This is a genomic window from Sphingobium subterraneum, from assembly GCF_014199435.1.
Taxonomy (GTDB): Bacteria; Pseudomonadota; Alphaproteobacteria; order Sphingomonadales; family Sphingomonadaceae; genus Sphingobium; species Sphingobium subterraneum.
Genome location: NZ_JACIJP010000001.1, coordinates 1,149,868 through 1,264,281, shown reverse-complemented (window position 1 = coordinate 1,264,281; position 114,414 = coordinate 1,149,868). Strand labels below are relative to the sequence as shown.

Below are 114,414 nucleotides of genomic sequence, written 5' to 3'. Positions count from 1 at the left end.
CGCCGCGTGCATGTTCACCACGTCCGCTCCGAGACGCTTGCCTGCGATCTCGAACGACAGGAGCGTGCGGGTGCTGTTTTCGAAAAAGGCGTTGATCTGCGTCAGGCCCGCGAGGCGGCCGTCATGCTTCTGCGCTGACGAACGGTTGACCGCCACCCAATGCTCCGCCTCGTCAAGCAGGAAGCGGATTTCCCAGGGCTTTAGCTGTGAAATCGCGAGCAAATGGCGGTGCGGAAACAGGGTACGCCCGGCAAGATCTGCGGTGGGCGTGAGGCCATAAGGCGCTGCGGATTCCTGCGGCATGAAGTCGGGCTTTAGGGGAGGGGCGGCGACGTGGCAAGAGCAGGAAGGAAGGGCGGGGCAACGGCTCGATCGGAACGGGTGTCGTTTTGTGCCTTACAATTCCCGGCTGCGGTCCTAAATTAGGTAGCGGAGAAAAACCTATGCCCCTAATTTCTGTTCTCGATCTCGTCCGTGTCCGTCAAGGCGGTGATATTTCCGCCGCTCTCCAGGCATCTGCCGATCTGGCACACCATGTCGAAGACTTGGGCTATCACCGCTTTTGGGTGGCCGAGCACCACAATCTGCGTGGCGTCGCTTCGGCGGCCACCGCTGTCGTCGTCGGGCATCTTGCTGCCGCGACGAAGACGATCCGAGTGGGGGCGGGTGGCATCATGCTGCCCAATCATGCGCCGATGATCATTGCCGAACAGTTCGGTACGCTGGAGGCGCTTTTCCCCGGCCGGATCGACCTCGGCCTTGGTCGTGCGCCCGGTACCGATCAGATGACGCTGCGCGCGCTGCGCCGCGACCCCATGGCGTCGGAGCATTTCCCGCAGGATGTGCAGGAGCTTCAGGCGTTTCTTGGCCCCGTAGCCGAGGGGCAGCGGATTGTTGCTGTGCCTGGTGCTGGAACGAACGTGCCCTTGTGGATCCTCGGATCGAGTCTGTTCGGCGCGCAACTGGCGGCACAATTTGGCCTGCCTTACGCGTTTGCATCGCATTTCGCGCCGTCCGCCTTGTTGCAGGCGCTCCAAATTTATCGCGCGCGATTCCAGCCGTCGGCCCAGCTTGCCACGTCGCATGCGGCCATTGGGGTCAATATCATCGCGGCGGAAACGGATGCCGAGGCCCAGCGGCTGTTCACGACCCAGCAGATGTCGTTCGCGGACGTGTTCCGCGGGGATCGCGGGCTGAGCAAGCCGCCGATCGACAACATCGACGACTATTGGTCGCCCATGGAAAAAGCACAGGTGCACAGCTTTCTCGAACGCACGATCGTCGGGTCGTTCGATACCGTAAAGCGCGGCATGGCGGCGTTGCTGGCAGAGACGGGCGCAGACGAGCTGATCATCGTCTCCGATGTGTTCGATCACGATTTGCGCAAGCGGTCCTACACGATGATCGCCGAGGCGGCTCACGCGTTGGAAGCGGACGAATCGGTGCTAGTCCAGGCCTAACCCCGCAGTCCGTCGATCGCGCCCTGAAGAATATAACTCGCGGCGAGCTTGTCGACCAGTTCGCTGCGGCGGGCGCGGCTGGTGTCGGCGTCGATCATCATGCGGGTGACGGCCTGTGTCGACCAGCGCTCGTCCCACAGCAGCACCGGGAAACCCAATTCGCCGATGTTGCGCGCGAAGGAGCGAGACGCCTGTGACCGGGGACTCTCGCTGCCGTCGAGATTGAGCGGCAGGCCGATGACGATACCAAGCACCTGCTGCTGGCCGATAAAATCGGCAATCAAGCCCTTGTCTTTGGTAAACTTTCCGCGCGCGATCGTATGGGCGGGGCTCGCGATGGTCCAGCCTGCGTCACACAGCGCAAGGCCGATGGTCTTGGTGCCGACGTCCATGCCGATCAGTCGCCCGCCCAGCGGCAGGGCGTCCCGGAACAGCGCGCGGTCGGTCGTAATCAGCGTCTGAGAAATGCGGCGAGCCTTCGTTCTGCATCCAGGCGGACATTCGCCCAGAACAGCGCGTAGTCATAGACGTGATAGTTGTTGCCCGGCAACGTATATGGACCCATCTGCGGAGGTTCGCCGATGAGGAGGAAGCCCGCCTGCTTGCCCGTGCCGCATCGGGCGGGCACCGCCTTGGCGACAAGCTGGCTCTCGTCCTCGCTCGATCCGGGGGCGAGAGTGCCGAGATTGGCTGTCTTGTCCGCCGCGCTGTCGGGTGTTCCGGTGAGCGGATTGACGCACAGCATCGGGGTGCCGCGCCGGGTTGCTCCGGTCATGCCGGGATAGCGGGCATAGCCGTCCAGGATGGCGGACGGTTCGGCGGGTTCGGCAAAACTTTGCCAGCTCAGGATGCACCCGGATTGGTCCGGTCCCGTGCAGGCGGGTAGGCCTAGCGCCGGGAGATCGGCAGTGAGCGATACCGGCCAGCCGACGATATAGGCCGCGACGATCCGGCGCGCGACGGGCTTTCCCGCCACCTGTTCTTTCAGGATGCGCATGAGGTGCATCGAACCCTGGCTGTGCCCGGCCAAGATGATCGGGCCGTCCGGGTTGGCGGCGAGAAAGGCGGCGAACGCGGCGGCGACATCGCGATAGGCGGCGTTGATTGCCTTGTCCGCATTGCCCCCGCTGCGCAGGAAGGCGCCGAAATGGGCCTGCTGATAGCGTGGCGCCCAGATGGCGCCTGCAGCGGAGAAGGCGCTTGCCTGGCTCGCAATGAACCGGCTGGCCATCGCCTGACTGTCGCGGTCGTCGATCGGCGCGTTCCATTTGGCGGTGTTGAAAGGAGCGAGGTAGCTGGTCGGATGAACGAAGAAGATCGCCGCGTTGCCCGTGTTGGCGGGCGGAGACACCTTTGGGGGGAGCCAGAGGGCAGGGTTTTCCGCGCCTTTGTCCGGCCGCGCAATCCACAGATCCGCCCGCGCATAATCCTGCGCCGTCAGCGCGGGGGGAGCCCGGTACGCGGTGTTGGGCACCATTACGGCAGCCAGCATATGCTGACCCCACATGCGATACGCAAAGGCCGACCCGAGCGTCAGCACGATGAGCCCCGCGACGATATAAAGGAACCTGCGCGCTGGCATCGATACTCCATTTGTGCACTGCAACATGAAACAGCGCCGGGCGCAAGTGCAAGGAGCGCATTCGTCCGGTGCCCTTGCCTATTCCACAATCGCAGTCTGATGCTTCCCTTTGCCCGTAACAGACGCTATCGGCCAATGCATGTCTATTGATCGTGATACCGTCAAGAAGGTCGCCGGTCTTGCCCGCATCGCCGTAACGGATGATGAGGCGCAGGCGCTGGTGCCCGAACTCAACAACATCCTGGGTTGGGTGGAGCAACTGGGCGAGGTGGACGTCAGCGGCGTGGAGCCGATGACCGCCGTCATCCCCAATCATTTGCGCCTGCGCGACGACGTCGTGACCGACGGCAATGTGCGTGACAGGGTGTTGGCCAACGCGCCGCAGGCGGAACATGGCTTTTTCGCCGTGCCCAAGGTGATCGAATGACGTTTCCACCTTGTTCTCCGTTCGTCCTGAGCTCGTCGAAGGACCGTTTTTTCTCAGAAGGGCAGGGCTTCGACAGGCTCAGCCCGAACGGGTTTGTTCATGACTGACTTAACCAATCTCACTGTTGCCGAAATCCGCGACGGGTTCCGCGATGGCGAATTCTCTGCGCGCGAAGTAACCGAAGCGTTCAGCGCGAACATCGCTGCGGCGAAGACATTGAACGCGTTCATTGTCGAGACGCCGGACGCCGCGCTGGCAGCCGCCGACGCCGCCGACGCCGCGCGCGCCAGCGGCGCGTTGAAACCCCTCTCCGGCGTACCGATCGGCATGAAGGATCTGTTCTGCACGCAAGGGACGCAGACGACCGCAGCAAGCCACATCCTCGAAGGCTTTGTGCCGCAGTACGAGTCGACCGTGTCCGCGAAACTGTGGTCGGCAGGCGCAGGGATGCTCGGCAAGCTCAACATGGACCAGTTCGCCATGGGATCGTCCAACGAAACCAGCGCGTTCGGCAATGTGGTGTCGCCATGGAAGGCGGCGGACGGCAAGGCGCTGACACCGGGCGGTTCCTCGGGCGGATCGTCGTCTGCCATCGCGGCGCGGCTGTGCCCGGCGGCGACCGGCACCGATACCGGCGGATCGATCCGCCAGCCCGCAAGCTTCACGGGTATCAGCGGTATCAAGCCGACTTACGGACGCTGCTCGCGCTGGGGCATCGTGGCGTTCGCATCCTCCCTCGATCAGGCGGGCGCGATGGCGCGCACCGTGCGTGACAACGCCATCCTGCTGGAGAATATGGCGGGGTTTGATCCGAAGGATTCGACCTCGCTCGATCTGCCCGTTCCGCAGTGGGAGGCGGGCCTGTCGTCCGACCTGCGGGGCAAGAAGGTCGGCATCCCCAAAGAATATCGCCCTGATGGCCTCAATCCGGAAATCGCGGCGCTGTGGGACAAGGGTGTGGCCTGGCTTAAAGACGCCGGGGCGGAAATCGTCGACGTGTCGCTGCCGCACACCCAATATGCGCTGCCGACCTATTATATCATTGCCCCCGCCGAGGCGTCGTCCAACCTCGCGCGCTATGACGGCGTGCGGTACGGCCAGCGTGTGCTGCCCGACGGGGCAGGGCTGCAGGACATGTACGCGGCAACGCGCGCGGCAGGGTTCGGCGACGAGGTGAAACGGCGCATCATGATAGGCACCTATGTGCTGTCGGCCGGGTTCTACGACGCCTATTACACGCAGGCCTGCAAGGTCCGCACGCTGATTGCGCGCGATTTCGAGCAGGCGTTCACCCAGTGCGACCTGCTATTGACACCAACTGCGCCGTCCGCTGCCTTCGCGCTGGGGGAGAAGCAGGCCGATCCGCTCGCCATGTATTTGAACGACGTGTTCACCGTGCCTGCCTCGCTGGCGGGCCTTCCGGCCATGTCGTTGCCGGGTGGGCTGGATAGCGCAGGTCTGCCGCTCGGCCTCCAGATCATCGGGCGACCGCTGGACGAACAGGGCGTGCTAAACGCTTCGCTGGCGCTCGAGGAACGCGCCGGGTTTACCGCGCGGGCGGAAAAATGGTGGTAAGGGGGCGCTGATCCCCGACGATCGACAGGAGAGGTCTGCGGACTTGGAGTTTCGACAAGCATGACCCAGCCACAAGTTTCTATCGTCATGGGCAGCTACAACGGCGCCCGCTATATCGAGCGTCAGTTGAACAGTTTGGTGAACCAGACCGTGCCCCCGCATGAAATCCTGGTGGCCGATGACGGGTCGACCGATGAAACCATGGAGATCGTGGCTGCCATCGCGGCGAAAAGCGCAGTGCCGATCCGGTTGTGGCGCAACCCGGAAAATCTGGGTTATGGCGAGAATTTCCTGCAAACGGCCCTGAAGGCGACCGGCGACCTCATCGCCTATTGCGATCAGGACGATATCTGGCGGCCGACAAAGCTGGAAAAATGCATTCCGGAATTTGCCGACCCGAATGTCGTCATGGTCGTGCATCAGGCTGGGCTGATCGACGGGGAGGACAACAATATTGGCGGGTTCGACCAGGGGATTAGCGAAAGCCGGACGGTGCCGCCGCTCAGTTACGATCAGCTCAAGTGCTTTTACGGCTTTTCGATCATGATCCGCCGGGATCTGCTAGCGGTTATTCCACCCAACCTTAGGGGAACTGATCCCATGTCCGGCGCAGCAACAATGGCGCATGATCGCTGGACCACATTTCTCGCCAACCTTGCCGGCTCGACCCGAGAGATCGCAGAGGAGCTGGTAGACTACCGGCAACATAACGATAATCTGTGCGGCGCGCCAGTAGGGCGTTTCTATCTGGGAAATGCGAGCACGATCAGGACGTGGTCGGACATTTATGTGCGTGCCGCGCGGGAGCAGCGGGCGTTGCTTGACCGGATCGAACCGGAGGTCATGGTCCAGTTTCCGCAGCTCGACATTGCCGCCGCTAAGGCATTACGGGACGCCGTCGTCAAAAAAGGCGAGGGACGGGATCGGGTCTATCAAGCGCGTGGGCGGATCGGCGCACTGGCGCGGATTGTCGGCAATCTCTTCAACGGCACCTATGTACAGGTCGGCAGCGGACGCTTCATGGCGCAACGGCTGGCGAAGGACGTGCTTTTCATCGGAATGCGGCGCGACTAAAGAGCGCCAAAGCCGCCCGCCTTATCGGGCGCATTGTTCAGGGAATTGGAATGACGACGACATCTTCCTACCGCATACAGGGTGCCACCGGTGAGTGGGAGGTCGTGATCGGCCTGGAGGTGCACGCGCAGATCACCACGCAGTCGAAGCTGTTTTCCGGCGCGGCAACGGCGTTCGGGGCGGAACCCAATACGCAGGTCAGCCTCGTCGATGCGGCGATGCCGGGCATGCTCCCCGTGCCGAACCGCGAATGCATTGCGCAGGCAGTACGGACCGGCATGGCCCTGAACGCGCAGATCAACCGGTATTCGCGGTTTGACCGCAAGAATTATTTCTACGCCGATCTGCCGCAGGGCTACCAGATCAGCCAGCTTTATCACCCGATCGTCGGCGAAGGCGAGATTGAGGTGACGCTGGACGAAAAGAACCCGGAAAGCGCGAGGAAGACGATCGGCATCGAGCGGCTGCATGTCGAGCAGGACGCAGGTAAGCTGATGCATGATCAGCACCCCACGCGCAGCTATGTCGATCTTAACCGCTCCGGCGTAGCGCTGATGGAGATTGTCAGCCGCCCGGACATGCGTTCGCCGGCCGAGGCCGGGGCGTATCTGCGCAAGTTGCGTACGATCCTGCGTTACGTGGGCAGCTGCGATGGCAATATGGAGGAAGGCTCCATGCGCGCCGACGTCAATGTGTCAGTGCGTCGACCGGGCGAGGAACTGGGCACGCGCACGGAAACGAAGAACGTCAACTCCGTGCGCTTCGTCATGGCGGCAATCGAGCAGGAAGCCAGCCGACAGGTGGATGTGCTCGAAAGCGGCGGGCGCATCATTCAGGAAACGCGGCTGTTCGACCCGGACAAGATGGAAACACGGTCCATGCGGTCGAAGGAAGACGCGCACGACTATCGCTATTTCCCGGATCCGGACCTGTTGCCGCTGGAGCTGGAGGACGCGTTCCTGGAAGAATGCCGGGCGAGCCTTCCCGAACTGCCCGATGCAAAGCGCCATCGCTATGAAAACGCGCTCGGCCTGTCCGCCTACAACGCGGCGGTGCTGACGGCGGAAGCGGAAACGGCGCGCTGGTTCGAGGCGCTTGTCGCGGAGAGCGCCAAGGCTGCAGGCAAGAGCGAGGCGGACGTCGCGAAGGCGGCGGCGAACTGGCTGTTGTCGGAACTGTTCGGCGCATTGAACCGGCTGGGCAAGACGCTCGATACCAGTCCGGTCAATCCGGCGCAGGGTGCTGAATTGCTTGGTTTAATCGCCGATGGCACCATTTCGGGTACAATCGCCAAGCAGGTGTTCGAAATTATGCTGGACACCGGCGATCCGGCTGGCAAGATAGTCGAAGAGCGGGGGCTCAAACAGACTTCGGATACCGGCGCGATCGATGCGGCAGTGGCGAAAATTCTCGCCGACAATGCCGACAAGGTCGAGCAGTACAAAGCGGGCAAGGAAGCCCTGTTCGGATTCTTCGTCGGTCAGACGATGAAGGCGATGCAGGGCAAAGCGAATCCGCAGGTGGTGAACGAGGTGCTGCGGAAGGCGCTGGGGTGATGAGGTTGTTGTCTGAGGCGAGAATATGATGAGACGGCTATGCTGGGTGGCGGCACTGACGTTCGGGTTGGGGACAAGCCCTGCGTACGCAAAGCTTCATATGTACGCCCACAAGGCCGGAGTGTCCAAAGAGGTATGGGATACTGAAGAAAAGCTCTGTATCCAGGCTGGGAAGGACGCGGGCAAGAATCCCGGCGTGTCCAATCCTTATAATCCCGTCACCCAGTCGACCGCCGCCGGGGCCGCTGGGGCGAGCTTCGCTGCGGGCTTTATGAACGGTATTTTGCGCCGGAAGGCCATGTATGCGACTTATTATGGTTGCCTCAAGGCCCATGGCTATGTGCAGCGCAACCTCCCGGAAGAACAGTATCAACAATACAAGAAATTGAAGGGTGCTGAACGTGACACCCGATTATATGAGCTGACGAGCGCGGACAACACGACCGATCCGGTGGTGCCCGAAGACGAGTATGATTAATAGTCAGCGGCTTGGCGCAGCGCGATTTTGCTGAAAGCCCTCTCATATTCGTTGTTCATGCCTAGGGTGCCAATCGCTATTCCGGTGCTCGGTGGTCGATACCGCCGTTTCACGCCAATGTGCCGTATTCTCGGTGTAGACCGAATTCTAGTTGGCATGTTTGGCATCTGCCTAGCTATTTTTCCTTGGGCTGCCTTCGCTCATCTCGATGTTCCCACTCCGGTCAGCGTCATCGCGCTGCCCGCCGGTACACCGACCCGCTCGATCCAGTTGAGCCGGGTGGTCAGTGATCTTCGCCGGGGCGATCCGTTTGGAAAACTGAAAATGGGCCTAATGTGCGTCGGCGCCCATAGTCTCAAGTGGAATACACGTCGTGGCGATGTCAGCGTTGAAGATTTTGACCATGTATTTCGGGATGAACTGAAGTCGCTCGGATACGATGTGGTGAGCGCAAGCCGGGACTTGTTCGACAGCGGCGACGAGGTTCAGGCCGATTTCCTCGTCGGTGGTACGATCAAATCCTTGGTAGTCGATGCTTGCTGGCCGCATTCGGGCTTCGGCGACCGCATGTCGACCAAAGGCTCCGCATTGATGGAAGTCGAGTGGCAGATCTACGACCCTATCCAGCGCAAGGTCATGGACCGGTTCACGACACGTACTGGAAGCGTCGTGCGGAAACCCCAGTCCGATGGCGTTGAGGGACTGGTGTACGCCGCGTTCGCAGAAAATGTTCGGGCGCTGGTATCGAAAGGCCCGTTGCGTTCTTATGCTGTAGGTGCCGCGCGCGATCTGCTCGCTGCACGTTTGCCGAACCCCAATGTCTCTCCCTTGTCGTTACATCTGCCTGAAAAAGGCGTTGGGACAGTGGCAGGGGCAGCGGCCGCGACGGTGCTGGTCGAGTCGGCGACGGGGCACGGTAGCGGTTTCCTGATTTCCAGCGACGGATATTTCTTCACCAACCATCACGTGGTGGGCGGCGCAAAATTCGTCAAGCTGCGCTGGTCCGATGGACAGGAACAGGTGGCGCAGGTGATGCGCGTCGACAAGGGGCGTGACGTGGCCTTGCTGAAAAGCCCGGCGCGCGGGCGGGCACCGCTGCACCGGTCACCAGGAACGGTCGGTGTCGGGACGGAAGTGTTCGCGGTGGGCGCGCCCCTTTTCACGGATTTGCAGGGCACCGTGACAAAAGGAATTATATCGGCCAACCGCGATCGGGATGGTTATGCCTTCATCCAGAGCGACGTTTCGGTAGCGCCCGGCAACAGTGGCGGCCCGCTGGTCACTGGCCGTGGGGAGTTGCTTGGTATGGCGGTCACGTCGGTGCGCATAAGCGATGCGCAACAGGGCATGAACTTTTTTATCCCGGCTGCGGATATTTTTCGATTCCTTGCCATCGTAGCTGGGAAATGATCCTTTATCGGTGCGGGACCCTCACCCCTTGCCCTCTCTCCCTATCTGCTCTATGCCGCGCCGTCCGGCGACCGATGCGGGCGTGGCGAAATTGGTAGACGCACCAGATTTAGGTTCTGGCATCGCAAGATGTGGGGGTTCGAGTCCCTTCGCCCGCACCAGTCTGCCACTTCCGTACGGGCGCCCTGAAGGAAGTTTTCCATCGGGGTGAAGCCATCGAAATTCAGCTCAGAAGGCGTTGAGAGAAGAGATGCAGACTGTTGAGACGTTGAACGAAGGCCTGAAGCGCGCCTACACCCTGACCATCACCGCCAAGGATATCGAGGCGCGGGTCGACACGGAAGTGCAGAAGATCGCGCCGCAGGTTCGCATGCCCGGCTTCCGCCCCGGAAAGGTGCCCGCCAATCTGGTGCGCAAGATGCACGGAGAATCGATCCAGCGCGACGCGCTTAACAGTTCGATTCAGGAAGGCGTACAGAAGATCATCGCCGACAATCAGCTGCGCCCCGCGATGCAGCCCAGTGTGGAACTGGGCGACGATTTCGAGTTCGGCAAAGATGCCGAGATCAAGGTTGCGCTGGAAGTGCTGCCTCAGGTGCCAACCCCCTCCATCGAAGGCCTGAAACTGGAACGGCTGACCGTCGAAGTCTCCGAAGACGCGGTTGACGAAGCCGCTGGCCGGATCGCCAGCCAGCAGAATGCTTTTGCCGAATATCCTGCCGATCATGCGGCGGTCGATGGCGATGTTGTCGTGATCGGTTTCGTCGGGAAGGTCGACGGTGTCGCGTTCGATGGCGGTACGGGCGAGGGCATGAAGGTCGCGCTCGGTTCGGGCAGCCTGATCCCCGGCTTCGAAGAACAGATGGTCGGCGTCAAGACAGGCGACGAGAAGGTTATCAACGTGACCTTCCCCGAGGACTACAACGCCGAGAACCTGAAGGGCAAGGCCGCGACGTTCGACATCAAGGTGACGGCGGTGCTCGATCCGTCCAAGCCGAAGCTGGACGAGGATTTCGCGAAGAGCCTGGGTCTGGAAGGGCTGGAGCCGCTGCGTGGCCTGCTGAAGGGGCAGATCGAGCAGGAGCATAATGGCCTGACGCGCACCTATATGAAGCGCAAGCTGCTAGATCAGCTCGCCGAAGCGCATGACTTCGAAGTGCCGCCGAGCATGGTGGAAGCCGAGTTCGAGCAGATCTGGGCGCAGCTTGAGCACGAAGCTGGCCATGAGGAAGATCCAGAAGCCGCACGCGCCGAGATCGAAAAGGACAAGGACGATTATCGCAATATCGCGGTTCGCCGGGTCCGTCTGGGCCTGTTGCTGTCAGAAATCGGCCAAGCGAACGGCGTCGAGGTCAGCCAGCAGGAGATGAACCGTCTCATTATGCAGGCGGCGCAGCAATATGGCCCGCAGGATCGCGAGCGGTTCGTTGAATATGTTCGCAACGAGCCGATGGCCGCTGCCCAGCTGCGCGCCCCACTTTACGAGGACAAGGTTGTCGACCTGCTGTTCGAAAAGGCTAAAGTCTCCGACCGCGTCGTGACGCGCGCGGAACTGGAAGCGGCGATCGAGGCCGATGGCGACCGCGAGCCGGGCCATGTGCATGGACCCGATTGCGGTCACGACCACAGCCACGACGCGAAGCCCAAAGCGAAGAAGGCCGCTGCCAAGAAGGCAGAGAAGGCCGACGATGCGGCTCCTGCCGAAGCGGCGACGGAAGAGGCCAAGCCCGCCAAAAAGGCGGCCCCCAAGAAGGCGGCTGCTGCTGCCGAGGGCGAAGCGGCCGAGAAGCCTGCCAAGAAAGCTCCGGCCAAGAAAGCGGCCAAGGCCGACTGACCGGATAACGGGACCAGGAGGGCAGCCGCATGACCAGTGCCGATACGGGTGTTCTGCCGGTCGGCCTGCGCATTGCGGTGCTGCTCCCCTGCTATAACGAAGCCGGGGCCATCGCGCAGACGGTGGCGGAGTTTCGCGCGGCGCTGCCCGGCGCCACTGTCTATGTCTATGATAACAACAGCATTGACGGTTCGCGGGAGATCGCCACAGCCGCTGGTGCCGTCGTGCGGAGCGTGCGCCAGCAGGGCAAGGGTCATGTGGTGCGCCGCATGTTCGCCGATATCGATGCGGACGTCTATGTCATGGCCGATGGCGACGCGACGTATGAGGCCGCCGCCGCGCCGGACATGGTGGGTGCCATGCTTGCCGAAAATTTCGACATGGTGGTCGGCGCGCGCAAATCCGAAGTAGAGGCCGCCTATCGCCGCGGACATCGCCTGGGTAATGCGATGCTGACGGGCCTGCTCAAGCGCCTGTTTGGGCGCAGTTTTACCGATATTCTCTCGGGCTACCGGATTTTTTCCCGCCGTTTCGTCAAGAGCTTTCCGGTTCTGTCGGAAGGGTTCGAGATCGAGACGGAGATCAGTGTACACGCGCTGGAACTCGCGATGCCGGTGACAGAAGTGGTGACGGCCTACGCCGCGCGGCCTGAAGGTTCGGTCAGCAAGCTGTCCACCTATCGCGACGGATGGCGCATTCTGCGGACCATCTTCACGCTGTACCGTATCGAGCGGCCGGTGTGGTTTTTTGGGTTTATTGGCGGGCTATTCGCGGTGGCAGCGCTGCTGCTGGCGTTTCCGTTGTTCCTGACTTACCTTGAAACCGGGCTCGTCCCGCGTTTCCCTACGGCTATCATGGTCACCGGCCTGATGATCGTGGCGGTACTAAACGGGATGTGCGGGCTGATTCTCGATACTGTGGTGCGCGGTCGGCGCGAAGTGCGTCGGCTCGCCTATCTGGGCCATCGTGCACCCGGAGATTTCGCTGCCGACCGGCGGGGTTGAGCATCGGGCGGTGGGGGAGCCCGCCGGGTCGTCGGATAAAACGTTGTTAATCACCCGGCGCTAGCATCTCCCCTTGAACCTGCCTCGATTTGCCCCGATGTAGGACATGGCAAAGCAAAACACCTGAAAGATCCTTCATGCACAACAGCACCTTCGATCCCATGGCCGCCCTGGTCCCCGTCGTTATCGAGCAGTCGAATCGCGGCGAACGCAGCTTCGACATCTATTCCCGCCTGCTGCGTGAGCGGATTATCTTCGTCACCGGCCAGGTGGAAGACCATATGGCTTCGGTCATTGTCGCCCAGCTGCTGTTCCTCGAATCGGAAAATCCGAAGAAGGACATCTATATGTACATCAACTCGCCGGGCGGTGTGGTGACGGCGGGCATGGCGATCTACGACACGATGCAATATATTCGCCCCAAGGTCGGTACCGTGTGTATCGGTCAGGCGGCCAGCATGGGCAGCTTCCTGCTCGCTGCTGGTGAACCGGGCATGCGAATCGCGCTCGCCAATGCGCGGATCATGGTCCATCAGCCCTCGGGCGGTGCGCAAGGCATGGCGTCGGATATCGAGATTCAGGCCAAGGAAATCCTGCGTATTCGTGCGCGGATGAACCGCCTCTATGCGCAGTTCACCGGTCAGCCGATCGAAAAGATCGAGGCGGCGATGGATCGCGATACCTTTCTCGAGGCGGATGAGGCCAAGACGTTCGGTATCGTCGACGAAGTGTACGACAAGCGTCCGTCGCCTACCGAAGCGGCAGAGAGCTAAGCATATATTCACAAAGGGGAGTGCATTCTCCCCCTTGTGGAACGCAAGTGCCGCGGTCTAGGATGGCCGCACGGCAAAAAAGTCCGGCCCGCCTGCGGGGATAGTCCGCAGCCGCGCCGGGCAAGGAAAGGCCAGGAATGACTAAGCTGACCGGCTCTGACTCGAAAAGCACATTGTACTGCTCCTTCTGCGGCAAGTCGCAGCATGAGGTGCGCAAGCTGATTGCAGGGCCGACCGTTTTCATCTGCGATGAATGCGTCGAGTTGTGCAACGACATCATTCGCGAGGAGACCAAGAGCGGTCTAGTCGGCAAAAAGGATGGCGGGGTGCCAACGCCGCAGGAAATTTGCGACGTGTTGGACGACTACGTCATCGGGCAGGCGCGGGCTAAGCGCGTACTCTCGGTCGCGGTCCACAACCATTATAAGCGTCTGAATCATGGGACGAAGACGGGCGACGTCGAACTGGCGAAGTCCAATATTCTCTTGGTCGGTCCGACCGGGTGCGGCAAGACTTTGCTGGCGCAGACGCTGGCGAAGACGTTCGATGTGCCCTTCACCATGGCCGACGCGACGACCCTCACCGAGGCGGGCTATGTTGGTGAGGATGTCGAGAACATCATCCTCAAGCTGTTGCAGGCGTCGGATTATAACGTCGAAAAGGCGCAGCGCGGCATCGTCTATATCGACGAAATCGACAAGATCAGCCGGAAGGCCGAGAATCCCTCGATCACGCGCGATGTGTCAGGTGAAGGTGTGCAGCAGGCGTTGCTGAAGCTGATGGAAGGCACGACCGCGAGCGTGCCGCCGCAGGGTGGTCGCAAGCATCCGCAGCAGGAGTTTTTGCAGGTCGACACGACCAACATCCTGTTCATTTGTGGCGGAGCGTTTGCGGGTCTGGAAAAGATCATCGGCGATCGCCTCGAGTCGAAGTCGATCGGTTTTGGCGCGCATGTTGCGGCACCCGACGAACGGCGCACGGGTGAGCTGCTGCGGCAGAGCGAGCCGGAAGATCTGCTGAAGTTTGGGTTGATCCCCGAATTTGTGGGTCGTTTGCCGGTGATCGCGACGCTCGAAGACCTCGATATCGATGCGCTGGTCAAGATCCTGATCGAGCCGAAGAACGCTTTGGTGAAGCAGTATCGCAAGCTGTTCGAGATGGAAGAGGTCGAACTCAGCTTCACGGACGATGCGCTCACCGCCATCGCCAAGCGTGCGATCGAACGCAAGACGGGCGCACGCGGACTTCGCTCGATCATCGAAGCGATCCTGCTCGACACCATGTTCGATCTGCCGTCCATGGAGGGCGTGACCGAAGTGGTGGTCGATAAAGACGTGGTCGATGGCCGCAAGGAGCCGGTCCGGGTGTTTACTGAGACCGGCAAGCGCAAGGCGGGCGACGCGGCTTAATTCACTGATACTTCAGAGCAACCCGTCCGGTGTCCGATGGCACCGGGCGGGTTTGCTATGTGGGCGCGATGCGGAAGGGGTTAGGCTTCGTTAAGCCGTGCCGTCCGCAACTTGGGTGTTTTGCTGAGGTTGGCTGCTTCGCGGATTTCTTCGCGCAATTCTTCCCGGCGTTGGTGGATCGATGCGGTCACCGGCCCCATGGCCACGCCCAAGTCAACAAGCGCCGTTTCCGCCAGTTGCAACGAGCTTTCGAGCGTTTCGGGCACGGCGTCGCTCGCCCCTGCGCGGTAAAGTTCGCTCGCGTGCTGGGGGTCTCGCGCGCGCACGATAATCGGCAGGTCGGGCACCCAGCTGCGCGTGCGTCTGGTCACGTTGACCGATAGCACCGGGTCATCCATCGTCACGATCAGCGCGCGCGCATGGCCCAGGCGCAGCCGGTCGAGCATTTCTGCCCGCGCAACGTCACCAAAAATGACCGGGTAACCATCCCGCCTTGCCTGAGCGACGACATCGGCATCGGATTCGACGGCAATATAGGGCTGGTTATGGGTTTTGAGCATGTCGCACACCATTCGCCCCACGCGTCCGAATCCCACGACGACGGAAATTGCCTCTGCACCCACTTCCGGCACGGCCGGCTCTTCGGACGACCGACGTTCAATCCGCAGAGACGCTTCGTGGCCCAATTTCGCCAGAAGCGGTGTGATTGTCAGGCCGATCGCCGTCGCGATCTGCCAGAAGGTCGCCGTCTGCGCATCGATGAGGCCTCCCGCTGCGGCGGCCGAAAGCACGATAAGGGTGGTTTCCGACGGGCTGGCCATCAGCAGGCCAACTTCGGCCGCGACCGCGCGCCGGACCCCGGAAATATTGAGGAGAACGGCGGTAACAATCGTCTTGGCGACGACGACGGCAAATACTGCCCCGACAAGGGCGGGCCATTGCCGAAGAACCAGCGTGACGTCTATGCTCATTCCGACGGTGAGCAGAAAAACGCCGAGTGCCAACCCCTTGAACGGCGCCGTCATGACCTCGACTTCGCCATGATAATCGGTCTCGGCAATCAATATGCCGGCCAGGAGCGCACCGACAATGGGCGAGAGACCCACCACTCCGGTCAGCAGGCTCGACACGATCACGACCAGCAGGCTCGCGGCGAGAAAAACTTCCGGGCTTTTGGTGCGGGCCGCCTGCGCGAAGATGCGCGGAAGGAACAGTCGTCCGGCGACCAACATCGCGATAACGGTCAGGCCGCCTTTCCACAAGGTATCCAGAAGTGTGCTCCAATCGCCCCCATTGGCCGACGGAGCGAGCGCCCCGAGGAGGAAGACAATCGGCACCAGCGCCAGATCCTCGAACAGCAGCATGGAAAAGGCCGTGCGTCCGACCGCTCCTTCCGTCCCAACCATCGGTAGCACCAGCGCAGTCGAGGAGAGGGCGAGGGCCAGGCCAAGGCCGATGGATCCGCCGGTCGTTTCGCCAAGAGCGGCAAGCCCGAGGGCGATGATAATCGCGCCACCCGCCAGTTCCGCCGCGCCGACGCCGAACACAAGGCGCCGCATCGACCATAATCGCTTGAAGCTCAATTCCAAGCCGATGGAAAAGAGCAACAGGATAATGCCCAGTTCGGCAAAGGGCGCGATGGCCGCCGGGTCGGAAATGGAAAGGTAGAACAGCCAAGGATATTCGCGGATCATCGCGCCGAGGCCGGATGGCCCTACCGCAAGCCCGACCAGGATGAAACCAATGACGGGGCTGATCCGGAAACGTGCGAAGGCCGGAATGACGAGGCCGGCCGCCCCCAAGATGACAAGCGTGTCGCTCAGTCCGCTATGTTGGAGGTCCATTGGCATAACCGCATTAAAGCAGGCATTATGCGCGCTGTCATGAGCGGAGACGAAAAATGGCACATAAAGGGAAAGGCACAAGCCCGAGCAGACTCATCATTATTGGAGGCGGACCGGCAGGGATGGTCGCCGGGCTACTCTTTGCCCGGGCAGGCGTGCCTACGGTGGTGCTCGAAAAGCATAGCGACTTCCTCCGTGATTTCCGTGGCGACACGGTGCACCCGTCGACGCTGGAGCTGTTCCATGAACTCGGCCTGGTACACGGGTTGCTGTCGCGACCGCACGACAAGGTTTCGGCGCTGACTGCCGAGGTCGATGGGCGCGCGGTTAACGTTGCCGACTTTTCCCGCCTGCCGGTATCCTGTCCCTACATTGCCATGATGCCGCAATGGGATTTTCTCGACTTCGTGGCACAGTCCGCGCGGATATGGCCGTGTTTCTCCCTACGCATGAACGCGGTGGTGGAGGATATGTCTTTTGATGGCGCGGGGCGGGTCGATGGTGTCGTCATGGCCGGGGGTGAACGGATCGGCGCGGATCTTGTCATCGCGGCCGACGGGCGCAGTTCTCTTGTGCGGACACGCGCGCTGCTTCCTTTGGAAACGATCGGAGCGCCGATGGATATCTTCTGGTTCCGGCTGCCCAAGGAGCCGACGGATGACAATAATTCGGGAATGGTCGTTCGCGACGGGCAGATTATCGTGTGTATCGACCGGGGCGATTATTGGCAGGCCGCCTATGTGCTACCCAAGGGTGCCGCCGATACCGAGCGTGCCGGGGGACTGGATCGCTTTCGCGCACGGGTCGCGGTGACGGCACCGGTGCTCGCCGACCTGATGACGACCATCACGAGTTGGGACCAGGTCAAGCTGCTCGACGTGGCGCTGGATCGGCTGACATCTTGGCACCGGCCGGGGCTGCTCGCGATCGGGGATGCTGCGCATGCCATGTCGCCGATTGGCGGAGTGGGGATCAACCTCGCGGTGCAGGACGCAGTGGCGGCGGCGAACCGGTTGGCAGGACCGATGGCACAGGGGCGGCCGGTCGATGCGATGCTGGCGGGGGTCGAGAAACGCCGTATGCTTCCCACGCGCATCATACAGCGCGGGCAGAAGCTGGCTCAAGATAATATCATCGGGTCGGTGTTGCGGGGGGCATCCGTCAGGGGCGGCTGACGCTTCCGCTGCGCGCGCTGAACCGCTGGCCGATGCTGCGGATCATCCCCGCGTGGCTGGTGGGTCTGGGGATCCGGCGGGAGCATATCCGCTCCCCGGCGCAGGACATCCGGCCTGCGCCATAACGCAGGCCGGAGTGAGGCTTATTTCCAGCTGGCCATCGCCGTTTCCAGATTGGCGCGGATCGCTTCGAAGAATTGTTCGGTGGTCATCCACGCCTGTTCAGGGCCGATGAGCAGCGCGAGGTCCTTGGTCATCGCGCCCTTTTCGACGGTTTCGATGCACACGCGCTCCAGCGTTTCGGCGAAGCGGGTGACGTCTGGTGTGTCGTCGAACTTGCCGCGGAAAGCGAGGCCCTGCGTCCAGGCGAAGATCGACGCGATCGGGTTGGTCGATGTCGCCTTGCCCTGCTGGTGCATGCGGTAGTGACGGGTGACGGTGCCGTGCGCGGCTTCGGCTTCGACGGTCTTGCCATCGGGCGACATCAACACGGAGGTCATGAGGCCGAGCGAACCGAAACCCTGTGCCACAGTGTCGGACTGGACGTCGCCGTCATAGTTCTTGCAGGCCCAGACGAACTTGCCGCTCCATTTGAGGGCGGAGGCAACCATGTCGTCAATCAGGCGGTGCTCGTAGACGATGCCTGCATCCTTGAACTTGCTGGCAAATTCGGCATCGAACACTTCCTGGAACAGATCCTTGAAGCGGCCGTCATAGGCCTTGAGGATGGTGTTCTTGGTCGAAAGGTAAAGCGGCCATTTGCGGTCCAGCGCGTAGTTCATGCTGGCGCGGGCAAAATCGCGGATCGAGTCGTCGAGATTGTACATGCCCATTGCCACACCGGCGGACGGGAACTGGAACACTTCCTCGTCAATCTTCTCGCCATTATCGCCTTCCCAGACGAGGCGCAGCTTGCCGGGGCCGGGCACGCGGAAATCGGTGGCGCGGTACTGGTCGCCAAAGGCGTGGCGACCCACGACGATGGGATCGGTCCAGCCCGGTACGAGGCGCGGGACATTGCGGATGACGATCGGTTCGCGGAATACGACGCCGCCCAGGATGTTGCGGATTGTGCCATTCGGCGATTTCCACATTTTCTTGAGGCTGAATTCCTCGACGCGGGCTTCGTCCGGCGTGATCGTCGCGCATTTGACGCCAACCCCGTATTGCTGGATCGCCTTGGCGCTGTCGATGGTGATCTGGTCGTTGGTCTCGTCGCGCTTCTGGACGGACAGGTCATAATATTTGAGGTCGACGTCGAGGTAGGGCTTGATCAAACGTTCGCGGATCCATTCCCAGATAATCCGGGTCATCTCGTCGCCATCGAGTTCGACGATCGGATTTTTGACTTTGATCTTTGCCATGCGCCTGGGTCCGCTTTCTTTCTGGGGATGAAGTTGCTTGCGGCTCTAGGGAAAGCGTACCAAAACTTCAACCGGCCGTGCACGGATTTCGCGTTTTTGCAACTTTGTGGGCCGTAGCGCGCTTGATAGGGAAATCGGGCCTCTCCCGGCGGCAGCGCGGGGACACGCGCCGTTGTCAGATCGAACCGGAGCCCGTAAAGACACGACATGGAACCCAAATCTCCGCTTGGCGGCACCACCCAGAACATCACCGGCGTCAAGTGGCGCTTCCCCCCTGTGCATCCGGAAGGCCGCAAATTCGGAGGGATCGCGGCTGCGATCACTTTGCTGTTTTTCATCATGGGCTGGTCGGTCGCGGGCTGGCTGATGGTGATCGTGACGGGATGGGTGTTCACCTTCTTCCGTGATCCGGTGCGGGTGACGCCGCTCGATCCGGACCTGATCGTGGCACCAGCCGACGGTCTTATTACCCTGATCCAGGAGGTTAATCCGCCGCGGGAGATCGCCGGGGCGGCCGGGATCGGCGATGCGCCGATGATGCGCGTGTCGATCTTCATGAGCGTGTTTGACGTACATATCAACCGCACGCCGGTCGCCGGAACGATCCGGCAGGTCGTCTATATCTCCGGCAAGTTCGTGAATGCGGACCTGGACAAGGCGAGCGAGGACAATGAACGTCAGCATCTTGTGGTCGAGCGCGCCGACGGACTGCGGATCGGCTTCACGCAGATCGCGGGGCTGGTCGCACGACGCATCGTGCCGTTCGTGAAGCCCGGCGACGTGGTCGCGAGCGGCCAGCGGATCGGCCTCATCCGCTTCGGCAGCCGCGTCGATGTGTATCTGCCTGCCGGAACCGCTCCGCGCGTGACATTGGGGCAGCGCACGATCGCGGGCGAGACCGTGCTGGGACGAATCGGCGACGCCACTCCGCTCGTCGGTGTGTTCCAGTGAGGCGGCGGCGGGCTGTCCCGCGCGGATTGCGTCAGGGCATCTCGCTTCGGCAGGTCGCGCCCAATGCGGTAACGGCGATGGCGCTGTGCTTTGGGCTGACGGGCGTCCGCTACGGGGTTTCCGGCGAATGGGAGCGGGCGGTCGCCTGCGTCATTCTCGCGGGTGTGCTGGACGGGCTGGACGGTCGCATCGCGCGCATGCTGCGCGGCGAGAGCCGTTTCGGGGCAGAACTCGATTCGCTGTCGGATTCAATCGCATTCGGTGTGGCGCCTGCGCTACTTATTTATCTCTGGTCGTTGCAGGCTCTGCCCAAAATCGGCTGGATCATTGCGCTGATGCATGCGCTGATGTGCGCGCTGCGGCTGGCCCGGTTCAACGCCGCAATCGATGCGGACGAGCAACCCCATAAATCGGCCGGTTTCCTGACCGGTGTTCCGGCTCCCGCAGGTGCGGGGCTGGTCTTTGTACCGCTCTATTGCTGGTTCGTGACCGGTGAGCCGATCTTTCGCGAATGGTATGTGGTCGCGCCCTGGACGGCGCTGGTCGCGTTCCTGATGATTTCCAACGTCGCAACCTATAGCTGGTCGGCGCTGCGGCTACGCAAGAACATCCGGCTGGAAGTCATTGCAATGGCCGGGCTTCTGGCCGCACTGCTCATGACCGTGCCATGGATCACCCTGTTGGGCGTCAGCCTGCTTTATATCGCCATGGTTCCGTTCGGGATCATGAGCTATGCCCGTGTGCGCAATGCGCGAATGGTCACAGGGGAAACCGCTTAGGCAGCGTTTACCAGGCTGCGGGCAGGAGCCATTGCAGTGCGAGGAACGAGCACGGTCCGCACGGTGCGGATACGCTGGTAGTCCTGTTCACGATGAAGATTGGCGGCCGGGACATGCTCCATGCGCAACGCGGCTGTCATCTTGGCCCCATAAGTCGTGAACATCATCCACAGGGTCGCCGAAGCGGCCAAAAAAGCAATTCCGAAAATACCGGCAGAAAGCAAAGCAAACATCAGCGGACCTTTCATCTCACCCGAAGCACAGTTCGTCTGAGGACAAAGCGATAAACACGGAAATCCGTCGTTTGTTCCAGATGTTCATGATATGTTCCTATTTGCGAACCAAGTCAAGACCTCTTTGTGCTTGCCTTTGGGGGCACCCCCGGCTAAGCGCAGCCCCCTATTCCACATGGGAATCGCACATACCGGTGCCGGGACCAGTCCCGGTCACAGATTCCCAGAGGCTTAACCGGAAGGAGAACGATTATGGCGGCACCTGTCGTCACCATGCAGCAATTGATTGAAGCCGGCGCGCATTTCGGCCACCAGGCTCACCGCTGGAACCCCCGCATGAAGCCGTATATCTTCGGCCAGCGGAACGGTGTTCACATCCTCGACCTCAGCCAGACGGTGCCGCTGTTCGCGCGCGCTCTCGACTTCGTGTCCTCGACGGTCGCGGCCGGTGGCAAGGTGCTGTTCGTCGGCACCAAGCGCCAGGCGCAAGAGCCGATTGCCGACGCTGCACGCCGGGCGGGACAGCATTTCGTCAACCATCGTTGGCTGGGCGGCATGCTCACCAACTGGAAGACGATTTCCGGCTCGATCAAGCGCCTCAAGACGCTCGAAGAGAAGCTCTCGGGCGATACGCACGGCCTCACCAAGAAGGAAGTGCTCCAGATGACCCGCGAGCGGGACAAGCTGGAGCTGTCGCTGGGCGGCATCCGCGACATGGGCGGCATTCCGGACGTGATGTTCGTGATCGACGCGAACAAGGAAGAGCTGGCGATCAAGGAAGCCAACACGCTGGGTATTCCGGTCGTTGCGATCCTCGATTCGAACGTCGATCCGTCGGGGATCGCTTTCCCGGTTCCGGCGAACGACGACGCCAGCCGCGCGCTGCGCCTTTATTGCGATGCGATCGCGACCGCTGCTACGCGTGGCAATCGCGGTGCGCAGGAAGCCGCCGGCTTCGATGTCGGTGCCATGGCTGAGCCTCCGGTCGAGGAAGCGGTTTCCGCCGAAGCCTGATTTCGCATTACTGCAACATCGATCGGGCAGGGCGCTTTTTGATTTCAAGAAGCGCCCGCCTGCATATTCAACGACATATCGAAGGAAATCATGATGGCCGAGATTACTGCCGCCGCTGTCAAGGAACTGCGTGACCGCTCGGGCGCGGGCATGATGGATTGCAAGAAGGCGCTCACGGAAGCCAATGGCGACCTCGAAGCTGCGACGGATTGGCTGCGCGCCAAGGGTCTGGCCGCCGCCCAGAAGAAGTCGAGCCGCACGGCTGCTGAAGGTCTGGTCGGCACGGCTGTGGCTGGCACCACCGGGGTTGCCGTGGAAGTGAACAGCGAAACCGACTTCGTCGCGAAGAACGACCAGTTCCAGGATTTCGTGCGCACCGCTGCGCAGGCTGCGCTTTTGACTGGCGCTGCCGACGCCGAAGCGCTTGGCGCGACTGCGCATCCGGCCGGTGGCACGATCGCCGAAAAGCTGGTGGGCAACATCGCCACGATCGGCGAGAATCAGACGCTGCGCCGCGTGGGCCGCGTGTCGGTGAGCAAGGGTCTGGTCGTGGATTATGTCCACAACGCGGCCGCGCCGGGTCTGGGCAAGATCGGCGTGCTGGTTGCGCTCGAGGGCGATGCCTCCGCCGATGTGCTCCAGCCGCTCGGCAAGCAGATCGCGATGCACATCGCTGCTGCGTTCCCGCTGGCGCTGTCGTCGTCGGATATCGATCCGGCCTTGCTGGAGCGTGAGCGTGCGATCGCTGCCGAAAAGGCCGCCGAATCGGGCAAGCCCGCCGAGATCGTCGCGAAGATGGTCGACGGTGCGGTGGCCAAGTTCGCCAAGGAAAACGCGCTGCTGAGCCAGTTGTTCGTGATCGACAACAAGACGCCGATTGCTGATGTCGTCGCCAAGGCAGCGAAGGAAGCTGGCGCGTCGATCGTGCTCAAGGATTATGTCCGCTTCCAGCTTGGCGAAGGCATCGAGAAGGAAGAAAGCGATTTCGCGGCGGAAGTCGCGGCTGCTGCTGGCGTTTCCTGATCCTGCACTAATTGAACGCGAGCACCACCGGGTGCTTGCACTGTGGCGCGTACCGCTTAAGGTGCGCGCCACTTGTTTGTCCGTCCCCTGGAATTCCGACCCGCTATGACCCGACCGAGCTTCAAACGTATCCTGCTGAAACTGTCCGGCGAGGTGCTGATGGGCGAGGGGGCTTTCGGCATCGATCCGGCAACGGTGGACCGGATCGCGGGCGAAGTCGCCGCCGCCAAACAGGCCGGGTTCGAACTGTGCATGGTTGTGGGCGGGGGGAATATCTTTCGGGGTCTTGCGGCCGCCGCGAAGGGGTTCGACCGCACCAGCGCCGATTATATGGGCATGCTCGCGACGGTCATGAACGCGCTTGCGGTGCAGAATGCGCTGGAGCGCATGGGCATTGAAACGCGGGTGCAATCCGCCATCCCGATGGAGACGGTGTGTGAACCCTATATCCGCCGCCGCGCGGTACGGCATATGGAGAAGGGCCGTATCGTGATCTTTGCGGCGGGAACGGGCAATCCGTTCTTCACGACCGATACGGCGGCGGCGTTGCGCGCGGCGGAAATGGGCTGTGACGCGCTGTTCAAGGGCACGAGTGTTGATGGCGTTTATGACGCCGATCCCAAGACGAACGCACAGGCAAAGCGTTATGAATCAGTAACTTTTGACCGTGTTCTCAATGATAATCTGAAAGTGATGGACGCAAGCGCCGTGGCCCTGTGCCGCGAGAACGCCATTCCCATCATAGTGTTCAACATTCGCGAAACGGGCAACCTGACCCGCGTGCTCGGCGGCGATGGCATCGCGACCACCGTCGGCCCTGCCGCGTAGCCCGGCCGCATCACAAGGAAAGAGGAAGCGCATATGGCCCAGTTCGACAAGGCGGATCTCGAACGCCGAATGAAGGGTGCGGTGGAAGCATTGAAAGGCGATCTGTCCGGTCTGCGGACCGGTCGCGCGAACACCGCATTGCTCGACCCCATCACGGTCGAGGTTTATGGCGCGCATATGCCGCTCAACCAGGTGGCGACGGTTTCCGCGCCGGAACCGCGCCTGCTTTCCGTGCAGGTGTGGGACCGCAGCAACGTGACGCCGGTCGACAAGGCGATCCGTTCGGCTGGCCTTGGCCTTAACCCGATCGTCGATGGACAGACGCTGCGCCTGCCGATCCCCGATTTGACGGAAGACCGCCGCAAGGAACTCGCCAAGCTGGCGGGCAAATATGCCGAAGCCGCACGTGTTGCCGCCCGTAACGTGCGCCGCGATGGCATGGACAGCCTGAAGGCCGACGAGAAGAAGGGCGAGATCAGCGAGGACGAGCGCAAGCGGTTCGAAACTGAAGTCCAGAAGCTGACCGACAGCACCATCGCCGAGATTGACAGCGCGATGACCGCCAAGGAAAAAGAAATTCTGACCCAATAAGCGGTCTATCAGAAGGATATGCGGTTTCGCGCCATGGCCAGCCCGGCACCCACACCCGCACCCACATTTGCGCAAGAGCATGGTGCGCGTCACGTCGCCATCATCATGGATGGCAACGGGCGCTGGGCGAAGAAGCGGTTCCTGCCGCGCGTGGCAGGGCACCGTGCGGGCGTAGAGGCCGTGCGCAAGGTGGCACGAGCCGCGCGGCAGATGGGGCTGGATTGCCTGACGCTGTACGCTTTTTCCTCGGAAAACTGGAAACGGCCGCAGCAAGAAATCGCTGACCTCACCGGCATCCTCAAGCATTTCATCCAGGCGGATCTCGATGAGTTTCACGCCAACAATGTCCGCCTGCGGGTCATCGGCGACTATCGCGCGTTCGAGGCGGATGCCGTGGCGCTGATCGAAGCGGCGGTCGAGCGGACGCGGGGCAATGACGGCTCAACACTCGCGATTGCGCTGAACTACGGCGCGCAGGACGAAATGGCGCGGGCGGTGCGAACGCTCGCCGCGCGCGTGGCGGCGGGCGAGGTCGCCCCCGACGCGATCGGCATCGATCATATTTCCGCTGCGCTCGACACCGCCGACCTGCCGCCGCTCGATCTTCTCATCCGCACGTCGGGGGAACAGCGCCTGTCCAACTTCCTGCTGTGGCAGGCGGCCTATGCGGAACTGTATTTCACCGACATGCTGTGGCCGGATTTCGACGGCGATGCACTTGCCGCCGCGCTCGCGAGCTTCAAGGAGCGTGAGCGGCGCTTTGGTGGGCTGTGACGGCACCCGCTTCTCCTGAAAAGAAGAAATCCGATCTGGGCATACGGACGCTTTCTGCAGTGGTCATGCTGGTGGTGGCGGGCTTTGCGCTGTGGCAGGGCGGATGGGTGTTCCGGGCGCTGGTGGTGGCAGTTGGCCTTGGCGTCCTGTGGGAGTTCTGGGGACTGGTGCGGCGGATCACGCCGGGTGTTCCGGTGCGCGCTCTGTGGATGGCAGGCGGCATTGCGTACATTGGCGCCGCCTGTATCAGCCTGCTCAATCTTGACGCGGTTTTCCTGATAATTCCCATCGGCGCAGTGATCGGTACCGATGTCGGCGCTTATTTTGCGGGGAGGTTGATCGGCGGTCCGAAGATCGCTCCCGCCATCAGCCCGTCGAAGACGTGGTCAGGCCTGTTCGGCGGAATGCTCGGAGCAACGATCGTTTTAGCACTGATCATGGTGAGCATGACAGTATTCAGTTTCTCGCAGTTTCTTTCCGCGATCCCCTTTGTCGCCAAGGTAGGCGCTCCGCTGGCAGTCGTGGCGCAGGCAGGAGACTTCTTTGAAAGCTGGATGAAGCGGAGAGCGGGCGTCAAGGATAGCGGGACCCTGATCCCGGGTCATGGCGGCCTGTTCGACCGGGTGGATGGATTGCTGCCGGTATTGATTGTTGTTTCCATATTTATCAAGTGGTTGATGATCGGAGCTAAGATCTGATGGCCGCTACGCGCAGCATCTCCATCTTCGGCGCCACGGGATCGGTCGGGACCTCGACGCTCGATTTGATCGAGCGGGAGCCCGATGCTTTCCGCGTGCTCGCGCTGACCGCTAACAGCGATCCGGTGGCGCTCGCTGAGCTGGCGCGCAAGCACGGGGCGCAGGTCGCGGTAGTCGCGGACGAGACGCATTATGCCGCGCTGCGCGACGCGCTCGCGGGGACGGGGATCGAGGCAGCGGCGGGCGAGCAGGCACTGGTCGACGCGGCGCGATTGGGTGCGGACTGGACCATGGCGGCGATCGTCGGCTGTGCGGGGCTGGCCCCCACGCTCGCCGCGATTGAAGGCGGCAAGACGGTCGCGCTCGCCAACAAGGAATCGCTCGTCTCCGCCGGGCAGTTGATGATGGACGCCGTGGCGCGCTCCGGAGCGACCTTGCTGCCCGTCGATAGCGAGCACAATGCCATTTTCCAGTGCCTCGCGGGCAGCGAGCTTGCGGACGTGCGCCGCATCATCCTGACCGCGAGCGGCGGCCCGTTCCGTATGCTGAGCATCAACGAAATGGGCTCCGTGACCCCGGCGCAGGCGGTCAAGCATCCGAACTGGTCGATGGGCGCAAAGATCAGCATCGACAGCGCGACGATGATGAACAAGGGGCTGGAGCTGATCGAGGCGGGGCATCTGTTCCCCATCGGTCTCGAAAAGATCGAGATCCTCGTCCACCCGCAATCCGTCATTCATTCGTTGGTCGAGTATCGCGACTGCTCGACGCTGGCACAGTTGGGCGCGCCGGACATGCGCATTCCGATCGCCCATGCGCTGGCCTGGCCGCGCCGCATGGCCAGCCCCTGCGCGCCACTTGACCTTGCAACCATCGGTCGGCTGGATTTCGAGGCGCCGGACGAGGCGCGTTTTCCTGCATTGCGCCTTGCTCGGCAGGCGGGAGAGGCGGGCGGCGCACTGCCCGCCGTGCTAAACGCAGCGAACGAGGTGGCTGTCGCGGCCTTCCTCGCCGGGGAGATTGGCTTCCTCGACATCGCCGCCATTGTTGAGCGGTGTCTGTCCCGCTATAGAGGCTCCGCCCCGGCGACCATCGCCGAGGTTATGGATGCTGACGCAAGCGCCCGGCACGAGGCGCGTCGCCTGACGGAAAGCGTGCGAACCGGATGACCCTTTCTGATCTGTTGCCCAGCCCCCTGCTGACCGTGCTCGCCTTTGTGGCGGTGATCGGCCCGCTGGTGTTCATTCACGAGCTGGGCCATTATCTGGTCGCCCGCTGGTGCGGTGTGAAGGCGGAGGTGTTTTCCATCGGCTTCGGTCCCGAGCTGGTCGGGTGGAACGACCGGCGCGGGACGCGCTGGCGGATCGCGGCGCTGCCCTTGGGCGGCTATGTCAAGTTCATGGGTGACATGAACGCGGCGAGCCAGACGGACACGTCGTGGCTCACCCTGCCACCGGAGGAGCGCGCGCAGAGCTTTCCCGCCAAGCCGCTGTGGCAGAAGGCGGCGATCGTGGCGGCGGGGCCGGCCATCAACCTGATTTTCGCGGTGCTGTTGCTGGGCGGGCTGGCGACTGTGCGCGGCGAGCCGGTCAGCGAGCCGGTGATCGGGCGGATCGCCGCCGGATCGGCGGCGCAGGCGGCGGGCTTGCAGCCCGGTGACCGCATCGTCAGCATCATGGGACGAAGCATCGACAGCTTCGGGGATATTTCGAACATCGTCAGCCTGCGCCCCGGCGAAGTGCTGCCCTATGTGGTCGAGCGAGACGGGCGGACGTTCGCGCGCGACATTGCCGCAGGCACACGGATCGAGACCGACCGCTTCGGAAATATCTATCGGCTCGGCCAGCTGGGCGTTGCATCGAACATGGTGACATGGCGAAAGGTCAGCGTGATCGAAGCGCCGCTGGTGGGTTATCGCCATGCGGTGCAGATCACCGTGTCGGCGCTGGATGGCATGGGCCAGATCATCACTGGGCGGCGATCGGTCAAGGAACTGGGCGGGCCACTCAAGATTGCCGATATTTCAGGGCAGGCGGCGGCGATGGGGCCGGAAAGCTTCATCTTCCTCATGGCGCTGATCTCGATTAACTTGGGGTTCATCAACCTGTTGCCAATTCCTATGCTGGATGGCGGACACCTGCTTTTTTATGGAATCGAGGCGATACAGCGGCGCCCGGTGAGTGCGCGGGTGCAGGATTTCGCCTATCGGTCCGGTCTGGCGCTGCTGCTGACGATGATGATCATGGTGACTTTCAACGATCTTGGTTCCTTCGGTCTGTGGAAAAGCCTCTCCGGCTTGATTGGCTGACCCTCTTGGGGCAGGGAGCGTACGGCGGACACATGGCACCCGGTTTCGGGCAGCAACAGGGACGCAAAATGCCCGGATGGGTGAACGGTTTGGAAAAGGTGGTTACGGGTGAACGCAACTGAAAAATCCCGCATGACGATGCCGGTCATCTCCGCGCTGCTCGCCGGTACGGTGCTGGGCGGGATAAGCGTCCCGGCTTTAGCCCAGCGCTCTCCGGCTGCCCCGGCGCCGGTCGCCGCTCCTGCAACCCCGCCGCCCGCAATTGCGGCGCCCGCGACCCAGACGATCAAGTCGATCTCATTCGTCGGGCAGCAGCGGCTGGAGTCGGAGACGATCCTCTCCTACACCAAGTTGCGCGTCGGCGGCAGCTATACGCGCGAGAGCCTCGATCAGGCGCTGCGCGACCTGTTCCAGACCGAGCTGTTCGCCGATGTGCAGATTCGCGACGATCAGGGCGCGTTGATTGTCACGGTCAAGGAGAACCCGGTCATCAACCGCATCGTGCTGGAAGGCAACAAGCGGCTGAAGGAAGACAAGATCCGGCCTGAAATCAAGATGGCGCCGCGTCAGATCTACACCCGCTCGAAAGTGCGCGCCGATGTCGCCCGTATCATTGAGCTATACCGGCGGCAGGGCCGCTTCGCCGCGACGGTTGAACCGAAGATGGTGCAGCTCGACCAGAACCGCGTCGATATCGTGTTCGAGATCACCGAGGGGCCGAAATCCAAGGTCCGCCAGATTAACATCATCGGCAATGAGAAATTTTCCGATGGCAAGCTGCGCGGCGAAATGGCGACAAAGGCCGCGCGCTGGTACCGATTGTTTTCGTCCGGCACGAGCTACGATCCGGACCGCCTTGCCTATGACCAGCAGAAGCTGCGCCAGTTCTACCTGACGCAGGGCTATGCCGATTTCCGGGTGACATCGGCGGTCGCGGAACTGACGCCGGACAAACAGGACTTCATCATTACCTATGTGGTGGAGGAAGGTCAGCGCTACAAATTCGGCGATGTGAAGGTGTCGAGCGAAATTCGTGACCTGTCGGGCGACCGACTCACCAACATGCTCACGATGCGCAAGGGCCAATGGTACAACGCCAAGCTGGTCGAGGATACCGTCGATCAGTTGAACGAGACGGCGGGCCTGTTCGGCTACGCCTTCGCCAACGTCCAGCCCGATTTCCAGCGGGACAAGGACACGTTGACGATGGGGATCAACTTCCAGATCGCCAACGCGCCTCGCGTCTATGTCGAGCGGATCGACATCAACGGCAACACGTTGACGCAGGACAAGGTCGTGCGCCGTGAGTTCCGCCTGAACGAAGGCGATGCGTTCAACAGCTTCCAGGTCAAGCGGTCGAAGGATCGCATCAACTCGCTGGGTTTCTTCCAAGACAAGCTGGAAATCGAGCAGAAGCCAGGCTCCGCGCCCGATCGCATCGTGCTCGAAACCAATGTGCAGGAAAAATCGACTGGCGAACTGTCGCTGTCGGCGGGCTATTCGAGCCTTGAGCGGTTCATCATCTCGGCGTCGATCACCCAGCGCAACTTCCGCGGCAAGGGGCAGGAACTGCGCACGAGCGTCGATTATTCCAAATATTCCAAGTCGATCGAGCTGGGCTTTACCGAGCCCTATCTGTTCGACAAGAATATAGCGCTGGGCGGCGACATCTATCGCCGTGACCTGAACAGCTTCAACTATCTGCAGAACGGCAGCCGCAACACCACCTATCAGCAGACGACCACTGGATTCCAGATCCGCGCGGGCGTTCCGCTGACTGAATATATGTCGCTGGCGCTGCGCTACAGCCTCAATCTGGACGATGTGACGCTGGACAGGTCGACCTATTACACGAATGGCCAGTGCGACCCGATTCTGGCGGGGCGGTATTTGTGCGAGGCGATCGGCAAGCGCACCACGTCGTCCATCGGCTATTCGCTGATCTACGATACGCGTGACAACCGCATCCGGCCGACGCGCGGCAACAATCTGGTGCTGAGCCAGGATTTTGCGGGACTGGGTGGCAGCGTCAAATATGTACGTTCGCGCATCAACGGCGGCCACTGGTTCCCGCTGGGCGGCAACTTCGTTTTGGCGGTGACCGGCGAGGCGGGGTATATTCATTCGCTCGAGAAGCAGAAGTTCGACGCTGCGGGCCTGCCCATCGAAAAGGTACGCCTGACAGACCGCTTTTTCTTGGGCGAACCGCAATTGCGCGGCTTTGACATTCGCGGCGTAGGTCCGCGTGTCATTCGCCAGTTTGGTTCTTATGGAACGGGCGGTGTTTTTACCCCCAACGGCCAAAAGTCGGACGACGCTTTGGGCGGCAAGCTATATTATCTTGCCCACGCTGAAATCGAGATCCCCTTGGGAGCCGGCGCGCGTGAGCTCGGCTTGCGGCCTTCCGTATTCATGGACGTAGGTGCGGTCGGCAAGATCCGCCGACCGGCCACAACGCCTTTCCAGGGTTTTTGCTCGGTAAGTTCGGGCACGATCGCGCCGGACGCTCAAGGCAATCCGGTGAAGACCGTTACCTCCAGCACGAGCGAGCGCGCGGCTAATTTCAGCGGCGGATGTGCAACCACTGCGGTTTCTACGCCGACGACCTTTACTGACGTGACCTACACCGGGAATGCTTTCCAGGAAAACTACGTCGGCAACACCCTCAAGCCTCGCCTGTCGGTCGGTTTCGGTGTGAACTGGAACTCGCCCTTCGGTCCGTTCCGTATCGATATTGCCAAAGCCCTGCTCAAGGAGCCGGGCGACGACACCAAGCTCATTACGTTTAACATAGGGACACAATTCTGATGATGAAGACCATATTGAAGGCGGCTGCCCTTCCGGCGATGGCGGCGGCGCTCGCGGTGAGCCCCGCGCAGGCGCAGACAAAGCTCGGCATCGGCGTTGCGGACATGGAGCGTGCCGTAAACGAGAGCAGCGCGGCAACTACTGCGCGCACCCAGATGCAGACCACCTACAAGGCGACCATCGATAGCCTGAATGCACGCCGCACGGCGCTGGAAACCGAACTGAAGCAGAAGAACGACGCGCTTCAGGCCGCACTGAAGGCCGCCGGTGGCAAGTCCACCCCGGCGCTCCAGACGCAGTATGAGGCGCTCCAAAAGCGTGGCCAGGAAGCGCAGGCGGAATTGCAGCGCATCAGCCAGCCGCTCGCGCTCGCCAACGCCTATGTCGAGCAGCAGATCGGTGCGAAGCTTTCCGACGCGCTGAAGACCGCAATGACGAAGAAGAGCGTTGATCTCGTACTCCAGCCGGAAGCGACTGTGTCCTATCAGCCGACCGTCGACATCACGTCGGCCGTGACGGCGGAACTGAACACGCTGGTGCCAACCGTTGGCATCGTGCCTCCCGCTGGCTGGACCCCGCAGCAGGCCGGGCAGGGCGCTCCGGCGGCTGCTCCCCAGAGTGGCGGACGCTAGGCTGAATGAGCAGCGACCCTACTGGAACGACGGCGCGGGGTCCGATGGACATTCGCGCCGTCATGGCGGCGTTGCCGCATCGCTATCCGATGCTGCTGATCGACCGCGTCGTTTCGATGGTGCCCAGCACGTCGATTCACGCGATCAAGGCCGTGTCCGTCAACGAGCCGTTTTTTCAGGGCCATTTTCCCAGCCGACCGATCATGCCCGGCGTACTGATCGTCGAGGCGATCGCGCAGGCGGCGGGCATATTGGCGGTCGAATCGCTCGGCCTCGCGGGAACGGGGAAGCTTGTCTATTTCATGGGGATTGATGGCGCGAAGTTTCGTGCTCCCATCGAGCCGGGCTGTCTGATCGACTTCCATGTCGAATTCACGCAGGTGCGCGGCGCGATCTGCAAGTTCTCCGGCAAGGCGATGGTCGACGGCAAACTTGCGGCGGAAGCGCAGTGCGTGGCGATGATTGCGGATCCGCCGAAGGACTGATCCCCTCCGTGGTGCTTGCCTTTCCCCGCCAAAGCGGCTAACGGCGGCGCTTCGCACAGACATTTGCACTTAAGGCCGGTCGGAACCGGCCACCATTGGAGCGCATCATGAAGCAAGATACCCACCCCGATTACCATTTCATCACCATCCAGATGACCGATGGCACCACGTTCCAGACGCGCTCGACCTATGGGAAAGAGGGCGACACGATGGCGCTGGAAATCGATCCCAAGTCGCATCCGGCGTGGGTGGGTGGTCAGCGTCAGCTCGATCAGGGCGGCCAGGTGGCGCGCTTCAACAAGCGTTTCGGCGGTCTTACGCTCAAGAAGTAATTCGGATCATCCGAACTGGAGAGGGCGTCCTGCGTGGGCGCCCTTTTTTGTTGCGGACGGCGCGCGACGGACGCGTTGGGCAGCGATTGGGGTTCGTACGATGCCTAGCATGGCGATAGAGTCGCCCCACCGGGCGGCAGGCGCTATGACGGCGATGCGTCGGGTTGCCGCTCGGGGGAGGCCGCGGCCACGGCCGGGTGCGCGCGGGCGTTGGTGGCTGCGCGCATCAGTGCGGGGTAGGCGTCAAGCGGGACATGGAACCGCTCTGCCGAGTAGACCTGCGGAACGATGTGGCAATCCGCCATGCTAAGGTCATCGCCGAAGGCATAGGTCCCCCCGTGACGGGCAATCAACGTATCGAGGGCGGCAAAGCCCTGCGTGATCCAATGGGCGATCCAGGCGTTTCGCGCGCCGTCGTCCGCACCGAAATCGCTGCGTAGCGCCTTGAGAACACGGATGTTGTTGAGCGGATGGATGTCACACGCGACCATCATTGCCATGGCCCGTACCACCGCGCGAAGATCGGGAGCTTTGGGCAGCAGGGGAGGGTCGGGGAAGCGCTCCTCCAGCCATTCGAGGATCGCGCTGCTCTGCACCAGAACACTGTCGTCCACCATCAGCGCAGGCACCAACCCCTGCGGATTGAGCGACCGATAATCATCGCGCGACTGGGCGTTTTCCAACAGGTTCACCGGCCGCTGTTCGTACGCCAGTCCCTTGAGGTTAAGGGCGATGCGCGTTCGATAGCTCGTGCCGGACCGCCAATATCCATACAGGGTCAAAGCGGGCGAACCCGTCATAGCGCGGGGAGGATCATCGCGCGGCATTCCCCGAACCCTATGCGCGCAAATCCCGGCCTTTCGGCGTAGGCGGTGATGATCAGCTCGTCGCCATCTTCAAGGAAGCTGCGCATTTCGTTGTCGGGCAATGCGACCGGCTCCTTGCCGCCGACGCTCAGTTCCAGCAGGCTGCCGCGGCTGTCGGGCGTCGGGCCGGAAAGTGTGCCGGTGCCGAGCACGTCGCCGGGTGAAAGGTTGCAGCCGTTTGACGCGTGATGCGTGATGAGCTGGGCGATCGTCCAGTACATGGCGGTCATGGATCCGCTGCTCAGCTGGTGAGGCGCTGCGCCGGTCTCGCGCATATGAGGTGTGCGAATGTGCACATCCATGCGGATCGCCAATGCACCCGACTGTTGGTCATCTTCGTCGAAGAGATAGGGCAGAGGTGCCGGATCCCCGGCAGGACGGGGCGGCTGCGCGGTGCGATAGGGCACGAGCGCATCCATCGTTACGATCCAAGGCGACAGGGTCGAATGGAAATTCTTCGCCAGAAACGGCCCCAGCGGCTGATATTCCCAGCCTTGAATATCGCGCGCCGACCAGTCGTTGAGGATCGAGATGCCCGCGATGTGATCCGATGCGTCGGCAATGGGGACGGGATGGCCCAACGTGTTGCCCCGGCCAACCCAGATCGCCATTTCCAACTCATAGTCCAGCCGACGGCTCGGCCCGAAGAGGGGCGCATCAAGGTGAGGCGGCTTCATCTGGCCATTGGGGCGCACCACATCCACGCCGGACGGGCGGATCGATGAGGCTCGACCGTGATAGCCGATAGGGACATATTTGTAATTGGGCAGCAGTGGATTGTCGGGACGGAACTGCCGGCCGACATTTTCGGCGTGGTGAATGCCGGCGTAGAAATCGGTATAGTCGTTGATCTTCGCGGGCAGGTGCAGGGCGCACGCGTCCGCCCGATACAGGTGCGGACGGACGGCAGCCTCCTGTGAGGGGTCGGACAGGATCCGAAAGACCGCGTGGCGCAGCGCGCGCAGGATTTCCGGGCCTGCGCCCAGCAGGTCGTTCAGCGTATCCTGCCCCGCAAGCAAGGCTGCCTGACGGGCGTCCCCGTCCAGTCGGTCTGCAACGGCGGAGACGTCGAGAATCGCGTCACCGATGGCAATGCCGCCGCGCGGTTTCTCGCCCCGCGGCGCGAAAATGCCCAGCGGCAGGTTTTGCAACGGAAAATCGGGGTGGCCGTTCGCGCTTGCGACCCAGCTCCTTGTGGCGGGGTCGTGGGTAAAATCAACGCAAGACATCAGGCGTCCGGATCCTTGTGCAGCCAGTCCGCATGACGCGGCGCTTTTTTCGTTTGCGACCACTCTTCGAGCATGACCGGAGCGAGCCGTTCCAGTTCGGCATATTGTTCGGCGGTGCCAATGTTGCAAGCCAGCTCGACGCGGTGACCATTGGGGTCGAAAAAATAGATCGACTTGAAGATGCCGTGGAATGTGGGGCCGAGTACGTCAATGCCCAGGCTTTCGATATGCGCCTTGGCGGCCATCAGGGCGTCGAAGTCCGGAACCTCGAACGCGAGATGCTGTACCCATTCGGGCGTGTTTTCATCGCGCCCCATGTCCGGCTGGTTGGGCAGTTCGAAAAAAGCGAGGATATTGCCGCCGCCGCAATCGAGGAACACATGCATATAGGGGTCGAAGGCGCCGGTGGACGGCACATGATCCTCGGAAAACGCAGTCTTGTAGCGCATCCCAAGGACGCGTTCGTACCATTGCACCGTTTCTTTCGCGTCGCGACAGCGGTACGCCACGTGGTGAATGCGCGACAGGGAGAAGGGGACCGTCATGAGACCTTTTCTTCCTTTGCCTGGAGGACACCGCGGTTCATCTGATCACGCTCGATGGATTTGAACAAGGCCGTAAAATTGCCTTCGCCAAATCCTTCGTCCTTTTTGCGCTGGATAAATTCGAAGAACACCGGGCCGATGACCGTCTCGGAGAAAATTTGGAGGAGCAGGCGCGGATCGCCTTCTTCCGTTGAGCCGTCCAGCAGGATGCCGCGCTTCTGCAACTCGGCGACCGGCTCCCCATGATCGGGCAGGCGCTCTTCGAGCATGTCGTAATAGGTCGCGGGAGGCGAAGGCATGAAGGGCGTGCCCAGTGCCTTAAGGCGGTCCCAGATGGTGATAAGATCATCGCACAAAAAGGCGATGTGCTGAATGCCCTCGCCATTATAGGCGCGCAGGAACTCGTCGATCTGGCCACCGCCGGAGCGGCCTTCCTCATTGAGCGGAATACGGATCAGGCCGTCCGGAGCGGTCATCGCCTTCGACGTCAGGCCGGTATATTCGCCCTTGATGTCGAAATAGCGGATTTCGCGGAAGTTGAAGAGTTTCTCGTAATAGCCCGCCCAATAGGCCATGCGCCCGCCATAGACATTGTGGGTCAGGTGATCGATGATCTGAAGGCCCGCGCCTTCGGGGTGGCGATCGACTCCGGGCAGATATTCGAAATCGATGTCGTAAATCGACAGGTCATCGCCATAGCGGTCGACGATGTAGATGATCGCGCCGCCAATGCCGCGTATCGCGGGAATGCGCAGTTCCATCGGCCCGGTTTCCATTTCGACTGTTTCGGCGCCGCGCGCGACCAATTCGGAATAGGCCTTGCGGGCGTCCTTGACCCGGAAGCCCATGCCGCAGGCGGAAGGGCCATGCTCGGCCGCGAAATAGGCCGCGGGCGATCCCGGCTCATAATTGGCGAGGAGGTTGATGCCGCCCTGCCGCCACAGATCGACGTCCTTCGACCGGTGCGTGGCGATATGGACGAAGCCCATCGCCGTGAACACAGGTTCGAGCGTGCCACGCGCGGGCGCGCAGAATTCGACGAATTCAAAGCCGTCAAGACCGAGCGGGTTCTCAAACAAATCCACCATTTCACTGTGTTCCCTTGATGTTTTGAAACGACGAGCCTGCGCTCCGGATGTAGGGCAGCATGATCGCGGCGAACCGGTCAATGCTGTGCCGGTTCAGCCCGGCGAGGTTGATGCGACCCGACTCGGGCATGAAGATACCGTGCTTCTCGCGCAGCTCACGCACCGTGGCGGGGGAGATCGGCAAGGTGCTGAACATGCCGCGCTGGTCGCCCAGCGGTGCGAATTCGGGATGGGCGGTGGCGAGTTCCGATCGTACCCAAGACAGGCGCGCGCGCATTTCTTCCAGATCTTGCACCCACTGCGCTTTCAGTGCTTCGGTTTCGAGAATGATCCGCACCGTCGCTGCGCCATGATCGGGCGGCATCGACCAGGTGGCCCGCGCCAGCGACACCATGTTCCCGCGTGCCAGATCCAGCTCGTGCGCATCGTTATGGAGCACCCACAGGACGCCGACCCTTTCGCGGTACAGGCCGAAATTCTTGCTGCAGCTGTAGGCGACGAGCGCCGAGGGGGATTCCGCGAGGATCGATCGCAGACCTTCGGCATCCTTTTCCAGCCCGTCACCCAGCCCCTGATAGGCGAGGTCCACGAACGGTATCAACCTGCGTTCCGCCAGGAACGAGGCCAATTCGTCCCACTGCCGAAGCGTGAGGGACGTGCCGGTGGGATTGTGGCAACAGGCCTGCAACAGGACAGCGTCGCCGGGTTGGGCCTGATTGAGGGCCTCCAACGTGCCCTCAAAGTCCGCCCGCATGGACTGCGGGTCGTAATAGCGCCATGTCCGGACGGGCATTCCGGTGTTGCCGAAAATCAGCGCATGATTGGGCCATCCCGGCGTACCGAGCCAGATCTGGGCGCTCGGGTTGGCTCGTGCCAGCAGCGCCGCGCCAAGCCTGAGCGCGCCGGTGCCGCCGGGCGTCTGGACGGCGGCGAGATGGTGACCGGGCGTGGCGGCGGGGCCGAACACTAGTTGCGCCAATAGGTCCAGGAGGCGCATGTCCCCTTCGGTGCCCAAATAGGACTTGCTGTCCTGGCTCTCCAGAAGCAGCCGCTCCGCTGCCTTGACGCTGGGCGGAACCGGCGTGTTTCCAGCCTCGTCGCGGTACACGCCGATGCCGAGATCGATCTTGTCCGGCCGTGTGTCGGCGGCGTACATCGCGATTAGGGCAAGGAGCGCATCGGCTGGCTGCGGTTGCAGCGAGGAAAAGGGGCTGGGGCGTTCCAGCAACAGGTCAGTGCTCATACGATCATCATAGTCGACTGCAGCGATTAAATCTGTTCAATCTGTCAGCGGTGCGCTATTACGTGATCTCATAAGTTCACTATTATGAGTTTTTTGAATTATGAATTTCGATGTGGTCGATATGCAAATTATCCGTGCCCTGCAGGTCGATGGGACGCTGAGTCAAAATGCTTTGGCCGAGCGGGTCGGCGCATCGCCCGCGTCGTGCTGGCGCAGGGTCAAGGCGCTCGAAGACGCGGGAGCGTTGCGCCAGACCGTCCGGCTTGCCGATCCCCAGCTGTTGGGCCTGCCGCTGAACGTATTCTGCCACATCAGGCTGAAAAATCATTTGCCGCAAACGACCGAGGATCTTGAGGCGATGGTCAGCCTGCATCCGGAAATCGTCGAATGCTATGCGATGTCCGGGGACTGGGATTATCTGTTGCGCATCGTCTGTTCGGACGTGGCGGCGTATGAGAATTTTCTGCGCAAGAAGATACTGACCGCAAGTTCCGTCGCAAACGCGTCGTCGGCCTTCGCCCTTTCGCAGCGGAAATACACCACAGCGTTGCCGATATAGGGTGCCACAGTCCCCACTTCACATTTATGTTGATATATAAAACGCGTGTCGCGTATATAAACATTTGCGCTGGGATGTAGTGCTTCGCCCGCATGCCGGGGGTGGCAATGTCCCGGCCGCACCAGCCTTTGAATTCGGGGAACGCCGTTGACCGTAAACGCAATGGGATGCCGGGGTGATCGATGCGTCGGATAAGGTGCGTGCACGGCGCCTTGCTCGGCCTTTTCGGACTGGCGCTCGTCGCTGGCGGAGCCTTTCTGGTCGCATTGGGGGGATCGCCTTATTATCTGCTTGCCGGTCTGGGGACGATCGGCAGCGGAGTTCTGGCCTGGCGGGGGGACCGTCGTGCGGTCGTGCTGTATGCGCTGGTCCTGATCGGCACGGCGCTGTGGGCACTGGCGGAGCGGGGGACTACCGGCTGGCCACTGTTCGCGCGGTTGTTCCTGCCCAGCCTGTTGGGGGTGCCGTTCCTGGTCACGGCCCGGGGGAACAGGCTCAGTTGGCTGGCGCCGGTCATGCTCGTCCTCGTGACCGCTCGTGTCGTGATCGTGCCGCCGCTGCCGGACCAGTCCTTGCCGTCGCTCGCTGCGCCTGCTTCGAACGGCGAATGGACGAGCTGGGGAGCCGATATGGGCGGTACGCGCTTTTCTCCGCTCGCGTCCCTGACCCCGGACAATGTCGCGGAACTGCGCCCGGCCTGGTCTGTCCATCTGGGCGTGCCGCCCGACGGCAAGCTCGGCAACCTGGAGGTGACGCCCCTGATGATCGGCGGCCGCCTGTTCGTGTGCAACAATATGAGCATGGTCGACGCGCTTGATCCCGAAACGGGCAAAAGGTTGTGGCGGTTTGATCCGCGCATCGATGTGAGCGAGGTGCAGTCGCGCTCGTGCCGCGGCGTGGCGTTTGTGCGGACCGGGGGTAACGTATGTCCGGAACGGATCCTTACGACCACGCTGGACGCGAAACTGTGGGCGCTCGACGCGACGACCGGGCGGCCCTGCGGGGATTTCGGCCGGAACGGCATGGTGGATCTTGCCACAGGCATGGGGCCGATCGGTCATGGCTATTATTACCCGACATCCGCGCCCGCCGTAGTGCGCGGGCGAGTGATCGTTGGCGGTTGGGTGATGGACGGGCAGAAGACGCAATCGCCACCCGGCGTCGTCCGCGCCTATGACGTGCGCAGCGGGGCATTCGCCTGGGCGTTCGACATAGGTCGGCCCGACGATCCGGCCGAGCCGCCTGCTGGCAAGACCTATACGCTTGGCAGCCCCAACGCCTGGGCGCCGATGAGCGCCGACGAGGCGTTGGGCATGGTCTATGTACCGACGGGCAATGCTGGCCCGGACTATTTCAGCGCGCATCGCCGTGCGGAATTCCAGCGCTATGCGAGTTCCGTGGTGGCGCTGGACGCAGCGACGGGCAGGCCGCGCTGGTCTTTCCAGACGGTGCATCGTGATGTGTGGGACTATGACGTGTCGTCGCAGCCGACCTTGGTTGATCTGCCGATGCCTGCGGGCGGGACGGTTCCCGCGCTCATCCAGCCTACCAAGCGCGGACAGCTGTTCGTACTCGACCGGCGTACCGGTCGCCCCATCAAGCCGGTAAAGGAGCTGCCCGCGCCACAGGGGGGAGCTCCGGGCGAGCGCCTGTCGCCGACGCAGCCCGTGTCCGTCGGGATGCCGTCGCTCGCGGGGCCACGGCTTAGCGAGGTGCGGATGTGGGGTATGACGCCACTCGACCAGCTGTACTGCCGGATCCGGTTTCGCCAGGCGCGCTATGATGGTGAAATGACACCGCCCGGCCTGTCGCCGACCATCGAGTATCCTGGATTCATGGGCGCGCTCAGTTGGGGCGGGGTGGCGGTCGATCCGCGTCGGGGACTGCTCGTTACCGTGTCGAATCGCGTGCCCACCCTCCATCATTTGCTGCCGCGTGGGGAAGCCGACGCGCTGGGCCTTGCTCCGCGCGGCGTGCCGGGTGCGAAGCCGGTGCGCGGCTATTGGCCACAGACCGGAACACCGTATGCGGCGGCGGGCGCGGGCTTCCTCTCGCCGCTCGGCGTGCCCTGTTCGGAGCCGCCCTTCGGCCTGATCACGGCTGTCGATATCCAGACGGGGGCTGTGCGGTGGGAACGCCCGCTCGGTACAGCCCGCGACAGCGGTCCCTTTGGCCTGCGGCTGGGCTTGCCCCTGCCGATGGGCGTGCCCACCAACAGCGGTGCCATGATGACCGCTGGTGGTCTTGTATTCGTCGCGGCGACGCAGGAGCGCACAATCCGGGCGCTGTCCCTCGCCAATGGGCGCACACTCTGGAGCGCGCGCCTGCCAGCCGGCGGGCAATCGGTCCCCATGACCTACCGCTCGCCGAAGAGCGGTCGCCAGTTCGTCGTCGTGGCGGCAGGCGGCAAACCGTTGATCCAGGCGCCGGTAGGGGACAGCCTCGTAGCGTTTGCGTTGCCCCGGGAGTGACGGTGTAGCTGACCGCACAGCCAATTCTGATCGGAACAGTCGGTCCAGGGACCAAAATTTCCCCTGCCAGATGGGTCTGACAGGGGGCAAGGGCTAGGTTGGGAAGGGTCCGAACAGTCGCTCGCAGCCTTATTTCGGTCGCACCTCGATACCCGGCACATAATGCATGTGGCACGCGACGCATTGTTCATCGATTTTGTCGGATACTGCGAGCATGCCTTCAAAGTTTTTGTTTTCCGCGGCTGTCGCGCTCTCCTGAACCGCAGCACGCAAATTGGCGACGAGCTTGGGCCAATCGGCATCGTCGATCCGATATTCGTCCGTGTCCAGCAATTTGGTCAGCTCGACGATGGTGAGCGCATCACTCTCCGCGTTCATCCAGTCTTCGTCTGTCTTGGGCGACGCGTAACCGGACCCGCTGCGACTGGCGGAGTAGGCCGTCCAGTTCCACAGTTGATCGGCGTTACGCTGCATCACATGCAGCATTAGCTCGCGCCGGGGCGTCATGGCCGCAGTGCCCGTGGAGGGAGCATTGGTGGTTATCGGGGCCGTTTTGTCCGTGGCAGCCGTACTCCCGTTCTGCGTGGGTGCGTTCTGACACGACGCAAGGCCGAGGGCCAAAGCGGGAAAAGCAATTGTTGCTAACTGCCGTCCGCAGAAGGGGAGGGCCTTTTTCATATCAGTGCATCACCGGGGTGAACGCCTTGTAGGCCATGCTCTCCAGCTTGAGGATCAGCTTCATGTCGGGTGCTTCGACCTGTCCGGCCTTGACCGCCGCGCCGATGGCGGCGTTTGCCGCGTCGATGTCGCCGCCCTTGACCTCATACACCACGACATATTTATAGGGTGGGAGAGGGCGGTTGGCGCGGGGCTGCACGATGAAGCGCTGCGCCTTCACGAACTCCGGAAGCTTCGCGATCGCACCCATATGGCGGTCGTACCAGGTGTTGAATTCCGCGTCCTTACCTTCGACGGGATTGGCATAGACCATGAAGAGTACATTGCCCTCGCCCACGAAAGGCTGGACGGGAGCAGGGCGTTCTTTTGCGGTAGCCATCGTTTGCGAACAACCCGCGATCAATGCGGCGATAGCGGCCAAACCAAGTGTTGCAGTCCGGATCATAGCGAGTTCCTTGTTCAAGCGAGCTTTGCGGCAGCGGCTTCGGCCGCATCCTTGACCATTTTGTCCATTCCGACCCGTCCGGCCTTGATGGCGGCGACCATTTTGGGATCGGCTTCCTGGGGCGTGCCGGATTTGAAGGGCGGCGCGGGGGCATATTCCATGATGAGCTGGCAGCGCTTGGCTTCTTCTTCGCCCCGGAACACGGCGCCCAGCGTCAGGCCGAAGTCGATACCAGCGGTATTGCCGCCGCCCGACATGCGATTGCGATCGATCACCACGCGCTCATGGACCGGGGTGATGCCGAAAATCGGCAGAAATTCCATGACGTTCCACAGCGTCGTCGCGCGATAGCCCTTGTAGAGACCCGCAGCCCCCATGATCAGCGCGCCGGTGCAGTCGCTCGTCACCCACTTGGCGCGTGAACCCCGGTCGGCGAGGAACGAAAGTACGGCATCGTCCTTCATGCACGCGATGGTGCCCATGGTGCCGCCCGGAGCGAACAGCACGTCGAGATCCTTCGGGCAGTTGTCAAAGGTGGTAGTCGGCGCGACGCTGATTTTCAGTTCGGTTGGAACCGGGCTGAGATCTTTCCATACCAGATGATTTTCGAAACCAAGAATGTTGAAGGTGGTGAGTGGACCGATCAGATCCTGCATGACCATATTCGGATAAACGAGCAGTCCAACCTTGGGCTTGTTGTCGGGATAACGATCAACATATTTGCCCTTCTGGTCATGTGCGGCGGCCACCCCGGGCGCCACCATGCTGAGCCCTGACAGCGCTGCGAAACCCATACCCGCGCCGAGCATCAGCCCTCTGCGGCTCATTCCCGCAAGCGCCTCGTCGATCGCGTCATGGTCTATCCCGTTGGTCATCGTACCGTCCTTGTGTCGTTCAGCGTTGTTCAAGCTTTTTTGCGGTTGCCGATCTTTGCGGCGCGCTCGTTATAACCCGGCAGCAGGCCCGTGACGAACTTCGCGATGCCCGCAGGTGCGGCTTCGGGTGTGCCTGAATTGTACAGGGGCTCGGGCTGATATTCCGAAATCAGCTGCAACGTGCGCGCATAGTCCGGCCCGCGGAAAATGTTGGTCATATAGATGCCGAAGTCTACGCCGGATGTGACGCCCGCGCCGGTGACGACGTTGCCGTCGTGCACGATGCGCTGGTTGACGGGGGTGGCACCCATGGCGGGGAGGCAGGCGTCGCGCACTTTCCAGTGTGCGGTGGCGCGCTTGCCCTGCAGGAGCCCGGCCGCGCCCAGGATCAGCGCTCCGGTACAGATGCTGCCGACGAACCGGGCGCCCTTGCCCCGGTCGGCGAGGAAATCGATCAGGGCGTCATTTTCCATCGCATCGACGGTCGGCACGCCGCCGCCCGGAACGAAAATCAGATCGGGGTTGGCCGGAACATCGGCATAGGTTGCGTCGGGAATGATCGTGCAGTTGCGGTCGCACAGCAACGGTTCTTTGGTGGCCGCGACAATGTGTACCCGCGCGCCCCGCATCGTGGCGAAATAATAATGGGGGGCGTAGAGGTCGAGCGCGGTCATGCCGGGGTAGGCGACCATCGCGATATATTCGTTGCCCTTGGGATTCTTCCAGAAACCGCCCTCGGCATCCGGCGTCGGTCCAGCCTGCCGCTTGGTGCTCTTGGTGTAGGCGTTCGCCTGCGATCCCGCTCCGAGGAGACCGGCGGCCAACATCGCACCCTTGGCCAAATCACGACGGTTCAATTTCACGAGGCACTCCGTCTTTTACAGTCAAAAAGAACAGGGCGGCTGGATAAGCCGCCCTGTTGGCATAACGATCAGTATGTGAACTTAGCCGTAACGCCCAATGTGCGGGGGCGGAAGGTGTAGGGCCACAATACGTGGGAGTCGCGGGTGCACGCCGTCACGCCGCCCGAGGAATTGAAGCTGCAATTTCCGCGACCACGGTTCAATGTCTGAGCCGTGATGTCCTTCGAAGCGAACAGGTTGTTGACGTAGAAGGAGATATCGAGCTTGCCCGTTTCTACACCCAGACGCATCGAGGCATAGTTGGTGGACGGCAGCTTGTAGACATCCGGGAAGTGGCCGTTGGTGCCCGGTCCAGGCATCGTCGGATAGCCACCCGAATGCTGGAAATCGAACCGGGCGTAGCCTTCCGCGCCGCTGCTGATCGGGGCGCGGACCTGCGCACCAAGATTGTAGCTCCACTTCGGTACGGGTGCGGGATCGCCTTCGTTGATGAACTTGACCGAACCCAGGCTCAGCGCGCCGTACGTCGCGTCTACATAAGAGAGCGCACCGTTGAGGGTCAGCCAGGCGGTGGGACGCAACGAAGCCTGCAATTCAACGCCTTCCGACCGGGCCTTACCGGCGTTGGCGACGTAGGTTCCGTTACAGTTCAGACGGTAGGTCACCTGCGTGTCCTTCCAGTCGATGCGATAGGCCGAAGCCTCCAGCGACAGAACATTCCCGAAGGGACGCAGCTTGGCACCTGCTTCATAGGCCCAGACCGAGTCCGACTTGAACGGTACGGCAGGGACATTGGGGAAGTTAAGCGCGGCCAGTTCCGCGTCGCAGATCGTGCCAATGGGGCGTGACGACACGCCGCCCGGACGGAAGCCCTTGCTGGCCGAAGCATAGATCATGTTGCGGTTGTCGATAAAATATTGAGCACCGAACTTGGGCGTGAACGGAGATTCCTTGATCGTGCCGTTGGTGATGCCACCGTTGGTCGTCGTCGCCGTTGCGCGTCCCACCGTCGAACCGGCAGTCTCTTCATAATAAGAGAATTTGGTCTTCGAAATCCGCGCGCCAGCCAGAAGCTTGAGCTTGTCGGTCACCGAGAAGGTCAGTTCGCCGAAGGCCGCCAGTTCCTTCTCGACCTGCTGGTTGCGCCGATAGTTGAGCGGGATGGTATCGATCAGATAGCGCGACAGGACTGTCACATTGTACAGGTCCTTGAGCAGCTGCTCGGTATTGCCTTCCCACTGGCCGTAAGAGGAGGTGACGAACCGCGAGTAATAAAGGCCGCCGACGAAGCTGAACATCTTCGAGTTGTCGGTCGCAACCCGCAGCTCCTGCGTCCAGCCCTTGCGCTGGTTGTCGAAGGAGAAGGGGTCGCTGTAGTTGCGGATCAGCGGCGAGAATATATTGCCCGACGGAAGGGCGTTGGGAATTCCGCCAGCCGGTCGGCCCGTGCCGATCAGGACCAGATCTTCATAACCGTTGTTCTTGACGCCCTGATTGCGGTCAAACGTGTAGGATGTGACCGAGGTGAGCGTGGCCCAATCCATATCGGCGCTGACCGTCAGGCTGGGGATCAGTAGCTTGGATTCACGCTTTTCCCGCGGGGCGCATTCCTGCTGCGTGGTCTTGAAATTGTCGCCTACGACGCAGTTCGAACCGGTTTTGTACGGGCCGAAGAAATTGCGTTCCGGGAAGGTATAGGCGGGCACGACATAAGGCTGGCCATTGGTGGTGGCCGATCCGGCGACAGTGTATCCGGGAATTGTGTAGGACGGTATGTTGGTCCAGTATTTATCGGAATCATTATATGTGTCGTTGGAGTAGTAGACGGCCGGCTTCACCGTCAGCGTGTCATTCGGTCGCCACAAGAGGGCGATGCGACCCGAATAGGAATCCTGGGAGTTGGTGTTGTCGTCGAGCACGCGGCCGTCATGGACGCTGACGTGATCGACCCAGCCGCCGAGGCGACGGGCATAGACGCTGGTCAGCAGGCCGAGTTGGTCTTCGATCAGCGGAACGCTGATCATCGCGCCACCTTCAATGCTCGGGTCGCCATGCTCTGTGAAGGCACCCTCCAGCTTGGTGCGGACCTTCATGGTCTTGAGGTCGGGTTCCGGAAGGACGAAGCGAACCGTTCCGCCGATTGACGACCCGCCATAGAGTGTGCCCTGCGGGCCTTTGAGCACTTCGACGCGCTCCAGATCGAAGAACTGCGGGAAACTCGTTCCGTTGCCGTTGAACGACGAACTCTGGTTGCGCCGCTGGAGAGGAACGTCGTCGAGATAGATGCCGACCGTCGGCGCACCGACGTTTGATGCGATACCGCGCAGGTAGACGTTGGACCCGGCCGAGCTGTTGCCGTTGGTGATCACCAGCGAGGGCGAAATGCGGGACAGATCTTCCTGGGTACGGATGGACTGCTGATCGAGGTCATCCTTGGTGATGACGTTGATGGCGATCGGAATGGTGCTGACAGCGCTTGCCTGCTTGGTGGCTGTCACGACGATGTCACCCAGTTCGACGGGGCCGTTTTCCCCGGCGGTTTGTGCGGAAGCCAGCGCGGGCAGTGCCAGCAACATGGCCGTTCCACATGCAAGAATAGCTCTTGTTCCCGAATGACGATTAGCGACACGATGATCTGACATATGCTTCCCCTTGTGGTGTTTCTACACTCCCATTCGCAGAACCGTCCCGGCTTCAGGAGCGGGAATGATTCTGCTGCGAATTTGAGGTTAGAAGAATTGTTTTATATGTCAACGGATGTTTTAGAGGAAAATCAAAAAAGCCTTTATTTTTATTTCCAAATCCTGTTTCACGGATGATGTCGCCGACGTTGGCGGCTTTAAAGGATGCGATGCCCCTTTCTCAGATCGCCGCATACGCCGGTCATCCGCTTTCGATTTCCAAAATACTTTGATTTTGCAGGATAAAGCCAAAATACGACAAGGCCGAACATGACCAAGTCACATTCGGCCTTCCTGTTTTCTCAAGGAGACTGGCCCGGAATACGAACACCGGGCAGGCGCGGAGAGCGCCTCAGCGAGCCGCCGCTTCCGCCCTTCGGAACGACTGGACCGTCTTGCGGGAACTCACCAGCGCGATCAGGCTCACGACAGCCGCGAACATGATGTACAGTGCTGGTGACAGCTTGCTGCCGGTCGTGTTGATCAGCACGGTAATGATGAACGGGGCGAACCCTCCGAAAAGCGTGACGGCGAAATTATAGCCGATCGACATACCGGTCGTGCGGGTCTGAACCGGGAAGAGGTCGGACAAGAAGGCAGGCTGGCACGCGAAATACCCGGTGAGCAACACGCCGAAAATGATCTGCACAAGAATGAGCGTTGTGCCGGTCGGGACGGCGGCGAGCCACATATAGAGCGGTGCGATCAACAGAAGCATGCCAACGGCCGCCGCGATCATGATATTATGGCGTCCCCATTTGTCACCAAGATGGCCTACCACGGGCGCAAGGATCATTTGCACAATGCCGGTAGCCAGCGTGGCGGTGAATGCCGACTGCGCGGCGATGCCATATTCGCGCACTGCAAAGGTTGGCACATAAAGGACCGCAAAGGTTGACACAGTGCCCAGCACCGTTGCCCCGATGGCGATGATGAGCGGCCTGCGCTGCGAACGAAGCGTGTCGCGAAGCGGCGTTTCGGTCGTCTCGGCCTCCACGAATTCTTCCGTCTCGGGAACCTTGTACCGGATATACAAAGCCACCGGGCCGATGAGCATGCCGAAGAAGAAAGGCAGGCGCCAGCCCCATGATTCCAGGTCTTCGGGCGCCATCATCGTTGTCAGCATGACGCCCGCACCGCTTGCCAGCAATGTAGTCAGCCCCTGGCTGGCGATCTGCCAGCTTGCGAAGAAACCCCGTCGCGCCTTGGACTGCTCGGCGAGGAAAGCGGTGGCGCTGGCGAATTCGCCGCCCGCGGAAAAGCCCTGAATTAGCCGCGCGAGGACAATGCCGATCGTCGCGATGATACCGATGTCATGATAGGTCGGCATCAGCGCGATCATGCCCGTCCCGAGCATCATCAGCCCGGCCGCGAGCGTCAGCGCCTTGATGCGCCCTTTCTTGTCGGCGAAAATACCGATGTAGATCCCGCCCAGCGGACGCATGACGAAGGCGATCCCGAAGGTTGCGAAAGTCAGCATCAGCGACGTGGTGGGGTCGGTCTCGGGGAAAAACTGCTTCGAGATAACGACGCTGAGAAACCCGAAAATGATCAGGTCGAACCATTCCAGCGCATTGCCGATGGATGCGACGAAAATGGCACGCGTCGGACTGATTTTTCCGGTGTTCAATCCCTGATCATTGGCTTTCATTGTCAATTCCTGTTGGGCCAGCCAGCGCGTCGATGAAGGCTTCGCACTGGGCAATTTGATCGATGTCGATGAATTCGTCCGCGCGGTGTGCCTGCTCGATGCTACCGGGACCGCAGATGATGGCGGGAACACCTGCATTCTGGAACTGTCCGCCTTCCGTTCCATAGGCAACCTTGCGGATATCGCCATCGCCGGTCAGCGCCCGCACAAGGCGCGTCATCATGGCCTGCTCATCGGCATTGAGGCCGGGCGCTGCGGCAATTTTCTCCAGCGCGATGTCCGCGCCGTCCCATTCTTCGCGCATGGCGGGCCGGATGGTGTTTTCCACGTAGTCGCTGATCTGCGCGTAGATATCCTGCGCGTCGATCTGGGGGATGTTGCGGAACTCAAAATCGAATTCGCACAATTGCGGAACCACGTTGGTGGCGACGCCGCCGGATATGCGACCCGTCTGCGCAGTCGAGTAGGGGGTTTCGAAAAAGCGGTCGAACGGCCCCTGCTGTTTCATGCTGTCGGCCAGATCACGGATAAAGCAGATGACCCGCGCGGCATATTCAATGGCGTTGACACCCAGAACCGGCGCGGAGCTGTGGGCCGGTCGTCCATGCACGCGGCAGCGGTACAGGTTGGCGCCCTTGTGCGCGACCACCACGTTCATACTGGTCGGCTCGCCGATCAGGCAGCCTTCCGGCCGGATATCGCGGCGTACCATTTCATCAAGCATCAGCGGTGCGCCAAGGCACCCCACTTCCTCGTCAAAGGAGAACGCGAAATGGAGCGGCTTACGCAGCTGTTTCGCCTGCAAGCTTTCCAGCTTTGACATGCAGACGGCGATGAACCCCTTCATATCGGCGGAACCGCGCCCATAGAGCCGGTCGCCACGGCGGGTGAGGGTGAAGGGGTCGGTGCTCCATTTCTGGCCTTCGACCGTTACGACATCGCTGTGGCCGGACAGGACGATGCCCCCCTGCGTGACGCCGTCCACGCTCGGCAACGTTGCGAACAGATTGGCCTTGCGCCGGTCCTTGTCGTAGGTCAGCCACGGCTCAATCCCCGCGTCCTGAAACAGGGACTGCAGATATTCGATCATGTCCAGATTGCTGTTGCTGTTCGTTGTTTCGAACGCGACCAGCTTTTCCAGAAGGGCGACCGATTGCGGCAGGTCGTCCGACCCGCTCGCTCGCTCCGAGACCAGCACCCCGCCCATATCTATCAGTCCTCGAAAATCGTTGGGTTTCGGCCACCGATGACGATGTCGAAGCGGATGTCTGTATCGATGCCTTCGGTCCGCGACACGCTCTCGGCGCCGATCTGGCGTGCGCCAGCGGCCCCAAAGAGCTGAAAGCCCGGATCGATGTCGAGCAGAGGATCGTTCGGAAAATACATCTGCGTCATCAGGCGGCTGGATCCGCCGCGTACCGACAGATGGATGTGCGAAGGCCGCCAGCGGTCAATTTCGGGGCGGACCAGATAAGAGCCGGGACGGATGGTCGCGAAGGAATAGCGCCCATCGTCGTCGGTCAGCACGCGGCCATATCCCAGGAAATTGGGATCGAGCTGCTGGACCGCCGGGTCGTCCTTGTGGGTGTAGCGCCCCCATTTGTTGGCGTTCCACACTTCGAGTAGTACACCACGCAGCGGGCGCCCGTTCTCGTCGGTGATGGAGCCGGATACCAGCAGCTTCACGCCTTCGGCCTGGGGGCGGCCGGGCGCGATGCGGGTCAGATCGTTCTCGCCCGCGCGCAGCCCCGGCAGGCGCGTCACCGACGGAGCGAAGGACGTCCGGGCCGCTTCGGGAATAGGGCGCAGCGAACGCAACGGAACCCGTGCCTCCGCTGACAAGTCGGTCTCGCCGACTTCGAGCCGACGCCAGTCGGGTTGCTCGTCAAACTGAAGATCGAAATTGGGCAAAACTCTGTTCTCCATCACCCGAACCGATCTTCGAAAAAGGGTGTTTCGTCGGCACAGCGCAGCTTGAGATCGATTCTGTAGACCGGAACCCCGTCGCTGTTGTCGGGCATACGCCGGGCGAGCAGGCGGGGCCGCAGCGGTTCTGGCAAGGACAGGAGGAGCGGGTCGCTTTCATTTTCGGGACGGCCCTCGAAAAAGATCTGCGTAGCGAGGCGCTCGGTCCCGTCCATGTAAAGGTTGAGTGTAATATATGGTGCACGCGCCGACGGGGATTCCCGGCAGGGCGGTACGGCGCCGGGCATGATCGTCGTCAGCTCGAACGTGCCATCATCGCAATAATGGCGCGAATAGCCGTCGAACCAGGGGTCGAGATCCGCATCTTCAAGGGTGGCGGAGGTCCGCCGCCGACCGTTGGCATCAGCCTGCCAGGCCTCTACCAGCACCGGTTTGACAGGGTTTCCGTCGCGATCTAGGATTGCGCCCTGCACGATGATCACGTCTCCTTTGGGACGGACCAGATAGTCATAAAAATTGGTGAGGTTCTGGCGGTCATCGTCGAGGAATGCGGGCGCATAATAAGGCCCGACGGTATCCTCGCAGGTATAATTCTCTGTCTCCATGATTTTTATATATGAAACGCATTTTTGCATGTCAACAAAAGAGATGATTTGTTGACCTGATCCCTGCGTGCGCCCATATAGAGCCGCTCTCAGATCAGTGTTGCAGGGAAAAATGGGGAAAACGCCCAGTACAATAGGAAAAGGTCTGGTCCGTGAGGACCTCGATGAAATCGAGGACAACGAGGATCTGCACAAGAACCACGAAGCCTATTTCGTGCCCGGCCTGCACCGTGGTCTGCTGGTGATGGAAACGATCGCGGCCGAACAGAAGCCGATGAGCGTCACCGAAATCGCGAAGCATCTGGGCCTGACCCGGTCTTCGGTGTTCCGGCTGATCTACACCTTGCGCCACATGGGGTTTCTCGAAGCGTCGCCGGACACCAAGGAGTTCATGCTCGGGCCGCGCGTGCTCAATATCGGCTTTGCCTATCTGTCGTCCAAGGACATCATCGAGATTTCGCGGTCGGAGCTGGAACGGCTGCGGGACGATACGGGCATATCCACCCACCTGGCCATTCGCGACGGGCGGGAAGTGCTATACCTGAACTGCGTCCAGAACCGGTCCGGTTTCCTGAGCAACCTGAACGTGGGCGCGCGTTTGCCCGCTTACGCCACGCCGATGGGCTGGCTGCTCCTGTCTGAGCTCTCGGCGAAAGACATTCGCAAATTGTATGAGAGCGTGAAGTTCCAGAAGCTTTCGGAGCAGACACCCGACACGCTGGAAGCCTTGCTGATCCGCGTGGGGGAGGCGGCAGCGCGCGGCTATGTCATCAGCCGGGGCATATTGGAACATGGCGGCAGCTCGGTCAGCGCGCCGGTTTACAGCCGGTCCGGCGACGTGGTGGGCGCGATCGATATCTCCGGTCCCGACACCGCCTTCGATCTGAGCGCGCTTGATACGCGTTATGTCGAGGCTGTGGTCAATGCCGCCCGCCAGATATCGCGGAAGCTGGGTTATGTGGACAAGGCGGCGTGAAACCGGCGATCATCGCATATCCCCCTGTTTCTCAGCGGCGGGACTGACAGGATGATGCGGGTCTTGCTCATGATTGCGGTGCTCGCGACGACTCTGTGGATGTCCGATATGCGCGCTCGTGCGACCCCGTGCCACGCCATGTCGAGCGTCACTGCGCATGAGCAGGGCAGTATGCATATGGAACAAACCAAGCGGGACGATCATCCTGCGACGGCACCGATGCACTGCGCAATGAATTGCGCCGTGATCATTGCCGTTGCTCCCCATGTCGGGGAGGCCGTCGTGGTCCTTCGCGAATCGGTTTCCTTTCCCGCGGTCGCCCCCTTGGTGGACGACCCTGTGGCGATCGACCTTCCTCCTCCCAAGATCTGATCACGGATCATGACGGCCGTGGCCGTCTTTCCCTGATTCCGTTTGTCGCGCCGTGGTGCGCGGGGAGATCTGTTATGAAAAATTACCCTGTCGGCAGGCGCAACCTGCTGCGGTCGGCGCTGTTTGGAAGTGGCGCGCTGGCTATGAACTCGTTGTTTCCGGCCTGGGCGAAGACCGGCACTCACGGACTGGCGTCCAAGGACCGCACGGTGTTGTCGGGCGAATCCTTGGCGCTGACCATCGCGCGCAAGGATTTCCAACTGGATGGACGCGTCGGGCATGCGGTGACGGCCAATGGGACGCTGCCAGCGCCGCTCATCCGCCTGAAGGAAGGTCAGCGGTTCCGGATGGCCGTTACGAACCACCTCAACGAGGATACCTCGATCCACTGGCACGGCCTGCTCGTCCCTCCTGCCATGGATGGAGTGCCGGGCATCAGCTTTCCGGGCATCCGGCCGGGTGAAACCTTCGTCTATGATTTTCCGGTCCGCCAGAGCGGCACATATTGGTACCACAGTCATTCGGGGCTTCAGGAACAGCAGGGCCACTACGGCCCCATCGTCATCGACCCCGCGGGCGCCGATCCGGTACCCTATGAACGGGAGCATGTGATTGTACTGTCCGACTGGAGCTTCCTCCACCCCCATGAAATCGTCGGTCTCCTCAAGAAGCAGGGCGGCTTTTTTAATCGCGGCAAGCAGGCCTTGACCAGCCCCAACCGCGTTTCATCCCAGACAAACAAAAGCTTCGCGCAAATGCGCATGGACCCAACCGACATCTCCGACGTCAGCGCGGCGGCATACACATTTCTAATGAATGGGCATTCCCCGGACGAAAACTGGACGGGGCTGTTCCATGCGGGCGAGCGGGTCCGGCTCCGGCTCATCAATGCTTCGGCCATGTCGATCTACAATTTCCGCATTCCCGGTCTTCCGCTGACCATCGTGTCGGTCGACGGCCAGAATGTCCGGCCGGTCGAAACCGACGAGTTCCAGATTTCGCCCGCCGAAACCTACGACATGATCGTGACGCCCGCAGGCGAGCAGGCCTACACGATCGTTGCGGAAAGCATCGATCGCACCGGCATGGCACGGGGAACGCTCGCACCCCGCATGGGCATGAGCGCTGCGATTCCGCCGCTTCGCGAACGACCCACGCTGAAAATGGTCGACATGGGCATGGGCGGTGGATCTGGGCATCAGATGGGCGGGCATAACATGGGCGCGATGGCCACCAAGCCAGAAGCGTCCATGCCGCACGGGTCGGGCCATGCCGGACATGACACACCCGAGCTGCCCGAAAAGGCTCCAGATGCCGCATCGCATGGCGGGGGCATGGGGCACAGCATGCGCGATCCCAAAATTGCCGGGTTCGAACTCAATCCGGGTGTCGACATGATCTCACCCATGCCCGCCGACCGCACGGGCTATCCTGGGCTTGGGCTGGAAAATGTCGGCCACCGGGTGCTGACCTATCGGGATCTGGAAGCGGCTACGCCAAATGTCGATACCCGTCCGCCCGAACGGCAGCTGGACATCCACCTGACGGGGAACATGGAGCGGTTCATGTGGTCGTTCGACGGAAAGAAGCTCAGCGAAAACCCGGACCCGATCCGCTTCGCCCGCAACGAACGCGTGCGGGTCAAGCTGATCAACGACACGATGATGACCCATCCCATCCACCTGCACGGGCATTTTTTCGAGATCGTGAACGGCAAACCGCCCGCGAGGCAACCGAAGAAACACACCTTGACCGTCCAGCCGGGCGGGACGGCGAGTTTCGATCTGACGGCCGATGAACCGGGCGACTGGGCGTTTCACTGCCATCTGCTGTTACACATGCACGCAGGCATGATGCGTGTCGTCACAGTCCGTCCGCTGGAAGGAGAGGCATGATGAGGGTATTTCTTGCGACTTCGATCGCCCTTGCCTTGTCCTCAACCGGCCATGCGCAGCAAATGGATCCTGCGAAGGATGGGCATCACATGGATCATGGCGGCATGGCCATGCCTGGTGGAAATCCGCCATCAGACCCTCCCATGCCCATGGATCACAGCATGCACGCGGGCGACTCGATGCCCCCGTCCTCCGATCCCGCGCCGATGGATCACAGCATGCATTCCGGTCATGCCATGCCTTCGCCGTCTGCCGGAAAGGGCAATGGGGCGGCCGCTCCATCGGGCCATGGCATGGCGGGCGGGCACATGCACCATGGCCCTGTGCCTGGCGATCCTCCGCACAAGCCGGTCGATGGGCGGGCACTGACCGGTCCCGCGCACGCCGCCGATCTCAGCTATGATCCGGCGGTCATGGCGAAGGCACGCGCGAACATGATACGCGAGCATGGCGAGATGACCTTTGCCAAGGTGATGCTGGACCGGCTGGAAACGAAGATTGTTGACGGCAAGGATGGCTATGCCTGGGAAGGCGACCTGTGGACGGGCAACGATATCGACAAGCTCTGGATCAAGAGCGAAGGCGAGGGAAGCTTCGATGCGGCGCCCGAGCAGGTCGAGGTCCAGGCCTTGTGGAGCCATGCCATCGGTCCCTGGTTCGATGTGCAGCTGGGTGCCCGGCATGATTTCCGGCCCAACCCGGACCGGACGTACGGGGTCGTCGGCGTTCGGGGACTTCTCCCGTATTGGCTGGAGGTGGATGGCGCGCTGTTTCTCTCCCAGAAGGGCGATGTGACGGCGCGTGGGGAAGTCGAGTATGACCTGCGCATCACACCGAAGCTGATTTTGCAGCCGCGCGCGGAAGTGAATCTGGCGGCACAGAATGTTCCGGAGATCGGTGTCGGTGCGGGTCTGACCCAGGCAGAGCTTGGCTTGCGGTTGCGCTATCATGTAACCCAGCAATTCGCGCCCTATGTCGGGGTCCAGTGGGAAAGCGCCTTCGGCAGGACGAGACGGTATCTGCGTGCCGAGGGCGAAGACCCATCCCGTGCGGCCGTGGTGCTGGGCCTAAGAGCCTGGTTCTAGGGTTCTTGAGCGTTCCGTCCTGATGTCGTTCGAAAGCCGCCGCGCATGATTTGTATGTTGTCAGCGTCCAAGGGGGGCATTAGGTTCGCAGCGTGGAAATCGGCAGAAAAACAACGAACGACACGGCCGCGTTGCAGGATGCCGCAGCGACTCTCAGACAGAACGGCGGCCTTGGCCAACAGGGTCTGCTCGTCGATCTGTTCGATTATCTGCTGAAAACGACAATCGAAGGCAGATCGCCCAAGGAAAGCGAGATCGCGATCGAGGTATTCGGTCGCGATCCCGCGTTCAACCCGACGGAAGACGCCACCGTGCGGGTCTACATCCACCGCCTGCGCAAGAAAATTGGCGATGCCTATGTCTCGGGTCAGATCGCCGGGTCGAGAGTGGTACTCCCACGCGGCGAATACCGCCTTGAACTGATGCGGGAGGAAAAAGGCGGGGCTCCCGAAAAGCCGTCCTTCAAGAGGATGGGCGGACTGGTCGCTGGGGTCGTGATCGGCGCTGGGCTGGTGCTGCTCGTCAATCTGCTCTGGTCTTCCAATGCGCCGGACCGCTTTGCAGAAGTGCGGCAATCGGTCGTCTGGAAGCTTCTCGCCGGATCGTCTCGCCCTACCTCCATCGTGCTGGGCGACTATGTCATGCCGCCCCCGGGCCATGACTATGGAATGCTGATGATGCCGGTGGCCGGGGGCGCCGCGTTGCAGGCGATCCTGCCGGTGCTGGGAAGCATGGACAGCAAATGGGGCGATCCCCGCCTCATTTCCATGTCGGAAACGACGCCCGACCGCATCAAGCTGAGCAACATCGTCTATCTCGGGCGGCTCGACACGATGGGTGATCTCGCCAAGCCATGGCAGTCGGTTTCGCGGCTGCGGCTGTCCAGCGGGAATGAATGGTATATCAAGGGCGTCAACATCGCGATGAACCGCGAGCGAACGGAAATCGAGGTGGCGAGCAGCACGCACCGGGATTTCGCCTATATCGCGACCTTTCCCGGACCCAACGACACCCGCGTCGTCATTATCGGCGGCGTGGAGAGCGCTGGGCTTGCGCAGGCCGCCGAAATCGCGATCAGCCCGAAATTCCTGTCCGAGCTTGCCAGTAAGGTGGGCGGCGCTCATGATTTCGAGGCGGTCTATGACGTTCGGACCATGGGAACGACGAATATCGGCGCATCGCTGCTGTATTCCGGCCCCATCAACGCGCGGAATATCTGGTCAGCGCAGGATCCATAAACTCAGGGGATTGTCGACGCTGGTCAGCGTCGCGAGCACTCTTACCGAACGCAAGTGCTCGGGTCGGCCGGAACATACATCTCGGCCTTTATGCGCCATTGGCCATCCGGGCGTTCCCACCGTGTCAGGTAACAGCCGGCCATACTGCGGTCGGTCCAGCGGCCTTCCCAGACGCCGCGCTCCATAGCCAGCCCATCGGTGACGGCGATCCGGTTAGGGCTGCGGACATAGCGCAGAAACTTGGGATCAGAAAAACTCTTGTCGAAGGCCGCCTGCATTTTTACGCGCCCGGTGAGGAGCGACCCGCCGCTCGTGACGATAATTGTCTCGTCCGTCATGGGTGCTACCGCATTTTTACTGTCATGCGCTGCGATGGCGGCGTTCGATGCCTTTCGCAGTTCCGCGATCCGAGTCTCGTCAGCGGACACAGGCCGGGCGGACGAGGGATGGGGGGCACAGACCGTACCGATCACGGCGATCAGCGCCGGGAGGACGTTCTGGCAGGCGCGTGGGGTCTTCATTTCTGCGCGGTCACGATCAGGTTGACCGCCACGTTGGCCGGGATGCTCTGCGGATCGGCAAACTGGCCCTGACCCACGCCGAAAAGGAGCCGGTTGACGGCCACCTGCGCGCGCATGACCGCCACATTGCCCTTTATGTCCAGCTGGAAGGGCAGCTTCAGGGGCTTTTTGATGCCGCGTATTTCCAGTGTTCCCGCCGCTTCGTATCGGTTCCCGCCCAGCGCGCGGAAGCTGGTGGAGACGAACTTGGCGGTCGGGAATTTGGCGACGTAGAACCAGTCCTTTTCGGGCAGCGATGTGTCGCGCGAGGAGTCGCCTGTCGCCGCGGAGGCGAGATCGATCGTGGCGGCCACCGAAGAATGGGCGAGATCCGTCGGGTCGAACAGGATCCGGGCATTCCAGCGTTTAAACTGTCCCGTAAACGCGTCACCGCCAAAACTGCTACGGAATTCCACCTTCGACCTGGCGCTGTTCATTTTCCAGACGGCGGGCGATTTGGCCTCACCCGGCAGAGGTGCCCAGGTGAGTGCGGACAATGCGAAGCCTGCGATGATACGAACAAGGGGTGTGGGAGTCATGACGGCCGTTCTTTGCGGAGGAAGGAGAGGGGCAGCATCCGGTAGAGGACGCTGACCGGTCCGGAAAACTGGTGTTTGAGCGCGCCCGTAACATGGAGCGCGATCAAGCCGTAGGTCAGATAGGTGAGCAGCACATGCACGTCGCCTACCGTGCCGGATAGCGCCTTTTTCTTGGCCAAGGACAGTTGGGTAAGCGGTCCGATGTCCGGCCAGGGTATCATGTTGAACAGCACCGTCGGGATGTTGAGCGGACTGGCTGAGACCACGATCCAGCCGGTCAGCGGCAGGCCAAGCATGATGCCGTAGAACGCCCCATGAACCGTCTTCGAGAGCATTCGCTGCCATCCCGCCACGCCATCGGGATAGGGCGGGGCGGTGTAACTCAAACGAATAGCGATCCTGATCAGCGTAAGCAGCAGAACAGTGATGCCGATCGACTTGTGAAGCTGGAAGACCCGGAACTGATCCATCCCGGCAAGCGCCTCCATCCGGAGGCCAATGACCAGATTGGCGATCAGCAACAGGGCGATCATCCAGTGCAGGATGATCGCGCGTGCGGGGTAGCGGCTTCGCTCGTGGGGTCTCACGCCTGTCCCTTATTTTTTCAGGGCGAATTCGACTTCGATCGCCAGCGCAACGTCGTCAGCAACCGGCCCGACCAGCGCGGTCATGCCGAAATCCGAGCGCTTGACGTTGAGCGTACCTGAAAAGCCCATCTTTTGCGCCGATCCCAGGGTTGCATAGCCATGGTAGACGACCGGCAGGCTGACGGTCTTGCTCTTGCCCATCATGGTCAGCGTTCCCGTCATGACGCCCTTGTTGCCGGAACCCGGCGTAATGGATGTCGAACTGAAGCTGATGTCCGGATATTGGGCGACGTTGAAGAATTTCGAGCCCGCCAGTTCGGTGTCGAGCGCCGCGACCCCGGTGCGGACCGACGCGGGTTTCAGACTGACCTTCACCTGTGCCTTCGTGGGCTGCGCGGGGTCATAGGTGTAGCTGGCGTCGAAATCGGTAAAGTTGAACGTGAAGTAGGAAAGCCCAACGTGCAGGATCTTGCCCGTCACGCTCGCATGCGCCTTGTCGAGCACGTACGTGCCTGCGGGGGCCTTGGACGGGCTGGAATCGGCCGCCAGGGCGATACCGGGAAAGCCGCCGGCCACAGCACTCAGAAACATCAACATAGGACGCATAATTCACCTCAAAACTTTTGATATAAGAACGTTGTGTTTATATAAAAAACTTGTAACAATGTTCATCAACCGTTTCAAGGCGATGTTGCAAGGTTATTCCGTTTGGAAATTGATTTTTCTGTTGATATATGAAACCAACAGGGCGTCAAGAATCATTTGAAAAGGATTGATGAAGCGATGAAGGATACGAAAAACGGCCATCGGTCCCTATGGTTCAAGGGTGCATTGCTGTGCCTCGGAGTGTCGGCCATCAGCCTTGCTGGTGCGGTGACTGCGGAAGCGCCTCCCGCCGCCCCCGCGCAGTCTGCCGGTGCGGCAGCTCCCGCTGGCAAGCCCGCCGGGGAGCCGCTGGCCAATGGCATCCCGTACAGTGAAGTGGTGCGCTATTCTCTGGCCAAGGAACAGGTCCCGACCGCCGCGCCGACCAGCGTGCCCCGGATCGATGGCCATCCGGATTTCAGCGGTATGTGGTTGCAGGATCAGGGCATCCTGTTCAGCGACCCCACGCCCAAGCATCACAGCGGATCGCATCCGGGCTATGACGACAGCCTCAATCCGCCGCCGTTCAACGATGAATATGCCGCCCGGTACAAGGCGTTTAAGGAGCGCGTCGCCAAAGAGGGCTATAACCGTCAGTATGACTGCGACCCGCCGGGCATGCCGCGCCTGATGGCGAACCCGTTTCCGATGGAGCTGATCCAGACCAAGGATAAGCTCGTTACGCTGCATGAATATAAGAGCCAGATGCGGCGCATTTATCTCGACGGGCGCGCAATGCCGAGTGAGGATGACTACACGCCCTCGTTCAACGGCGTATCGATCGGCAAGTGGGATGGTGAAACACTGGTGTCCGAGACCGGCCTGATCGATGTGCCCGCGGGCAAGCTCATCCAGATTACCGGTATCGAGCACAGCGACAAGCTCAAGATCATCGAGCGGGTGCGTTTCCTGACCAAGGATCGCATCGAATGGGAAATCACGATGGTCGACCCAGTCGTTTTCACGAAGCCCTGGGTGAACCGGCGCAGCTTTTCGCGCAAGCCGCTGACCACCACCGTGCCGGAATATGAATGCCTGGCCGGCGAACTGATCAAGGAGCTGGGCTACACCAAGGCCGCAGCCCCGGCCCCTGCCAAGTAACGGAGCGAGGACCAACATGAAGAAGATATTGATCGCACTCTCGGCATTCTCATCGCTTCTGGTGCCCATCGCGGCCATCGCGCATCACAGCTTCGCGGATTATGACGACAAAAAGAAGCTGACGCTGACAGGCACGCTGACCGAGGTTGAATTTCGCAATCCGCACATCCGGCTTGGCATGGACGTCAAACGCGGCGGCAAGGTTGAGCAGTGGGAGTTCAGCGGCCCCAGCCCGATCGACTGGCGTCGGGAAGGGTGGGTCAAGAGCGACTTCGTAGTCGGACAGCCGCTGACCATTACCGGCTTTCCCAAGCGCGACGGGTCCAAGCATCTGTCGGTCAACATCCTGAAGAATGCCGCAGGCAAAACCTTCGGTCAGGAAGTGAAGTAAGAACTGCGTCCTGGCCGCCCGCGAGGGCGGTCCAGGCAACCGGCAAACAGAGGATGAACGATGCTCGCTGAATTTGCGACATGGATAAGCACGACCTCGCTCAGTGAAACTTTCAAGAACGTGAGCTGGCTTGTGCCGCTGAGCCAAAGTATCCACATTCTGTCGATCGCCGCGGTTCTGTCCGCCTATCTGTTCCTGTGCGCGCGGGCGTTGGGGGTGTTCGCCGCCAACCAGTCGATGCTGACCCTTGAACGGCGGTTCCTGCCCTGGGTCTGGTACGGGCTTCTTCTCCTGCTCGTCACCGGCTGCCTGCAGATCATCGCCGAGCCGGAGCGGTCCATCACCAATCCGTTTTTCCAGTACAAGATGCTGGCGTTACTCGTCGTCATCGTGATCACGTTGCCGCTGCGCAGAAAGATCGCGGAGGTGGGCGCGAACGACACGCCCGGGCCGATCGTAACAGCACCGTTGCTCGCGATTTTCGGGTTGCTGTTGTTCATCATCTTTTGCGGGCGTTGGATCGCCTACTCAGCGTACAGCTGATTGGGGAGGGAGAAAAGAATGACACCTCCGGACTTTATTCTCGCCATCGCCGAAAAGCTGTCGGCCAGTAGCCTTGGCACGACCATTGCGGAGTCGAGCTGGTTTTTCCCCGCGCTGGAAGTGGCGCATGTCATCGGCCTGACCATCGTGGTCGGCACGATCGCTGTGGTTGACCTGCGCTTGCTGAATGCTTCGTTCCGGCATCGGCCGATCACCCGACTGACGGAAGAGACGCTGCCGTTCACCTACACGGGGTTTGGCCTTGCGGTCATAACAGGGCTGTTGATGTTCATATCCGATGCGGTGACCTATGTGGAAAACCCCGCCCTGCAGCTCAAATTTGCGCTGCTGATCATCGCTGGGATCAACATCGCGATTTTTCACCGCATGACTTACAAGAATGTGGCCGGGTGGGATCTGGATGTCGTTCCGCCCTTTGCTGCGCGCATGGCTGGTGCCGTCTCGTTGGCGAGCTGGGTCCTGATCGTGGTCTGTGGACGCTGGATCGCCTTTATCGAATGAACGCGTCCGCCCTCAACGGGGCGCCGCCGGATCCGGGTCCTCGCTATCCGCGATAAGCCATAGCGAGACGGCCCACGCCGCGACATTCTGCGAGAGTGCAGCCGGATCGATGGCGCTCAGCACGTCGTTTGCGTTGTGGTGGGTGTCGAACTGGCTGGATGCATCCTGAAACAGGCGGAAGGCGGGAATGCCCGTTGCCTGAAGCACGCTGATGTCGGGTCCGCCTGCCCGGGGCGCTTCGGCCAGGACGCTGACGCCAAGCGGCGATAGCGCCGAACGCAGGCGCACCACGAGATCGCCATTCTCCGGCGCGCCGATGGCAAGCCTGAGTACCCGGCCCGCGCCTCCATCGCTCTCCGCAACAAGGGCAAGCGGGGGGGTGGCCGTCGCATGGCGGGCGGCATAGGCGCGTGCGCCCGCGAAGGTGTTGACGGGTTCCGGCTGGCTGACCTCTTCGGCGCCAAACCAGACGATACGGATGGTGCGGCGTGGCCTGACGGGCAAATCCCGGACTAACTTGGCCGCAGCGGTGACGACGGCGATGCCGAAGCCATCGTCAACCGCACCTGTTCCCTGTTCCCAGCTATCGAGATGCGCACTGACGAGGATCGCCTTGGCGGCGGGATCGCGCCCATCGATTTCCGCCACAACATTGTGCGAGCGGCTTTTGCCTGTCCAGCCCGCGCTGGATGACAGCCGGAGCCTGACTGGTCCCAGCCTGGCCAGACGCCCGAGTTGCTCTGCATCGGGCGGGGCAAGGGCAAAAGCCGGGAAGGGCGTCTTTTCGGGACGAGCGGCTCCCCCGTTAGCGGTGCGCTCTTTCTGGGTGCCGAGTCCGCGCATCAGATACCCGACTGCGCCGCGCTCGGCCGCTTCGCGTGCGCCGTTCATGCGGATGGCGATGGCCCGGCTGTACCCGCTCCCATCCTGCGTGCGGGGGATGGCTTCCAGCACAACGGCGATTTTGCCGGCCAATGCCTCAGGCGTAGCCGCCTTGAAGGCGGCGTAGGTTGGAAACACAGCCGCGAAGGCCTCTACAGACGCACCGGTCGTGCCGCCCAAGGGCGTCACGACGAGCTGCTGGGGGTTTGGCGCCACGATGGTCGCGAAATAGGTGCCTGGTTCCCACGTCTCGAGCGCGAACGGCTCTGCCGCGGCATGGGCAAAGCCCATGTCGCGCAATGTGGCCGCACCCCAGAGCGCAGCGGCCTGTTCACTCGGTGATCCGGCGGGACGCGCGCCGAACAGGGTCGTCAGTTGCTCTACGAGTTTCCAGGCCGTGGAATCCGTGAGCGCCTTTTCGCGCAAATGATCGATGGACAGCGCGGTGTCTGGCCCGGCGATGGCTGCACCCGGCCAGGCCATGGAAGCGAGGAAGAGGGTGAGGGGCGCAGCTGCGCGTATCGCCTGCTTCATCCTGCCACTTTTGCCTTCGCCAGGTCCGACCCGATGCGGGCGGACACCGCGCGGGCGCGTTCCACCACGGGTGTGCGCCTGCTTTTCACACCTTGATAGACGGCGGGTGGCGCGGTTTCGGGGCGACCCGCGTTGAACGGCGGTTCCGGCGCATATTCGATGGTGAGCTGTATCGATTCGGCGCGTTCCTGTCCGCGCAGGAGCGCCGCAAGCGTGAGGCCGAAATCGATACCCGCGGTAACGCCGCCCCCGGTTAGCCGGTTGCGATCCTGCACGACCCGGTTCGCCATGGGAATTGCGCCGAAATGGGACAGCTGATCGCGCACCGTCCAATGGCTTGCGGCCTTGTAACCTTCCAGCAGACCTGCAGCGCCGAGGATGAGCGAGCCTGTGCAGTCGCTGGTGACGTATCGCGCGGTCTGGCCCTGATGCCGCAGGAACGCGATAACATCCGGATCCTGCATCGCGTCGATCGTCCCTTCCAGACCGCCCGGCGAAAAGAGGACATCGAGTGCGTCGGGGCAGTCTTCGAACCGGGTGGACGGTGTCACCGGAATCCCCACTTCCGTGCTGACCGGATCCAGGCTTTTCCAGACCAGATGAATCTCCGCGCCGATCTGGTTGAAGACGGTCAACGGACCGATGAGATCCTGCATCACCATTTTGGGAAATACGAGCATGGCGATTTTCAGCCGGTCCGGTCCTCGGCCCGCAATGCCCAACGTACCTGGCGGCACGATCTTCGGCTGCGTTGCTGGACCGGATGCGGCGGAAGCGGGGGCCTGTGCCATCATATACCCGCCCATTCCCAGCGCGACGGCGGATTGAAGGAAATGTCGGCGTCCTGCCGTATGCCCGGTTGGGTGGGCGCTTTCGAACGTCATGGTCGGCTCCTTCGCTATGCCGCTAATGGGCGGATGTGATGGATCTGATTGCTAGAGGCTTCACGGCGATGCGGAAATGCCAAAGACCCTTCAAATCCGGCCGATCGGGTGCGGGCATTTCGACGCGCCAGCGGCCAACCGGGCGATCATTCGGCACGGACATGCGCGCCAAACCGTGTGCGATAGTCCGCAGGCGTGAGTGCGAGCCGCCGCAGGAAAACCCGGCGGAGATTTTGTTCGTCCCCAAATCCGGCGAGCGCGGCGACCTGCTTGAGGGGAATTTCCCTGCTTTCCAGCAACCCGCACGCCGCCTCGAAGCGAATGGATTCGACGGTTTTGGCGGGCGTGTGCCCGATCCGGTCCACATAGATGCGGCTGAACGAGCGGACCGACATACCCGCCTGGATAGCGAGCTTTTCGACCCTAAGATCCGCAGTCAGATTGTTCCGGATCCAGGCATGAAGGTCGGAGAAGGAGCCATCCATTCGGCTCTGAAACTGCAACGGCGCGGAAAACTGGGCCTGACCGCCGGAGCGTTTCATGAACACCACCAGACGGCGGGCGGCTTCGATGGCGACGCGATAGCCGTAGTCCTGCTCAATCAACGCGAGGGTAAGGTCGATGCCTGCGGTGACTCCGGCCGAGGTCCAAATCGGTCCGTCCTGGATGAAGAGGGAGTCGGGTTCGACGCGGACGTTCGGGTGTTCGGCCTGGAGCTGCTTCGCCCATTGCCAGTGGGTCGTGGCCCGCCGATCCTCAAGCAGACCCGCTGCGGCGAGGATAAAGGCGCCCGCGCAGATGGAACCGATACGGCGGGCGCGATCGTGCCAGCCCGCGATCCATTCGACGAGATCGGGCGGCACGATCGGTCGGCCATCCCGGCTTCCCCCACCGAGCAGGATCGTATCGATCGCGCGGTCTTCGATATCGCTCAGCCGCACCGTAATGATCGGCACGCCGGACGATGTCAGAATGGGTCCGCCGGACAGGGATGCCATGATGGTCTCGTATCGGGTGGGCGCAGCGCGAGTGTCTTCACAGGCTTGCAACGCTTCCAGCGGTCCCACAAGATCGAGGAGGTTCACGCCATCGAAGGCCAGCAGGACCATGCGCTTGCGGGAGATCGCGATGGGGGAGGATAACGTGGGGGAGGGCGGCATGGCGGCGAAGGTCCCGGACTGAAAAATACCCATCCTGTCTGTGCCAAGCGTAAAATATTTTATAGACAAACAAAAGGTTCTTATATAAAATTTTTAACCGACGCGTGGTTCGTTGGATGGCGTATTCGATCAGCCCGCTCTTTGCCTCCTCTCAGCCAAAACGAGAAAATGATGACCTTATCCGGCACGACCGCGAACCTGAATGATTTTCCGCTGAGCGTGTTCACCGAAGCCAAAAGTCGCCTGGCGGGCATTGCGATCGAGACGCCGCTTATTCGGCTGGAAGGCGGGAGGCGCAACGACATCTTCCTGAAACTGGAAAATCTGCAACCGGTTGGTTCGTTCAAGATCCGCTGCGCCGCCAATGCGCTGGTAGCCCGGAAGGATCGATTGAAGGGCGGAGTGTCGACGGCCAGCGCGGGGAATTTTGCGCAGGGCCTCGCCTTTGCGGGCAAGGCGCTGGGGATCGAGGTCACGACCTATGTACCGGATTTCGCAGCTAAAAGTAAGATAGCGGCGCTGGCCCGCATGGGTTCCAAGGTGATTTCGCTGCCGTTCGAAGAGTGGTGGGCGATGCTTTCGCAACCCAATGATGATCCGAACTTCATCCATCCGGTCAAGGAACCCGAAGGACTGGCGGGCAACGGAACGATCGCGCTCGAGATCCTTGATCGCCTGCCGGATGTGGCGACGGTCATTGCGCCCTATGGCGGGGGTGGGCTGTCTACCGGCCTCGGCCTCGCGTTCGCCGCCGCCGGGACAGGCACGAAGGTAATCGCCGCCGAAACGGAGGCTGGGGCGCCGCTGACCGCATCCTTCGCCGCGGGCGAGCCGGTGAAGGTCGATTTCGATCCCAACACCTTTATCACCGGGATGGGCGGGCCGCAGATCCTCGCCGACATGTGGCCGCTTGCCCGGAAATATATCGCGGGTACGGCCGTCGTGACCCTGGAGCAGACTGCCGATGCGATCCGGATGATGGCCAAGGAAGCCCATGTCATCGCCGAAGGTGCGGGGGGCGCTCCCGTCGCGGCGGCGCTTGCGGGGGATTTTCCGGGTCCGGTCGTGTGCGTGGTTTCGGGCGGTCATCTTGATGCCAACCACCTGATTTCGATCCTGCAGGGAAACACGCCGTGATGTCTGACAAGAGCGGCGAATTTCGCGTTCTCGACAAGGCGGCTATCGCTTCTGCATTGCCGATGTCGGAATGCATCGACCTGATGAAGGAAACGATGGAAACGGTGTCGCGGCGGCGCATCGAAATGCCACTGCGTATGATCATGCCGGTTCCGGGCAGCGATTCCCACCTCGGGATCATGCCGGGCTATATCGAATCGCCCCAAGTGTGGGGCACCAAGCTGATCTGTCTGGTGCCGGAAAATCCCAAACGAGGCCTGTCGTCCCACACAGGTGTCGTGCTTCTCTATGACGTCGAGACCGGTCAGCTTCGTGCGCTGCTCGACGCGGCAGCCATTACCGCGCTGCGGACACCTGCAGCAACGGCAGCGGCCAGCCGGGTGCTCGCACGGCCGGATGCCACAAGCCTTGCCATTCTGGGAACGGGGGAGCAGGCGCACGGGCATTTCGAGGCGCTTGAACTGGTTCACCGCCCCACCCGGATTTTCATCTGGGGCCGAAGCAGGGAGGCCGCGACCCAATTCCGCGATGCCGTGGCGCCGGCCACCCGTGCGACGGTGACGGTCTGCGAGACAGTCGAGGAAGCGGTGCGCGAAGCGGATGTCGTCTGTTCCGTGACCGCTGCCACCGACCCGATCATCGAAGGCCGTTGGATCGCTCCGGGCACCCATGTGAACCTGGTCGGATCGAGCATTCCCGCGAAGAGTGAGATCGACGCGGACGGTGTGGCGCAGGCGCGCTATTTTGTCGATTATCGCCCTTCGGCCGAAGCGCAGGCCGGTGAGCTGAAGCGCGCCATCGCCGCAGGGGTTGTAACGCTTGATCACATTCTGGGGGAAATCGGCGATGTGCATCTGGGACTATGCCCCGGCCGGACCGATGACCGGGACATCACCATTTACAAATCGCTGGGTGTATCCGCGCAGGATCTGACAACGTCGCAGCGCATTTATGAGGCGGCGTGCGCCAGAGACCTGGGTCAGAAGGCTGCCCTCTGACACTTGCTCTGGCGCGCAGACCTACCTTTTCGCTGTGATCGACCCACCCCGCCGCGGGGCGGGCGTTCCCTAGAGAGCCGGATGTCGCGCGGGAAGATCGAGGATCTGGCGCGCTTCGTCCGGTGTGACGATCGTCCCGCCCAGATTTTCCACGAGCGAAACGCCTTTCTCCACGAGTTGGGCATTGTCGCGGGTCAGCTTTCCCGCGCTGATGTGCAGCGTGTCCTCCATGCCGATCCGGACATGCCCGCCAAGCAGCCACGCCTGCGCGAGCATGGGGTAGGACGCACGACCAATGCCGAACGCCGCCCAGATCGAGCCCTCCGGCAATTGCGACTGCAGGAAGAACAATGTCGCCGGATCCGCCTGAGCGCCGTACCGCACACCCAGGACGAGCTGGATCATCGGCTTGGACGGAAGAACGCCCTTTTTGATCAGCACTTTCGCCAGCGCCACGTCGCCGCTGTCGAACAGTTCAAGCTCCGGTTTGACGCCCGCCGCCAGTATCGCATTTGCCATCAGTTCGACATTGTCGGGCGTGTTGATGACGACGGCGCTGCCCGAAAACATCGTATTGAGATCGAGCGTGCAGATTTCCGGCCGGTGCTTGATAACATGGGCGATGCGCAGGGCAGGGTGGACCAACGTGGTGCCTTCGCCTGCCACCGCCGGATCGTCTGCGCCAGGAACATAGCGCCCGCCTTCGCCGGTCGTCAGGTTCAGGATGATGTCGCTGCCCGACTGGCGAATACGATCAACGATTTCGTCGAAATATTTGACTTCGCGCGTTCCCTTGCCGGTCTCCGGGTCGCGCGCATGGATGTGCGCGATCGCGGCGCCCGCCTTGCCGGCGGCGATGGCCGCCTCGGCAATTTCCTTCGGAGTAACGGGCAGGCCGGGATGCTGGTCGCGGCGGGTGATATTGCCTGTGACGGCACAGGTCAGGATGGTGGGACGTCCCATGAGTGCCGCCTACGCCGCGGCCGCGAAAGACGAGAGCACGCCGTCCATGGACGTCTGCAACTTGTCCACGAGTTCCGTCAGGTGGTCCGACGTGGAAATGAAGGGAGGGGCCACGAGCACATGATCGCCCGCCTCGCCGTTGATGCATCCTTGCGACGGGTAGCAGATGAGACCGTTTTGCTGCGCGACGTGCTTGATCCGCCCCGCGATGTTTTTCTCGACAGGGAAGGGCTGCTTCGTTTCCCGGTTTTCAACCAGTTCCAGGGTCCAGAAAAGCCCACGGCCACGAATGTCACCCACATGGGGATGGTCCCCGAAGGCCGTGCGCAGCTTTGCTTCCAGCTCCGCGCCCAGCCGTCGGACATTGCCGAGCAGGTCGTTGCGTTCCATGATGTCGAGGACGGACTTCGCCGCGGCGCACGCGACCGAATGCCCCATATAGGTATGCCCGTTGGAAAGCATTCCCGATCCGTCGTACAGGGCCGAAATGACTTTCTCGCTCGCCATGGCGGCGCCGATCGGCTGGTAGCCTGCCCCCAGACCCTTGGCGATGGTGATGATATCGGGCGTGATTCCTTCCTGTGCGGACACGAAATAATCGCCGCAGCGGCCCATGCCGCACATCACTTCGTCAGCAATCAACAAGATGCCATATTGGTCGCAAATCGCGCGTATGCCCTTGAAATAGCCTGGCACCGCCGCAAGCGAACCCAATGTTGCCCCCGATATCGGCTCGACCATCAGGGCGGCGATTGTTTCCGGACCGGCTGCCTCAATGGTCTGGACAAATTCGTCCAGCAAACGCGTGCAATAGTCTTGCTCGCTTTCACCGGGGCGGCCCTCGCGATAATAATAGCAGGACGAAATCAGCAGATTGTCGATCAGCATCGGTTCGTAGATCGCGCGGCGCTGCGTATGTCCGCCCGCGCCGAGCGCGCCTATGCTGTTACCGTGGTAGCTCATGCGCCGGGCCATGAAGCGATGACGCTTATGGTCGTTGCGCTCGACATGATATTGCCGGGCGAGCTTCATCGCGACTTCATTGGCTTCCGATCCGCTGCCGACGAACGCTGCCTTGCCGCGCCCGAACCCTTCGGGAGCGAGCGAGATCAGCTTTTCAGCAAGATCCTCAGCCGGTCGGGACGTAAAATAGGATGTATGCGCGAACTCGAGGGAGCGAATCTGGTCGCACAGCGCGTCGACCATATCCGGATGCCCATGCCCGAGGCAGGACACGGCGGCGCCGCCGGAGGCATCGAGATATTCCTTGCCGGCGGCGTCATAAAGATAAACCCCTTCCCCTCGCACGGCCATGGGTAGATTGAGGTTGAGATTCCGATGCAGAACCGAAGACACACGGCCCCCTTAAAATTTGAAATTGTTTTTCATCTAAAACAGATGTTGCCATAAAAAACAAGTTCTTTTATACGCCCGAATAGACGAACCGGCAGAACGCCCTCGGACAGGGGGTGGACGCCCGAGGTCTGCGCAAAGGGCGTGCATTGCGCCGACAAATACTGTTGATTGTCAAAACCGGCAGATCTTCGAGGGCATCCAACACGATGTTACCGTTTAAAAATGTGATGATCCTGGATTTGACGCACGTCCTTGCGGGTCCTTACGCCACCTACCAGTTCGCACTGCTCGGCGCTGACGTTATCAAGGTGGAAAACCCGACCGATCCGGATTGCGCACGGGGACGCGGACCGTCCATCGATTTGGCGGCCGAGGGGCGCGGCTTGAATTATATGGTGCAGGCAGCCAACAAGCGGGCGCTGGCGCTCGACCTGAAGACAAAGGTCGGGCGGGAGGCCTTCCTCCGTCTTGCCGAACGCGCGGATGTCGTGGTCGAGAATTACAGCCCCGGCGTGATGGATACGCTCGATCTGAGCGCCGACCTGCTCATGAAGCGGAATCCGCGCCTTATCCATTGCTCGATCAACGGCTTTGGCGGCGGAGCGGGCTCTGCCCAATCCCTCAAGGCCTATGACAATGTGATACAGGCCGCCAGCGGCAATATGGCCCAGACCGGGAAGTCCGGCCCGCCGGTCAAGACGGGCGCGTCGATGATCGATTATTTTACCGGCATGTCAGCAGCCTTCGCTATTTCGGCAGCACTCCACGAGCGCGCGGCGAGCGGGGTGGGGCAGCATGTGCAATGCGCGATGTTCGATTGCGCGCTGGCGCTGATGGCGCCGGAGATCGCCGCTCACCTTTTCGAGGGCGCGCGCAGGACCGTGCCCTCGGAGGCGGGGCTCGGGACTTATGACACGGCGGATGGCCAGTTGATGCTGGGCGCGTTCACTCCTGAACAGGTCCGGACGCTGTGGCGTTCTCTGGGCGAGGCCGAGTTCGTTGTTGAAGGGTGGGACGATGTCTGGAAATCCTCGCCTGCGATGCGCGAGCGGCTGACCACAATATTTGCCACGGAGACCGCATCGGAATGGGAAGCGCGCCTCAATGGCGTCGGTATACCGGCTCAGCGGGTCCGAACTCTGGACGAGGCGTTGGCCGACCCGGCGCTGGCACGGCCGCATTTCCTCAAAGCCCTGCGGACGCACGCGGGCGATGTCACCGTTCCGCTCAGCCCCTTCACCCTGGAGCGGGACGGCCCGACGATCACCGCACCGCCGCCGCGCGTAGGGGAGCATGGCGAAGCGATCTTGCGCGAGCATGGCTTTGACGAGAGCGAAATTGCATCGCTGCGCAGCGAAGGCGCGATACCATGAGCGCGCCGGTATCGATGGTAGAGGCACAGCTCTTCTCCCGACTTCCAGAGGCGCTGCATTATAAAGGGTCGCCGAACGCCTGGGTGCAGATGACGCGACCAGGCCAGCGCCTGCACTCGTTTCTCGAAGGCCCGGCGTTCGACCGCGATGGCGTGCTGTGGCTGGCCGATGTTCCCTATGGACGGATCTTTACGGTTTCGCCGCAGGGAGAGTGGACGCTTGCGCTCGAATATGACGGCGAGCCTCATGGTCTTGCGTTTGACGGTTCTGGCGATCTGCTGATAGCGGATTACAGGAATGGGCTGCTGACGTGGAACGGTGGGCCGAATCCACCGGAGACGCTCGTGACAAAGGCCGATGGTGCACCGTTGCAGGGCATTGCGGATCTGGTGGTGGCCGACGACGGCACCGTGTGGCTCACCGAGCCGGGGCGCAGCAGCCTGTCCAATCCCTATGGCCGCCTGCTCAAGGTCGACGCCGGGGCGAGCGAAGCGGTAACGGTCCTCGCCAACCTGCCTTATCCGAACAGCGTCGCGCTGTCTCCCGATGGGCGCCTGCTTTACCTGTCGCTCACGCGTTCGAACACGATCTGGCGGCTGATGACGCAGGGGCCGGAAACGCCCCCCATGGCTGGGGTTCATATCCAGCTTTCCGGCGGGCTGGGACCGGATGGTCTTGCCGTTCACCCGCGCGGTCTGCTTGCCGCGGCGCAGGCGCAGGCCGGACGCGCTTATGTGTTCGATTCCCTTGGCGACAAGGTAGCGCACATCGCGACGCCGGGCGGCACGTGGACCACGGCGGTCCGCTTTTCCCAGGATGGGCGGCAGCTGTTCATCGTCGAGGCGCAATCCGGCTCGATCTACAGCGCCGACATCGCTTCACTCCTTCCCCAAACCGACACCACAGAAAGACCCCTATGACCCGTCTCGACCGATCCACCCTCCACGGCTTTGTTCCCGCCGTCGTTACTCCCTTTGCGGCGGATGGCTCGATTGTCGATGCCGATTTCAAGACGCTGGTCGAGCGTCTGATCGCATGCGGCGCGACGGGCATTTGCGTGGCGGGCGACAATGGAGAGAGCTGGAATCTTTCGATCGATGAACGGGCTCACCTGACGCGTCTTGCGGTGGAGGCGGCGGCCGGACGCGTGCCGATTATCACGGGCGTGAGCGCGCCCAGCGCGCAGCAGACGATCGCTTATGCCAAGGCCGCCGACGCGGCAGGTGCTGCGGCCGTGCTCGCCATGCCGCAGACCTATGTCATCAAGGCAACGCGCGAAGAACTGGTGGCGCGCTTTTCGCGTCTTTCGGACGCGACCGACATTCCGGTGATCCTGTATAATTCGCCTCGCCGGACCCAGATCGAACTCAGTCTGGCGGACATCGACGCGATCATGGGATGCGTGCCGGTCATCGGCATCAAGGAGTCGCATCGCGACTTTTTCCATCTCACCCACCTGATCGAGCAGTTTGCCGAGCGCATGGCCATCATGGTCGGGCCAAGCCATTATATCCTGCCCGGCATCGCCCTGGGCGCAGCGGGTTTCATCGCGACCGGCCCGGAACTTCTCGGCGCGAAAGCGGGAGAGATCACCGCGATCGCGCGGCAGGCGCCATCGGCCGAGAGCGCGCACCTGCATTTCCAGCTGACCGCGCTCTATGAACTGCTGATGGGTACCGGAACGTGGCCGTCCTCGTTCAAGGCGGCGCTCAACCTGCTGGGCTGGCCTGCGGGCATTCCGCGTGATCCTGTCCTGCCGATCGCCGGACCAGCGTTGCAGGCGATTGAAAAGCGTCTTGGCGAACTCGGGCTGCGGTAGGCATGGCTGATCTGCGGATAGCGGGATTTGCGCAGGGCCGGGCGAAGGTCACGATCCTGTTCGACGGCCGCCCCGTCGATGCGCTGGAGGGCGAGAGCATTGCGGCAGCCCTGTGGGCGGCGGGGATACGCCGGTTGCGCACCGCTCCCAATAACGGAGGTGCACGAGGTCCGTTCTGTATGATGGGCCTGTGTCAGGAATGCGTCGTCGAAATCGACGGTCAGGTCGTGGAGGCCTGTCGCCGGACGGTCAGCGACGGCTTGAAAATTGTGTCCCGGCCATGACTGAGCAACCGCATTTCGATGTGATCGTGATCGGCGGCGGTCCGGCGGGTGTCGCCGCTGCCGTACAGGCGGACGCCAAACGCTTGTCCGTGCTTCTGATCGATGAGCAGGAGCGGGCGGGCGGGCAGGTCTATCGCTGGAACGGTGTGGGCATCGATGCTGGACCGGGCGCAGAGATGCGCGCCCGTCTGGCGGCGAGCGGCGTCCGGACAGCGTTTTCGCACCGCTGTTGGCATGTCCAGCCGGACCGGACGGTGCGCTGCACTGGACCCGACGGCAACATGACTTTCACGGCCGATGCGCTGATCCTTGCGACCGGAGCCAGCGAACGGGTGACGCCAGTGCCGGGATGGACGACGCCGGGTGTTGTCGGACTGGCGGCCGCGACCATTCTCCTCAAGAGCGAGGGGGTGCTCCCCGGCCGGAATGTCGTGGTCGCGGGTTGCGGGCCGCTGCTGCTGTTCGTGGCCGCGAAGATCATCGCAGGCGGGGGCCAAGTGGCGGCGATCGTCGACCGGAACGGGCCATCGGACTGGTTGTCCTGCCTGCCTGCGGCGATGACCAACCCCAAGCTGGGCATGGAAGGCGCGGGTTGGGCTCTCTCGCTGCTCAAGCGAGGAACGCCGATCCATTTCAACAGCAGGATCGTCGCAGTCAACGGCGATGACGAGGTGCAAGCGGTGTCGGTCGCGGCCGTTGGGGAGAACGCCAGCTCTTCGGCCCACAGCATCGCCTGCGACGCGCTCTGCTATGGCGATGGGCTGATGCCCGCGACGGAAATGACCCGGCTGCTGCACGCCGACCATGATTTCGACGCGGCGCTGGGCGGGTGGCACGTCCGCGCCGACGCCCATCGGCGCACCAGCTTGGATCGTATTTACGCCTGCGGGGATGGCGCGGGCGTGATGGGCGCCGCCGCAGCTCCGGTGCAGGGGCGGATCGCGGCGCTGGCGGCGGCGTGGGATCTGGGCAAAATGGACGAAGCCCGTTTCGAAGCGGAAACGCAGCGCCTGTCCCGGTACGGCCAGCGCGTTTCGCGGTTTGGCGCGGCCATGACGGGGCTCACCGTGGCCGGGGTGCGCGTGCCGCTCACGGGTTCAGAAATGATCTGCCGGTGCGAGTCGGTCTCTCATGACGAATTGGAGCGGGCGGTGGCTGCCGGGGCTGTCACGGTCAATGCGGTCAAGGCCGCCACCCGTTGCGGCATGGGGCCGTGCGGAGGCCGCTATTGCGTTCCGTCGGTGGCTAAGATCATCGCCGCGCACGAGCAGGTCGATGTGTCGCGCATAGCGCCCGGAACCGCGCGTCCGCCGCTGCGCCCGGTGCCGGTCGGCACGCTCATGGGCGATTTCGCCTATGAGGACATTCCCTTTCGCGAGCCGGCGCCGCTATGACGGCGCACTTTGACCTGATCGTGATCGGTGGCGGCATCATGGGATGCGCGTCCGCGATCCGTGCCGCCCAGCATGGCATGCGCGTGGCGATGATCGAGCGGGCGTCGATCGGCGGCGGCGCGTCCGGCGTCAATGCGGGGACGCTTTCGCTCCAGATCAAGCGGGTGAAGCTGATGCCCTATGCCCTGGCGGGCCACCGGATCTGGGAGGAGGCGGGTGAGCAGGTCGGCTTTGCGAAAACCGGCGGGCTCACTCTGGCCTTTACCGACGTCGAGGCGGAACAGCTGCGCGAACGGATGACCGCCAAGCGTGAGGCGGGCGCGCCGATCCACTTCCTGTCGCAAGCGGAAGTCCGGGAAAAAGCGCCAAACCTGTGCGAACGGGTGAAATTGGCGAGCTGGTGTGCGGAGGATGGCTATGCCAACTCCAGCCTGACGGGCACTTACTATCGCGCTGCCTTGCGCGAGGCCGGTGTCACGATCATCGAGGGCGCGGATGCGCCGCTCCTGGCGCGCGCCAAAGGCGGGTTCCAAGCGCGCATTGCCGACGAAGAGGTGCATGGAACGCGTATCCTGCTGGCCTGTGGAGCGGGCCTCGAACCGGCCATGGCGATGTTTGGGGTGCACATTCCCGTGCGGGTGCGGGTCAACAGCGTATCGGTGACCGAGCGGGCGCCCCGGCTGGTCGATCCGGTCATCGGGCACGTCACGGGCCTTCTGACGCTCAAGCAAAAGGGCAACGGAACGGTGCTGATCGGCGGGGGATGGCAGGGCCGGATCGATGAGCGAACCGGCGCGAGCGAGGTCGACCCCGAAACCATCATCCCCAATCTGCAACTCGCTCAGTTCGTGCTGCCCGCGCTCGCAAGGCTGCGGGTGGTGCGGTGCTGGACAGGCTTTGAAGTCAACGTTGCGGATTTCTATCCCCTTGCCGGACCGCTGCCGGGAGTCGAGGGCGCCTATGTGCTCGGCTGCGTGCGGGGCGGCTATACGATCGGTCCTTATATCGGGCGCCTGATGGGCGATCTGATCGCGGGGCGGGAACCTGAAATGCCCCTGTTCGACCCGGCGAGGCTGCTGGCGGCCGCCGTGCAGTGACCACATATATTTCTGGAGCAACGCAATGACATCATCGAGACTGGCGGGGAAAACGGCGATCGTGACCGGCGGCGGCACGGGGATAGGGCGCGCGATTGCGCAACTGTTCGCGCAGGAAGGCGCCGAGGTTGTCGTTGCGGGGCGAACCGCCGCCGCGCTCCAGCAGACAGTGGAGCCGTTCGGCGGTTATGTACAGCTGTGCGATGTAACGCAGGAAGCGCAGGTCGACGCCCTGTTTGCGGACACGCAAAAACGGTTCGGACGGATCGATATCCTGATCAATAACGCCGGTGCCAGCGGTCCGGTAAGCCCGCTGACCTCGGTCGACATGGGCGAATGGCGCGACTGCATTGAGCTGAACCTGTTCGGCGCCCTCTATTGCATGCGCGCCGCCGCCCGGATCATGAGCGCGCAGAAATCGGGATCGATCGTCAACATGTCGTCGCTGATGGGCCTGAAGGGCTATCCGATGCGCACCGCCTATTGCGCCACGAAATTCGCGATCATCGGCATTACCGAGGCGCTTGCCCGCGAAGTCGGTCCCGATGGCGTTCGCGTCAACGCACTGTGTCCGGGCGCCATCAGTGGGGAACTGATGGACCGGGTGATCGCTCGCCGGTCGGAAGCCGAAGGCAAGCCACCTGAGCAGATCATCTGGGAAAACTACACCAGCGTCGCCGCGCTGCAACGTTGGGTATCGCCCGAGGAAGTCGCTGAAGCGGCACTCTTCCTGGCCAGTGATGCCTCGGCGTCGATCACCGGCGACCGGCTGAAGGTCGATGCCGGTCGCTTTTAGCGCGGTTTAGTCCGAACGGACACGCTCGTCAGGCGTCGCATGCTCCAATTTCGTTGCGGTCAGTGGCGTTGGCTGACTGAAAATCGTTCGAGAATCGGGCGAACATTCCGTTGTTCCGGCGTGGCCCGGGACAACCTACGCCGCCCCTGTTCTTTGCGTCTAGTCATGATATGCCATATGTGACATAGGCAGTCATCTTCAACGCAATCTAGGGTGGAGCCTCATGACACAACTCACACTGGAACTGGCCAATCGCGTCATCGCTGAGGCCTTCAAGAAGGCGAGCGGTCTGTCGCTTGCACCGCTCAGCGTCGTGGTTGTGGATGCCGGAGGGCATGTGATTGCCTTCCAGCGCCAGGATGGCGCGTCGTTTGGTCGCCTGCAAATCGCGCTGGGAAAGGCGGCGGCCGCCTTGTCGCTGGGTGTGTCCTCGCGCAAGGTTGCCGATATGGCCATTGAGCGTCCGTGGTTCGTGGGATCGTTTGCCGCTGGTGCCCCGCACCCGGTGATCGCCGCCGCTGGCGGGCTGATTATCATCAATGACGCGGGAGCGGCCATCGGCGCGGTCGGCATAACAGGCGATACCAGTGACAACGACGAGCTGTGCGCGTCCACCGCCATTCTGGCAGCGGGATTGAAAGCGCGGGCATAGCGGCCATCGAGGAGGGCTTGCCGCGGGCAGAGATACACCCCTCAATAGCGCGGCGCATTCTGGGACCCGCAACTGTCAACCCCGCGTCATTATAAGTATTGGCCGTGGACCTCGTTGAAATATTCCTGATTTTTCGGATCATCGAAAATCGGCACTGCGGCCCCGTGATTTTCGAAGATCTCCAGAAATATGCAGCCATTTGCCGACGCGATCGCATCGCCGTAATTCTTTTCCGCAGGTACGATCTTGGCTTGGCCAGGCTGGAGCCAGGTTCCATCCATATACATGGCCCCATCGACAACCAGGTTGATGGCGTCACCGGGATGCATATGCCGCCCCCGCAGTCTGTCCGCCGGTCCTACGTTGACCCATACGATGCCGACCAAAGGCGCATCCTTGTCGCCGTCTTCACCGACCGGCAGCAGCGCGATGCGGGCATTCAAGCCGCGCTTGTGCCATGTGAATTTCGGATCGGTGATCGAGGTATAATAGCCGCGTCCGGCCGGAGTTGCTGTCTCGATGTCGCTCATTGGTTTCCCCGCAGCGTTCTTCGGTTGATCGAACAGGAAATCAAGGCCCTTTTTATGGATGTGTCCAATGCATTGTGGGCAACCCACCATGCGGAGAGCGCATCGCAACGTCGCTGATGCCGCCAAAAGGATATCCGCATCAGGTAGCTCATCATGCGCAATCCGCATATATATATCTGCATAATAAATTGGACACATACCGTCCGGCGAAGATAGTCAGATGCTCGCTCCCCAGTCGTTTCTGGGTGACGAGTAAGGCAACATTCCAGCACAAGCTCATGAATATTAAACATTATCCTATTGCGTATTGCTTTGTAAGCTTTCACCGACCGGCGCGGCCGGGCCAAGTGGCAAGTTGCTCGAGCAAAGCGAGAAGAGCGTGAGCGCGCCGCGAAACCCTGTGGTTGTGGTCGGCGCCGGGCACGCTGGCGGTACGGTCGCGGCCCTGCTGCGCCAATATGGTTTGACAGAACCGATTACCATCGTCGGCGAGGAAACGATCGCACCCTACCAGCGGCCGCCATTGTCCAAGGCCTGGCTAAAAGGCGAAGTGGACGCCGACGATCTCATGTTGAAGGCTTCGGATTTCTACAGGGAAAACGAGATTGCGCTGAAGCTGGGCGTGCGCGCCGTGCGGATCGATCGCGATGCAAAGCGCGTCCACCTGAATGACGGGGAGGAGATTGCGTATGATACGCTCATCCTCGCGACGGGTTCTCGGGCGCGGCAACTGGCCATACCGGGTGTTGCGCTCGACGGTGTCCAAGCGCTGCGGAGCATCGCTGACGCCGAACAACTCAAATCAAAGCTCGGCAAGGGCAAGCGTCTTGCTGTCGTCGGTGGGGGATATATCGGGCTGGAGGCCGCCGCTTCCGCGCGGGCACTCGGTGCCGAAGCGGTCGTTGTTGAACTGCAGGATCGGGTGCTGGCGCGCGTTGCCTGTGAAGCATTGTCGACATTCTTGCAAAACTATCACCGCGCTCGCGGCGTCATCTTCGAACTGAACGCCAGCGTGGCCGCGTTCGAGGGGGAGGCCGGTCGCGTCACCGGGGTGCGGCTGGCGGATGGGCGACTGATCGATGCCGATATCGTTCTGGTTGGCGTTGGCGCCATCCCCAATGACGACCTCGCTCGCAATGCCGGGATACCGTGCCGGGACGGCGTGATCGTGGATGGTGATGCGCGCACATCCGACCCGTCGATTTTCGCCATTGGGGATGTGACGCAGAGACCGCTTGCCGTTTATGATCGCATGCACCGGCTGGAAAGCGTGGCGAACGTGCTCGAACAAGCCAAGCAGGCTGCCTGCGCGATTGCAGGGCGTCCGACTCCTCCGCACGAGGTGACGTGGAACTGGTCGGATCAATATGATCTGAAGCTGCAGATGGCGGGCGTCGCGTTCGATACCGATGAGATTTTGATCCGTGGCGATCCGGCGGCGGCGGGGTTTGCGGTCTTTCACCTTCGCGGCGGACGCGTGCAAGCGGTCGAGGCCATCAATGCGCCACCGGAGTTTATGATGGGCAGGCAATTGATCGCCGCGCAGCGACCGATTGCGCGTGAGAGGCTTTCCAATCCCGCCGTTTCGATGAAAGATGTCGGCGCCTGAAGGGGATGCAGCAAGGAGTCCTATGACAAAAGTTGTTTATGTGGAGTACGATGGAAGCGAGCACGTCATTGACGTCAAGCCGGGCTATTCGGTGATGGAAGGTGCCGTGAAAAACAATGTGCCGGGCATCGATGGTGATTGCGGCGGCGCCTGCGCCTGCGCGACCTGTCATGTCTATGTGGACGAAGCCTGGGTCCAGCGTGCGGGTGTGCCGACGAGCATGGAGGAGGCGATGCTCGAGTTCGCCGAAAATGTTGAGCCGAACTCGCGCCTGGCCTGCCAGATCAAGGTTACCGATACGCTGGACGGCTTGATTGTCAGGCTTCCGGAAAGCCAACACTGATATTTCATAATGCACGTCAGCGAACTGATAGCATGTTTTTATAAGTAAATGCACCAGCGTAAGATATGATTACATTGTAGTTCGTTGTATTATAAGAGAAACGATAATATTTTTATTAAGAGAGGCATCGATTATCGAAAATACCGCGGAAATATCATGACTTATTGAAGTCTCGATCGGACGAAAGCCGCATTCTTGTATGACTGCATCTGATTTCAGGATGTGGCGCTGGCGGTCTTTGTCTTCTGTACGTCCAGAAAGCGTATTTTCCTTTTATCGTACCTCGATGCGGCATGTTTTAGAGACTTAAATTCAAGAGGACATTTTGCCATGAGCGATAACTACAAGATTATCTCGTCGGATTCTCACGTCATCGAGCCATGGTATCTTTGGCAGGAACGCCTTCCGCAAGAATTCCGCGATCGCGCGCCGAAGCTTGTTTCCGGTGAAAACGGCGACCGGCTTGTGTGTGAAGACGTGGAAATGCCGCCGATCGGGACCGCTGCGGGCGTGTTTCGGAAAAATTCCGAAGTGCGCCAGACCGGCCGATGGGAAGACGATGTTCCGGCGTCCTCCTACGATCCCGGCGCGCGCATCGCCGAGCTGGAGCGTGACGGAATTTGGGGCGAGGTCATGTATCCGACGTTCGGGCTCGGATTTTACGGCATTGACGACGTGAAATTCAAATGGGCCTTGCTGCGCGCCTACAACGACTGGCTCGCCGAGTTCTGCCAATATGATCCCAAGCGCTACAAGGGGATCGCGATGGTGGCGAATGACGATCCGGAATTGGCCGCTGAGGAACTGCGGCGGGTGAAGAAGCTCGGGCTCGTGGGCGTCATGATCCCTACGGTCGCTGGCGAAGGCGTGCCCCAGTATCACGAGCGCGGCATGGATCCGTTGTGGAAGGCTGCGGTGGACAACGGGATGTCGGTCAATGTCCATTCGGGCACGACCCGGGACAGAAACAAGAAATCGGCCGTGTTGCAGGTTTCGGGTGGGCGTAATCCCACCAAGTCTCCTCTGAAATATGAAGTCATTGTCCGGCCCATGCTGAACATGATCTTCGGCGGGGTGTTCGAGCGTTTCCCGGAATTGACCTTTGTTTCAGCAGAAAACGAAGCGGGCTGGGCACCGCATGTTCTTGAGCGCGCGGATTATGAGTGGGAGCGTTATGCGAACGTGGCGCTGAAGGACTTCGAAAGCCGCATTCCCCGCCCGCCAAGCGATTATTTCCGGAAGAACATCAAGTTGACCTTCCTGCGCGATTCGGTAGCGATTCTCTCGCGCCATCTTTTCGGAGTGGAAACGATCATGTTCCAGACCGATTTCCCGCACGGTGTCAGCACCTACCCGAATTCCCGGAAAATGGTCGATGATATGTTCGCCGGGATCGACACCGCAGACCGCGACAAGATTGTGTATCAGAACGCTGCGGACTTATATGGGTTTTGATCAGGATATGCGGTGAATTCAGACACATGTGCTCAGGGGATGGTGAAAGCCAATGTCAGTGAAACGATCCATAGACATCGCAAAGTTTGACGAACTGGATGAAACCTGGGTGCAGACGGGGCGATTGTGGACCCGGTGTGTTTTCATCGGTGCCCCGAACAATCCCAACAGCCCCCTCGGCGTGGCCATAAAAGCGGCGCCTGACGCCGGTGATCTGGTGGCCGGCAAGCGGTCTTTCGGCACGACGACGATGACGGTGATCTTGTCCGGGACAGTCATGCATGACGGAAAATGGATGTCGCAGGGTGACATCTATATGGCGCCTCCCAATGAAATGAACGGCGACTTGCTGTTCGGCCCGGAAGGTGCTGTGATGTTTATCATGTTCGATTGCCGCTCCGGCATCATACCGACATTCGCCGATCCTGATGACCAGGCCAGGTTCGATGCGTCAATGCGCGCGGATGTGGAGGATGTGGCTGCAGGCAAATACGAGAAAACGGTCGCTCTGCTGCCCCCCCGGGAACATCATACCAAGGGCAGGGCGATCGTGTTCGAGACTGTCGAAGCGGTCGCCAAATACAGGGCCGAGACAGGGACGGACTGGTAGAAGTAATTCTCGAACCAGACTGGCAGATGGAAACTGAGGATGACAGCCATGAATGAATCGCAAAGTATCACGGCGGAAGCGCGGAAGCGCGATCTGTTCACGGATTTGGGCCCAGGTGCGCATCAATGCTGGTACCCGATCGCGCTGTCGTCCAACGTTCCGCAGGGTAAGGTCATTGGCGCCAATCTCGCGGACGGGCGCATCGTGGTCTATCGCGGCGAAGACGGAGTTGTCCGTGCGATGTCGGCCTATTGCAGGCACATGGGCGCCGACCTGAGCGCTGGCGGTGATGTCGTGGGAAACGATATACGGTGCCCGTATCACCACTGGGCGTATGGCAAAAACGGGCAGTGCACCAACATACCGTCAGGCGACCGAATTCCCAAAGGGTCGAACCTGGTCAACTTTCCCGTGAAAGAACAGTTTGGCCTGATCTGGGTGTTCTTCGGTGAAACGCCGCTCTATGAATTGCAGACCTTCGAAAATTATGACGAAGAAAAGCATGTCTATCATTCGTTCGAAGTAAAGCTGAATGAGAAGCTCAAGATCGAGCCCTGGGTTTTCACGACGAACGTGTACGATATCGTCCACCTGCGCTTTCTGCACGGAGTGAATATCGTCGGTAGCGACATCGATGAGGTCTCGCCGTTCCTGCAGCGAATGACGTGGATCGCGACGCACACGGGCGAAAAGGACAGCGGTACGTTGCGGATGTCGCTCGATGTGTACGGTGCCAACAGCGTCCGCAGCGAAGGCGAGATGGATGGCCGATTGAAATGGTACATATCCGCCAGCACTCCATTCGGGCCGCAGGATACCCGCTTCTTCTTTACGATCATCACGACCAAGGGCGAGGGCGCAGAGGACTTTCTGGCGCGCTCGGAAGCGTTGCACACCCGGCTGATCAACGAAGATCTCCCCGTGCTGAACAATATACGTTTCGGGAACCTTCGCCTCGTCGCGTCGGACAAGGCGCTGGGGCGGTTTATCCGGGCAGCCCGCGAATATCCGCGCACGACGATCGATGCGATGGAAACCGCGGCCAATCGCAAAAAGGAATTTGCCTGAACGGTGCGGCGCGTCGGCCGCGTATTCAGTGACGGCGGCTTTCAGACGCGCTTTGGCTAGATAATGTCGCGGTCTAGTTCTTTGCTTTGACGCGACTTCCGAGCCTTAGTCGGCGTGGACATGGTCAGTGTGGGCTTCGACGGCCGCTATCCGGTATGTTCACGCGGAAGCGGACTGTCTGGACCCGACAACCTAGCGGACATTGTTTGGCTAAGGATTTCATGCAATCAGGCGACATGAATAAGTACGTTGGCATGCTACTTTTAGCCATTTTGTTCTGCGGACAGACGGCATCCGGAACCCAGAAAATTGAAGAGCATGCCCCTCTTGCGGTTCCTCCACAGGCCGAGAGCGACTTGGCGCACATCGCGATGGTCCGGAAATTTGGACCTGATGGCGTCCTATATACTGGAATTGCCGATCCAACGAAGCGCAGTATTGCGGAGTCGACGATCAATTCTGCAATTTCAAACATCGCGACAGGCATCCGAAGCCACCCGACGAAGACTTTTGTCCTCGAGCAGTTTCAGCGCGCCTTAGTTCTTTTGGACGCGGCTGGATTAGCCGATTCGGAGGATCGCGAGGCGGCCGCAGGGTATCTCGAACAAGTCATGGATGTGGTGGGGCTTGAGTCCTCCGACGGCATGTTGAACAACTGGGTTTATGGGCTTGACGCAAGCAAACTCACCGGCAGCTAACCACAACCTTTTCGACATACATGTTGTGAATTCTGCTGGCCGGGACCGGACGTCATTCAGCGGAGGAATTTTCCCCGCGGCCTAAAATGTTTCGCACTGGATACCGCCATCGGTCGTGCCGCGCCTTTAAGCGCGCCGAAGAGGCTTTAGGTGTCGCCCCAGCCGAGTCCTGCTTTCACCTCGAGAAACTCCTCAAAGCCGAAGGCTCCCCATTCGCGGCCATTGCCGGATTGTTTGTAGCCGCCGAAGGGCGCCTTGTAATTTGCACCGGCGCCATTTATCCGCACGTCACCCGCGCGAATGCGCCGAGCAACCTTTCGTGCGCGCTCGATCGAGCCGGATTGCACGTAGCTGGAGAGCCCGTACGGCGTGTCGTTCGCCATCGCGACGGCATGGTCTTCATCGTCATAGGGCAGTATCGCGAGCACCGGTCCGAAGATTTCCTCGCGTGCTATGATCATCTCGTTGGTTACGTCGGCGAAAACCGTCGGCTTTACGAAATAGCCGCGTTCGAACGGTTCGGGTCGACCGATACCGCCGGCGACAAGCTGCGCGCCTTCGTCGATGCCAGCCTGGATCATCGCCTGCACCTTGTGAAACTGGCCTGCGTTGGCAAGTGGGCCAACCGCGCCGCGTTCGGCGATATCCGGCGACATCACCTTGATGCCATCGACCGTTGCTCGGGCGATCTCAACGGCGCGGTCGTGCAATTCGCGCGGCACGAACATGCGCGAGGGCGCGTTGCAACTCTGGCCGGAATTGTTCATCATCTCAAATATGCCTTTGGAAACGGCCCGGTTCAGGTCGGCATCGTCGAGAATGATATTGGGGCTTTTCCCTCCCAGCTCCAGCGTCACGCGCTTTATGGTGGCGGCCGCCGCCTTGCTGACGAGAATACCGGCTCTCGTCGAGCCGGTGAAGCTGACCAGATCGACATCGGGATGCGACGCGAGAGCCTCGCCGACTCCGGGCCCATCGCCGTTGACGAGATTGAATACGCCCGGCGGCACCCCGGCCTCGTCCAGAATTTCCGTCAGCAGAATGGCGTTGAGGGGTGCCAGTTCGGAAGGTTTCAGTACGACGGTGCACCCTGCAGCCAGGGCTGGGGCGACCTTGCAGGCAATTTGATTGATCGGCCAGTTCCACGGCGTGATGAACGCACACACGCCGATCGGCTCCCGCAGGATCCGTGCACCGTGAATGGTGTCTTCAAACTCATAGTCGTCGAGAATCCGCATTGCCTCGGCGAAATGCGCCATCCCGGAAGGCGCTTGTGCGGCGGTCGCCAGCCACAAGGGGGCGCCCATTTCCGCGCTGATCGTCTGCGCCAGTTCGTCCATCCGGCGCTTGAAGATATCGATCACCCTGCCCAGAAGCGCGACCCGTTCAGCCTTGCTGGTCTGTGAGTAACTTTCGAACGCGCGCTTTGCCGCCTCGACGGCACGATCTGCGTCCGCCTTTTCGCCCAGCGCGATGCGTGCTATCGGTTGTTCGGTGGCGGGATTGATAACTTCTTGAGCGCGGACCTGACCGATCGGCTCGACCCATTCGCCGTTGATGTAAAATTTCAGGTGCTCGCGCATGATTGTCTCCGCAGTGCCGACCGGGCCGTTCAAATGATGAGCGCCGCTCTGCTTTCCAAGCATTCGGCATGTTGATATCCTGAACTATATAAATAACCGGAAAAAGAGCAACGGTCCGGCAATGAATTAGACCGTTTTAATGAGTACGAAAAAATCATCAAATCGGATAATGAATTCATTGCAGAAGCGAATGAGCAATAAATCTCTCGATAATCGAAAATTATCGTATCGAGCCTGAGTTGATTACGTTCAGGAATTAGGATGAGTACGGTGATGAAACCCATCAATGGTGCCGAAAGTCTGATTTCGACGCTGGTTGCCTCCGGTGTCGATGTGGCGTTTACGAATCCGGGAACTTCGGAAATGCATTTCGTCGCCGCACTCGGTCGGGTCGAGGGCATGCGGGCGATCCTCTGCCTGTTCGAAGGCGTGGTCACGGGCATGGCCGACGGATATGGGCGCATGAAGCGGGCGCCCGCCGCCACGCTGCTGCACCTAGGGCCGGGGCTGGCCTACGGCCTTGCAAATCTGCACAACGCGCGCCGCGCGGCGACGCCCATCGTCAATATCGTCGGCGATCACGCCACCTACCATGCGCAATATGATGCGCCTCTCACATCCGACGTGATCGGCTTCGCCCGCCCGGTGTCGTCATGGGTTCACATGAGCATGAGCGCGAAGACGGTAGCAGCCGACGGTGCGCGGGCGGTACAGGCGGCACGCGTGGCGCCTGGACAGATCGCGACGCTCATATTGCCTGCCGATACCGCCTGGGATGAGGGCAGCGGCGCGGCCAGTGCGCTTCCGGTCGCCGCCGCAGCCACAGTCAGCCCCCGGGCGGTCGATGAGGCCGCGCAATTGCTACGAAACGGCAAACGGACCGCAATCCTTCTTCGCGGGTCGGTTCTCGAGGAGGCGAGCCTGGAAACCGCCGGTCGGATCAAGGCACAATCCGGCGCGCGTATCATGTGCGATACGATTGTGCCACGGCTGACGCGGGGCGCAGGCGTTGTTGAAGTCGAGCGCGTTCCGTATTTCGCGGAGCAGATCGTCGATTATTTCAAGGATATCGAGCAACTTATCCTTGTCGGGGCAAAGCCGCCGGTGTCGTTCTTCGCCTATCCCGGCAAGGCGAGCTGGTGTTTGCCGGAGGGGTGCAAGGTACACTATCTCGCCCATGTGCACGAAGACGGACCGGGCGCGCTCGACGCCCTTGCCGACGCACTGCGCGCGCCTTCCGAGCCCGTTGGCCGGGTCGATCTCCGCAGACCGGAATTGCCGCAGGGCCCGCTTAACGCGTACACGATCGGACAGGTTATTGGTCACTTCCTGCCGGACAATGCGATCGTCGTGGATGAAGCTGCAACATCGGCGCGGGGCACGTTGAAGTTCACTGCGGCCGCCAGCCGCCATGACCATATGGGGCTGACCGGGGGCTCGTTGGGGATGGGTATACCGGTCGCCTCGGGGGCTGCGGTCGCCTGTCCCGATCGCAAGGTTGTCTGCCTGCAAGGCGACGGGGGCGCCATGTACACGGTGCAGGCGCTTTGGACGCAGGCGCGCGAAAATCTCGACGTTACCACAGTGATTTTCAACAATCGCGCCTACGGCATTCTGAGGGTCGAACTGGAACGCGTTGGCGCGGAAAATCCCGGGCCAAAATCGCTTTCCCTGCTCGATTTGACCAACCCCGAACTGGATTGGGTCAGCCTTGGCAGGGGTTTGGGCGTAGAGTCCTCGCGTGCAACGACCGCGGAAGAACTGGCCGACCAGTTCCAGAGCGCAATGAAGGGGCGCGGGCCACGACTGATCGAAGCTGTTATGTAAGATGACGGTGTAGGGCGAGACGACGAGCGGGGTGCGGGCCGCGACAAAAAGATCGACATGGTGTAATTAGCTCGGCAGTTTCGGCGGCCCGCCCTCTACCGAGAAGAATCCAAGAGGATCGAAAATGCCCACGCTTTCGTTGCTTCCTGCTTCGACATCCGACTATCGCACGCTGGCGGAAAAGCGTCTGCCAAGGTTCTTGTTCGATTACATCGACGGCGGCGCGTATGACGAAACGACGCTGCGTGCCAATGTCGGCGATCTGCAGTCGATCCGCCTGAGACAGAAGGTCATGCGTGATGTCTCCGCCATCGACACGAAGATCGAGATTCTGGGTGAACGATGGGCGTTCCCGACCGCACTCGCACCCGTCGGAATGGCAGGCATGATGGCGCGCCGCGCCGAATTGCAGGCTGTCCGAAGTGCGGATGCGTTCGGTATCCCATTTTGTCTGTCCAGCGCCTCGATATGCTCACTGGAAGAAGTCGCCAAAGTTGCGAAACGGCCTTTCTGGTTTCAGCTCTACATGATGCGCGATCGCGGCGCGGTTCTCGAACTGCTCGACCGGGCCAAAGCCGTGGGATGCAAGACCCTGGTTTTCACCGTCGATCTTGCGGTTGTCGGCGCGCGCTATCGCGATGTGCGGAACGCCATGGCCGGTGGGGGTGGGCTGTGGCCCATGCTGCGGGGCCGATATCTTGAGTGCGCAATGCACCCGCGTTGGGCGTATGACGTTGGCCTGCGCGGCAGGCCGCATATATTTGGCAACATCGCGCCCTTTCTGCCCCGAGCGTCCTCGTCATCGATCGATGATTTCGTCGGCTGGATCGGCAAGCAGTTCGATCCCGGCGTCACCTGGAAGGACATTGCGTGGTTGCGGTCCGTCTGGCCGGGTAATCTTGTTATCAAGGGGATATTGGACCCGGACGATGCGGCTTCCGCCGTGGATGCGGGCGCTGACGCGGTAATCGTTTCCAACCATGGTGGACGCCAGCTCGATGGCGTTTCATCCGCCATCACCATCCTTCCGCGCGTCGTCGATAGGGTGGGCGATCGCGCGCCCGTGATGATGGACGGCGGGGTCCGAAGCGGCCTCGACGTCGTCAAGGCCCTTGCGTGTGGGGCGAAGGCGACCCTGATCGGGCGGCCATGGATATGGTCGCTCGCTGCGAAGGGCGAGGCGGGATTGATAGGGCTGCTGCGCACGTTCAAGGGTGAGATGAAGGTGGGCTTGGGGCTGACAGGAGTCCCCGCGGCGGCCGATGTTGACGCCGCGGTGCTCGATCGGTGACAGTCCTTCTTACGTCGTGAATTTGCTGTAATCGGGCTTGCGCTTCTCCATGAACGCGTTGCGGCCCTCCTGCGATTCTTCCGTCGCGTAATAAAGCGACACCGCTGACGAGGCAAACGCGCCCGTGGCGCGGAACTGCTCGGACGATACATTAAACGACTGCTTCGCCAATTTGATGGCGGTCGGGCTCAGCAACACGATCTCGGCAGCCCACGCCCGGGCTTCGTCCATCAGCTTTTCATGCGGCACGACCGCATTGACCAGCCCCATCTCTCGCGCCTGCTCGGCGGTATATTGGCGGCACAGGAACCAGATTTCGCGCGCTTTCTTTTCACCCACAACCGTCGCGAGGTATCCGGTGCCGAACCCGGCATCCACGCTGCCCACGCGCGGGCCAACCTGACCGAATTTCGCCTTTTCCGACGCGATGGTCATGTCGCAGATCACATGGAGCACATGGCCACCGCCGATGGCATATCCGTTCACGGCCGCGATGACTGGTTTGGGGATATCGCGAATGACCGAATAGAGATCGTCGATATCCACGCCGCGTTCGGAACGGGCAACATGATCATAGCCGTCGGCCGAACGTGTCGACTGGTCGCCGCCGGTGCAAAACGCCCTGTCGCCCGTGCCGGTCAGGATGACCGCTCTCACCGACCGGTCGGCCCACGCCTGCATGAAGGCCCGTGTCAGCTCGTCGACCGTCTTGCCCGTAAAGGCGTTGAGGACCTGCGGCCTATTGATCGTGATGGTCGCAATGCCTTCGGATGCTTCGTACAGAATGTCGTCGAAATTCATGGTTATTTGCCCTCTTGGATGATCTTGTCCCGGACGACGAACCGCTGGATCTTGCCGCTTGCGGTCCGTGGCAGCGCGTCCCACGTCGAAATGAATTCCGGCCAATATTGCTTCGTCACGTCCAGGGTCGCCAGGTGAGCGGTCAACTCCGTCAGGCTGAATTGCCGCCCCGGAGTGCGCGGAACGACCACCGCGTGGCAGCGCTCTCCCAAGCGGTCGTCCGGCACGCCGACGATAACGATGTCCGCGACCTCGGGAATATCCAGCAGAAGGTTTTCGATCTCTATGATCGGGACATTCTCCCCCCCGCGAATAACGATATCCTTCGACCGGCCCACGATGCGGACATATCCGTCCTCGTCCAATCGGCCCAGGTCGCCGGTTTTGAACCAGCCGTTCTCGAAAGAGGCCTCATAGAGTGCGTCGTTCATGAAATAGCCGACATGCTGGCCGCTGGCGCGCAATTGCAGATGTCCGGGCGTGTTTGGCGGCACGAGCCGACCTTCGTCATCGACGACCCGAACCGTCACACCATCCACGGCGGAGCCGTCGCTGGAGGATCTTTTTTCTTCGCTATCAGTAAATTTGCCGATCGTCGCGATGCCGACCTCGGTGCTTCCCCAGCACGGGATCAACTGCGCACCAAGCAGCCTCGCGGCCCTGCCGACAAGCTTGGGCGGGATCGGCGCGCCGCCGCTCACGAAACACCGGAATGTCGAGGTGTCGACCGTTGTCGTTTCCGCAGCGTCGCACACGTCCTTTACAAAAGCGGCGCTCCCCTTCGACCAGGTGATGCCTTCCTTTTCGATGAGCCGCAACATCTGCTGCGGGTCCCAAGCTTCCATATAAACGGCTTTGCAGCCGCAATATAATGGCATCTCCACGCCGTAGTCGAAGCCGGTGGCGTGCGCCAAAGGCGAGGGCATCAGCACGACGTCCCGCTCGCTCATTTCCATGGCCGCAAAGGCATTCGAGGTTGCCCGATACGTCGAATTAAAGCTGTGCAGCACGCCCTTCGGTTCTCCGGTCGTGCCAGAGCTGAACAGGATAACTTCGACGTCGTCCGGCTTTGGTGCGAGCCGGTCGAGACGTTCACGATCAAGGTCGGTAACAGAGATATCGGCCAGCTGGCTTTCCAGGGAGCCGGTCGGATCATCGTCATCGACAAGGATAAGATGTTCGAGCGACGGCAGGTCGTCGCGAATTTCCTCGAGGACCTTGCCCGGCTCTGTGCGGGGCGTACGCTTCAGGGCGATGCAGACTTTGCTCGCCGTCCGTTCGAGCATGAACCGCAATTCGCGCTTGCCGAAGATGGGCATCAGCGGGTTTGAGATCGCGCCGATCCGGATCGTCGCCAGATGCGCGATGACGAACTCCCACCGGTTCGGGAACTGATAGGATACGAAGTCTCTGGGCTTTACGCCGAGCGAGATCAGCTTGAGCGCAAGCTTGTCCACCAGCACGGCCATATCGCCATAGGTCAGCGATACCGGGTCGGGTCGGCTTACCAGATAGCTGACCACAGCGACCTTGTCCGGATGCGCGCTTGCGAGGCGCAGGAAATCGTCCAGCACCGTCCCTTGCCGGTTTCCGCCCACCGTCTGGTGCGCACTGTCGGGGTCCATCATCACATCCACCTGTCCGCTCCCGATTGAAATCTGTCCGGACGGATGCTCGATGATCGAGTAAGCCGTTGAAGCGAAACCATCTCGTGATGTCGTCGCCCAGCGTCCGGAGCCAGCGTCATAGCTGGAATCTCACGATCCACTCATAATAACCGTGTATAGGATGCCGTTATAGAGTGCGGCTTTTCACTCACTCCTTGGGCATTGCGCCAGTGATGTTTGCGATCGGGGAACGCCCAGTGCCGCTCGCGCTCCATTATAAGTCTCAAACCTACTTTGGCGGACGGCGGGTACGACCGGCGACACCGGGAAGGGATTTCCGTTGCACGCTCACCTCGCAACGGACGTCCATTTCAGAAAGCTATAATTGAATAGCGTCGTCGGATTTGTCCGGCGCCGGATTATTGCCCATGGATCGCCCTCTCTTGTGGAAACTCAACATAAAGACACGGATGCCATGACGAAAACGCGCCAGATGACACTGATTGCCTTTCTCAATGCCCAGAATTGCGGAAGTTATGTTGGTTCTTGGCGCCATCCGGCGTCGATGTCTGACTTTCTTACTCCCGAATATTATCAGAGGATTGCCCGAACGCTTGAAGATGGCCGCTTTCAAATGGCGTTCTTTGACGATCGTCTCGCGATGCCGGACATTTATGGCAACGACCATCGGGCGACCGTTGAAAACGGCGTGCGTGCGGTCAAGCTCGATCCGACCGTCGTGATGATGACGATGGCCGCCGCGACGACCCATCTCGGACTGGGAGCGACCTATTCGACCACCTATTACGAGCCGTTTCATGTCGCGCGCCATTTCGGAACGCTCGATCTGATGACCAAGGGGCGGGTGGCCTGGAATATCGTGACGTCGATGAATGATTCGGAAGCGGTCAATTTCGGTCGCGACAGTCATCTGGATCACGATCTGCGCTACGACCGTGCCGATGAATTCATGGAAGCCGTGCTCGGGCTGTGGGACAGCTGGGAAAGCGACGCCATCTCGTGCGACAAGGCCAGCGGTCGCTTCGCCGACCCGAACAAGGTTCATCGTCTCGATTATGCGGGCCAGTACTTCAAGACGAAGGGGCCGCTGCCGGTTCCACGCTCTGCCCAAGGTCATCCCGTCTTGCTTCAGGCGGGGTCCAGCGGGCGAGGTCAGCGCTTTGCCGGGCGCTGGGCGGAGCTCGTCTTCACCAGCTACAGCAGTCTCGAAGCGGGCAAGAAGCAATATACCGCCCTGAGAGCCGCCGTGAGCGCCGCCGGTCGGGATCCGGATAGCGTCAAGATTGCGCCGGCGCTCCACGTCATTGTCGGCGAGACGAGCGAAGCTGCTGCGGAAAAACGCGCGATGCTGGAAAGCCTTGCGAAGCCGATCGACGGGCTCACCTTGCTTTGCGAAGTGATGAATGTCGATTTCTCCGACAGACCCTATGATCAGCCTTTCACCGATGAAGAGTTGGCCAATGTTTCGTGGCAGAGTTTTCGCGACAACGTCATCGAACGCAGCGGCAAGAAAAATCCATCGGTGCGAGATTTCGTCGAAATCTCGAAGCGCGGTACATTGAACGACCAGATGGTGATTTCCGGTTCGCCCACCGAAGTCGCCGATCAGATGGAGGCATGGCACGCCGAAGCATGCGATGGCTTCGTGATCCTCGGCAGCGTGTTGCCAGGATCGTACGAGGATTTCGTTCGTCTGGTCGTGCCAGAGCTGCAGCGCCGCGGGCTTCACCAGCGTGACTATAAGGGGACGACGCTGCGGGATTCGCTCGGACTGCCGAAGCCGGAGGTTGGCGACCGGCCTTCGCCCAGTGACGCCCGGCGTCCGGGTTAAGGACGAACGGGCTTTGGATATGGCCATAGCGTGCGGCGGATTTCCGACCTGGTCGGATGGGATCTTGCGTGACGTGACCATGCATGCGCTCCTGTCACGACCTTTTGCTTTAACGGGGATATGTCTTGGCGCGTTATAGATCCTGGCTTTTCGTCCCGGCAAATCGCCCAGATCGTGTTGTCAAAGCGTTCGCTAGCGGCGCGGATGCCGTCATCATCGACCTGGAAGACGCATGCCCGGTCGCGGAGAAAGTGGCGTCGCGCGCCCTTGTCGCTGAAGCGATCGCGAACCATTCGGGCGCTCACGCATTTGTGCGTATCAATGCGGCGACTACGCCGCTGGCGTTGGCGGACCTCGCGGCGGTCATTGTCCCCGGCCTGAGTGGTATCGTGCTTCCCAAAGCGGAAACCCTGGGAATGTTGCATGCGATCGATTGGGCGATCGGGCAATTCGAAACGGAGCGGGGTCTTGCTACCGGGACGGTCGAATTGATGCCGCTGGTGGAATCGGCGCTGGGGCTCGTCGATCTGGCCGCGATCGCCCGATCGGGGCTGTCCCGTATCCGCCGTTTGACCTTCGGCGCGGGGGATTTGACGCTGGATCTCGGCGCGCGCTGGACGACGGACGAGGCCGAACTGTTTCCCTTGCGCTCGGCCCTGGTGGCGGTGTCGCGTGCGGCGGGTCTTGCGCCACCGATCGATACGCCCTGGCCTGCGATTCATGATCAGGCGGGCTATGACCGGTGTCTGGAGCGGGTTCGTGATCTTGGGTTTGGCGGCAAGATGCTGATCCATCCAAGCCATGTCGAGGCCGCCAACCGCACGTTCATGCCGTCTGCCGAAGCCGTCGATTATGCCCGGCGTGTCATTGCCGCAGCCGCGGAGGCCGAGGCTTCGGGAAGCGGGGCCTTTCAACTCGACGGTCGTCTTATCGACCAGGTCAACATCGTGCAGGCGCGCCGCGTGCTTGACGCTCATGAGGCATCCCGATGACATCTCTCCACAAGCCGCTGGAGGGCGTCCGCGTTCTCGACATCGCCACCATGCTCGCCGGACCGTTCTGCGGAACGATTTTGAGCGAATTTGGCGCCGATGTTCTCAAGATCGAGCTGCCCGGTCGCGGGTGTTCGATGCGCAGCATGGGTGGGCTCAATGCCCGCAGCGATGCCGGCTATGCCTGGCTCAGCGAATCCCGCAACAAGCGGGGCGTCACGCTCGATCTGCGCAAACCAGAGGGGGCCGCGCTTTTCAAGCGCATGGTGGCCGAGGCCGACATCGTGATCGAGAATTTCTTGCCCGGCACGCTCGAACGCTGGGGTCTGGGGCCGGATGTGCTGAAAGAGATAAAATCCGATCTCATCCTGGTACGGGTCAGCGCCTATGGCCAGACCGGCCCCTATAAGGGCCGACCCGGTTTCGCGCGCGTGGCCCATGGCTATGGCGGCCTGACCTATCTTGCCGGGGAGGCGGGCAGTCGGCCCGTCATGCCGGGATCGACCAGCCTTGCCGACTACATCACCGGCATGTACGCGGCGATCGGAGCGTTGATGTCATATATCGCGCGTGACCGCTTCGGGGTCGGCAATATCGTGGATATCGCGCTGTACGAGGGCATTTTGCGGATGCTCGACGATATGATTCCGGTCTATGCCGCCGATGGTTTCGTGCGGGAACGGATGGGGCCTGATACCGTCAACCACGTGCCTCACAGCCACTATGCAACCAAGGATGGCCAGTGGACGGCATTGGCGTGCACCAACGACGCGATGTGGCAGCGTTTGTGTGATGCGATGGGACGACCGGACCTGGCGACCGACGCGCGTTACGCGACGATGCCGGATCGGCTTGCGCATCGTGAGGAAGTCAACGGGATCGTCGCCGACTATTTCGGCTCGATGGATCGCGACCCGCTGCTTGAGCATCTCCGCGCGTTCGAGGTGCCGGTTGGGCCAATCAATAATGTCGCGGATATTTTTGCGGACGAGCATATTCAGGAGCGCGGCAACCTCGTCGTGGTGGATGTGGAGGATGTCGGACCGGTGACAATGATGGGCGTGTTACCGCGCCTGAGCGAGACGCCGGGCGTGCTCCGGTCCGCAGGCCCCAAGCTGGGCGAGCATACCGACGAGGTACTGGCAGAAATGGGCATTCCCGAAGATGAGATTGCCCGGCTTCGGGAAGCCAATGTGATCTGATCCCGTCCGCGCGGGGACGGACCTGCGCTCCGCGCTCGGGCCTGACACGGCGTCCGCACCATTGCATCAGAGCTTTGCGTCGATTTTCGGCTGAGGGGACCAAGGCCGTCATTCACGTGCGTCGCTTTTGCATCATCTGTCCATATTGACAGTCATTGACATTAAATGCATATGTTGCCGGAAAGGACCGGAATTGCCCATGAGGCATCCGGCTGTCGTCTGAAAGGCAGGGCTGTCCCGGCTCCTGCACCCCTTTAATAACAGGAGCTGTACATGGTCGATTTTTTCGGTGGCAAAGTCTCGGTCAGTCACCCGGATAAATTCTACATTGGGGGAGAGTGGGTTCAACCCGCGTCCGGCAAGCGTTTGGAACTGGTGTCGCCTGTCACGGAAGAGGTCACGGGCACCGTAGCCGAAGCCACCGAAGCCGATGTTGATAGAGCCGTGGCGGCGGCACGCGAAGCGTTCGACCACGGCCCTTGGCCGCGCATGACCCCGGCCGAACGGGGCGGCTATCTGGCGCGCCTGAACGAAAAGCTCAAGGAGCGTACAGACGAGCTTGCCCACGCGTGGACCGGGCAGGGCGGCGCGCCCTTCATTATGTCGCAGCACTCGACACAGTGGAGCATCGGCCTGATGGATTTTCAGGCGCAGATTGCGGACAAGCATGTGTGGGACGAGGAGCGGACCTCCAGCTACCCGGGGCATGTCAGCATGCTGGTGCGCGAACCGGTCGGCGTTGTCGCGGCCATCATGCCATGGAACGCGCCTTTCTTCTCCGTGGCCGTCAAACTGGCGCCCGCGCTTGTGGCTGGTTGCACGGTTATCCTCAAGCCATCGCCCGAAACGCCGCTCGAAGCCTATATCGTGGCGGAATGCGCCGAGGCGGTGGGTTTCCCTGCCGGAGTCATCAACGTTCTTACCGCGGACCGGGCGGTTTCGGATTACCTCGTCCATCGGCCGGGCGTCGATAAGGTAAGCTTTACGGGCAGCACGGCCGCAGGCAAGCGGATCGGCGCCGTCTGTGCGGAACGCGTGGCGCGTGTCACCCTGGAGCTGGGCGGAAAGGGCCCGGCGATAGTGCTCGACGATTTCGATATCGAAATGGCCACCAGCATCTTGGCGCCGACGCTGACGATGGCAACCGGCCAGTTCTGCGCGAACCTGACGCGCTATCTGGTGTCGCGCGAGCGCCATGACGCGTTTGTTGAGTCGCTGGCGGCCAAACTGAAAGCCGTCACGATCGGCGACCCGTATGAGCCGACCACCCAGATGGGTCCGCTGTCGATGAAGCGGCAGTTTGATCGCGTTGATGGCTATGTCCAGAAAGCGGTTGCCGATGGTGCGACGCTGGTGATGGGCGGGCATCGTCCGCCGCAATTCGAACGCGGCTATTTCTACGAACCCACATTGTTTGCGAACGTCGACAATTCTTCGGTCATTGCCCAGGAGGAAGTGTTCGGCCCGGTCGTCTGTGTCACCGCGTATGAGGATCTGGACGACGCCATTCGGCTTGCGAACGATACCAATTACGGTTTGAGCGCGGCGGTCTTCACCAATGATGTCGATGCCGCCTATCGCGTCGCGCGGTCGGTCCATGCCGGTACGGTCAGCCAAAACAGCCTCCGGCCGGACTTCGCCATCGCTTTCGGCGGGTTTAAGCAATCGGGTATCGGGCGCGAGGGCGGCATGGAAGCCGTTCTGCCTTACCTCGAAACCAAGACGGTCGTCCTCACCGGGAGCCGGACCAAACAGGCGGCCTGACAGGAACAACGTGCGGGGGCTCGCCGAAAGGTCGGCCCCCGTATGTCCCGCAGGCTGTCGAAAGCCGCCAATTGGGTACGCCAATGAAGGAGTGATGGCCTGTGCAGCATGTCGATCCCGGGCTTTCACACATTCCGATGGACCATGGAGACGTTCTTGCGGACATCATGTCTGCAAGCGACGGTACTCCGATTGTCGTCGTCAACCTGCTGAAGTTTCGGGAGCGAGCACTATATCCGTCAGACGCTCCCGAACACGCTCTCGGGCTGTCAGGGCGGGATGCCTATCAGCGGTACGCCGATGCTTCGCTGGAGATCCTTGCTGAAAGAGGCGGCGCTGTGCTTCTGCAGGGGACCGCACCGCGCTATCTGGTCGGGCAGGGCGATTGGGATGCGGTGTGGATTAATCGGTACCCGGGCAAGCAAGCCTATGCAGAGACCATCTCTGATCCACGCCTGCCAGAAATCCTGCGTCACCGAGCGGCCGGGCTGGACCATCAACATGCATTTATCACGCGGCCGATTGAGTCCTAACTCCCCCTGTTAAGTGTTGGGCCGCGATCCTGAATCCAAAGCCGCTTGGCCCTCCGCTTTGAGGGCCTCCATCCGGGGCAGAGCCACGCCAAAGGTCTCGTCCATGAAATCATAGAAAACCTGCATTATTTCTTCTGGCCTCTGGTGCCCGTCCATCATCGCTTTCATCCCGGGATTGCGCCGTGCTTCGAATGCGATCAGCGCTGCGCCCAGCCGCGCCGGCAAATAAAATGGGGCAAGCTCCGGATGTCGTGTCAGGGTGACGCCCCGCGCTTTCAGCACTTTCGCGGCTTCACGTACATTGTAGATCATCTGTCTCGCCTGAACCGGGTCTGTTGTCACAGCTCTGACGGAACCGGCGCGAATGACCTGCGCCGACATGGCCGCGTGCGTTGCGAAATGGACCCACAGCCACTCGCGGAAACGGCGCGTGCTGCTCACGCCCCATCCCGCGTCGCGGAACATCTGAGTTACGGCCTGTTGTCGCGTGGTGGGTCTTTCACCGAATGTGCCCAACGCGACCTTGGGAAAAATCGCGCCACGCAGAACGTGATCGGTGTCGATCCCGCCTCCCGCAAATGGATAGCCCCAGGCAAGCTGGTCAAGCGGCAAGGGCGCAACAACGGTCAGGGGATCAGTCCAGAAATTGGTGAAAATGAGCACCGTCGCATGCCCCACCCGGTTCGTCAGCGCTTCCACGGCCGATTCAATCTGGTGATGGTTAATGCAGACGAAGATCAGGTCGTAGTCATGGTCGGCGGGAAGATCACTCCGCAACCGCGTGCGATAGGTCGTGCGCACGTGCCGATCCGTTCGCTTCTTTTGCCGAAGATCCCAGATATCGAGATCCATTTCGGAAGGGAACTGGCTGATACGGGCGGGGCGTACATAAAAATCGACATGGTGGCCGGCCTTTTCCAACGCCCATCCATATTGCACGGAATTAACGCCGCGACCGAACATTAAGATTTTCACGTTGCATCCCCTGCGCCCGCCCGGACCGCCTTGCGCGCCGATCCGCACGCGATTTTTAGCCGGGCTTTTCAGCAATTAATGACATAATGCGACATATATGACAATGATTGACATAGACGATGAAGCGCGGCATCGTCTGCCCTTCAATCGAGGGCGGATGCACCGGCGTTCGCACCTCATAAACACATAGGTGAGCAATGACTGACGTGGCCGAACCGATGAGCGAAACGGCGGCGGACCGCCTGATCCATGCGGCGCGGGGCAACCCCACCGCGGCGGTCGATCCGACCCGCCTGAAAGAGCTGGAAGAGGCGCTTTTTGCGGCCGCCAAGGCGAGCGGATCTGGCACGCCGGGCGAACGGCGTCGTTCCGAAGCATTTGTCGAGCGGTTGGTTGGCAAGCGGCAGGTCTTTCACCAGCAACCGCGCGAGGTCCACTATCCCGGGCTACCCGATATAGAATTTTTCGATCGCGAGGATTTCGATTGGCTCGGGGAAGTCGAGGCAGCTCACGGTGATATTCGCGACGAGTTTCTCGCGATCCTGAACGAGACGGTGAAGGATGTTCCTGACCTTCCGCAGGGAACGCCCCTGCAACAGTGGAGTCATCTCAATCGCTCACAGCTTTTCGGGGCGTTCCATCTCCTCCTCAACGGGGAAGTGACCGAGACGGCGGCTCGTGCGCCCAAGACGATGGCATTGCTTGATCGCTTGCCTCAACCCCGGATAGCGGGCCGTTCGCCGATGGCGGCGTTCTTCGTGCTGCAACCGAAAATGCCACGCATTCCGTCGCATTGCGGCCCGGTCAACATCCATGTGTTGCTGCACTTGCCGCTTATCTCGCAAGAGGGTTGCGGAATTCGTGTGGGCGCGGAAAGCCGGGAGTGGCGCACCGGCGAGCCCTTCGTTTTCGACGAAACCATCGATCACGAAGCCTGGAACGAGAGTGACGAGCCCTGTGCCATTCTCATCTGCGATATCTGGAATCCGCGATTGAGCGAAAACGAGCGCCGGACGATCGCAGACCTTATGGCCGTCATGAAACGCTTCGCATAGCGGCGCGGACCTCCTGACGTATGTCAGGATAGGAAGATCGGGTCTCGTGACGCTCGCCTGGCCTATCGATTTCAGGGTCACGGAGACGCTTTTTGCGCATCATCGTTGACGACATCCAGAAGAAGGAATGGCGTGCACACTGGCCGGTCGTTGTTGCGGCCATGGCCGGTCTGGCGGCATCCCATGTCCATTTCTACTCGATGGGTGTGATGGTCACGTCGCTCGAGAAGGAATTCGGCTGGTCGCGTACCCAGATAACGTCCGGGCTGTTCATCATTGCCATGATCGGCTTCCCGCTGTCGCCTCTCGTCGGAACGGCGGTCGATCGATTTGGATCAAGGCGGATCGCGCTGTTCGGGATGAGCATTTATTCTCTCGCTGTCGTCTCGCTGTCGTTCGCACAACAATCCTATGTGGTCTGGTGGCTGCTATGGGCCTTCGTCGCGATCGGATATCTGCTCTTGTCACCGACGATCTGGGTGACTGCGATTTCCCGCCTGTTCGATGCGAGCCGCGGCGTGGCGATCGCCGTAACACTGAGTGCGAACGGGCTCATATCATTTGGTGCGCCGTTGTTGACGTTGCTGTTGGTACAGAACTTTGGCTGGCGGGCGGCCTACGCCATTTTGGGGGTTCTGGCAGGGGCGATCGCTTTCCCTCTTCTCTATTTCTTCTTTTCGAGTGGCCGGGACGGCGATGCGGTTCGGCGCACCTCTGCGGTTGTTCCACGGACATATGCCCGCGCAGGATTCCGGTTTCCCAAGGACGTAAATGTGGGAGCTTTCGTCAGACTGGCGTTCGCGGCGTCCGTCATGGCGATGGTCTTTACCGCTGTGGTGGTGAACCTCGTTCCGATCCTAACATCGTCCGGCCTTACGGTCGTAAGCGCCGCAGCCGTTGCGGGCATCGTCGGTGCGATGCAGGTCACGGGCCGATTGGCAGGGGGGTTTCTGCTGGATCGTTTCAACGCCCGCTATGTGGGTGCGCTTGTCGTGCTGTTCCCAATCGCATCGAGCCTTATCTTTATCGGATTTCATGGGTCCGCGATCCTGTGCGGAGTCGGGGTCCTGCTGTTCGGCCTGGCTGCGGGGGCCGAGCTGGACGCGGTCTCTTATCTCGCCTCCCGTTACTTCCCGGCCGGTAATTTCGGGGCCGTGTTTGGATTTGTGATCGGTCTCGCGCTATTGGGTTCAGGGCTGGGACCAATTGTTGCCAGTTTCATTTATGACGTTACTGGCTCGTACCGCCTGATGCTGTGGGCGGTTGTTCCGCTTTGCGCGCTCAGCAGCCTCGCATTTTTGACGCTTGGGCCGTATTTGCGCGCAGACGAGCGCGCGTCGGTCTGAGCGTCAGGTGCCGCCACGCCACCTCAACTCGCTAAATGGGTTCCGGTCCGTCGGCGTCCCATGGACGTGGCCCTGGCTTGACCGAAGCGCGGATGAAATCGCAGAACTTCGCCGCCGCCGGGCTCAGTTCGCTTCCTTCGGCGGTGACAATTCCGAAGGTCCGCACGATACCGGGTGCTGCCAGAGGAACCACGCCGATCGTTGTCTTGAGTTCAATGGGGACAAACGAACTGGGATGGATGCAGACGCCGAGTCCGGCAGCCGCCATCGCGAGCAAGGTGAAGGTGTTGCGCACTTCCTGGGACTCCGGTGCGAGCCGCACAGCCAGCCCCTGGCGATTGGCCTCACCGTTGATGGCTGTGGTCAGGTCGTGAAGTCCCTTTGGCGTGAGCAGCGGTTCCTTGAGCACCTCTGAAAGTGGTGCGGCGTCGTAGCGGAGCAGCGGATGGTCTCGCTGGGTCACAACAACGCACATATCGTCGAACAACGGTTCGTAATGGATGCCGGGCACTGGGTCGCCGAGCGACATGACCGCAAGGTCACAATCGCCTGCCAGAACCTCGGCAATCACTTCGTGGGCGAGAAGGTCATGTACCGCCACCCGCACACCGGGCTGGGCCGCATGGAAAAGCCGTACCAGATTTGGCAACCCAAGCGATGCCACCATCATCGTAGCGCCCACATGCACTTCCCGCGCGCGTGCCGCAGCTTCGCCGGTAAACTCGCGCAACAGAATGCGCAGCCGCGCCAGCGTTTCCGACGACTGAAGGTATAGGCGCGTCCCCTGCGGAGTGAGCTCCACCCTTCGCGTGGTCCGATTAAGCAATCGTGTTCGAATTTTTTCCTCGAGGCGCCGGATGCGATTGCTGATTGCTGGTTGAGACAAATTCAGCTGCTCGGCCGCCCGGCTGAAACTCCCAAGATCCGTAACAGCCAGAAAGGTCTGGAGATCTTCCAGATTAACATCGAAACGATAGCGTTCCAGCTCGCTGACTGATGCTGCCATGTCCTCTCCAAAGGCCTTCTGACCCGTTAACCTGATGGACGGGCATATTTGCCGATCGTCGATACAGGCTGTGAATATATGGGAATGCAGACAGCGGGGTCTAATGAAAGTACGGCATGGCAGATTGCGGTATGCGCATAACGCCGCCGCTGCGCGAGGAGGGGCCAGACGCTTGGATAATGGCCTCCTGGCTCCAGTCATCACTGCTGAATCCCCCGACTTATGGGTTAACAGGGATGGCCATTGGGCCTATGTCAGAACGTGCGCGGCACCGCGTCGGCAGCACTGCCCCACGGACGAAATTCATGCATTACAGTGATCAATATTCTCCGGGAATGCCCGACATCCATTTGATGGGGGACGTACCGTCGGGAACGCACGATGAGCAGGAAGAAACGCTGTTGTTGATGCAGCGTCTGCTGGCAGAACACGGGTCGGATGCGCCACGAGGCATTTCTAGAATATTCGCGGTGCAGAAGCTGACGGGCGGACGGAGTGGCGCGCTCGTTGTCAAAGCCACGCCGGTCCCTGCCCACGGAGATGGCTCCGCGCGGCCGTCCGTCGTGTTGAAGATCACATCCTGCGTGGATGGGCTGGAAGAAAAGGCGAACTACGATCGCTATGTTCATCAAGGCCTTCCGGTCGGGGCGCGCGCAGCGTTGCTCGGGTTCGCCAAGACGCAGGAGCATGCCGGGCTTTGCTACACATTCGTTGGTGGTGATGGACCAAAGGTCGATACGTTGACGGATGAGCTGCGGCGTGGCGATACCCGGTCGCTGACGCGGTTTCTCACCGACTTCTTCCAACCTCTTCGGAACACTTGGTACAATCCCCGCGCAATCGTGCAGGAAAGCGACGTTGTAGGGCGCTATCGCGATCGCTATTTTAGCGGAGAAGCGCGTACGCATTGGAACGAGCCCACCCTGCTTGCCTGTGCAAGGCGCTATTTCGCGGCGGAGCAGAGCGAGGTGGGGTGCCGGGTCGACGGGATCATTTTCCCTTCTCCCCGAAAAGTGCTGCTTGATCGTGGGGCGGTGCCGTATCGGGCCTGTGTGATCCACGGCGATCTGAACACGGATAATGTCATCGTCGCAGACGACGGGTCGATGAAGGTCGTCGATTTTCTCAAGACCGGTCGAGGGCATGTCTACGAGGATCTGGTGGCACTGGAGGCGAGTGTCCGGATCAATTACCCATCAGAACCTTCGTTCGGCGAAATCTGGAACACGGAACGAATGATCGCGACGGATACGCGAACGGATCGCGATGACCCTTATGCGCGGTGCATTCATGCGGTCCGCGCCACTGCGGTCGACTGTTTCGGCTATCCGAATGACGAGGCATATCATTTCGCGGTAGCCGCAATCGGTTTCAGGCTGATGCAGGCGCAGGATCTCTCGCATGCCGCGCGCGCACGGATTACCGCAAGCGCGTTATGGGCCGCAAAGATGCTTGTGGGGGATACGCAACACTAACGCGGGCAGGGCGCCATGCATTATTGAGAGCGCCGCGTCAGCCGCGCGCGCGGGGCAGGAATTCCAGCTCGGGCGGGGGTGTATCGACGATGGCGCCGCAGCCAGCTCCGCATGCCCATCGCCCGGTGTCGGCCCCATAGTCGCCTTCGAGTTGCCACCAGCTCTGGTTGTGTTTGCAGCATATGTCGCAGATCGCCAGACGATGATTGTCACGTCGGTATACACCCGATCCATCGCATTTCGGGCAGTCGCGATCCGCGTTCACCGCCGCGCTGGCGTAAGCGTCAAGCCGGGGTGACTGCTCCTGTTGCTGCCGCAAATAACTACTGGGCGATAACGTCGAATGGACGGGCATTTCCACTTCCGGCCCCAGCAAGATGTAATAATGGTTTCGGGTTTCGACGATCTTGAACGTCTCATACTCGACGATATTCAGTACGCTGGAGGTGTGCAGCACATTGCCGGAGAATTGCGGATGGGAAAGATGGACGATGCAATGGCCCCACACGATCGGAGGTGTGCCGGTCGCCTGTTTCACTGTCATCCATGCACGAAAAATACCATTAAGCTGTTTGGACATGATTATCGCACAACTCCACGCGATAAGCCAACATGGATGTTACCCATCTGTTTTGTCGGCCGCCCCTATGGACCGATATCTCCGCACCTAAGGTCGATGATGGCCGTGCGCACGTTTCCTGTTGCTATCCTTCGATACAAGGACGCTATCAATGGCCGGTCGCAGCACGAGGGATTTCGGTTATGACCTTTGGCTGACAGGGGCGGCGCATCCGGCGTCGAACCGGACGCGTTTCGTCACGGCCATATTCCCCTGAAGCCCTCCGCCCCAACTGGTGAAATAGGCCGAATATCCGCCGCCTTCGCCCCCGCCGGTCAACAGGAGAATGTCCTCCGGCTTATTGACGACGCGGATCGTATCGCCATCCTTGGATTCCTGATTGTACTGGGCCATCGTGCCGAACTTGGCCATGATCTGCGAACGCGAAACGGCGGCGAGTTCGAAGATCCGCTGCTGGACCGCTTCCCTGGTCGTAAAGCCGCTTTTCTGGAGCATGTCCGCGTGGGTCGGGTTCAGCACCACGGCGACCATGCCTTTCCCGAAATGGATATTGTTCCACGCAGGGTTGGCCAGCGCGCCGGCAAGAACCCGCAGGAAAGTATCTCCGTCCTTATCCGGATCGTTGACCTGAAACACGAGCGAATGGGGGCCGTCGCAGCCGAGCAGGGTTACGGTGCTGTCGTCCGCGGCGAACCCGCGCGACACATGGAGGGCATCGAACGGACTGCGCTCTTCGTCTTCGGCCATGCTACAGCCGAACTTGGTCGGCGAGCCGAGTGTGGACATGTCGCCGATGCCCGGTACACCGCCGCCGACGTTGATCATGATCAGCCGGATGGCGCGGCCCAGGGTGGCGTTGGTGCGATATCCTGGTCCCAGCGCGCCCGAGCCGGAATGCACGCCAAACCATTCGCGCGCGGGGCCGTTGACGACCGCAAATATGCCCAGGGGATGCGTCGTATGCTGCAGCGGCCCGATCTCCATGACCGGATCCGTCAACGCCTCGCATGCTGCGACGACAAGGGGGAACATCTCCGGATCACAGCCCGCCATCACCGCGTTGATCGCAGCCAGCTCGAACGTCAGCAGTCCATCTGCGGGGCCGACCGTTCCAATGACGAGGTCGCGATCCATGCTGCCCGCGTGTAGCAGCATCCTGTCCACGCGCTCGGGCGTGGGGACGATCACCGGGAGGCCATCCGTTCGTCGGGCCTGATGCAGGGCATTGACGGCATGATCCTCTGACTTCGCGGTGAGCACCGCCGCGGCGGTGCTCATGCCGCCGCCGCCGTCACGTTCGACGATGTCTCGGTTGCTGCAACCTGGCCAGTGGTCAACGCCCGCAGGATCTGCGGAGCGACGTTTGCGGCCACCGCCTTATGAAATTCGGGTGCTTCGCCTGCCATCGGATAGGGAAGGATGACCATGGGCAGATCGGGCAAGCCGCTGGCCCGGGCGACGAACGCCGCCTCCTCCGCAAACGTCGAAGTCACCATCGCGACTACGGGTACGCCCGTCTGGGCAAGAACGACCGCGTCGCGCACCAGGCTCGCCGTGCAACTGCCGCAATGACCATAGGCCAGGAGGACGGCATCATAGCGCGAAGCGATGTCTGCGATGATGTCGGGAGAGGTCATGTCTGCGGCGTTGCGGCCTGATCCCTTGTCAAAGGGAGCAAACGCCGCACCCGGAATGGAGCGCGCGATGACGTCCGAAACATCCTCGAGAAACGCATCCGCATCGACATAGCTGTTGTTCAGCAAGGCTATCGCGGGATTCGGCGAAACTTCCAACCGGCACTCATAGGGCTGGACCGGAGTACCCGGCGCCCCATAGGGATCAAGATAGGTTACGAGCGTATCCTGTTGCGCGTTCAGCGTCGACATAGTGCACCTCTCCGTTGATTGCCCTTGATGGCCCTCGCCAAATTCCGGCGGGTGGCGCGAAAGCCCCGAGCTGCGCCCAGCGTTAGCAGTTTTTCATTCCGGGCTTCATTACGAACCATTATCAGGGTCCTGATCGAATTTTATCAATGCTTTCGAGAAACCGTGATGGGCGCTCCACCGGGTTCCCGTGCGTCACCAATCCCTAGCACTCCGGACGATCGATCGCGCGGCGCCATGGCGGACCGTGATTGCCAACGAAATGCTTCCGCCGTGGTTGGCATGCCATAATCTTCAAGCCCGCACATTGCCGAACGTCCCGCCGGAAAAGACCGTTGATTTTGATTTCCAAAGACAAATCTACGCGCTCTCTGCGCCTTGTCAATCAGTGAATGAAGTGGCATAAAATGACATATCACAGGGATATATAACCACGTGATATTATAGGGTCGCCCCAAAGGCTTGCTAAGCCCCACATCGCACGACCGTTCGGATGCAATGGGCAGAAGCTTGCAGCAGGCATGGCACGCGTAAATCAGGAGAGGTTGCTAGGTGATGAGTGAATCGTTCGATGCGGTAATTCGCAATGGCACCGTTGTTGATGGTTCCGGGAGCGAAGCCTACACGGCGGATATTGCCATTTCCGGCGGGGTGATTCATTCGATCGGCAAGGTCGAGGGAACCGGTCGCACAGAGGTCGACGCGACAGGGAAGATTGTCACGCCGGGCTTCATAGACGTTCACACGCATTATGATGGGCATGTTACCTGGGGTGACACGTTGCGGCCGTCGACTCATCACGGCGTCACCACGGTGGTTATCGGGAATTGCGGACTCGGATTTGCGCCTTGCAAGCCGAGCCAGCGCGACATGCTCGTCACGCTCATGGAGGGCATCGAGGATATTCCACGAGACGTGATGACCGCTGGATTGCCGTGGAAGTGGGAGACGTTTCCGGAGTTTATGGATTTTCTGAGCAGTCGCTCATTTGATGCGGATGTGGCCGTGCTGGTGCCGCACGCTGCGATCCGCGTCTATGTGATGGGCGAGCGGGCGACGTCCGATGGGATAGCGACGCCGGAAGACCTCGAGCAAATGACCGCGCTGGTGGCCGAAGCGGTGCGCGCTGGTGCCATAGGTGTGGCGACGTCCCGCCACTATCTCGATTGCGGCTCCGACGGCAAGCAGGCCCCGCACGTGAAAGCGAACCGCGAGGAGTTGCTGGCGCTTGCACGGGGTCTGAAGCTGGCGAACGGCGGCATTTTCCAGGTGATCCCGCGCATGGTGGATTTCCTGGCCCAGGAAGAGATCGGGAAACTGGGTCAAGAGCAATTCGTCAAGGAAGAGCTGGATTTGTTTCGGGAGATATCAGAAGTTTCAGGCCGCCCGCTGACCTATTCCCTGATGGATTCCTCATGGGTGCCGGGCCTTTATGCCCATGCGTTGCGCGAGACGCAGCGTGTGAATGATGAGCATGGCACACGGATAAAGCCGCAGGTCTTCCCACGGCCGATTGGTATGCTGATCGGCCTCGATCTTTCCGTCCATCCTTTCAAATTCCACCCCTCCTACATGCAGATCAAGGATTTGCCGCTGGCCGAGCGGGTGGCGATCATGCGCGATCCGGAATTTCGCAAGAAGCTGCTGTCGGAGGAGCCTGACAATGAGGTGGCCGGACCGCTGGGCATGGTGCACGTCCATCTCAGCCAGCAAGGCTTCCAGTTGGGCAACCCGCCGCGTTACACGCTCGAACCCGAGCGGAGCATGCGGTTCGAGGCGGAGCGCCGCGGCGTGTCGAATTTTGAGGTTGCGCTCGACTGGCTGCTGGAGATGGACGGTCGCAATCTTTACGCCGCGCCCGGCGGCAACGTCGGTTCCCCAACGCTCGATGATTGCGGCGTGATGCTGAAGGATCCGAACGCGATCGTTGGTCTTGGCGATGGGGGCGCGCACTCCGGCTTCGTGAGCGATGCCAGTTTTCCGACGACGCTGCTGGGATATTGGGCGCGTGACCGGAAGGGGGAGGGCAAGATTTCTCTCCCGCTGGCGGTCAACCTGCTGTCGTATCGCAATGCGGAGGCCTTTGGCATGGCGGACCGCGGGTTGCTTGCGCCGGGGATGCGCGCCGACCTTAACATCATCGATTTTGCCCGGCTCGACACCTGCCTGCCGGAAACCATCTGGGATTTGCCCGCAAACGAGAGGCGGGTGACGCAACACGCGCAGGGTTATGTGGCCACCATGCTGCGGGGTGAATTCACCAGCCTTTCGGATCAGTCGACCGGTGCCACGCCGGGGGGACTGGTCAGATACAAAAACGCCGCCTGAACATGAGCGCGATCTGAAAATACACGCTGACGGACAGCGAACACACAAGCTGTGCACAAAGCTCAGCGGTATCGAGGAGGGGGATAAAATGATCGTACGAAATGGAACGCGTCACGCTATGAAAATGAGGGCGCTCACGACTGCGACCGCGATGGTAACTCCGTTTTTGCTGGCAGCTGTGCCCGCTCATGCCCAGGACAGCGAGGCGCAGGAGATTATCGTGACCGCACAAAAGCGTGAGCAGGCCCTGATTGACGTTCCGGCGGCAATCACCGCGATCGGCGGCGATCAATTGCGGGCGACGGGGACGGCCAGCTTCCCGGCCGTAGCTCAGCAGGTGCCTGGGTTTACCGTCGAGTATGAGCGCGGAAAGAATGCAACGCCAAGCTTCAATATTCGCGGCGTCGCGGGTGACGGGCTTGGTTCGCGACTGAATGAAAGCTCCGTCGCGATCTACACCGATGACGTCTATCTCGGCGATGAGAACATGCTCAACGGGCAAATCTTCGACGTCCAGCGCGTCGAAATTCTGCGTGGGCCGCAGGGCACGCTGTTCGGGCGCAACACGACGGCCGGCCTTGTTCATTTTGTCTCCCAGTCGCCGACGGACGAAGTCTCCGGTTACGGCTCTGTGGGCTATGGCCAGAACGACGATGTAACGCTCGAGGGCGCTATAAGCGGCGGATTGGCCAGCAATGTCCGCGCCCGCGTCTCAGGCAAGTGGAATCGCAACGACGGCAATTATCGCAACAAATATCTTGGCGCCGGACAAAACGGCGTGCCCAAACGGTTGGGCGCGACCAATATCTGGGGCATCCGGGGTATCCTCGACGTGGATCTGGGGGAAAGAACCACGATCCGGCTGATCGGAGCATATTCTAATAACGATTCCCAGGTAACGCCTTTCAATATGGTCGGTTCGCTAAAGCCCGGCACGACTATCAAACGGCCTTACACACGGGCCGATCAATGCTCCGCTTCGGACATCTTCGATGGCAATTGCGTGGGCCAATCGCAGCTTTTCGGGTCTTTGCCGAATGCGGGCAGAGAGGCTGGCGCGGCGCTGACCGCCAAAACTGCCGATCAGTTGCGCGCCAATGGGGATGGTGGCCTTGTAACGCTTAAACTAACCCATGAATTTGAGTGGGCGACGTTGACGTCTATCGCCAATTACGCGACCAACAATTTCCACATCGGACTGGATGGCGGTCGGTTCACGCCCAGCGTCTTGCCGGGCAATCCGCTCACCACCGCAGTCGACCCCTACATTACTGTCGATCGCAAGAACAAGGCGCATCAATATAGCGAAGAGCTGCGCCTGAACGGTGCGACGGACTCCTTCAGCTGGGTTGTCGGCGCATTTTATTACACGGATAGCAAGTCAAGCCAGACGATCACCGGCTTTCCCTTGGCGCGTTCTCTTGTCTACGCCATCGGTGCCGTCGATTCGCACTCCTATGCGTTGTTTGGTCAGCTTGACAATCATCTGAGCGAAACCATTTCGGTGTCTATCGGTGGCCGGTACACCAGCGATAAACGCGAACTGAAGACCGGCGTGACATACAACGCTTTCTCCGTGCCGCAGGGCGGTTTCCAGGACGTGCGCGCCAACATGATCGCCGCAGGTTTGCCGGTAAAATCGAACACCCGAGATTTTACCGGCTCGCTGGGCGTTAAATGGAAGCCTTCTTCGACGGCCAGCTACTACCTGAATTATTCGCGTGGCATCAAGGGAGCGGGCTTCAACACCGGCTGGAATCCGGGGAATAGCGTCGCGGCGAATAACCGGCTCACGGGGCCGGTTCCTCAGGAAATCCTAGACTCGTTCGAAATCGGTGCGAAAAACAGGCTGTTCGATCGGAAGCTGTCCATCAACACAGCGTTGTTCTTCTACCAGTATCAGGGGAAGCAGCAGGCGATATCCGTTCTGGATACGACAACCGGCATCGCGACATTCAATTATATTGGGTCTGGTGATGCCCAGGTCTGGGGAGCGGAAACCGAAATCGGCTTCAAGCCGAACCCGCATTGGGACTTCAATCTGTCCGGCTCGGTACTTGGTAACAAGATTACCAAATCGAGCATCGTGACTCCCGACAATTTTGGTGTACCGACGCGCCTGCAAGGAAAGCATCTGTATAATACACCGACCTGGACGTTCAACGCGGTGGTGGCATATCACCTTCCAATTGAAACTCTGGGGGAGTTCACGCTCCAGACGGAAGTAAACGGGGTATCCTCACGCAACTATTCGATCGTGAACGATCCTTTGTCGACTGTTCCTTCTGTCGTTCTCGCGAACCTTCGGCTTCTTTGGCAGTCGCCTAACGGGATGTACAATGCACAGGTTTTTGTCACCAACCTATTTGATACGCCGTCCGTTCTCCGGTTGTCCGATAACACAACATCGAACTTCGGGACTGAGGGGATTACCGAGGGAGAAGGTCGTCTTTGGGGCATAAGAATGGGTCTGAAGTTCTAGGTTTCATTCGCCGGATATCGCCTTCTGCACGTTCCAGGCCCCAGGTAGTGCAGAAGGCATATTCTGTTTTAACTTCCAGGGTCGGCGCGCCCGACCCACGGATTAATGTATTTTAGGATAGCTTTCATGGACGCGAGCAATCACATCTTGTCTCTCGATCAGGATCCGTTCAGCGAGATCGCAACATTCCATCGCGATTGTCATGCTCGCTACGATCGCGTTCGCGACAAGGGTGTTGCGTTCAGCCCCAGTTTCAATGCCTGGATCGTCTTCAAGCACAATCTGCTGCATGATTTTTTTGGAGCTCCGGAATCCTTCCCCGTTATCCCGATGGGTCAGGATGCGCCGGAACCGGCGCGCACGATGCTGAGGTTGAATATGCTCGCCAACAACGGTGAGGCGCATCGCCGTCACCGTTCTTTGGTCCAGGGCTTCTTCACGCCGCAGGCCGTCAGGAAGCTCGAACGCGATATCGAGAAGATTGTCGACGAAGAGCTGGCAGTGATGGCCGAGCGCGGCGAGATGGATGCGGTACGGGATTTTTCGTTCCGCCTCCCGGTTCGTGTGATCGTTCATATGCTCGGAGTTCCGCTCGATCGCGCGGACGATTTTTCCACATGGGGGAACTGGCTGGTCAAGATTGGCGATCCCAGCTTCGATCACCTGCCGCATGCAGCAACGATCGAAAAAGTGTTCGGCGAGATGCTGGACTTCCTGCGCGAGCAAATCGAGGATCGCGAGAAGTCGCCAAAGGACGATCTTATCACCCACCTTGTGGCCCAAAAGGCGACGCAGCCCTGGCTGACGTTCGATGATATCTGGACGTCCATTACGTTCATTCTCACAGCGGGGCATGAGACGACGACCAACTTGATATCCAGCGGCATCCTGACGCTCCTCAAGAATCCGGACCAACTAGCCCGCCTGAAGGGCGATATGTCGCTTCTCGACCTGTGCATTGATGAATTGGCGCGATACGAGGGACCGGTGTCGATCGCCGTTCCGCGGATCGCCAGTCATGACGTCACGCTGGGATCCACGTCTATCAAGGCGGGGGACGTGATCATTGCATGTCTGCAGGCGGCCAACCGCGATCCCGAAATTTTCGACAACCCGCACCAGTTCGACATATTTCGCAAAGAAAAGTCTTCGATCAGCTTTGGTTATGGCCCGCACTTCTGCTTGGGAAAGCATCTTGCACGGCTGGAGGCGAAGGTCGCTTTGCGCCAATTGTTCACCCAATTTCCTGATCTGCGTGTCGACGCAGCGGAGATGGAAAATCCTGTCTGGCAACCGCTGATCCAGACGAGGGGGCTAAAATCTCTTCGTCTCTACGCGTCATAAGGCGAGGCGTCACAAACGCGTCAGGTAATAAGATTCGGGTCGGAAAAAGGGGTAACGGCACCACCGCATTATGATATGAGGGCAGGGGGGCAGCCAACGCCGCCCATGGTGGACCGACTATGAATTTCAGCCTTTCGGAGCTTCAGGCTTTTGTCTCGATCGTCAGGACGGGCACCTTCACGGGGGCGGCAAACCGGATCAACATAACCCAGCCAGCGCTCAGTCGACGCATCCAGCTCATTGAAAATGCGATCGGCGTGCCGCTGTTCGAACGTCTGTCTACGGGGCCGATGCTCACGGACGCGGGGCAGGAATTCCTGCCCTATGCCGAAGCGGTGCTGATGGCGCTGGAAGAGGCGGAGGATGCCGCACGCGGCAACGTCAAGGGCGATCGTGGCCAGGTATCCTTCGCGGCGATCGGTATGCTTTGCACGACGCGCCTCGTGAACGCCCTCCGGCAATTTTGCGCGGACGCGGCCGGGGCGGAGCTGTCGCTTTCCTTCCACGCCAATACGAGCGAAAGCCTGAGCGATGTCGTCCTGCACGGCAAGGCGACGTGGGGCTTGCGATATGGAGAGGATCCCCGCCTCCACTCCGAAGTGATCGGACAGGAACGACTGCTGATCGTCTGTTCACGTGACCACAAGTTGGCAACAGCAAAGAACGTTTCGTCGAACCGCTTGGCGGATGAGCCTTGGATATCGTCGCCGCTCGGCATCGGCCCTGACGATGGATCCCTGTGGTCGGATATGGCCGCGCCCGATGTTGCGGGTCGGCATATCATGCTTACAGACAGCATCGCTGCGCAAAAGAGCCTGATCGAAGCAGGCTTCGGCGTGGGACTGGTGCCAAGCAGCAGCGTGGAGGCGGACCTTCGCGATGGCAGTCTGCGCCAGATCGATACAGCCGCGCCGCAACCCACGGTCCCGATCGCGCTGGTGCGTCGGAAAGGCACATTTGTTAGCAAAGCTTCGCAGCAATTTGCGCGCCTGATTATCGAAGCGCACGCCGAATAAGCCGTTTAAATTAAAGGTTGTTCTTTGATCGTCGCCCGGTCTTGTCCCGACGTGCGCGGCGCGTGACGCGACGAACCGTCGATGCGTGTTCCGCATGATAAAATGACAACAATATATTGGACACATAGGCCAAAAAGCGGTTTTGATAGGGCCAGGATGTTCGAGTCCGCCAAGGCCTTGAGCGGCAAATACCCAATGTTGGCAATAGGTCGTGCCTCACCCTGAGGTGGCGCGAGGGGGTGAAACGCCTGGAAAATTCGGGGCGGTAACCCGAGAGAGGGAGAAGACGAAAATGGTATTGGATATCGCGAAAGAACTGGAGAAGACGCTTCATCTTCACAGCACAGAGCTGCCGTACGTCCAGATCGACAAGGGAATGGAATTTCGTCTGCTCCACGCTCGCCCTCAAGAAAATTACTATGTCACGCAGATTCGGGCTCAGCCGGGCGTGGAGGGAGGACTCCACAAGCATCCTTTTGAGCGGGGCGCGGGCGGTTTTACGCTGCGTGGCGCCTGGGGACACGACCATCAGTATCTGTATCGGCCGGGAACCTATATCTTTGAGACCCCCGGCGTCATTCATCAGTTCCTCAATGGCCCCGAAGAAACGGAAATCCTGTTTTTCGGTGACCTTCATGCCGACTTCGTCGATCCTGAAACCTTGGGGATCAAGTCCGTTGTGACAGCCGACAAGATCATCAAGCGCTATATAGAGCAATGCGAAGAGCAGGGGATCACGCCGCACTATCTGAAATAGTCGCGAGGGGCGGTGCGCAGCGGCGGCTGCGCACGCTCCTGGTGTGATGCCATAGAATTCTTGTAGGACTATCAGAAATGGATGTTTTGGAAGCGATTGCTTCTCGCGTTTCGGCCGTTCGCCTAGGCGATCCCGGACCGACGGATGAACAAATGGATATCATTCTCAAGGCGGCGGTCAGGGCTCCGGATCATGGTCGTCTGGCGCCATGGCGGCTGACCGTCATCGAGGGTGCCGCACGGGAAAAGCTGGGCCAGGCCTATGTCAATCTGAAGCGGAGACTGAGCCCCGATCAGCCGTCGTTCGATCAGGGTAAGGAACTGATGAAGGCCTTTCGGGCACCCACCATCATCGCGGTCGGCGTCAGCATTCAGGAAGATCACAAGGTTCCGGCGGTCGAACAGATTGTCGCAGCGGGCGCTGCGGTGCAGAATATGTTTCTGGCCGCGCACGCTCTCGGGCTGGGAGCGATGTGGAAGACCGGCGATCTGGCCTATGACGACAATATGAAGTCGCTCCTCGGCCTTAAGGCCAGCGACGCGATCGTAGCGCTCCTGTTCGTGGGCACTCCGCCGAAACTGCCCCCGGCACCGGTTGCGGAGCTGAAGGGCTGCGTATCGTGGCTGTAATCACGATTGCGGGCCAGGGCGACGCCGGATCTTTGGATCATGGATGCCGTCAACGCTGCCTGCGGTCCGGCCAATGAACAATGAAATGCGCCTCCTGAAGCGTGCGATGTTCTCGCCTTGCTTCCTTGGTCGCTTGAAACAATCTGGAGACGGAAACAATGTCTGCACATGCTGAGGCGAATGCGCTTCCCAGTCCGTTCAGGCTGGACGGAATGGTGGCGGTTATCACCGGAGCGAGCCAGAATATCGGCGCGGCCACGGCGCGGCTCTTTGCCGCAGCAGGCTGCAACCTCGTTCTGACGGCGCGCAAACTCGAACCTTTGACGGTCGTTGCCGATGAGATCCGCAGCACGAGCAGCGTGCAGGTTCTTGCACTAGCGTCGGATATCACCAACGGCGCGGATCGAGCCGAGCTTGTTCGCAAGAGTTTGGAAACGTTCGGGAAAGTCGATATTCTTGTCAACAACGCCTATGCGGGCAGCTCCTTTTTGCGGGATGATGGCGGGAAGACTGCAGCGTCCTTGGGCACGATCGACCAGGATCTCGATGTCTGGGAAGCCGGGTTTCAGGGCAATGTCCTCGGCCCGTGCGATCTCGTCCGGGGATTTGCTCCCGGCATGATAGAGGCGGGTTCGGGGTCGATCATCAACGTGTTGTCCACTGCGGCTTTCAAACCGGTGCACGGACAGGGCGCCTATGGCGTAACCAAGGCGGCGATGGGGATGATGACACGCTATCTCGCGCAGGACCTCGGTCCGGCCATAAGAGTGAACGCGTTTTGCCCGGGGACGATTTTCGAACCCGGTGCGCCCGTGAGCGAGCGCCGCCGGAACGTCCTTAGTTCCATTCCGCTGGGACGGTTTGGCGTGGCGGACGAATGTGCCGCCGCCGCCCTCTATCTTGCCTCCCCGGCATCAAGTTTTACGACGGGTCAGACCATCTTCGTGGATGGCGGCAATATCAATGTGGGGATGACCGGACGGACGGTACGTCCAGCCGCCTAACGTTTTGCCGCCCCATACATATACGTCCAGGAGCGTTTTATCAGTTATCATTATTATTATTGCGCCGCCCAAGAGGCAATAGTCCGTTGCAGCATCCGCTTTGTTGTGCAGTCGTCGCGTGCTGACCGAATGCATGCCCTTGACCTCAGAGCGTCACACCATTGGAAACAGCGTCCGTGAGCAGAAACCGCCGCCCTCTTCGGTCCATAAGCCTCAACCTCAAGGAGGGGGACAGCATCGATGAACTGCGGACCGCTTATCTTTCGAAAGCGGATGCCGTTACGCACGAGCTGGAAGACCATTGTCCGGACCGGTTCAAGGCTGTTGCCCGAAAGAACATCCGACAGGTCATCGACGAGCACGGAATGGAAAAGCCGACGCTGGTCCGGGTGAGTACGACCGATAATCCGAACTTGCTCGCTGACCTCGAAGCGATCGTGTCCGAAAATCTTTACGGCATCATGCTGCCGAAGGTGCGCGACGAGGAGGATATTCTCAAGGCGGATTATCTGTTGACGCTGATGGAGAAGCGCGCGGGACTGGAAGTGGGGCGCATCTGCATCATGCCCCTGCCGGAAACCGCGCAGGGGCATCGCCGCGCCTACCACATCGTCGATGCTTCGGAGCGTGTGGAATATATGGTTTCGGCAACGAACACGAATGGCGATCCGGCGAGATCTATCGGCTATCAGTGGACCCGAGAGTGCACGGAGACCCTGTATATTCGGCAGAAGGTCGTTCTGGATACGCGCGCTGCGGGCATGCAGTGGCCGGTATGCTGCAACTGGAATGCGATGGATGACCGGGAAGGGCTGGAAAATTACCTGATCCAGAATCGTC

At 61.0% G+C, this 114,414-nt stretch carries 109 protein-coding genes, 1 tRNA gene and 1 pseudogene (2 of these 111 cut by a window edge); 72 read left to right on the top strand and 39 right to left on the bottom strand.

Translation table 11 applies throughout. The features are described 5' to 3' along the window. Positions 1–303: the 5' end (the start) of an aspartate carbamoyltransferase catalytic subunit gene (locus FHS92_RS06100; RefSeq protein WP_184078411.1), read on the bottom strand. It extends 705 nt beyond the left edge of the window; only the first 303 of its 1,008 coding nucleotides appear in the window; its start codon is at positions 301–303; its stop codon lies off the left edge, out of view. Positions 304–443: 140 nt separating this feature from the next. Here FHS92_RS06100 and FHS92_RS06095 point away from each other — a divergent pair, with 140 nt between their 5' ends. Then, on the top strand, positions 444–1,460 hold the full coding sequence (locus tag FHS92_RS06095; RefSeq protein ID WP_184078409.1) for an LLM class flavin-dependent oxidoreductase: 1,017 nt from the start codon (positions 444–446) through the stop codon (positions 1,458–1,460). Here FHS92_RS06095 and ruvX read toward each other — a convergent pair. Together ruvX and FHS92_RS06085 are read right to left on the bottom strand one after the other, a co-directional pair. Then, positions 1,457–1,915: a Holliday junction resolvase RuvX gene (gene ruvX, locus FHS92_RS06090; RefSeq protein ID WP_184078880.1), complete on the bottom strand. Its 459-nt coding sequence runs from the start codon at positions 1,913–1,915 to the stop codon at positions 1,457–1,459. The genes FHS92_RS06095 and ruvX overlap by 4 nt on opposite strands. After that, positions 1,912–3,042: a DUF3089 domain-containing protein gene (locus FHS92_RS06085; RefSeq protein WP_184078407.1), complete on the bottom strand. Its 1,131-nt coding sequence runs from the start codon at positions 3,040–3,042 to the stop codon at positions 1,912–1,914. Before FHS92_RS06085 ends, ruvX begins: the two co-directional genes overlap by 4 nt. Positions 3,043–3,181: 139 nt before the next feature. Here FHS92_RS06085 and gatC point away from each other — a divergent pair, with 139 nt between their 5' ends. From gatC to clpX, 11 genes are all read left to right on the top strand, one after another. Further along, positions 3,182–3,469, top strand: a complete 288-nt coding sequence (gatC, locus tag FHS92_RS06080) for an Asp-tRNA(Asn)/Glu-tRNA(Gln) amidotransferase subunit GatC (protein ID WP_184078405.1) — start codon at positions 3,182–3,184, stop codon at positions 3,467–3,469. A gap of 99 nt (positions 3,470–3,568) precedes the next feature. After that, a complete protein-coding gene (gene gatA, locus FHS92_RS06075) occupies positions 3,569–5,044 on the top strand; it encodes an Asp-tRNA(Asn)/Glu-tRNA(Gln) amidotransferase subunit GatA (protein ID WP_184078404.1) in 1,476 nt (491 codons plus the stop codon). Between the two features lie 60 nt (positions 5,045–5,104). Next, complete coding sequence (locus FHS92_RS06070) at positions 5,105–6,118, top strand: glycosyltransferase (protein ID WP_184078402.1); 1,014 nt, start codon at positions 5,105–5,107, stop codon at positions 6,116–6,118. A gap of 50 nt (positions 6,119–6,168) precedes the next feature. Next, positions 6,169–7,674 (top strand): Asp-tRNA(Asn)/Glu-tRNA(Gln) amidotransferase subunit GatB, encoded by a 1,506-nt coding sequence (gene gatB / locus FHS92_RS06065; RefSeq protein ID WP_184078401.1) that lies wholly within the window; start codon positions 6,169–6,171, stop codon positions 7,672–7,674. Between the two features lie 46 nt (positions 7,675–7,720). Next, on the top strand, positions 7,721–8,152 hold the full coding sequence (locus FHS92_RS06060; protein WP_221230895.1) for a hypothetical protein: 432 nt from the start codon (positions 7,721–7,723) through the stop codon (positions 8,150–8,152). Between the two features lie 27 nt (positions 8,153–8,179). Next, positions 8,180–9,562 carry a S1C family serine protease gene (locus FHS92_RS06055; protein WP_184078397.1) on the top strand — a complete coding sequence of 461 codons (1,383 nt, stop codon included), beginning with the start codon at positions 8,180–8,182 and terminating at the stop codon, positions 9,560–9,562. A 76-nt stretch (positions 9,563–9,638) separates the two neighbouring features. Continuing rightward, positions 9,639–9,723, top strand: a tRNA-Leu gene (locus FHS92_RS06050). 89 nt (positions 9,724–9,812) lie between these two features. Then, complete coding sequence (gene tig, locus FHS92_RS06045; protein WP_184078395.1) at positions 9,813–11,396, top strand: trigger factor; 1,584 nt, start codon at positions 9,813–9,815, stop codon at positions 11,394–11,396. Positions 11,397–11,425: 29 nt separating this feature from the next. Next, entirely contained in the window at positions 11,426–12,400 is a 975-nt protein-coding gene (locus tag FHS92_RS06040; protein WP_184078393.1) for a glycosyltransferase family 2 protein, read from the top strand. A 137-nt stretch (positions 12,401–12,537) separates the two neighbouring features. Then, positions 12,538–13,173 carry an ATP-dependent Clp endopeptidase proteolytic subunit ClpP gene (gene clpP / locus FHS92_RS06035; protein ID WP_184078391.1) on the top strand — a complete coding sequence of 212 codons (636 nt, stop codon included), beginning with the start codon at positions 12,538–12,540 and terminating at the stop codon, positions 13,171–13,173. A 137-nt stretch (positions 13,174–13,310) separates the two neighbouring features. After that, the gene (gene clpX / locus FHS92_RS06030) at positions 13,311–14,582 is read left to right on the top strand and encodes an ATP-dependent Clp protease ATP-binding subunit ClpX (protein WP_184078389.1); all 1,272 of its coding nucleotides are present in this window, start codon (positions 13,311–13,313) and stop codon (positions 14,580–14,582) included. A gap of 80 nt (positions 14,583–14,662) precedes the next feature. Here the strand turns inward: clpX and FHS92_RS06025 are convergent, their stop codons facing one another. Next, on the bottom strand, positions 14,663–16,432 hold the full coding sequence (locus FHS92_RS06025) for a cation:proton antiporter domain-containing protein (RefSeq protein ID WP_184078387.1): 1,770 nt from the start codon (positions 16,430–16,432) through the stop codon (positions 14,663–14,665). A gap of 50 nt (positions 16,433–16,482) precedes the next feature. Between FHS92_RS06025 and FHS92_RS06020 the strand changes: the two genes are divergently transcribed. After that, entirely contained in the window at positions 16,483–17,601 is a 1,119-nt protein-coding gene (locus FHS92_RS06020; RefSeq protein ID WP_246351776.1) for an FAD-dependent oxidoreductase, read from the top strand. Positions 17,602–17,744: 143 nt separating this feature from the next. Here the strand turns inward: FHS92_RS06020 and FHS92_RS06015 are convergent, their stop codons facing one another. After that, positions 17,745–18,965, bottom strand: a complete 1,221-nt coding sequence (locus tag FHS92_RS06015) for an NADP-dependent isocitrate dehydrogenase (RefSeq protein ID WP_184078385.1) — start codon at positions 18,963–18,965, stop codon at positions 17,745–17,747. Between the two features lie 207 nt (positions 18,966–19,172). Here FHS92_RS06015 and FHS92_RS06010 point away from each other — a divergent pair, with 207 nt between their 5' ends. Beyond that, a complete protein-coding gene (locus FHS92_RS06010; protein WP_184078383.1) occupies positions 19,173–19,916 on the top strand; it encodes a phosphatidylserine decarboxylase in 744 nt (247 codons plus the stop codon). Continuing rightward, on the top strand, positions 19,913–20,695 hold the full coding sequence (locus FHS92_RS06005; RefSeq protein ID WP_184078381.1) for a CDP-alcohol phosphatidyltransferase family protein: 783 nt from the start codon (positions 19,913–19,915) through the stop codon (positions 20,693–20,695). Before FHS92_RS06010 ends, FHS92_RS06005 begins: the two co-directional genes overlap by 4 nt. Here FHS92_RS06005 and FHS92_RS06000 read toward each other — a convergent pair. After that, positions 20,692–20,943, bottom strand: coding sequence for a hypothetical protein (locus FHS92_RS06000; RefSeq protein ID WP_184078379.1), 252 nt, complete (start codon positions 20,941–20,943; stop codon positions 20,692–20,694). The genes FHS92_RS06005 and FHS92_RS06000 overlap by 4 nt on opposite strands. A gap of 237 nt (positions 20,944–21,180) precedes the next feature. Between FHS92_RS06000 and rpsB the strand changes: the two genes are divergently transcribed. The 12 genes from rpsB (at position 21,181) to rpmE (ending at position 32,421) form a co-directional block, all read left to right on the top strand. Continuing rightward, a complete protein-coding gene (gene rpsB / locus FHS92_RS05995) occupies positions 21,181–21,942 on the top strand; it encodes a 30S ribosomal protein S2 (RefSeq protein ID WP_184078377.1) in 762 nt (253 codons plus the stop codon). 93 nt (positions 21,943–22,035) lie between these two features. Further along, positions 22,036–22,965: a translation elongation factor Ts gene (gene tsf / locus FHS92_RS05990; protein WP_184078375.1), complete on the top strand. Its 930-nt coding sequence runs from the start codon at positions 22,036–22,038 to the stop codon at positions 22,963–22,965. Positions 22,966–23,070: 105 nt separating this feature from the next. After that, positions 23,071–23,793, top strand: a complete 723-nt coding sequence (pyrH, locus tag FHS92_RS05985) for a UMP kinase (RefSeq protein ID WP_184078373.1) — start codon at positions 23,071–23,073, stop codon at positions 23,791–23,793. A gap of 33 nt (positions 23,794–23,826) precedes the next feature. Beyond that, positions 23,827–24,384, top strand: coding sequence for a ribosome recycling factor (gene frr / locus FHS92_RS05980; protein ID WP_184078371.1), 558 nt, complete (start codon positions 23,827–23,829; stop codon positions 24,382–24,384). 33 nt (positions 24,385–24,417) lie between these two features. Then, a complete protein-coding gene (locus tag FHS92_RS05975) occupies positions 24,418–25,158 on the top strand; it encodes an isoprenyl transferase (RefSeq protein WP_184078878.1) in 741 nt (246 codons plus the stop codon). Next, a complete protein-coding gene (locus tag FHS92_RS05970; protein WP_425506229.1) occupies positions 25,155–25,856 on the top strand; it encodes a phosphatidate cytidylyltransferase in 702 nt (233 codons plus the stop codon). The genes FHS92_RS05975 and FHS92_RS05970 overlap by 4 nt, the downstream gene beginning before the upstream one ends. Next, entirely contained in the window at positions 25,856–27,025 is a 1,170-nt protein-coding gene (locus FHS92_RS05965; RefSeq protein ID WP_184078369.1) for a 1-deoxy-D-xylulose-5-phosphate reductoisomerase, read from the top strand. Before FHS92_RS05970 ends, FHS92_RS05965 begins: the two co-directional genes overlap by 1 nt. Continuing rightward, positions 27,022–28,164: an RIP metalloprotease RseP gene (rseP, locus tag FHS92_RS05960; protein ID WP_425506228.1), complete on the top strand. Its 1,143-nt coding sequence runs from the start codon at positions 27,022–27,024 to the stop codon at positions 28,162–28,164. The genes FHS92_RS05965 and rseP overlap by 4 nt, the downstream gene beginning before the upstream one ends. Before the next feature lie 132 nt (positions 28,165–28,296). After that, on the top strand, positions 28,297–30,972 hold the full coding sequence (bamA, locus tag FHS92_RS05955; protein WP_184078872.1) for an outer membrane protein assembly factor BamA: 2,676 nt from the start codon (positions 28,297–28,299) through the stop codon (positions 30,970–30,972). A gap of 2 nt (positions 30,973–30,974) precedes the next feature. Next, positions 30,975–31,604, top strand: coding sequence for an OmpH family outer membrane protein (locus tag FHS92_RS05950; RefSeq protein ID WP_184078870.1), 630 nt, complete (start codon positions 30,975–30,977; stop codon positions 31,602–31,604). Positions 31,605–31,648: 44 nt separating this feature from the next. After that, on the top strand, positions 31,649–32,089 hold the full coding sequence (fabZ, locus tag FHS92_RS05945) for a 3-hydroxyacyl-ACP dehydratase FabZ (RefSeq protein ID WP_184078868.1): 441 nt from the start codon (positions 31,649–31,651) through the stop codon (positions 32,087–32,089). Positions 32,090–32,196: 107 nt separating this feature from the next. Continuing rightward, on the top strand, positions 32,197–32,421 hold the full coding sequence (gene rpmE / locus FHS92_RS05940) for a 50S ribosomal protein L31 (RefSeq protein WP_184078368.1): 225 nt from the start codon (positions 32,197–32,199) through the stop codon (positions 32,419–32,421). Positions 32,422–32,564: 143 nt separating this feature from the next. On the opposite strand, the gene maiA is transcribed toward rpmE, so the two are convergent. Genes maiA through FHS92_RS05915 form a run of 5 tightly spaced genes read right to left on the bottom strand, consistent with a single transcriptional unit; the run spans position 32,565 to position 37,392 of the window. Beyond that, entirely contained in the window at positions 32,565–33,221 is a 657-nt protein-coding gene (maiA, locus tag FHS92_RS05935; protein ID WP_246351774.1) for a maleylacetoacetate isomerase, read from the bottom strand. Then, on the bottom strand, positions 33,218–34,516 hold the full coding sequence (gene fahA / locus FHS92_RS05930; RefSeq protein ID WP_184078364.1) for a fumarylacetoacetase: 1,299 nt from the start codon (positions 34,514–34,516) through the stop codon (positions 33,218–33,220). The genes maiA and fahA overlap by 4 nt, the downstream gene beginning before the upstream one ends. Then, positions 34,516–35,061, bottom strand: a complete 546-nt coding sequence (locus FHS92_RS05925; RefSeq protein ID WP_184078362.1) for a VOC family protein — start codon at positions 35,059–35,061, stop codon at positions 34,516–34,518. Before FHS92_RS05925 ends, fahA begins: the two co-directional genes overlap by 1 nt. Next, positions 35,058–36,149 carry a 4-hydroxyphenylpyruvate dioxygenase gene (hppD, locus tag FHS92_RS05920; protein ID WP_184078360.1) on the bottom strand — a complete coding sequence of 364 codons (1,092 nt, stop codon included), beginning with the start codon at positions 36,147–36,149 and terminating at the stop codon, positions 35,058–35,060. Before hppD ends, FHS92_RS05925 begins: the two co-directional genes overlap by 4 nt. A gap of 1 nt (position 36,150) precedes the next feature. Next, a complete protein-coding gene (locus FHS92_RS05915) occupies positions 36,151–37,392 on the bottom strand; it encodes an amino acid aminotransferase (protein WP_184078358.1) in 1,242 nt (413 codons plus the stop codon). 100 nt (positions 37,393–37,492) lie between these two features. Here FHS92_RS05915 and FHS92_RS05910 point away from each other — a divergent pair, with 100 nt between their 5' ends. Continuing rightward, entirely contained in the window at positions 37,493–37,951 is a 459-nt protein-coding gene (locus FHS92_RS05910) for an Lrp/AsnC family transcriptional regulator (RefSeq protein ID WP_184078356.1), read from the top strand. A gap of 200 nt (positions 37,952–38,151) precedes the next feature. Next, positions 38,152–40,422, top strand: coding sequence for a membrane-bound PQQ-dependent dehydrogenase, glucose/quinate/shikimate family (locus FHS92_RS05905; RefSeq protein ID WP_343056665.1), 2,271 nt, complete (start codon positions 38,152–38,154; stop codon positions 40,420–40,422). 129 nt (positions 40,423–40,551) lie between these two features. Here FHS92_RS05905 and FHS92_RS05900 read toward each other — a convergent pair whose 3' ends face one another. From FHS92_RS05900 to FHS92_RS05860, 10 genes and pseudogenes are all read right to left on the bottom strand, one after another. Beyond that, positions 40,552–40,929: a hypothetical protein gene (locus FHS92_RS05900; RefSeq protein ID WP_184078352.1), complete on the bottom strand. Its 378-nt coding sequence runs from the start codon at positions 40,927–40,929 to the stop codon at positions 40,552–40,554. A 172-nt stretch (positions 40,930–41,101) separates the two neighbouring features. Continuing rightward, a complete protein-coding gene (locus FHS92_RS05895) occupies positions 41,102–41,545 on the bottom strand; it encodes a hypothetical protein (RefSeq protein ID WP_184078350.1) in 444 nt (147 codons plus the stop codon). A 14-nt stretch (positions 41,546–41,559) separates the two neighbouring features. Further along, positions 41,560–42,420, bottom strand: coding sequence for a DJ-1/PfpI family protein (locus FHS92_RS05890; protein ID WP_221230894.1), 861 nt, complete (start codon positions 42,418–42,420; stop codon positions 41,560–41,562). Positions 42,421–42,449: 29 nt separating this feature from the next. Further along, positions 42,450–43,283 carry a DJ-1/PfpI family protein gene (locus FHS92_RS05885; protein WP_184078348.1) on the bottom strand — a complete coding sequence of 278 codons (834 nt, stop codon included), beginning with the start codon at positions 43,281–43,283 and terminating at the stop codon, positions 42,450–42,452. 68 nt (positions 43,284–43,351) lie between these two features. Continuing rightward, positions 43,352–45,859 (bottom strand): TonB-dependent receptor, encoded by a 2,508-nt coding sequence (locus FHS92_RS05880; RefSeq protein WP_184078346.1) that lies wholly within the window; start codon positions 45,857–45,859, stop codon positions 43,352–43,354. A 384-nt stretch (positions 45,860–46,243) separates the two neighbouring features. Continuing rightward, positions 46,244–46,318 (bottom strand): annotated as a pseudogene (locus FHS92_RS18725) (hypothetical protein); the annotation flags it as partial. Further along, on the bottom strand, positions 46,317–47,615 hold the full coding sequence (locus tag FHS92_RS05875; RefSeq protein WP_184078344.1) for an MFS transporter: 1,299 nt from the start codon (positions 47,613–47,615) through the stop codon (positions 46,317–46,319). The pseudogene FHS92_RS18725 and the gene FHS92_RS05875, both read right to left, overlap by 2 nt. Beyond that, positions 47,602–48,822 carry an acetylornithine deacetylase gene (gene argE, locus FHS92_RS05870; protein WP_184078342.1) on the bottom strand — a complete coding sequence of 407 codons (1,221 nt, stop codon included), beginning with the start codon at positions 48,820–48,822 and terminating at the stop codon, positions 47,602–47,604. Before argE ends, FHS92_RS05875 begins: the two co-directional genes overlap by 14 nt. 5 nt (positions 48,823–48,827) lie before the next feature. Continuing rightward, positions 48,828–49,541, bottom strand: coding sequence for a dioxygenase family protein (locus tag FHS92_RS05865; protein WP_184078340.1), 714 nt, complete (start codon positions 49,539–49,541; stop codon positions 48,828–48,830). Next, the gene (locus tag FHS92_RS05860; protein WP_184078338.1) at positions 49,541–50,146 is read right to left on the bottom strand and encodes a dioxygenase family protein; all 606 of its coding nucleotides are present in this window, start codon (positions 50,144–50,146) and stop codon (positions 49,541–49,543) included. The genes FHS92_RS05865 and FHS92_RS05860 overlap by 1 nt, the downstream gene beginning before the upstream one ends. 112 nt (positions 50,147–50,258) lie before the next feature. On the opposite strand from FHS92_RS05860, the gene FHS92_RS05855 reads away from it, so the two are divergent. From FHS92_RS05855 to FHS92_RS05835, 5 genes are all read left to right on the top strand, one after another. Further along, on the top strand, positions 50,259–51,122 hold the full coding sequence (locus FHS92_RS05855; RefSeq protein ID WP_184078336.1) for an IclR family transcriptional regulator: 864 nt from the start codon (positions 50,259–50,261) through the stop codon (positions 51,120–51,122). A 51-nt stretch (positions 51,123–51,173) separates the two neighbouring features. Further along, positions 51,174–51,494, top strand: a complete 321-nt coding sequence (locus FHS92_RS05850; RefSeq protein WP_184078334.1) for a hypothetical protein — start codon at positions 51,174–51,176, stop codon at positions 51,492–51,494. Positions 51,495–51,568: 74 nt separating this feature from the next. After that, a complete protein-coding gene (locus FHS92_RS05845) occupies positions 51,569–53,389 on the top strand; it encodes a copper resistance system multicopper oxidase (RefSeq protein WP_184078332.1) in 1,821 nt (606 codons plus the stop codon). Continuing rightward, positions 53,389–54,474 (top strand): copper resistance protein B, encoded by a 1,086-nt coding sequence (locus FHS92_RS05840; protein WP_246351773.1) that lies wholly within the window; start codon positions 53,389–53,391, stop codon positions 54,472–54,474. The genes FHS92_RS05845 and FHS92_RS05840 overlap by 1 nt, the downstream gene beginning before the upstream one ends. A 92-nt stretch (positions 54,475–54,566) precedes the next feature. Next, on the top strand, positions 54,567–55,712 hold the full coding sequence (locus tag FHS92_RS05835) for a helix-turn-helix domain-containing protein (RefSeq protein ID WP_184078330.1): 1,146 nt from the start codon (positions 54,567–54,569) through the stop codon (positions 55,710–55,712). Positions 55,713–55,753: 41 nt separating this feature from the next. Here the strand turns inward: FHS92_RS05835 and FHS92_RS05830 are convergent, their stop codons facing one another. From FHS92_RS05830 to FHS92_RS05815, 4 genes are read right to left on the bottom strand one after another with little or no spacing between them, the layout of a single operon-like run. Beyond that, positions 55,754–56,233: a YybH family protein gene (locus tag FHS92_RS05830; RefSeq protein ID WP_184078328.1), complete on the bottom strand. Its 480-nt coding sequence runs from the start codon at positions 56,231–56,233 to the stop codon at positions 55,754–55,756. After that, positions 56,230–56,811 (bottom strand): YceI family protein, encoded by a 582-nt coding sequence (locus FHS92_RS05825; protein ID WP_184078327.1) that lies wholly within the window; start codon positions 56,809–56,811, stop codon positions 56,230–56,232. Before FHS92_RS05825 ends, FHS92_RS05830 begins: the two co-directional genes overlap by 4 nt. Continuing rightward, positions 56,808–57,398, bottom strand: coding sequence for a cytochrome b/b6 domain-containing protein (locus FHS92_RS05820; RefSeq protein ID WP_184078325.1), 591 nt, complete (start codon positions 57,396–57,398; stop codon positions 56,808–56,810). Before FHS92_RS05820 ends, FHS92_RS05825 begins: the two co-directional genes overlap by 4 nt. Before the next feature lie 9 nt (positions 57,399–57,407). Continuing rightward, positions 57,408–57,995: a YceI family protein gene (locus FHS92_RS05815; RefSeq protein WP_184078323.1), complete on the bottom strand. Its 588-nt coding sequence runs from the start codon at positions 57,993–57,995 to the stop codon at positions 57,408–57,410. Positions 57,996–58,181: 186 nt separating this feature from the next. Here FHS92_RS05815 and FHS92_RS05810 point away from each other — a divergent pair, with 186 nt between their 5' ends. Genes FHS92_RS05810 through FHS92_RS05795 form a run of 4 tightly spaced genes read left to right on the top strand, consistent with a single transcriptional unit; the run spans position 58,182 to position 60,600 of the window. Beyond that, positions 58,182–59,144 (top strand): hypothetical protein, encoded by a 963-nt coding sequence (locus tag FHS92_RS05810; protein ID WP_184078322.1) that lies wholly within the window; start codon positions 58,182–58,184, stop codon positions 59,142–59,144. A 16-nt stretch (positions 59,145–59,160) separates the two neighbouring features. Next, a complete protein-coding gene (locus FHS92_RS05805) occupies positions 59,161–59,535 on the top strand; it encodes a DUF6152 family protein (protein ID WP_184078320.1) in 375 nt (124 codons plus the stop codon). Positions 59,536–59,595: 60 nt separating this feature from the next. Next, on the top strand, positions 59,596–60,078 hold the full coding sequence (locus FHS92_RS05800) for a DUF6644 family protein (protein ID WP_221230893.1): 483 nt from the start codon (positions 59,596–59,598) through the stop codon (positions 60,076–60,078). Between the two features lie 18 nt (positions 60,079–60,096). After that, positions 60,097–60,600 carry a DUF6644 family protein gene (locus FHS92_RS05795; RefSeq protein WP_184078310.1) on the top strand — a complete coding sequence of 168 codons (504 nt, stop codon included), beginning with the start codon at positions 60,097–60,099 and terminating at the stop codon, positions 60,598–60,600. Positions 60,601–60,612: 12 nt separating this feature from the next. Here the strand turns inward: FHS92_RS05795 and FHS92_RS05790 are convergent, their stop codons facing one another. The 3 genes from FHS92_RS05790 to FHS92_RS05780 form a co-directional block, all read right to left on the bottom strand. Then, positions 60,613–62,016: a M20/M25/M40 family metallo-hydrolase gene (locus FHS92_RS05790; RefSeq protein WP_184078308.1), complete on the bottom strand. Its 1,404-nt coding sequence runs from the start codon at positions 62,014–62,016 to the stop codon at positions 60,613–60,615. Next, positions 62,013–62,900 carry a DJ-1/PfpI family protein gene (locus FHS92_RS05785; protein ID WP_184078306.1) on the bottom strand — a complete coding sequence of 296 codons (888 nt, stop codon included), beginning with the start codon at positions 62,898–62,900 and terminating at the stop codon, positions 62,013–62,015. Before FHS92_RS05785 ends, FHS92_RS05790 begins: the two co-directional genes overlap by 4 nt. Positions 62,901–63,046: 146 nt before the next feature. Further along, positions 63,047–64,093, bottom strand: a complete 1,047-nt coding sequence (locus tag FHS92_RS05780) for a GlxA family transcriptional regulator (RefSeq protein ID WP_246351772.1) — start codon at positions 64,091–64,093, stop codon at positions 63,047–63,049. 135 nt (positions 64,094–64,228) lie between these two features. Here FHS92_RS05780 and FHS92_RS05775 point away from each other — a divergent pair, with 135 nt between their 5' ends. Both FHS92_RS05775 and FHS92_RS05770 read left to right on the top strand, forming a co-directional pair. Further along, on the top strand, positions 64,229–65,197 hold the full coding sequence (locus FHS92_RS05775; protein ID WP_246351771.1) for a pyridoxal-phosphate dependent enzyme: 969 nt from the start codon (positions 64,229–64,231) through the stop codon (positions 65,195–65,197). Beyond that, a complete protein-coding gene (locus FHS92_RS05770) occupies positions 65,197–66,195 on the top strand; it encodes an ornithine cyclodeaminase family protein (protein WP_184078304.1) in 999 nt (332 codons plus the stop codon). The genes FHS92_RS05775 and FHS92_RS05770 overlap by 1 nt, the downstream gene beginning before the upstream one ends. 69 nt (positions 66,196–66,264) lie before the next feature. Here the strand turns inward: FHS92_RS05770 and FHS92_RS05765 are convergent, their stop codons facing one another. Both FHS92_RS05765 and FHS92_RS05760 read right to left on the bottom strand, forming a co-directional pair. Next, positions 66,265–67,158 (bottom strand): beta-keto acid cleavage family enzyme, encoded by an 894-nt coding sequence (locus FHS92_RS05765; RefSeq protein ID WP_184078302.1) that lies wholly within the window; start codon positions 67,156–67,158, stop codon positions 66,265–66,267. A 9-nt stretch (positions 67,159–67,167) separates the two neighbouring features. Beyond that, the gene (locus FHS92_RS05760; RefSeq protein ID WP_184078300.1) at positions 67,168–68,514 is read right to left on the bottom strand and encodes an aspartate aminotransferase family protein; all 1,347 of its coding nucleotides are present in this window, start codon (positions 68,512–68,514) and stop codon (positions 67,168–67,170) included. Positions 68,515–68,720: 206 nt separating this feature from the next. On the opposite strand from FHS92_RS05760, the gene FHS92_RS05755 reads away from it, so the two are divergent. The 8 genes from FHS92_RS05755 to FHS92_RS05720 all read left to right on the top strand — a co-directional run bounded on the left by FHS92_RS05755 (position 68,721) and on the right by FHS92_RS05720 (position 75,929). Then, positions 68,721–69,887, top strand: coding sequence for a CaiB/BaiF CoA transferase family protein (locus FHS92_RS05755; RefSeq protein WP_221230892.1), 1,167 nt, complete (start codon positions 68,721–68,723; stop codon positions 69,885–69,887). Next, complete coding sequence (locus FHS92_RS05750) at positions 69,884–70,807, top strand: SMP-30/gluconolactonase/LRE family protein (RefSeq protein ID WP_221230891.1); 924 nt, start codon at positions 69,884–69,886, stop codon at positions 70,805–70,807. The genes FHS92_RS05755 and FHS92_RS05750 overlap by 4 nt, the downstream gene beginning before the upstream one ends. Beyond that, positions 70,804–71,706: a dihydrodipicolinate synthase family protein gene (locus tag FHS92_RS05745; protein ID WP_184078296.1), complete on the top strand. Its 903-nt coding sequence runs from the start codon at positions 70,804–70,806 to the stop codon at positions 71,704–71,706. Before FHS92_RS05750 ends, FHS92_RS05745 begins: the two co-directional genes overlap by 4 nt. A gap of 2 nt (positions 71,707–71,708) precedes the next feature. Further along, positions 71,709–71,990, top strand: a complete 282-nt coding sequence (locus tag FHS92_RS05740) for a (2Fe-2S)-binding protein (protein ID WP_184078294.1) — start codon at positions 71,709–71,711, stop codon at positions 71,988–71,990. After that, positions 71,987–73,384: an FAD/NAD(P)-dependent oxidoreductase gene (locus tag FHS92_RS05735; protein ID WP_184078292.1), complete on the top strand. Its 1,398-nt coding sequence runs from the start codon at positions 71,987–71,989 to the stop codon at positions 73,382–73,384. The genes FHS92_RS05740 and FHS92_RS05735 overlap by 4 nt, the downstream gene beginning before the upstream one ends. After that, positions 73,381–74,481 carry an NAD(P)/FAD-dependent oxidoreductase gene (locus FHS92_RS05730; protein ID WP_184078290.1) on the top strand — a complete coding sequence of 367 codons (1,101 nt, stop codon included), beginning with the start codon at positions 73,381–73,383 and terminating at the stop codon, positions 74,479–74,481. The genes FHS92_RS05735 and FHS92_RS05730 overlap by 4 nt, the downstream gene beginning before the upstream one ends. Positions 74,482–74,506: 25 nt before the next feature. After that, entirely contained in the window at positions 74,507–75,277 is a 771-nt protein-coding gene (locus FHS92_RS05725) for an SDR family NAD(P)-dependent oxidoreductase (RefSeq protein ID WP_184078288.1), read from the top strand. Positions 75,278–75,500: 223 nt separating this feature from the next. Next, positions 75,501–75,929, top strand: a complete 429-nt coding sequence (locus FHS92_RS05720) for a GlcG/HbpS family heme-binding protein (RefSeq protein WP_184078286.1) — start codon at positions 75,501–75,503, stop codon at positions 75,927–75,929. A gap of 89 nt (positions 75,930–76,018) precedes the next feature. On the opposite strand, the gene FHS92_RS05715 is transcribed toward FHS92_RS05720, so the two are convergent. Continuing rightward, positions 76,019–76,627, bottom strand: a complete 609-nt coding sequence (locus FHS92_RS05715; RefSeq protein ID WP_184078284.1) for a hypothetical protein — start codon at positions 76,625–76,627, stop codon at positions 76,019–76,021. A gap of 211 nt (positions 76,628–76,838) precedes the next feature. On the opposite strand from FHS92_RS05715, the gene FHS92_RS05710 reads away from it, so the two are divergent. The 6 genes from FHS92_RS05710 to FHS92_RS05685 all read left to right on the top strand — a co-directional run bounded on the left by FHS92_RS05710 (position 76,839) and on the right by FHS92_RS05685 (position 82,242). Further along, positions 76,839–78,068, top strand: coding sequence for an FAD-dependent oxidoreductase (locus FHS92_RS05710; RefSeq protein WP_184078282.1), 1,230 nt, complete (start codon positions 76,839–76,841; stop codon positions 78,066–78,068). Between the two features lie 22 nt (positions 78,069–78,090). Continuing rightward, positions 78,091–78,411, top strand: a complete 321-nt coding sequence (locus FHS92_RS05705) for a 2Fe-2S iron-sulfur cluster-binding protein (RefSeq protein WP_184078280.1) — start codon at positions 78,091–78,093, stop codon at positions 78,409–78,411. Between the two features lie 222 nt (positions 78,412–78,633). After that, positions 78,634–79,866, top strand: a complete 1,233-nt coding sequence (locus tag FHS92_RS05700; RefSeq protein WP_184078278.1) for an amidohydrolase family protein — start codon at positions 78,634–78,636, stop codon at positions 79,864–79,866. A gap of 58 nt (positions 79,867–79,924) precedes the next feature. Beyond that, positions 79,925–80,476: a hypothetical protein gene (locus tag FHS92_RS05695; RefSeq protein WP_184078276.1), complete on the top strand. Its 552-nt coding sequence runs from the start codon at positions 79,925–79,927 to the stop codon at positions 80,474–80,476. 48 nt (positions 80,477–80,524) lie between these two features. Continuing rightward, positions 80,525–81,544, top strand: a complete 1,020-nt coding sequence (locus FHS92_RS05690) for an aromatic ring-hydroxylating oxygenase subunit alpha (RefSeq protein WP_184078274.1) — start codon at positions 80,525–80,527, stop codon at positions 81,542–81,544. 206 nt (positions 81,545–81,750) lie between these two features. Continuing rightward, positions 81,751–82,242: a DUF4844 domain-containing protein gene (locus tag FHS92_RS05685; protein WP_184078272.1), complete on the top strand. Its 492-nt coding sequence runs from the start codon at positions 81,751–81,753 to the stop codon at positions 82,240–82,242. A gap of 146 nt (positions 82,243–82,388) precedes the next feature. Here the strand turns inward: FHS92_RS05685 and FHS92_RS05680 are convergent, their stop codons facing one another. Beyond that, complete coding sequence (locus FHS92_RS05680) at positions 82,389–83,825, bottom strand: aldehyde dehydrogenase family protein (RefSeq protein WP_184078270.1); 1,437 nt, start codon at positions 83,823–83,825, stop codon at positions 82,389–82,391. Between the two features lie 273 nt (positions 83,826–84,098). Here FHS92_RS05680 and FHS92_RS05675 point away from each other — a divergent pair, with 273 nt between their 5' ends. Both FHS92_RS05675 and FHS92_RS05670 read left to right on the top strand, forming a co-directional pair. Beyond that, positions 84,099–85,652, top strand: coding sequence for an acetolactate synthase large subunit (locus FHS92_RS05675; RefSeq protein WP_184078856.1), 1,554 nt, complete (start codon positions 84,099–84,101; stop codon positions 85,650–85,652). Between the two features lie 124 nt (positions 85,653–85,776). After that, positions 85,777–86,943, top strand: a complete 1,167-nt coding sequence (locus FHS92_RS05670; RefSeq protein ID WP_246351769.1) for an L-lactate dehydrogenase — start codon at positions 85,777–85,779, stop codon at positions 86,941–86,943. Between the two features lie 9 nt (positions 86,944–86,952). Here FHS92_RS05670 and FHS92_RS05665 read toward each other — a convergent pair whose 3' ends face one another. Together FHS92_RS05665 and FHS92_RS05660 are read right to left on the bottom strand one after the other, a co-directional pair. Next, complete coding sequence (locus tag FHS92_RS05665) at positions 86,953–87,744, bottom strand: enoyl-CoA hydratase-related protein (RefSeq protein WP_184078268.1); 792 nt, start codon at positions 87,742–87,744, stop codon at positions 86,953–86,955. Positions 87,745–87,746: 2 nt separating this feature from the next. Then, positions 87,747–89,372 (bottom strand): AMP-binding protein, encoded by a 1,626-nt coding sequence (locus FHS92_RS05660; RefSeq protein WP_184078266.1) that lies wholly within the window; start codon positions 89,370–89,372, stop codon positions 87,747–87,749. Positions 89,373–89,826: 454 nt separating this feature from the next. Between FHS92_RS05660 and FHS92_RS05655 the strand changes: the two genes are divergently transcribed. From FHS92_RS05655 to FHS92_RS05635, 5 genes are all read left to right on the top strand, one after another. Then, a complete protein-coding gene (locus FHS92_RS05655; RefSeq protein WP_184078264.1) occupies positions 89,827–91,203 on the top strand; it encodes an LLM class flavin-dependent oxidoreductase in 1,377 nt (458 codons plus the stop codon). Positions 91,204–91,328: 125 nt separating this feature from the next. Continuing rightward, on the top strand, positions 91,329–92,195 hold the full coding sequence (locus tag FHS92_RS05650) for an HpcH/HpaI aldolase/citrate lyase family protein (RefSeq protein ID WP_184078262.1): 867 nt from the start codon (positions 91,329–91,331) through the stop codon (positions 92,193–92,195). Next, a complete protein-coding gene (locus tag FHS92_RS05645) occupies positions 92,192–93,397 on the top strand; it encodes a CaiB/BaiF CoA transferase family protein (protein WP_184078260.1) in 1,206 nt (401 codons plus the stop codon). The genes FHS92_RS05650 and FHS92_RS05645 overlap by 4 nt, the downstream gene beginning before the upstream one ends. A 273-nt stretch (positions 93,398–93,670) precedes the next feature. Further along, a complete protein-coding gene (locus FHS92_RS05640) occupies positions 93,671–95,161 on the top strand; it encodes an aldehyde dehydrogenase (protein ID WP_184078258.1) in 1,491 nt (496 codons plus the stop codon). A 101-nt stretch (positions 95,162–95,262) separates the two neighbouring features. Then, complete coding sequence (locus FHS92_RS05635) at positions 95,263–95,694, top strand: DUF1330 domain-containing protein (RefSeq protein WP_184078256.1); 432 nt, start codon at positions 95,263–95,265, stop codon at positions 95,692–95,694. Positions 95,695–95,703: 9 nt separating this feature from the next. On the opposite strand, the gene FHS92_RS05630 is transcribed toward FHS92_RS05635, so the two are convergent. Beyond that, positions 95,704–96,669: a 2-dehydropantoate 2-reductase N-terminal domain-containing protein gene (locus FHS92_RS05630; protein WP_184078254.1), complete on the bottom strand. Its 966-nt coding sequence runs from the start codon at positions 96,667–96,669 to the stop codon at positions 95,704–95,706. Positions 96,670–96,866: 197 nt separating this feature from the next. Between FHS92_RS05630 and FHS92_RS05625 the strand changes: the two genes are divergently transcribed. Together FHS92_RS05625 and FHS92_RS05620 are read left to right on the top strand one after the other, a co-directional pair. Next, a complete protein-coding gene (locus tag FHS92_RS05625; protein WP_184078252.1) occupies positions 96,867–97,724 on the top strand; it encodes an aspartyl/asparaginyl beta-hydroxylase domain-containing protein in 858 nt (285 codons plus the stop codon). A 92-nt stretch (positions 97,725–97,816) separates the two neighbouring features. Beyond that, positions 97,817–99,070, top strand: coding sequence for an MFS transporter (locus FHS92_RS05620; protein WP_184078250.1), 1,254 nt, complete (start codon positions 97,817–97,819; stop codon positions 99,068–99,070). 31 nt (positions 99,071–99,101) lie between these two features. Here FHS92_RS05620 and FHS92_RS05615 read toward each other — a convergent pair whose 3' ends face one another. Beyond that, positions 99,102–100,076, bottom strand: a complete 975-nt coding sequence (locus tag FHS92_RS05615; protein WP_184078247.1) for a LysR family transcriptional regulator — start codon at positions 100,074–100,076, stop codon at positions 99,102–99,104. A 305-nt stretch (positions 100,077–100,381) separates the two neighbouring features. Here FHS92_RS05615 and FHS92_RS05610 point away from each other — a divergent pair, with 305 nt between their 5' ends. Then, positions 100,382–101,551: a phosphotransferase gene (locus FHS92_RS05610; RefSeq protein WP_184078245.1), complete on the top strand. Its 1,170-nt coding sequence runs from the start codon at positions 100,382–100,384 to the stop codon at positions 101,549–101,551. A 37-nt stretch (positions 101,552–101,588) separates the two neighbouring features. On the opposite strand, the gene FHS92_RS05605 is transcribed toward FHS92_RS05610, so the two are convergent. The 3 genes from FHS92_RS05605 to FHS92_RS18150 form a co-directional block, all read right to left on the bottom strand. Continuing rightward, entirely contained in the window at positions 101,589–102,131 is a 543-nt protein-coding gene (locus tag FHS92_RS05605) for a hypothetical protein (RefSeq protein WP_184078243.1), read from the bottom strand. 180 nt (positions 102,132–102,311) lie between these two features. Beyond that, positions 102,312–103,409, bottom strand: a complete 1,098-nt coding sequence (locus FHS92_RS05600) for a hypothetical protein (RefSeq protein WP_184078241.1) — start codon at positions 103,407–103,409, stop codon at positions 102,312–102,314. Further along, entirely contained in the window at positions 103,406–104,017 is a 612-nt protein-coding gene (locus FHS92_RS18150; RefSeq protein ID WP_221230890.1) for a UGSC family (seleno)protein, read from the bottom strand. The genes FHS92_RS05600 and FHS92_RS18150 overlap by 4 nt, the downstream gene beginning before the upstream one ends. A gap of 552 nt (positions 104,018–104,569) precedes the next feature. Here FHS92_RS18150 and FHS92_RS05590 point away from each other — a divergent pair. The 8 genes from FHS92_RS05590 to FHS92_RS05555 form a co-directional block, all read left to right on the top strand. Beyond that, a complete protein-coding gene (locus FHS92_RS05590) occupies positions 104,570–106,342 on the top strand; it encodes an N-acyl-D-amino-acid deacylase family protein (RefSeq protein WP_184078239.1) in 1,773 nt (590 codons plus the stop codon). Between the two features lie 118 nt (positions 106,343–106,460). Continuing rightward, entirely contained in the window at positions 106,461–108,824 is a 2,364-nt protein-coding gene (locus tag FHS92_RS05585) for a TonB-dependent receptor (protein WP_184078237.1), read from the top strand. A gap of 126 nt (positions 108,825–108,950) precedes the next feature. Continuing rightward, on the top strand, positions 108,951–110,168 hold the full coding sequence (locus tag FHS92_RS05580) for a cytochrome P450 (RefSeq protein WP_184078235.1): 1,218 nt from the start codon (positions 108,951–108,953) through the stop codon (positions 110,166–110,168). Between the two features lie 119 nt (positions 110,169–110,287). Then, a complete protein-coding gene (locus tag FHS92_RS05575) occupies positions 110,288–111,184 on the top strand; it encodes a LysR family transcriptional regulator (RefSeq protein ID WP_184078233.1) in 897 nt (298 codons plus the stop codon). Between the two features lie 292 nt (positions 111,185–111,476). Beyond that, complete coding sequence (locus tag FHS92_RS05570; RefSeq protein WP_184078231.1) at positions 111,477–111,941, top strand: cupin domain-containing protein; 465 nt, start codon at positions 111,477–111,479, stop codon at positions 111,939–111,941. Between the two features lie 77 nt (positions 111,942–112,018). After that, the gene (locus tag FHS92_RS05565) at positions 112,019–112,570 is read left to right on the top strand and encodes a nitroreductase family protein (protein ID WP_281377748.1); all 552 of its coding nucleotides are present in this window, start codon (positions 112,019–112,021) and stop codon (positions 112,568–112,570) included. Between the two features lie 158 nt (positions 112,571–112,728). Continuing rightward, the gene (locus FHS92_RS05560; protein WP_184078227.1) at positions 112,729–113,574 is read left to right on the top strand and encodes an SDR family NAD(P)-dependent oxidoreductase; all 846 of its coding nucleotides are present in this window, start codon (positions 112,729–112,731) and stop codon (positions 113,572–113,574) included. Positions 113,575–113,750: 176 nt separating this feature from the next. Then, positions 113,751–114,414: the 5' portion of an aldolase/citrate lyase family protein gene (locus FHS92_RS05555; RefSeq protein ID WP_184078225.1), read on the top strand. The gene runs 326 nt beyond the window's last position; 664 of the gene's 990 nt are visible here — the first part of the coding sequence; the start codon lies at positions 113,751–113,753; its stop codon lies beyond the right edge, outside the window.

Coding starts and splice junctions, on each gene's coding strand:
- tig (WP_184078395.1), top strand. CDS start 9,813: ATGCAGACTGTTGAGACGTTGAACGAAGGCCTGAAGCGCGCCTACACC.
- FHS92_RS05670 (WP_246351769.1), top strand. CDS start 85,777: ATGCCCACGCTTTCGTTGCTTCCTGCTTCGACATCCGACTATCGCACG.
- bamA (WP_184078872.1), top strand. CDS start 28,297: ATGACGATGCCGGTCATCTCCGCGCTGCTCGCCGGTACGGTGCTGGGC.
- FHS92_RS05780 (WP_246351772.1), bottom strand. CDS start 64,093: ATGGGTATTTTTCAGTCCGGGACCTTCGCCGCCATGCCGCCCTCCCCC.
- FHS92_RS05560 (WP_184078227.1), top strand. CDS start 112,729: ATGTCTGCACATGCTGAGGCGAATGCGCTTCCCAGTCCGTTCAGGCTG.
- FHS92_RS05770 (WP_184078304.1), top strand. CDS start 65,197: ATGTCTGACAAGAGCGGCGAATTTCGCGTTCTCGACAAGGCGGCTATC.
- FHS92_RS18150 (WP_221230890.1), bottom strand. CDS start 104,017: ATGTCGACGCTGAACGCGCAACAGGATACGCTCGTAACCTATCTTGAT.
- FHS92_RS05730 (WP_184078290.1), top strand. CDS start 73,381: ATGACGGCGCACTTTGACCTGATCGTGATCGGTGGCGGCATCATGGGA.
- FHS92_RS05860 (WP_184078338.1), bottom strand. CDS start 50,146: ATGGAGACAGAGAATTATACCTGCGAGGATACCGTCGGGCCTTATTAT.
- FHS92_RS05815 (WP_184078323.1), bottom strand. CDS start 57,995: ATGTTGATGTTTCTGAGTGCTGTGGCCGGCGGCTTTCCCGGTATCGCC.
- FHS92_RS05565 (WP_281377748.1), top strand. CDS start 112,019: ATGGATGTTTTGGAAGCGATTGCTTCTCGCGTTTCGGCCGTTCGCCTA.
- FHS92_RS05720 (WP_184078286.1), top strand. CDS start 75,501: ATGACACAACTCACACTGGAACTGGCCAATCGCGTCATCGCTGAGGCC.
- FHS92_RS05795 (WP_184078310.1), top strand. CDS start 60,097: ATGACACCTCCGGACTTTATTCTCGCCATCGCCGAAAAGCTGTCGGCC.
- FHS92_RS05975 (WP_184078878.1), top strand. CDS start 24,418: ATGGCCAGCCCGGCACCCACACCCGCACCCACATTTGCGCAAGAGCAT.
- gatC (WP_184078405.1), top strand. CDS start 3,182: ATGTCTATTGATCGTGATACCGTCAAGAAGGTCGCCGGTCTTGCCCGC.
- FHS92_RS05675 (WP_184078856.1), top strand. CDS start 84,099: ATGAAACCCATCAATGGTGCCGAAAGTCTGATTTCGACGCTGGTTGCC.
- FHS92_RS05965 (WP_184078369.1), top strand. CDS start 25,856: ATGGCCGCTACGCGCAGCATCTCCATCTTCGGCGCCACGGGATCGGTC.
- FHS92_RS05605 (WP_184078243.1), bottom strand. CDS start 102,131: ATGTCCAAACAGCTTAATGGTATTTTTCGTGCATGGATGACAGTGAAA.
- gatA (WP_184078404.1), top strand. CDS start 3,569: ATGACTGACTTAACCAATCTCACTGTTGCCGAAATCCGCGACGGGTTC.
- FHS92_RS06095 (WP_184078409.1), top strand. CDS start 444: ATGCCCCTAATTTCTGTTCTCGATCTCGTCCGTGTCCGTCAAGGCGGT.
- FHS92_RS05625 (WP_184078252.1), top strand. CDS start 96,867: ATGACTGACGTGGCCGAACCGATGAGCGAAACGGCGGCGGACCGCCTG.
- FHS92_RS05775 (WP_246351771.1), top strand. CDS start 64,229: ATGATGACCTTATCCGGCACGACCGCGAACCTGAATGATTTTCCGCTG.
- FHS92_RS05570 (WP_184078231.1), top strand. CDS start 111,477: ATGGTATTGGATATCGCGAAAGAACTGGAGAAGACGCTTCATCTTCAC.
- rpmE (WP_184078368.1), top strand. CDS start 32,197: ATGAAGCAAGATACCCACCCCGATTACCATTTCATCACCATCCAGATG.
- maiA (WP_246351774.1), bottom strand. CDS start 33,221: ATGACGGGTTCGCCCGCTTTGACCCTGTATGGATATTGGCGGTCCGGC.
- FHS92_RS05950 (WP_184078870.1), top strand. CDS start 30,975: ATGAAGACCATATTGAAGGCGGCTGCCCTTCCGGCGATGGCGGCGGCG.
- FHS92_RS05715 (WP_184078284.1), bottom strand. CDS start 76,627: ATGCGGATTGCGCATGATGAGCTACCTGATGCGGATATCCTTTTGGCG.
- FHS92_RS05725 (WP_184078288.1), top strand. CDS start 74,507: ATGACATCATCGAGACTGGCGGGGAAAACGGCGATCGTGACCGGCGGC.
- FHS92_RS05590 (WP_184078239.1), top strand. CDS start 104,570: ATGAGTGAATCGTTCGATGCGGTAATTCGCAATGGCACCGTTGTTGAT.
- FHS92_RS06070 (WP_184078402.1), top strand. CDS start 5,105: ATGACCCAGCCACAAGTTTCTATCGTCATGGGCAGCTACAACGGCGCC.
- FHS92_RS05880 (WP_184078346.1), bottom strand. CDS start 45,859: ATGTTGCTGGCACTGCCCGCGCTGGCTTCCGCACAAACCGCCGGGGAA.
- FHS92_RS05680 (WP_184078270.1), bottom strand. CDS start 83,825: ATGCGCGAGCACCTGAAATTTTACATCAACGGCGAATGGGTCGAGCCG.
- clpP (WP_184078391.1), top strand. CDS start 12,538: ATGCACAACAGCACCTTCGATCCCATGGCCGCCCTGGTCCCCGTCGTT.
- FHS92_RS05575 (WP_184078233.1), top strand. CDS start 110,288: ATGAATTTCAGCCTTTCGGAGCTTCAGGCTTTTGTCTCGATCGTCAGG.
- FHS92_RS05660 (WP_184078266.1), bottom strand. CDS start 89,372: ATGATGGACCCCGACAGTGCGCACCAGACGGTGGGCGGAAACCGGCAA.
- fabZ (WP_184078868.1), top strand. CDS start 31,649: ATGGACATTCGCGCCGTCATGGCGGCGTTGCCGCATCGCTATCCGATG.
- clpX (WP_184078389.1), top strand. CDS start 13,311: ATGACTAAGCTGACCGGCTCTGACTCGAAAAGCACATTGTACTGCTCC.
- FHS92_RS05705 (WP_184078280.1), top strand. CDS start 78,091: ATGACAAAAGTTGTTTATGTGGAGTACGATGGAAGCGAGCACGTCATT.
- FHS92_RS06000 (WP_184078379.1), bottom strand. CDS start 20,943: ATGAAAGGTCCGCTGATGTTTGCTTTGCTTTCTGCCGGTATTTTCGGA.
- FHS92_RS05865 (WP_184078340.1), bottom strand. CDS start 49,541: ATGGAGAACAGAGTTTTGCCCAATTTCGATCTTCAGTTTGACGAGCAA.
- FHS92_RS05755 (WP_221230892.1), top strand. CDS start 68,721: ATGTTACCGTTTAAAAATGTGATGATCCTGGATTTGACGCACGTCCTT.
- tsf (WP_184078375.1), top strand. CDS start 22,036: ATGGCCGAGATTACTGCCGCCGCTGTCAAGGAACTGCGTGACCGCTCG.
- FHS92_RS05665 (WP_184078268.1), bottom strand. CDS start 87,744: ATGAATTTCGACGACATTCTGTACGAAGCATCCGAAGGCATTGCGACC.
- hppD (WP_184078360.1), bottom strand. CDS start 36,149: ATGGTGGATTTGTTTGAGAACCCGCTCGGTCTTGACGGCTTTGAATTC.
- FHS92_RS05830 (WP_184078328.1), bottom strand. CDS start 56,233: ATGAAGACCCCACGCGCCTGCCAGAACGTCCTCCCGGCGCTGATCGCC.
- FHS92_RS05740 (WP_184078294.1), top strand. CDS start 71,709: ATGGCTGATCTGCGGATAGCGGGATTTGCGCAGGGCCGGGCGAAGGTC.
- fahA (WP_184078364.1), bottom strand. CDS start 34,516: ATGTCTTGCGTTGATTTTACCCACGACCCCGCCACAAGGAGCTGGGTC.
- rpsB (WP_184078377.1), top strand. CDS start 21,181: ATGGCGGCACCTGTCGTCACCATGCAGCAATTGATTGAAGCCGGCGCG.
- FHS92_RS05800 (WP_221230893.1), top strand. CDS start 59,596: ATGCTCGCTGAATTTGCGACATGGATAAGCACGACCTCGCTCAGTGAA.
- FHS92_RS05600 (WP_184078241.1), bottom strand. CDS start 103,409: ATGAGCACCGCCGCGGCGGTGCTCACCGCGAAGTCAGAGGATCATGCC.
- FHS92_RS05910 (WP_184078356.1), top strand. CDS start 37,493: ATGAATTTCGATGTGGTCGATATGCAAATTATCCGTGCCCTGCAGGTC.
- FHS92_RS05855 (WP_184078336.1), top strand. CDS start 50,259: ATGGGGAAAACGCCCAGTACAATAGGAAAAGGTCTGGTCCGTGAGGAC.
- FHS92_RS05850 (WP_184078334.1), top strand. CDS start 51,174: ATGATGCGGGTCTTGCTCATGATTGCGGTGCTCGCGACGACTCTGTGG.
- gatB (WP_184078401.1), top strand. CDS start 6,169: ATGACGACGACATCTTCCTACCGCATACAGGGTGCCACCGGTGAGTGG.
- FHS92_RS06020 (WP_246351776.1), top strand. CDS start 16,483: ATGGCACATAAAGGGAAAGGCACAAGCCCGAGCAGACTCATCATTATT.
- frr (WP_184078371.1), top strand. CDS start 23,827: ATGGCCCAGTTCGACAAGGCGGATCTCGAACGCCGAATGAAGGGTGCG.
- FHS92_RS05825 (WP_184078327.1), bottom strand. CDS start 56,811: ATGACTCCCACACCCCTTGTTCGTATCATCGCAGGCTTCGCATTGTCC.
- argE (WP_184078342.1), bottom strand. CDS start 48,822: ATGGGCGGGGTGCTGGTCTCGGAGCGAGCGAGCGGGTCGGACGACCTG.
- FHS92_RS05690 (WP_184078274.1), top strand. CDS start 80,525: ATGAATGAATCGCAAAGTATCACGGCGGAAGCGCGGAAGCGCGATCTG.
- FHS92_RS05615 (WP_184078247.1), bottom strand. CDS start 100,076: ATGGCAGCATCAGTCAGCGAGCTGGAACGCTATCGTTTCGATGTTAAT.
- FHS92_RS05840 (WP_246351773.1), top strand. CDS start 53,389: ATGAGGGTATTTCTTGCGACTTCGATCGCCCTTGCCTTGTCCTCAACC.
- rseP (WP_425506228.1), top strand. CDS start 27,022: ATGACCCTTTCTGATCTGTTGCCCAGCCCCCTGCTGACCGTGCTCGCC.
- FHS92_RS05890 (WP_221230894.1), bottom strand. CDS start 42,420: ATGACCAACGGGATAGACCATGACGCGATCGACGAGGCGCTTGCGGGA.
- FHS92_RS06040 (WP_184078393.1), top strand. CDS start 11,426: ATGACCAGTGCCGATACGGGTGTTCTGCCGGTCGGCCTGCGCATTGCG.
- FHS92_RS05745 (WP_184078296.1), top strand. CDS start 70,804: ATGACCCGTCTCGACCGATCCACCCTCCACGGCTTTGTTCCCGCCGTC.
- FHS92_RS05655 (WP_184078264.1), top strand. CDS start 89,827: ATGACGAAAACGCGCCAGATGACACTGATTGCCTTTCTCAATGCCCAG.
- FHS92_RS05610 (WP_184078245.1), top strand. CDS start 100,382: ATGCATTACAGTGATCAATATTCTCCGGGAATGCCCGACATCCATTTG.
- FHS92_RS05735 (WP_184078292.1), top strand. CDS start 71,987: ATGACTGAGCAACCGCATTTCGATGTGATCGTGATCGGCGGCGGTCCG.
- FHS92_RS05785 (WP_184078306.1), bottom strand. CDS start 62,900: ATGACGTTCGAAAGCGCCCACCCAACCGGGCATACGGCAGGACGCCGA.
- FHS92_RS05895 (WP_184078350.1), bottom strand. CDS start 41,545: ATGATCCGGACTGCAACACTTGGTTTGGCCGCTATCGCCGCATTGATC.
- FHS92_RS05805 (WP_184078320.1), top strand. CDS start 59,161: ATGAAGAAGATATTGATCGCACTCTCGGCATTCTCATCGCTTCTGGTG.
- FHS92_RS05925 (WP_184078362.1), bottom strand. CDS start 35,061: ATGACGGTCCCCTTCTCCCTGTCGCGCATTCACCACGTGGCGTACCGC.
- FHS92_RS06015 (WP_184078385.1), bottom strand. CDS start 18,965: ATGGCAAAGATCAAAGTCAAAAATCCGATCGTCGAACTCGATGGCGAC.
- FHS92_RS05750 (WP_221230891.1), top strand. CDS start 69,884: ATGAGCGCGCCGGTATCGATGGTAGAGGCACAGCTCTTCTCCCGACTT.
- FHS92_RS05915 (WP_184078358.1), bottom strand. CDS start 37,392: ATGAGCACTGACCTGTTGCTGGAACGCCCCAGCCCCTTTTCCTCGCTG.
- FHS92_RS05790 (WP_184078308.1), bottom strand. CDS start 62,016: ATGAAGCAGGCGATACGCGCAGCTGCGCCCCTCACCCTCTTCCTCGCT.
- FHS92_RS05640 (WP_184078258.1), top strand. CDS start 93,671: ATGGTCGATTTTTTCGGTGGCAAAGTCTCGGTCAGTCACCCGGATAAA.
- FHS92_RS05645 (WP_184078260.1), top strand. CDS start 92,192: ATGACATCTCTCCACAAGCCGCTGGAGGGCGTCCGCGTTCTCGACATC.
- FHS92_RS05875 (WP_184078344.1), bottom strand. CDS start 47,615: ATGAAAGCCAATGATCAGGGATTGAACACCGGAAAAATCAGTCCGACG.
- FHS92_RS05580 (WP_184078235.1), top strand. CDS start 108,951: ATGGACGCGAGCAATCACATCTTGTCTCTCGATCAGGATCCGTTCAGC.
- FHS92_RS05810 (WP_184078322.1), top strand. CDS start 58,182: ATGAAGGATACGAAAAACGGCCATCGGTCCCTATGGTTCAAGGGTGCA.
- FHS92_RS05845 (WP_184078332.1), top strand. CDS start 51,569: ATGAAAAATTACCCTGTCGGCAGGCGCAACCTGCTGCGGTCGGCGCTG.
- FHS92_RS05765 (WP_184078302.1), bottom strand. CDS start 67,158: ATGGGACGTCCCACCATCCTGACCTGTGCCGTCACAGGCAATATCACC.
- FHS92_RS05900 (WP_184078352.1), bottom strand. CDS start 40,929: ATGACGCCCCGGCGCGAGCTAATGCTGCATGTGATGCAGCGTAACGCC.
- FHS92_RS06085 (WP_184078407.1), bottom strand. CDS start 3,042: ATGCCAGCGCGCAGGTTCCTTTATATCGTCGCGGGGCTCATCGTGCTG.
- FHS92_RS06010 (WP_184078383.1), top strand. CDS start 19,173: ATGGAACCCAAATCTCCGCTTGGCGGCACCACCCAGAACATCACCGGC.
- pyrH (WP_184078373.1), top strand. CDS start 23,071: ATGACCCGACCGAGCTTCAAACGTATCCTGCTGAAACTGTCCGGCGAG.
- FHS92_RS05585 (WP_184078237.1), top strand. CDS start 106,461: ATGAAAATGAGGGCGCTCACGACTGCGACCGCGATGGTAACTCCGTTT.
- FHS92_RS06025 (WP_184078387.1), bottom strand. CDS start 16,432: ATGCCAATGGACCTCCAACATAGCGGACTGAGCGACACGCTTGTCATC.